The organism is Glutamicibacter sp. FR1, from assembly GCF_047300825.1.
GTDB lineage: Bacteria > Actinomycetota > Actinomycetes > Actinomycetales > Micrococcaceae > Glutamicibacter > Glutamicibacter nicotianae.
This window is the reverse complement of record NZ_CP178602.1, coordinates 1930337-2045679: the sequence shown is the minus strand read 5'-3', so window position 1 is coordinate 2045679 and position 115343 is coordinate 1930337. Positions and strand designations below refer to the sequence as shown.

Annotated in this window: 101 protein-coding genes, 5 tRNA genes and 2 pseudogenes (2 of these 108 running past the window's edge); 68 read left to right on the top strand and 40 right to left on the bottom strand. The window is 60.4% G+C overall.

Annotation, left to right across the window (positions count from 1 at the left end):
• The 5 genes from polA to ACLQ8T_RS09840 all read left to right on the top strand — a co-directional run.
• A protein-coding gene (gene polA, locus ACLQ8T_RS09860; protein WP_413456401.1) for a DNA polymerase I crosses the window boundary here: on the top strand, positions 1-1111 show its final stretch. Its footprint begins 1502 nt before the window's first position; only the last 1111 of its 2613 coding nucleotides appear in the window; its start codon lies off the left edge, out of view; it ends in the stop codon at positions 1109-1111.
• Positions 1112-1179: 68 nt separating this feature from the next.
• Complete coding sequence (locus tag ACLQ8T_RS09855) at positions 1180-2088, top strand: polysaccharide deacetylase family protein (RefSeq protein WP_413454549.1); 909 nt, start codon at positions 1180-1182, stop codon at positions 2086-2088.
• A gap of 70 nt (positions 2089-2158) precedes the next feature.
• Positions 2159-3472 (top strand): GNAT family N-acetyltransferase, encoded by a 1314-nt coding sequence (locus ACLQ8T_RS09850; protein ID WP_413454548.1) that lies wholly within the window; start codon positions 2159-2161, stop codon positions 3470-3472.
• Positions 3473-3689: 217 nt separating this feature from the next.
• A complete protein-coding gene (rpsA, locus tag ACLQ8T_RS09845) occupies positions 3690-5165 on the top strand; it encodes a 30S ribosomal protein S1 (RefSeq protein WP_038990737.1) in 1476 nt (491 codons plus the stop codon).
• 257 nt (positions 5166-5422) lie between these two features.
• The gene (locus ACLQ8T_RS09840; protein ID WP_413454547.1) at positions 5423-6733 is read left to right on the top strand and encodes a hypothetical protein; all 1311 of its coding nucleotides are present in this window, start codon (positions 5423-5425) and stop codon (positions 6731-6733) included.
• 28 nt (positions 6734-6761) lie between these two features.
• On the opposite strand, the gene ACLQ8T_RS09835 is transcribed toward ACLQ8T_RS09840, so the two are convergent.
• The 3 genes from ACLQ8T_RS09835 to ACLQ8T_RS09825 all read right to left on the bottom strand — a co-directional run bounded on the left by ACLQ8T_RS09835 (position 6762) and on the right by ACLQ8T_RS09825 (position 10376).
• Positions 6762-8462 (bottom strand): HNH endonuclease signature motif containing protein, encoded by a 1701-nt coding sequence (locus ACLQ8T_RS09835; RefSeq protein WP_413454546.1) that lies wholly within the window; start codon positions 8460-8462, stop codon positions 6762-6764.
• A gap of 61 nt (positions 8463-8523) precedes the next feature.
• Positions 8524-9705: a class I SAM-dependent methyltransferase gene (locus ACLQ8T_RS09830; protein WP_413454545.1), complete on the bottom strand. Its 1182-nt coding sequence runs from the start codon at positions 9703-9705 to the stop codon at positions 8524-8526.
• Positions 9702-10376, bottom strand: coding sequence for an IMPACT family protein (locus tag ACLQ8T_RS09825; protein WP_413454544.1), 675 nt, complete (start codon positions 10374-10376; stop codon positions 9702-9704). Before ACLQ8T_RS09825 ends, ACLQ8T_RS09830 begins: the two co-directional genes overlap by 4 nt.
• A 25-nt stretch (positions 10377-10401) precedes the next feature.
• On the opposite strand from ACLQ8T_RS09825, the gene coaE reads away from it, so the two are divergent.
• From coaE to ACLQ8T_RS09800, 5 genes are all read left to right on the top strand, one after another.
• Complete coding sequence (gene coaE / locus ACLQ8T_RS09820; protein ID WP_413454543.1) at positions 10402-10998, top strand: dephospho-CoA kinase; 597 nt, start codon at positions 10402-10404, stop codon at positions 10996-10998.
• 2 nt (positions 10999-11000) lie between these two features.
• On the top strand, positions 11001-11249 hold the full coding sequence (locus ACLQ8T_RS09815) for a hypothetical protein (RefSeq protein WP_066138801.1): 249 nt from the start codon (positions 11001-11003) through the stop codon (positions 11247-11249).
• Positions 11250-11321: 72 nt separating this feature from the next.
• Positions 11322-13409, top strand: coding sequence for an excinuclease ABC subunit UvrB (uvrB, locus tag ACLQ8T_RS09810; RefSeq protein ID WP_413454542.1), 2088 nt, complete (start codon positions 11322-11324; stop codon positions 13407-13409).
• 246 nt (positions 13410-13655) lie between these two features.
• Positions 13656-14687: a TerC/Alx family metal homeostasis membrane protein gene (locus ACLQ8T_RS09805; protein WP_338085780.1), complete on the top strand. Its 1032-nt coding sequence runs from the start codon at positions 13656-13658 to the stop codon at positions 14685-14687.
• 110 nt (positions 14688-14797) lie between these two features.
• Positions 14798-15265, top strand: a complete 468-nt coding sequence (locus ACLQ8T_RS09800; RefSeq protein WP_204722357.1) for a MarR family winged helix-turn-helix transcriptional regulator — start codon at positions 14798-14800, stop codon at positions 15263-15265.
• A gap of 79 nt (positions 15266-15344) precedes the next feature.
• On the opposite strand, the gene ACLQ8T_RS09795 is transcribed toward ACLQ8T_RS09800, so the two are convergent.
• The gene (locus tag ACLQ8T_RS09795) at positions 15345-16631 is read right to left on the bottom strand and encodes an alpha/beta fold hydrolase (RefSeq protein ID WP_413454541.1); all 1287 of its coding nucleotides are present in this window, start codon (positions 16629-16631) and stop codon (positions 15345-15347) included.
• A complete protein-coding gene (locus ACLQ8T_RS09790) occupies positions 16631-17119 on the bottom strand; it encodes an N-acetyltransferase family protein (protein WP_413454540.1) in 489 nt (162 codons plus the stop codon). Before ACLQ8T_RS09790 ends, ACLQ8T_RS09795 begins: the two co-directional genes overlap by 1 nt.
• 62 nt (positions 17120-17181) lie before the next feature.
• Here ACLQ8T_RS09790 and ACLQ8T_RS09785 point away from each other — a divergent pair, with 62 nt between their 5' ends.
• Positions 17182-17934: a metal-dependent hydrolase gene (locus ACLQ8T_RS09785; protein ID WP_413454539.1), complete on the top strand. Its 753-nt coding sequence runs from the start codon at positions 17182-17184 to the stop codon at positions 17932-17934.
• A gap of 51 nt (positions 17935-17985) precedes the next feature.
• Complete coding sequence (locus ACLQ8T_RS09780) at positions 17986-18942, top strand: phosphotransferase (RefSeq protein ID WP_413454538.1); 957 nt, start codon at positions 17986-17988, stop codon at positions 18940-18942.
• 9 nt (positions 18943-18951) lie between these two features.
• Here the strand turns inward: ACLQ8T_RS09780 and ACLQ8T_RS09775 are convergent, their stop codons facing one another.
• From ACLQ8T_RS09775 to ACLQ8T_RS09765, 3 genes are all read right to left on the bottom strand, one after another.
• Positions 18952-19143 carry a hypothetical protein gene (locus ACLQ8T_RS09775; protein WP_413454537.1) on the bottom strand — a complete coding sequence of 64 codons (192 nt, stop codon included), beginning with the start codon at positions 19141-19143 and terminating at the stop codon, positions 18952-18954.
• A 72-nt stretch (positions 19144-19215) separates the two neighbouring features.
• Complete coding sequence (locus ACLQ8T_RS09770) at positions 19216-19671, bottom strand: NUDIX domain-containing protein (protein ID WP_413454536.1); 456 nt, start codon at positions 19669-19671, stop codon at positions 19216-19218.
• A 2-nt stretch (positions 19672-19673) separates the two neighbouring features.
• Positions 19674-22205: a DEAD/DEAH box helicase gene (locus ACLQ8T_RS09765; protein WP_413454535.1), complete on the bottom strand. Its 2532-nt coding sequence runs from the start codon at positions 22203-22205 to the stop codon at positions 19674-19676.
• A 77-nt stretch (positions 22206-22282) separates the two neighbouring features.
• Between ACLQ8T_RS09765 and ACLQ8T_RS09760 the strand changes: the two genes are divergently transcribed.
• Together ACLQ8T_RS09760 and ACLQ8T_RS09755 are read left to right on the top strand one after the other, a co-directional pair.
• Positions 22283-23074, top strand: a complete 792-nt coding sequence (locus ACLQ8T_RS09760; RefSeq protein WP_413454534.1) for a methyltransferase domain-containing protein — start codon at positions 22283-22285, stop codon at positions 23072-23074.
• A gap of 72 nt (positions 23075-23146) precedes the next feature.
• Positions 23147-23626: a GNAT family N-acetyltransferase gene (locus ACLQ8T_RS09755; RefSeq protein ID WP_413454533.1), complete on the top strand. Its 480-nt coding sequence runs from the start codon at positions 23147-23149 to the stop codon at positions 23624-23626.
• 23 nt (positions 23627-23649) lie between these two features.
• Here the strand turns inward: ACLQ8T_RS09755 and ACLQ8T_RS09750 are convergent, their stop codons facing one another.
• Positions 23650-24309, bottom strand: coding sequence for an MBL fold metallo-hydrolase (locus tag ACLQ8T_RS09750; protein ID WP_413454532.1), 660 nt, complete (start codon positions 24307-24309; stop codon positions 23650-23652).
• A 79-nt stretch (positions 24310-24388) separates the two neighbouring features.
• On the opposite strand from ACLQ8T_RS09750, the gene ACLQ8T_RS09745 reads away from it, so the two are divergent.
• From ACLQ8T_RS09745 to secG, 14 genes are all read left to right on the top strand, one after another.
• A complete protein-coding gene (locus ACLQ8T_RS09745) occupies positions 24389-24766 on the top strand; it encodes a GntR family transcriptional regulator (protein WP_413454531.1) in 378 nt (125 codons plus the stop codon).
• 111 nt (positions 24767-24877) lie between these two features.
• A complete protein-coding gene (locus tag ACLQ8T_RS09740; RefSeq protein WP_413454530.1) occupies positions 24878-26440 on the top strand; it encodes a hypothetical protein in 1563 nt (520 codons plus the stop codon).
• Positions 26441-26669: 229 nt separating this feature from the next.
• Positions 26670-29540 (top strand): excinuclease ABC subunit UvrA, encoded by a 2871-nt coding sequence (gene uvrA / locus ACLQ8T_RS09735; protein ID WP_413454529.1) that lies wholly within the window; start codon positions 26670-26672, stop codon positions 29538-29540.
• An 86-nt stretch (positions 29541-29626) separates the two neighbouring features.
• Positions 29627-30331, top strand: coding sequence for an HAD hydrolase-like protein (locus ACLQ8T_RS09730; protein WP_239543334.1), 705 nt, complete (start codon positions 29627-29629; stop codon positions 30329-30331).
• Positions 30332-31003, top strand: a complete 672-nt coding sequence (locus tag ACLQ8T_RS09725; protein WP_038990762.1) for a lysophospholipid acyltransferase family protein — start codon at positions 30332-30334, stop codon at positions 31001-31003. It abuts the gene before it with no gap.
• Between the two features lie 3 nt (positions 31004-31006).
• Positions 31007-32950, top strand: a complete 1944-nt coding sequence (uvrC, locus tag ACLQ8T_RS09720; protein WP_413454528.1) for an excinuclease ABC subunit UvrC — start codon at positions 31007-31009, stop codon at positions 32948-32950.
• A 9-nt stretch (positions 32951-32959) separates the two neighbouring features.
• Complete coding sequence (rapZ, locus tag ACLQ8T_RS09715) at positions 32960-33853, top strand: RNase adapter RapZ (RefSeq protein WP_204722342.1); 894 nt, start codon at positions 32960-32962, stop codon at positions 33851-33853.
• Between the two features lie 5 nt (positions 33854-33858).
• Positions 33859-34884, top strand: coding sequence for a gluconeogenesis factor YvcK family protein (locus tag ACLQ8T_RS09710; protein ID WP_204722341.1), 1026 nt, complete (start codon positions 33859-33861; stop codon positions 34882-34884).
• A gap of 27 nt (positions 34885-34911) precedes the next feature.
• A complete protein-coding gene (gene whiA / locus ACLQ8T_RS09705) occupies positions 34912-35892 on the top strand; it encodes a DNA-binding protein WhiA (RefSeq protein WP_413454527.1) in 981 nt (326 codons plus the stop codon).
• A gap of 61 nt (positions 35893-35953) precedes the next feature.
• Complete coding sequence (locus ACLQ8T_RS09700; protein WP_038990769.1) at positions 35954-36583, top strand: superoxide dismutase; 630 nt, start codon at positions 35954-35956, stop codon at positions 36581-36583.
• Positions 36584-36766: 183 nt separating this feature from the next.
• Positions 36767-37774 carry a type I glyceraldehyde-3-phosphate dehydrogenase gene (gene gap, locus ACLQ8T_RS09695; protein WP_413454526.1) on the top strand — a complete coding sequence of 336 codons (1008 nt, stop codon included), beginning with the start codon at positions 36767-36769 and terminating at the stop codon, positions 37772-37774.
• A 16-nt stretch (positions 37775-37790) separates the two neighbouring features.
• Complete coding sequence (locus ACLQ8T_RS09690) at positions 37791-39020, top strand: phosphoglycerate kinase (protein ID WP_413454525.1); 1230 nt, start codon at positions 37791-37793, stop codon at positions 39018-39020.
• A 2-nt stretch (positions 39021-39022) separates the two neighbouring features.
• Entirely contained in the window at positions 39023-39838 is an 816-nt protein-coding gene (gene tpiA / locus ACLQ8T_RS09685; RefSeq protein WP_413454524.1) for a triose-phosphate isomerase, read from the top strand.
• Between the two features lie 22 nt (positions 39839-39860).
• The gene (secG, locus tag ACLQ8T_RS09680; protein WP_038990774.1) at positions 39861-40112 is read left to right on the top strand and encodes a preprotein translocase subunit SecG; all 252 of its coding nucleotides are present in this window, start codon (positions 39861-39863) and stop codon (positions 40110-40112) included.
• 67 nt (positions 40113-40179) lie between these two features.
• Here the strand turns inward: secG and ACLQ8T_RS09675 are convergent, their stop codons facing one another.
• The 9 genes from ACLQ8T_RS09675 to tkt all read right to left on the bottom strand — a co-directional run bounded on the left by ACLQ8T_RS09675 (position 40180) and on the right by tkt (position 51504).
• Positions 40180-40875 (bottom strand): potassium channel family protein, encoded by a 696-nt coding sequence (locus tag ACLQ8T_RS09675; protein WP_413454523.1) that lies wholly within the window; start codon positions 40873-40875, stop codon positions 40180-40182.
• Positions 40868-42229, bottom strand: a complete 1362-nt coding sequence (locus ACLQ8T_RS09670; protein WP_204722338.1) for a TrkH family potassium uptake protein — start codon at positions 42227-42229, stop codon at positions 40868-40870. Before ACLQ8T_RS09670 ends, ACLQ8T_RS09675 begins: the two co-directional genes overlap by 8 nt.
• Before the next feature lie 193 nt (positions 42230-42422).
• Positions 42423-43403: an NAD(P)/FAD-dependent oxidoreductase gene (locus ACLQ8T_RS09665; RefSeq protein WP_413454522.1), complete on the bottom strand. Its 981-nt coding sequence runs from the start codon at positions 43401-43403 to the stop codon at positions 42423-42425.
• 93 nt (positions 43404-43496) lie between these two features.
• The gene (pgl, locus tag ACLQ8T_RS09660; protein ID WP_413454521.1) at positions 43497-44237 is read right to left on the bottom strand and encodes a 6-phosphogluconolactonase; all 741 of its coding nucleotides are present in this window, start codon (positions 44235-44237) and stop codon (positions 43497-43499) included.
• Positions 44227-45168 (bottom strand): glucose-6-phosphate dehydrogenase assembly protein OpcA, encoded by a 942-nt coding sequence (locus tag ACLQ8T_RS09655; RefSeq protein WP_413456400.1) that lies wholly within the window; start codon positions 45166-45168, stop codon positions 44227-44229. Before ACLQ8T_RS09655 ends, pgl begins: the two co-directional genes overlap by 11 nt.
• Positions 45165-46685 carry a glucose-6-phosphate dehydrogenase gene (gene zwf, locus ACLQ8T_RS09650; RefSeq protein WP_204722335.1) on the bottom strand — a complete coding sequence of 507 codons (1521 nt, stop codon included), beginning with the start codon at positions 46683-46685 and terminating at the stop codon, positions 45165-45167. Before zwf ends, ACLQ8T_RS09655 begins: the two co-directional genes overlap by 4 nt.
• 7 nt (positions 46686-46692) lie before the next feature.
• On the bottom strand, positions 46693-48267 hold the full coding sequence (locus ACLQ8T_RS09645; protein ID WP_204722334.1) for a glucose-6-phosphate isomerase: 1575 nt from the start codon (positions 48265-48267) through the stop codon (positions 46693-46695).
• A complete protein-coding gene (gene tal / locus ACLQ8T_RS09640; RefSeq protein ID WP_204722333.1) occupies positions 48268-49371 on the bottom strand; it encodes a transaldolase in 1104 nt (367 codons plus the stop codon).
• An 18-nt stretch (positions 49372-49389) separates the two neighbouring features.
• A complete protein-coding gene (gene tkt / locus ACLQ8T_RS09635) occupies positions 49390-51504 on the bottom strand; it encodes a transketolase (protein WP_204722332.1) in 2115 nt (704 codons plus the stop codon).
• An 804-nt stretch (positions 51505-52308) separates the two neighbouring features.
• Between tkt and ACLQ8T_RS09630 the strand changes: the two genes are divergently transcribed.
• Entirely contained in the window at positions 52309-53256 is a 948-nt protein-coding gene (locus tag ACLQ8T_RS09630) for a heme o synthase (protein WP_052253674.1), read from the top strand.
• Positions 53257-54067: 811 nt separating this feature from the next.
• Here ACLQ8T_RS09630 and ACLQ8T_RS09625 read toward each other — a convergent pair.
• The 3 genes from ACLQ8T_RS09625 to ACLQ8T_RS09615 form a co-directional block, all read right to left on the bottom strand.
• Complete coding sequence (locus ACLQ8T_RS09625; protein WP_255314483.1) at positions 54068-54943, bottom strand: COX15/CtaA family protein; 876 nt, start codon at positions 54941-54943, stop codon at positions 54068-54070.
• A 93-nt stretch (positions 54944-55036) separates the two neighbouring features.
• Complete coding sequence (locus ACLQ8T_RS09620; protein WP_204722331.1) at positions 55037-55801, bottom strand: ABC transporter permease; 765 nt, start codon at positions 55799-55801, stop codon at positions 55037-55039.
• On the bottom strand, positions 55798-56751 hold the full coding sequence (locus ACLQ8T_RS09615; protein WP_204722330.1) for an ATP-binding cassette domain-containing protein: 954 nt from the start codon (positions 56749-56751) through the stop codon (positions 55798-55800). Before ACLQ8T_RS09615 ends, ACLQ8T_RS09620 begins: the two co-directional genes overlap by 4 nt.
• A 190-nt stretch (positions 56752-56941) precedes the next feature.
• Here ACLQ8T_RS09615 and ACLQ8T_RS09610 point away from each other — a divergent pair, with 190 nt between their 5' ends.
• The 5 genes from ACLQ8T_RS09610 (at position 56942) to ACLQ8T_RS09590 (ending at position 61642) form a co-directional block, all read left to right on the top strand.
• Positions 56942-57727: a helix-turn-helix domain-containing protein gene (locus tag ACLQ8T_RS09610; protein ID WP_204722329.1), complete on the top strand. Its 786-nt coding sequence runs from the start codon at positions 56942-56944 to the stop codon at positions 57725-57727.
• A complete protein-coding gene (gene sufB / locus ACLQ8T_RS09605) occupies positions 57724-59184 on the top strand; it encodes a Fe-S cluster assembly protein SufB (RefSeq protein WP_038990787.1) in 1461 nt (486 codons plus the stop codon). The genes ACLQ8T_RS09610 and sufB overlap by 4 nt, the downstream gene beginning before the upstream one ends.
• Before the next feature lie 2 nt (positions 59185-59186).
• Entirely contained in the window at positions 59187-60467 is a 1281-nt protein-coding gene (gene sufD, locus ACLQ8T_RS09600) for a Fe-S cluster assembly protein SufD (protein WP_413454520.1), read from the top strand.
• A gap of 61 nt (positions 60468-60528) precedes the next feature.
• Positions 60529-61287, top strand: coding sequence for a Fe-S cluster assembly ATPase SufC (gene sufC / locus ACLQ8T_RS09595; protein ID WP_038990788.1), 759 nt, complete (start codon positions 60529-60531; stop codon positions 61285-61287).
• Between the two features lie 10 nt (positions 61288-61297).
• The gene (locus ACLQ8T_RS09590; protein WP_204722327.1) at positions 61298-61642 is read left to right on the top strand and encodes a metal-sulfur cluster assembly factor; all 345 of its coding nucleotides are present in this window, start codon (positions 61298-61300) and stop codon (positions 61640-61642) included.
• 229 nt (positions 61643-61871) lie between these two features.
• Here the strand turns inward: ACLQ8T_RS09590 and ACLQ8T_RS09585 are convergent.
• Positions 61872-63226 (bottom strand): annotated as a pseudogene (locus ACLQ8T_RS09585) (integrase core domain-containing protein).
• A gap of 205 nt (positions 63227-63431) precedes the next feature.
• On the opposite strand from ACLQ8T_RS09585, the gene ACLQ8T_RS09580 reads away from it, so the two are divergent.
• On the top strand, positions 63432-63776 hold the full coding sequence (locus tag ACLQ8T_RS09580) for a metal-sulfur cluster assembly factor (protein WP_413454519.1): 345 nt from the start codon (positions 63432-63434) through the stop codon (positions 63774-63776).
• 1 nt (position 63777) lies between these two features.
• Here the strand turns inward: ACLQ8T_RS09580 and ACLQ8T_RS09575 are convergent, their stop codons facing one another.
• The 6 genes from ACLQ8T_RS09575 to ACLQ8T_RS09550 form a co-directional block, all read right to left on the bottom strand.
• Positions 63778-64959 (bottom strand): thiolase family protein, encoded by a 1182-nt coding sequence (locus ACLQ8T_RS09575; protein ID WP_413454518.1) that lies wholly within the window; start codon positions 64957-64959, stop codon positions 63778-63780.
• A complete protein-coding gene (locus ACLQ8T_RS09570; protein ID WP_413454517.1) occupies positions 64956-66398 on the bottom strand; it encodes a class I adenylate-forming enzyme family protein in 1443 nt (480 codons plus the stop codon). Before ACLQ8T_RS09570 ends, ACLQ8T_RS09575 begins: the two co-directional genes overlap by 4 nt.
• A gap of 4 nt (positions 66399-66402) precedes the next feature.
• A complete protein-coding gene (locus ACLQ8T_RS09565) occupies positions 66403-66984 on the bottom strand; it encodes a biotin transporter BioY (protein ID WP_413454516.1) in 582 nt (193 codons plus the stop codon).
• A gap of 44 nt (positions 66985-67028) precedes the next feature.
• Positions 67029-67634 (bottom strand): energy-coupling factor transporter transmembrane component T family protein, encoded by a 606-nt coding sequence (locus ACLQ8T_RS09560; protein ID WP_204722322.1) that lies wholly within the window; start codon positions 67632-67634, stop codon positions 67029-67031.
• The gene (locus tag ACLQ8T_RS09555) at positions 67631-68320 is read right to left on the bottom strand and encodes an energy-coupling factor ABC transporter ATP-binding protein (protein ID WP_413454515.1); all 690 of its coding nucleotides are present in this window, start codon (positions 68318-68320) and stop codon (positions 67631-67633) included. Before ACLQ8T_RS09555 ends, ACLQ8T_RS09560 begins: the two co-directional genes overlap by 4 nt.
• A 149-nt stretch (positions 68321-68469) precedes the next feature.
• Positions 68470-69186, bottom strand: a complete 717-nt coding sequence (locus ACLQ8T_RS09550) for a LysE family translocator (protein ID WP_413454514.1) — start codon at positions 69184-69186, stop codon at positions 68470-68472.
• A gap of 156 nt (positions 69187-69342) precedes the next feature.
• Here ACLQ8T_RS09550 and ACLQ8T_RS09545 point away from each other — a divergent pair, with 156 nt between their 5' ends.
• Positions 69343-69789: an Lrp/AsnC family transcriptional regulator gene (locus ACLQ8T_RS09545; protein WP_204722319.1), complete on the top strand. Its 447-nt coding sequence runs from the start codon at positions 69343-69345 to the stop codon at positions 69787-69789.
• Here ACLQ8T_RS09545 and ACLQ8T_RS09540 read toward each other — a convergent pair.
• On the bottom strand, positions 69786-71003 hold the full coding sequence (locus tag ACLQ8T_RS09540; protein WP_413454513.1) for an MFS transporter: 1218 nt from the start codon (positions 71001-71003) through the stop codon (positions 69786-69788). The genes ACLQ8T_RS09545 and ACLQ8T_RS09540 overlap by 4 nt on opposite strands.
• A 292-nt stretch (positions 71004-71295) precedes the next feature.
• Between ACLQ8T_RS09540 and ACLQ8T_RS09535 the strand changes: the two are divergent.
• A pseudogene (locus ACLQ8T_RS09535) lies at positions 71296-72978 on the top strand (FAD-binding dehydrogenase).
• Positions 72979-73072: 94 nt separating this feature from the next.
• On the opposite strand, the gene ACLQ8T_RS09530 reads toward ACLQ8T_RS09535, so the two are convergent.
• A tRNA-Arg gene (locus ACLQ8T_RS09530) sits at positions 73073-73146 on the bottom strand.
• Between the two features lie 102 nt (positions 73147-73248).
• Between ACLQ8T_RS09530 and ACLQ8T_RS09525 the strand changes: the two genes are divergently transcribed.
• The 3 genes from ACLQ8T_RS09525 (at position 73249) to ettA (ending at position 76484) form a co-directional block, all read left to right on the top strand.
• The gene (locus ACLQ8T_RS09525) at positions 73249-74148 is read left to right on the top strand and encodes a CPBP family intramembrane glutamic endopeptidase (RefSeq protein ID WP_413454512.1); all 900 of its coding nucleotides are present in this window, start codon (positions 73249-73251) and stop codon (positions 74146-74148) included.
• A 90-nt stretch (positions 74149-74238) separates the two neighbouring features.
• On the top strand, positions 74239-74688 hold the full coding sequence (locus ACLQ8T_RS09520) for a single-stranded DNA-binding protein (protein WP_413454511.1): 450 nt from the start codon (positions 74239-74241) through the stop codon (positions 74686-74688).
• A 113-nt stretch (positions 74689-74801) separates the two neighbouring features.
• Positions 74802-76484, top strand: coding sequence for an energy-dependent translational throttle protein EttA (gene ettA, locus ACLQ8T_RS09515; protein ID WP_038990800.1), 1683 nt, complete (start codon positions 74802-74804; stop codon positions 76482-76484).
• Between the two features lie 68 nt (positions 76485-76552).
• Here the strand turns inward: ettA and ACLQ8T_RS09510 are convergent, their stop codons facing one another.
• A complete protein-coding gene (locus ACLQ8T_RS09510; protein ID WP_413454510.1) occupies positions 76553-77059 on the bottom strand; it encodes a flavin reductase family protein in 507 nt (168 codons plus the stop codon).
• 133 nt (positions 77060-77192) lie between these two features.
• Here ACLQ8T_RS09510 and soxR point away from each other — a divergent pair, with 133 nt between their 5' ends.
• The gene (gene soxR / locus ACLQ8T_RS09505; protein ID WP_413454509.1) at positions 77193-77699 is read left to right on the top strand and encodes a redox-sensitive transcriptional activator SoxR; all 507 of its coding nucleotides are present in this window, start codon (positions 77193-77195) and stop codon (positions 77697-77699) included.
• A gap of 111 nt (positions 77700-77810) precedes the next feature.
• Entirely contained in the window at positions 77811-79547 is a 1737-nt protein-coding gene (locus ACLQ8T_RS09500) for an MOSC domain-containing protein (RefSeq protein ID WP_413454508.1), read from the top strand.
• 31 nt (positions 79548-79578) lie between these two features.
• On the opposite strand, the gene ACLQ8T_RS09495 is transcribed toward ACLQ8T_RS09500, so the two are convergent.
• The gene (locus ACLQ8T_RS09495) at positions 79579-80472 is read right to left on the bottom strand and encodes an acyl-CoA thioesterase (protein ID WP_413454507.1); all 894 of its coding nucleotides are present in this window, start codon (positions 80470-80472) and stop codon (positions 79579-79581) included.
• A 189-nt stretch (positions 80473-80661) separates the two neighbouring features.
• Between ACLQ8T_RS09495 and ACLQ8T_RS09490 the strand changes: the two genes are divergently transcribed.
• On the top strand, positions 80662-81306 hold the full coding sequence (locus tag ACLQ8T_RS09490) for a hypothetical protein (protein ID WP_204722311.1): 645 nt from the start codon (positions 80662-80664) through the stop codon (positions 81304-81306).
• A 56-nt stretch (positions 81307-81362) separates the two neighbouring features.
• Here the strand turns inward: ACLQ8T_RS09490 and ACLQ8T_RS09485 are convergent, their stop codons facing one another.
• From ACLQ8T_RS09485 to pepN, 3 genes are all read right to left on the bottom strand, one after another.
• Entirely contained in the window at positions 81363-81881 is a 519-nt protein-coding gene (locus ACLQ8T_RS09485) for a globin (protein ID WP_052253678.1), read from the bottom strand.
• A 22-nt stretch (positions 81882-81903) separates the two neighbouring features.
• Positions 81904-82371, bottom strand: coding sequence for an OsmC family protein (locus ACLQ8T_RS09480; protein ID WP_204722310.1), 468 nt, complete (start codon positions 82369-82371; stop codon positions 81904-81906).
• 93 nt (positions 82372-82464) lie between these two features.
• Complete coding sequence (gene pepN, locus ACLQ8T_RS09475; protein WP_413454506.1) at positions 82465-85005, bottom strand: aminopeptidase N; 2541 nt, start codon at positions 85003-85005, stop codon at positions 82465-82467.
• A 289-nt stretch (positions 85006-85294) separates the two neighbouring features.
• Here pepN and ACLQ8T_RS09470 point away from each other — a divergent pair, with 289 nt between their 5' ends.
• The 12 genes from ACLQ8T_RS09470 to ACLQ8T_RS09415 all read left to right on the top strand — a co-directional run bounded on the left by ACLQ8T_RS09470 (position 85295) and on the right by ACLQ8T_RS09415 (position 95198).
• Complete coding sequence (locus ACLQ8T_RS09470; RefSeq protein ID WP_038990807.1) at positions 85295-85768, top strand: ribose-5-phosphate isomerase; 474 nt, start codon at positions 85295-85297, stop codon at positions 85766-85768.
• A 2-nt stretch (positions 85769-85770) separates the two neighbouring features.
• The gene (locus ACLQ8T_RS09465) at positions 85771-86739 is read left to right on the top strand and encodes an Fpg/Nei family DNA glycosylase (protein ID WP_413454505.1); all 969 of its coding nucleotides are present in this window, start codon (positions 85771-85773) and stop codon (positions 86737-86739) included.
• A gap of 186 nt (positions 86740-86925) precedes the next feature.
• A tRNA-Gly gene (locus tag ACLQ8T_RS09460) sits at positions 86926-86996 on the top strand.
• A gap of 661 nt (positions 86997-87657) precedes the next feature.
• Positions 87658-87732: transfer RNA gene (locus ACLQ8T_RS09455), tRNA-Pro, on the top strand.
• Between the two features lie 142 nt (positions 87733-87874).
• A tRNA-Pro gene (locus ACLQ8T_RS09450) sits at positions 87875-87949 on the top strand.
• 156 nt (positions 87950-88105) lie between these two features.
• Positions 88106-88180, top strand: a tRNA-Pro gene (locus tag ACLQ8T_RS09445).
• 87 nt (positions 88181-88267) lie between these two features.
• The gene (gene tig, locus ACLQ8T_RS09440; RefSeq protein WP_038990810.1) at positions 88268-89599 is read left to right on the top strand and encodes a trigger factor; all 1332 of its coding nucleotides are present in this window, start codon (positions 88268-88270) and stop codon (positions 89597-89599) included.
• Between the two features lie 223 nt (positions 89600-89822).
• Positions 89823-90446, top strand: a complete 624-nt coding sequence (locus ACLQ8T_RS09435) for an ATP-dependent Clp protease proteolytic subunit (RefSeq protein ID WP_255209556.1) — start codon at positions 89823-89825, stop codon at positions 90444-90446.
• Positions 90447-90493: 47 nt separating this feature from the next.
• Positions 90494-91153 (top strand): ATP-dependent Clp protease proteolytic subunit, encoded by a 660-nt coding sequence (locus ACLQ8T_RS09430; RefSeq protein ID WP_038990812.1) that lies wholly within the window; start codon positions 90494-90496, stop codon positions 91151-91153.
• A gap of 167 nt (positions 91154-91320) precedes the next feature.
• A complete protein-coding gene (gene clpX / locus ACLQ8T_RS09425; protein WP_073706121.1) occupies positions 91321-92613 on the top strand; it encodes an ATP-dependent Clp protease ATP-binding subunit ClpX in 1293 nt (430 codons plus the stop codon).
• 42 nt (positions 92614-92655) lie between these two features.
• Positions 92656-93264: a DsbA family protein gene (locus tag ACLQ8T_RS09420; protein WP_204722307.1), complete on the top strand. Its 609-nt coding sequence runs from the start codon at positions 92656-92658 to the stop codon at positions 93262-93264.
• 926 nt (positions 93265-94190) lie between these two features.
• Positions 94191-95198, top strand: coding sequence for a trypsin-like serine peptidase (locus ACLQ8T_RS09415; protein ID WP_413454504.1), 1008 nt, complete (start codon positions 94191-94193; stop codon positions 95196-95198).
• A gap of 319 nt (positions 95199-95517) precedes the next feature.
• On the opposite strand, the gene valS is transcribed toward ACLQ8T_RS09415, so the two are convergent.
• Positions 95518-98136, bottom strand: a complete 2619-nt coding sequence (valS, locus tag ACLQ8T_RS09410) for a valine--tRNA ligase (protein ID WP_204722305.1) — start codon at positions 98134-98136, stop codon at positions 95518-95520.
• A 90-nt stretch (positions 98137-98226) separates the two neighbouring features.
• Between valS and ACLQ8T_RS09405 the strand changes: the two genes are divergently transcribed.
• From ACLQ8T_RS09405 to ACLQ8T_RS09350, 12 genes are all read left to right on the top strand, one after another.
• Complete coding sequence (locus tag ACLQ8T_RS09405) at positions 98227-98712, top strand: methyltransferase family protein (protein ID WP_204722304.1); 486 nt, start codon at positions 98227-98229, stop codon at positions 98710-98712.
• A 58-nt stretch (positions 98713-98770) separates the two neighbouring features.
• On the top strand, positions 98771-99535 hold the full coding sequence (locus ACLQ8T_RS09400; RefSeq protein ID WP_204722303.1) for an SDR family oxidoreductase: 765 nt from the start codon (positions 98771-98773) through the stop codon (positions 99533-99535).
• 30 nt (positions 99536-99565) lie between these two features.
• Positions 99566-100306, top strand: a complete 741-nt coding sequence (locus ACLQ8T_RS09395) for a sirohydrochlorin chelatase (RefSeq protein ID WP_413454503.1) — start codon at positions 99566-99568, stop codon at positions 100304-100306.
• Positions 100307-100373: 67 nt separating this feature from the next.
• Positions 100374-102074 carry a nitrite/sulfite reductase gene (locus ACLQ8T_RS09390; protein WP_413454502.1) on the top strand — a complete coding sequence of 567 codons (1701 nt, stop codon included), beginning with the start codon at positions 100374-100376 and terminating at the stop codon, positions 102072-102074.
• Positions 102071-102793 (top strand): phosphoadenylyl-sulfate reductase, encoded by a 723-nt coding sequence (locus ACLQ8T_RS09385; RefSeq protein WP_073706123.1) that lies wholly within the window; start codon positions 102071-102073, stop codon positions 102791-102793. The genes ACLQ8T_RS09390 and ACLQ8T_RS09385 overlap by 4 nt, the downstream gene beginning before the upstream one ends.
• Positions 102794-102804: 11 nt before the next feature.
• Complete coding sequence (gene cysD / locus ACLQ8T_RS09380; RefSeq protein ID WP_413454501.1) at positions 102805-103728, top strand: sulfate adenylyltransferase subunit CysD; 924 nt, start codon at positions 102805-102807, stop codon at positions 103726-103728.
• A 1-nt stretch (position 103729) separates the two neighbouring features.
• Positions 103730-105025 (top strand): sulfate adenylyltransferase subunit 1, encoded by a 1296-nt coding sequence (locus tag ACLQ8T_RS09375; RefSeq protein WP_413454500.1) that lies wholly within the window; start codon positions 103730-103732, stop codon positions 105023-105025.
• Positions 105012-106109, top strand: coding sequence for an ABC transporter substrate-binding protein (locus ACLQ8T_RS09370; RefSeq protein ID WP_413454499.1), 1098 nt, complete (start codon positions 105012-105014; stop codon positions 106107-106109). The genes ACLQ8T_RS09375 and ACLQ8T_RS09370 overlap by 14 nt, the downstream gene beginning before the upstream one ends.
• Entirely contained in the window at positions 106109-106852 is a 744-nt protein-coding gene (locus tag ACLQ8T_RS09365) for an ABC transporter ATP-binding protein (RefSeq protein ID WP_413454498.1), read from the top strand. The genes ACLQ8T_RS09370 and ACLQ8T_RS09365 overlap by 1 nt, the downstream gene beginning before the upstream one ends.
• On the top strand, positions 106824-107681 hold the full coding sequence (locus tag ACLQ8T_RS09360) for an ABC transporter permease (protein WP_061951949.1): 858 nt from the start codon (positions 106824-106826) through the stop codon (positions 107679-107681). The genes ACLQ8T_RS09365 and ACLQ8T_RS09360 overlap by 29 nt, the downstream gene beginning before the upstream one ends.
• A complete protein-coding gene (cobA, locus tag ACLQ8T_RS09355; protein ID WP_204722297.1) occupies positions 107674-108453 on the top strand; it encodes a uroporphyrinogen-III C-methyltransferase in 780 nt (259 codons plus the stop codon). Before ACLQ8T_RS09360 ends, cobA begins: the two co-directional genes overlap by 8 nt.
• 17 nt (positions 108454-108470) lie before the next feature.
• On the top strand, positions 108471-109925 hold the full coding sequence (locus tag ACLQ8T_RS09350; RefSeq protein ID WP_413454497.1) for an FAD-dependent oxidoreductase: 1455 nt from the start codon (positions 108471-108473) through the stop codon (positions 109923-109925).
• 231 nt (positions 109926-110156) lie between these two features.
• On the opposite strand, the gene ACLQ8T_RS09345 is transcribed toward ACLQ8T_RS09350, so the two are convergent.
• The 4 genes from ACLQ8T_RS09345 to ACLQ8T_RS09330 form a co-directional block, all read right to left on the bottom strand.
• The gene (locus ACLQ8T_RS09345; protein WP_413454496.1) at positions 110157-110609 is read right to left on the bottom strand and encodes a DUF2871 domain-containing protein; all 453 of its coding nucleotides are present in this window, start codon (positions 110607-110609) and stop codon (positions 110157-110159) included.
• Positions 110602-112704 carry an MMPL family transporter gene (locus ACLQ8T_RS09340; protein WP_413454495.1) on the bottom strand — a complete coding sequence of 701 codons (2103 nt, stop codon included), beginning with the start codon at positions 112702-112704 and terminating at the stop codon, positions 110602-110604. The genes ACLQ8T_RS09345 and ACLQ8T_RS09340 overlap by 8 nt, the downstream gene beginning before the upstream one ends.
• A 111-nt stretch (positions 112705-112815) precedes the next feature.
• Positions 112816-113433 (bottom strand): response regulator, encoded by a 618-nt coding sequence (locus ACLQ8T_RS09335; protein ID WP_204722293.1) that lies wholly within the window; start codon positions 113431-113433, stop codon positions 112816-112818.
• Positions 113430-114677 carry a sensor histidine kinase gene (locus ACLQ8T_RS09330; RefSeq protein ID WP_204722292.1) on the bottom strand — a complete coding sequence of 416 codons (1248 nt, stop codon included), beginning with the start codon at positions 114675-114677 and terminating at the stop codon, positions 113430-113432. The genes ACLQ8T_RS09335 and ACLQ8T_RS09330 overlap by 4 nt, the downstream gene beginning before the upstream one ends.
• A gap of 340 nt (positions 114678-115017) precedes the next feature.
• Between ACLQ8T_RS09330 and ACLQ8T_RS09325 the strand changes: the two genes are divergently transcribed.
• Positions 115018-115343 carry the 5' portion of a hypothetical protein gene (locus tag ACLQ8T_RS09325; RefSeq protein WP_413454494.1) on the top strand. Its footprint extends 148 nt past the window's final position, so the window shows 326 of its 474 coding nt (coding positions 1-326); the start codon lies at positions 115018-115020; its stop codon lies beyond the right edge, outside the window.

Genomic DNA, 115343 nt, shown 5'->3' with positions numbered 1-115343 from the left:
CGAACAGGTGGACCAGGCGACCAATGACGCGTTTGCCGCGATCGGCCACGAGGTCAACCTCTCCAGCCCGAAGCAGCTGCAGGTGGTCTTGTTCGAGGAACTGGATTTGCCGCGCACCAAGAAAATCAAGACCGGTTTCACCACGGATGCCGAGTCGCTGCAGGATCTGCTGGTCAAGACCGGGCACCCGTTCCTGGTTGCGCTGATGGCCTACCGCGATGCGATCAAGCTGCGCCAGACCGTCGACGGCTTGCTCAAGGCCACCCACGACGATGGCCGGATCCACACCACCTATGCGCAGACCGTGGCCGCGACCGGGCGCCTGTCCAGCCTGAACCCGAACCTGCAGAACATTCCCGTGCGTTCGGAAGAAGGCCGGCGCATCCGCGACGTATTCATGGTCGGCGGGGGCTACCAGAGCCTGCTGACCGTGGACTACTCGCAGATCGAAATGCGCATCATGGCCCACCTCTCCGAGGACGCCGGGCTGATCGAGGCCTACCAGAACGGCGAAGACCTGCACCGCTACGTCGGTTCGCGCGTGTTCAACGTCGAGCCGGAAGACGTCACCAGCGAGATGCGCTCCAAGGTGAAGGCGATGAGCTACGGCCTGGCCTACGGGCTGAGCAGCTTCGGGCTCTCCAAGCAGTTGAAGATCGGCGTGGACGAGGCCCGCAAGCTCATGAAGGACTACTTCGACCGCTTTGGCGCCGTGCGCACCTACCTGCGCTCGGTGGTCGACCAGGCCCGCAAGGACGGCTACACCGAAACCATCTTCGGCCGCCGGCGCTACCTGCCGGAGCTGAACAGCTCCGATCGACGGCTGCGCGATATTGCCGAACGTGCTGCGCTGAACGCCCCGATCCAGGGATCGGCCGCCGACCTGGTCAAGGTGGCCATGCTGCGCATCGCCGAAGGCCTGGAAGACGGCGGGTACAAGTCCCGGATGCTATTGCAGGTGCATGACGAACTCATCCTGGAGATCGCCGAGGGCGAGCTGGAACCGGTGCAGGAGCTGGTGACCCGCGAAATGGGACAGGCAGCAGACCTGCTGGTGCCGCTGGATGTCCAGCCGGGCATCGGCCGGACCTGGCACGACGCCGCGCACTAGCGCACTGCAACCAGCAGGGCAGGGGCACCGCGTCGTGCTCCTGCTCTTTGGCATGACCCAAAGGCTTGATGAAAGAGGCGGACGTGGAACAGTACTCGCGGCGTTGGGCGCTGAAAACCGGCAGCCTGGGGCTCGGCGCGTTGGCCGCCGGGCTGATCTCCGGTTGCAGCGCAGTTGCCCCCGAACAGCGGTCCACGGCGCCGGCAGCCTCGGCAACCCCACCGCCTTCTGCCACGGCTTCGTCCCAGCCAGCGTCCGCCTTTTCTGCGGCATACCCGAGCCGGAGCCAGGTGATCGAAAAGTTCAAGGAGGTTCCGGCCGGGCAGTTCGGGCTGGATATCCCGGGCATCGAGCTGGGCTTGCCTAAGGGCAGCGAGTACGCGGCGTTGACCTTCGATGCCTGCGGGGGACCAAACGGCTCCGGCGCGGACGAAACCCTGCTGGATGCCTTGCGCGAAGTGCAGGTGCCGGCAACCCTGTTCGTGAACCAGCGCTGGGCTCGAGCCAATGCGCGGCTGCTGGCCGAACTGGCCAACGATCAGCTGTTCGAGATCGCCAACCACGGTACCAGCCATGCCCCGCTGGCCACAGGCGGCCAGAGCGCCTACGGCATCATGGGTACTGGATCGATCGCCCAGGCCTACGACGAGGTGATGGGCAACCAGCTGTATCTGGCCGAGCAGTTCGGCATTACCGCGAAATTCTTCCGCTCCGGCACCGCCCACATGGACGAAGCCGGCGCGGCGCTGTGCCGCGAACTGGGCGTGCTGCCGATGAACTTCACAGTCAACCTGGACGCCGGGGCGAGCTTCGACGCGACGACCGTCGCCGCGCAGGTTAGCCAGCTGCGCGCTGGGGATGTCGGCATCGGGCACTTCAACCAGCCAGCTTCGGGCACGGCGAAGGGCCTGGCACCTGGGCTGGTCCAGGCGCTGGATTCTGGCCTGCGATTCGCCAAGCTCTCCGATGCCTGGTGAGGCCTTCCCCTCGCAACAGGCCACCAGGGGCCTAGACTGTGACCAGCCGACTTCCACGCCAAGGAGCACGATGAGACCAGAGCCCCAGCCGCAGCTGGAAACCCGGACCTTCCAGGCCGATGCGCGAAGCGGGGAACTCGACGAAGCGATCAAGCTGTTCCATCGGGCCACCGGGATCGGCTTCTACGAGCAACTGCCGGACGAGCCCAACTGGAAGAACTACCTGGACCTGACCTACGCGCAGAAAATGCGCTTCTGCCTCGTGTTCGACCCGCACGCCGAACCGCACTCGCGCCATGCAACCGAACCGGTGCACACCTACGGGGCATTTCCCGGGCTGCTCAATGCCGGAGGCGGCGAACCGGTACCGGCGCACAAGATCACTTCGGTCACCGTGGCCCCGAGCTATCGGCGGCGCGGCGTGCTGGGCAGGCAGATTACTGCCGATCTGGCCTATGCCCAGCAGGAAGGATTCCCGCTGTCCGCGTTGACCGCATCGGAAGCGACGATCTATGGGCGGTACGGTTTCGAACCGGCCACCTTCCAATGCCGTTTCACGCTCAAATGCGCCGGCGGGTTGAAGCTTCGAGTCCAGCTGCCGGGCAAGGTGGTGGACGCCGATCCTGCCCGCCTCGAAGCTGACTACTCCGCGCTGGCCGTCCGCGCGTTCGAGCGGACCTTCGGCTCCGTGGACAGCACCGAGTACGACAATGGCTACGCCCTGGGTCGCTGGGACAACTGGGAGACCTTGGACAAGCCGAAGAACCTGCGCTTTGCCGCCTACTACGACGATGCCGGCCAGCTCGGCGGGTTCGCCACCTACAAGTTCGGCGGCTGGGACGAACCGAGGGCGAAGCTCGTGGTGCACAAGCTGGTCGCCACCAGCGATGCCGCCCGGATCAAGCTCTTCGAATATCTGGGCAACCATGATCTGGTGGAGGAAGTGCATGGCCAAGGTCCGGTGGCCGATCCGATGCGCCAGGTGCTGGATAACGTGCGGGACTACCATGTGCGTTCCATCGACGATTCGCTATGGCTGCGCGTGCTGGATGTTGCTGCCGCTTTCCAGGTTCGCAGTTACCAGCATGATGCCCGGTTGCTGTTGCGCGTGAACGACCGGATGGATTTGATTTCCGGGACCTACCTCTTCGACGTGGCCGATGCCCGCGCCACGGTGACCCGAGTCGACGAAGGACAGTCCGATCCCGACCTGCCGCTGGTCGCGCTGTCTGAAAGGGAGGTGGCTGGCCTTTATCTCGGGACAGTGCAGCTTGATCAATTGCTGGATTCCGGCCGTGCAGAACTGGTCGGCGGGGCAGGCGCAGGGAACTGGCGGCGCGCGTTCAGCGTGGCGCGCGAGGGATTCACACCACACGGTTTCTAGCGGGATGGGGGCGAAAACCGGATATTATGACGAAGTTCACAAAATGCTGGCGTGGATGTTAGCGGGTTACACTTTGACCCGCGGTGTGGTAGGCGCGTAGACTTGAACAGCGTGCCATGGCTTTGCCGTGTCCGCAATCAAGTTTTACCCCCTTCGAAATTCCGGGACTTCCGGGGTTTCGACTGATCAAATCTATCCACATCGGAGTCCCTACTACATGACCATCACCTCGAACGAGAACAACAGCGCACCAGTCGTCGCAATCAACGACATTGGATCTGCTGAGGACTTCTTGGCCGCAGTCGACGCCACCATCAAGTACTTCAACGATGGTGACCTCGTCGAAGGCACCGTCGTCAAGGTTGACCACGACGAAGTTCTGCTCGACATCGGTTACAAGACCGAAGGTGTCATCCCTTCCCGCGAGCTTTCCATCAAGCACGACGTCGACCCAGGTGAAGTTGTCACCGTTGGCGACAGCGTCGAAGCCTTGGTCCTGACCAAGGAAGACAAGGAAGGCCGCCTGATCCTGTCCAAGAAGCGTGCGCAGTACGAGCGCGCTTGGGGCGACATCGAAAAGATCAAGGAAGAGGACGGTGTCGTTACCGGTACCGTCATCGAGGTTGTCAAGGGTGGCCTCATCCTGGACATCGGCCTGCGTGGCTTCCTGCCAGCATCGCTCGTCGAGATGCGCCGTGTGCGCGACCTGGCTCCATACATCGGCCAGGAAATCGAAGCCAAGATCATCGAGCTGGACAAGAACCGCAACAACGTTGTGCTCTCCCGCCGTGCATGGCTCGAGCAGACCCAGTCCGAGGTCCGCTCGACCTTCCTCAACAAGCTGGAAAAGGGCCAGGTTCGTCCGGGCGTTGTTTCCTCCATCGTCAACTTCGGTGCCTTCGTGGACCTGGGCGGCGTAGACGGCCTGGTACACGTTTCCGAGCTGTCCTGGAAGCACATCGACCACCCATCCGAGGTTGTCGAGGTTGGCCAGGAAGTCACCGTCGAGGTTCTGGAAGTCGATCTGGACCGCGAACGCGTTTCCCTGTCGCTGAAGGCTACCCAGGAAGATCCATGGCAGACCTTCGCCCGCACCCACGCACTGGGTCAGGTTGTACCGGGCAAGGTTACCAAGCTGGTTCCATTCGGTGCGTTCGTACGCGTCGAAGACGGCATCGAAGGCCTGGTTCACATCTCCGAGCTGGCAGTTCGCCACGTTGAACTGGCCGAGCAGGTTGTCTCCGTGGGTGACGAGCTGTTCGTCAAGGTCATCGACATCGACCTGGAGCGCCGCCGCATCTCGCTGTCGCTCAAGCAGGCTAACGAAGGTGTTGACCCAGAGGGCACCGAGTTCGACCCAGCACTCTACGGCATGGCTGCAGAGTACGACGAGGCCGGCAACTACAAGTACCCAGAGGGCTTCGACCCAGAGTCGAACGAATGGCTCGAGGGCTTCGACGCTCAGCGCGCTGCATGGGAAGCACAGTACGCTGCTGCCCAGGAGCGTTGGGAAGCACACAAGAAGCAGGTTGCTGCCGCAATCGCCGCCGATGCAGAAGCAGAGCCTGCTGCTGCCGGTGGTTCCGAGCCAGCTCCAGCTTCGTACTCCTCGGAGGCACCAGCCACCGATGCAGGCACCTTGGCTTCGGACGAAGCACTGGCTGCACTGCGCGAGAAGCTGACCGGCAACTAATTCCGGCTTCTGCCACGTGCGAAAATCGTGATTAGCTTTAGCTGATCTACGAAGGTCCAACCCTGCAAGGGTTGGACCTTCGTTCGTTAACCCGTGAATATGTCCGGTTTATCGCTGCGGCCAGTCTTCTTCGTAATTATTTATGCTGACGGTGGCCGGCCAGAAATAGCTCCCGAGGAGCACTGAAATTAATACCTGCTGACGCTAGACTAAAAGTGTACCGATCAAGTAGATTCGCAAACGACAGGTATAAGCACATGGCAACGGCAAGGAATTCGCAGGCAGGCTACGCGGCAGGTACCGTTGCCGGGCGTCAGATCCCGATGTGCCAGGTCAGCCACGAAGAATGGGCGTCCGTTCCACGCACCATTCCCAATTTCTGGGTGGCGGCAGCCACCTGGCTTCCACTGGTTGCTTTAGTGATCCTCGTCCGTCAAGATCTTCTGCATTCGCCGTACCTCGACCAGAGTTTCTGGCATATCGCGTCCTTTTCGATGATCGCTACCGTCCTCGCCATGATCTTCGGCGGCGGCCGGCAAGCACCGTGGATGGGATTGGGTGTAGCAGCAGGAGTTTATTTGCTGCTGGCCCCTGCCGGGGATCTGCAACGGATGCTGATGCTGTCGATGGCCTATTTCCTTCTGCTCTCCCTGACCGTAGGCATCCTCGATGCCCGGCTCAGACGCCAGCTGAAATCCTGGAAACGTGAAGCAACAGGCGGCATCGAACTGGCCGCGGGTCAGGAACGCGATTTCGGAATCACCAAGCAAATGTCGCCCACGGTCTGGAAACTGGCGTTGGGCGCCCTGGCTTATCCGATTCTCCGGCTGGGCTGGGAACTGATCAGCACAGAAGTGCATTCGTTGCATGATTTGGATGAAGGATACCGGCTTGACGTGTTGGCCGCGGTGATTCTGTTGGGCATCAGCTTGCTGATCAGCGTATTGCGCTGGATGCACCTGCAAGCAATGGGCCTTTTCGCACTCGAAGTGCCAGCGGATCACCGGATCGGCCCAACCTCTTTACGCGCCTGCGGAAACGCGATCCTCATCGACACGGATGAAACCGCGAACTGCCTGTGCCGGAACGACGACAAGAACGGATCCAAGAAGGAATTCGAAGATCCGCGATTCATTTTCTGTTCCGAGGTTTGCCCCGAGCACGGGGTGCATGCGGTCAATCAGCTCTCCCACGAGGAGTTCCTGGGCATTGCGGCCCAGCCCTGGGTCTACGGGGAGAACCTGAATGGGAAACTGCTTGAAGGAACCGGCCAGCGTTTGGTCATCGCGGGATTAAGCGGATGGGGCTCGCGCCCGATTGCCGTGCGGGCATCCTGGCTCTATGGGGGAGGGAAACAGGCGAGCGCCTACTACTCTCCGGAATCCGCACGCGAACCGCTGAACCGCAGCAAACGACGCCTGGCGGTTAAGACGCCGAATGGCGACTCAGTTCTTGGCGATGACTTCGACAATAACAAGCGGGCCGAGATCGACCGGATCGACCTGCATCCCATAGGTATCAACGCCCATGCAGTGCGCGTGCACGGTGGGCGCCCATTCTTGATCTAACCTGGTATGGATGCCGTAGGACCGCGAGCTAGGCGGCCGCTGCCATGTGGTAGTTGTTGCGTACCGGTTGCTGGGCAGGATCGATGAAGCTGGGCAGGATGACCTTGGGCACCCCGCCATCGGGAATGACCTTGATCAGTCCGGCATGCACGTCATGATGATGCGTGTCGCAGAGCATCGCGCTCCAATAGACCGCGGTGACACCGCCCTCGGACCAGAACCAGATGTGGTGGATGTTGCAGCGCTCGGGGTCCATGGTGCACCCGGGCACAATGCAGCCGCGATCGCGCACGGCGATACCCAGCCGCATGTATCCCGGATGCTTGCGTTGGCTGCGGCCGATATCCAGCAGTTCGCCCTTGCCGCCGAGCACCATCGGGATGATGCGTGCCCTGGCGAGGGTCTGGCGCAGGTCGGTAGCGTTGAGCTTGAATCCATGCTGGGTGATGCCGTGGGTTCGTGCCCGGCCCTCCAGCTCATCCAAGGTCAGCATTACCACGATTTTCGGCGTGATGGCGGGGACCTTGATGGAGCCGTCAGCAAGATCTTCGGTGCCCTGTCCGGATTTTCCGTTCTGCACTGCGTGGAGCAGCTCCTGCAAGCGCTTCGAATTGATCTCCAGCAAATTCATCAGGCCGTTGAGACGGCGTGCCGCGGGAGAAAGTGGCCCAGGGCCAGGTTCTTCGCTGGCCGCGGCTTCTTCATCGGTGACGAAGTCCGGATGGGCTCCACTGCCTTGCTGGTAGAAAGTGCCGTCGCCAGTGTCTTGCCCTGGATCGTCTTGCAGCGGATCGGTGAAAGCTTCGCGCGCGGCCTGGCCCGGTGCAGAGCGTGGATTGTCGATTTGCGAGATGCCCGACTCGAAGAGTTCCGCACGGGTGGGGCGCAGGGCGAGATCGTAATGGACCAGCCCGTCGCGTTCACCTCGCCGGAACACCCCTTCCAGCGCTTCGGGCCGCTTCTTGCCGAGTCGTTCCTTCTGGGCCTTGAGGACGTTGCCGACCAAGCGGCGGCGGGTGCCCGGATCAGGCTCATCCAAGTGCTCATCGACGACGGATTCTAGCAACTCGCCGTCTTCGCTGAGCGCCGAGGCAGTGGCCGGTGCGGCGAATTCGTCCAGCGTGGGTTCCAGCGCGGCCAGGCGCCGGGCCGCGCTGAGCACTTCGGCTGGCGGCTGGTGCGGGTCATTGAAGCGCTCGGCCAGCAGCGGGAACTGTGCAGGGTGCCTATGGTGCTGGTAGTCGTATTGCGCGTAGATGTGGTGGGCGGCATGGACGCGGCGTTTCGCCTCGAAAGGCTCGGTACGCAGCCAGGAGGCCAACAGCGTCGCGGGCCCGGGGGAGCCGGGCCGTGCCCCGGTGCGCGTTGCGGGAATGCTGAAATCGCTCCGGTTCTCGCGGGCCGCGGCCAGCTCTTCCGGGATGAGGGTGTGGGCGGCGGTGTCCTCGATGAGGTGGGCCGCGTAGATCTGCAGGCGCTGTCCCTGGTGGGTTGTTGCCTCGGCGGCGGTGACCAAGGCTAGGGCATAGCGCGGGTCGTGCAGGTAGTGCGGCACGGAGCCGGCGGACGGAACATCGGAGGGCTGGGTGGACGAAGTGTCCGGGAGCAGAGTCTGCTGCAGGCGGGGGAGGAACGCGGCCAAGGCCAGTGCGTCGTCCACGTTGAGGGCCGGCGTGGCCTCGATTGCTTGTGCCAGCCCGGCGAGGGCTTGGCTGATTGTTCCGCTCATGGACCCAGCATGCGGCTGGTCGCGCGCGGCGTGCCGGGGCGGGACGCGGGCTGTGGAAAAGCTAGTGCGCGCGGGTGGATGCGGTGACGGTGAAGGTCTTGTCGCGGGCCAGCTGCCTGGTGGGGCCGACCCGGCGCACCAGTTCGCTGCGGTAGCGCAGGTGGGAGTTGAACACGCACAGCAGGGTGCCGCCGGGGGCGAGCACGCGGGCGGCATCGTCGATCAGCTTGAACGCGATGTCGGCGGTGACGGTGTTGCCGATGTGGAAGGGCGGATTCAGCGTGATGAGTGTGGCGCTGGCGTCGGGCAGGCGGCTCAGGGCATCATCCTGCACGGCGGTGATGCGGCCGGCCAGCTGGTTGCGCTGCGCGGCGGCCAGCGTGGAGGCGACGGCGGAAGCCGAATGGTCCGAGGCGTCCACGCGCAGCTGCGGATTGCGCAGTGCGGCGAAGATGCCGATCGAGCCGTTGCCGCAGGCCAAATCGACGAGCCTGCTGTGTTCGGACAGGTCCGGCAGGTTTTCCAACAGCAGCCGGGTACCCGGGTCCAGCCGCGCGTTCCCGAAGGTCCCGGCACCGGCATGCAGAGTGAAGCTGGTGCCGCGTACCTGGTGGGTGGCGGTGGCCGGAAAGCTGCTGGAGGGCTGCTCGGCGCGCGGGCTGCTGGCGGTGAGCACCCGGGACTTCTGCCTGGCCAGCGAGACGTCGACGCGCTCGAAATGCGCCGCGAGCACCTCGTTCATGGAACGGCTCATGTGCTTGATCCGGCCGCCGGCGAACAGCCGTGCACCGGGGGCGGCCACGGCGGCCACCGCGGCGGCCTGTTCGCCAAGCACGTCCAATCCGCGGGGCAGGGCCAGCAGGACGACGCTGGCCTGCGCGGCGATCTGCTGAAGCGGGAAGAAGTCGAGGCGTTCGGCCGCTTCGGGCATCAGCCGGGCCAGGTTGGCCTCGATGGCGCGGCGGGCGGTGAGCGAATCGGTGTGCACGCGCACGCTCGTGCTGCCCAGCGCCAGTGAGCCCAGTGCCAGCGCGCCGTAGTGGTCGCCGATCACCGCGATGGATGCCGGCCAGGAGCCGGTTCCGGACGCGGCGGCGCAGGTGTCAAGGATGAGCCGGTCCGAGGCGTCGGCTGCGAAGAGGTTCGGCGCTTCGACATCGGGCCAGCGGCGCAGCGCGGGAAGCAGGGCCTGCAGCGCGCTGGCGCCCTCGTCGGCGTCGTGGGAATCAGCGGCGGTGTTCAAATCAGGTCAACCCATTGCGTGTTGGCGGCGGCCAGTTCCCCGGCGCCGGAGGTGAGCGTGGCGATATGGGTGCGCAGCTGGTCGGCGGCTTCCGGGGTGTCCGGGATTCCGACCTGCACGATCGCGGCATCGGCCTGCCAGATGGTCGGCTCGATTTGGTAGCCGGCGGCGCGCAGATCGTTCTCGTAGCGGGCCGCGTCGGCGTGGGTGGCGGCGAAGGTGTGGATCCGCATGCGCTGGCGCAGGTGCAGCTGCGCCTGGTCCAGTGCGGAGGACACCGCCTCGGAGTAGGCGCGGACCAGCCCGCCGGCGCCGAGCTTGATCCCGCCGAAGTAGCGGACCACCACGGCCAGCACATCCGAAAGCGCGCTGCCGTCGGGGATTTCGCGCTTGGCCAGGGCATCGAGCATCGGGAGCCCGGCGGTGCCCGAGGGCTCGCCGTCGTCGTTGGAGCGCTGGGCCATGCGATCGGGGCCCAGGATGAACGCGCTGCAGTGGTGGCGGGCATTGAAGTGGATCTTGCGCAGGGCGGCAATATGCTCGCGGGCGGCCGCCTCGGTCTCGACCCGGTAGAGGTAGGTGATGAAGCGCGAACGCTTGATTTCCAGCTCGTGCACGCAATCGCTGGTCAAAGTCGTGTACCGGGTCGCGGCCGAGTCGTTGGTGTTCATCCCCCTTAGTTTATAGGGTGGGAACATGATGCATGTGGGACTGACCGGGGGAGTGGCCTCCGGAAAATCGGCGGTCGCGGCCAAACTGGCCTCACTGGGAGCCGTCGTCATCGACGCCGACGCGTTGGCACGGCAGGTCGTGGAACCCGGCACGTCCGGGCTGGCTGCGATCAAGGACACCTTCGGCGAGGGGATTTTGCTGCCCGACGGGTCGCTGGACCGGCCCGCACTGGGTGCGATCGTGTTCTCCGATGCGGCGCAGCGGGCCAAGCTCAACGAGATCGTGCACCCGCTGGTGCGCGAGCAGGCAGCGGCCCTGCGCGAGGTCGCGGCACCCGGTGCGCTGGTGGTGGAGGACATCCCGCTACTGGTCGAGTCCGGGCAGGCGGACCTCTTCGACGCCGTGATCGTCGTCCAAGCTCCGCATGATGAACGCATCCGCCGCATGGTCCAGGATCGCGGCTGGAGCCGCGAGGACGCCGAAGCGCGGATGGCCGCTCAGGCCACGGACGAGCAGCGGGCGGCCGTGGCCGACTACCTGCTGGATAATTCCGGCAGCCTGGAAGAACTCGAAGCCCAAGTCGCCTCCCTCTACCGCCAATTGGCCCCAGCACAGGAGTAGCAATGTACAAGATCTGCAAGTGGACCACCCTGCTCGCCTTTGCCGCCGCACTGGTGCTGTGGCTGGGATTCGGCGGCCGCGAAGAATTCGTCGCCAGCGAATCCGGGCCGTATTCGCCGGTGGTCTACATTTCCGGCTGGCTGGGCCTGATCGGCCTGGCCGCCGCGACCGTCATGACCGTCGGCTTCTTCGGCAGCAGCATCCAGCGCACCGTCAAGCGCAATGCGATCCGTTACGGGATGCGCAAGTAGCACCCGGGCATTAAGCTGAAAGCTGGCTCGGGCGAGCGGCCATCGGCCGGTGCAAGTGGATATGCTGGAAGCATGAGTCTTGCACAGCCGATCAAGCGCGTGGTCGCCCCCTTCGAAGTCATCAGCGAGTACGAGCCTGCCGGCGATCAGCCGCAGGCCATCAAGGAGCTGACCGAGCGGATCAACGCCGGCGAGAAGGACATCGTGCTGCTCGGCGCCACCGGCACCGGCAAGTCCGCGACCACCGCCTGGCTGGTCGAGCAGGTGCAGCGCCCCACCCTGGTGCTGGTGCAGAACAAGACCCTGGCCGCCCAGTTGGCCAACGAATTCCGCGAGCTGCTGCCGAACAATGCGGTGGAGTACTTCGTCTCCTACTACGACTACTACCAGCCCGAGGCCTACGTCCCGCAAACCGATACCTTCATCGAGAAGGACTCCTCGATCAACGAGGAGGTCGAACGGCTGCGCCACTCGGCCACCAACTCGCTGCTCACCCGCCGCGACACGATCGTCGTCGCCACCGTCTCCTGCATCTATGGCCTGGGCACCCCCGAGGAATACGTGGCCGGAATGGTCACCGTGCGCCAGGGCGAGGAACTGGACCGCGACGCGATGCTGCGCCAGTTCGTCGCCATGCAGTACACCCGCAACGACATGGACTTCCACCGCGGCACCTTCCGGGTGCGCGGCGACACCGTGGAGATCATCCCGATGTACGAGGAGCAGGCGGTGCGCATCGAGTTCTTCGGCGACGAGGTTGAGGCCATCTACACGCTGCACCCGGTCACCGGCGAGGTGATCCGCGAGGAAACCGAGATGTACATCTTCCCGGCCAGCCACTATGTGGCCGGCGCCGAGCGGATGGGCAAGGCCATCAAGTCCATCGAGGACGAGCTGGCGGTGCGGCTGAAGGAGCTGGAGTCGCAGAACAAGCTGGTCGAGGCCCAGCGGCTGCGCATGCGCACCACCTATGACCTGGAAATGATGGAGCAGATGGGATTCTGCAACGGCATCGAGAACTACTCGCGGCATATTGACGGCCGAGAGGCAGGTTCCGCACCGCACTGCCTGCTGGACTACTTCCCGGATGACTTCCTGATGGTCATCGACGAGTCGCATGTGACCGTGCCGCAGATCGGCGCCATGTACGAGGGCGACATGTCGCGCAAGCGCACCCTGGTGGAGCACGGCTTCCGCCTGCCCTCGGCGATGGACAACCGGCCGCTGAAGTGGGACGAGTTCCTTGAGCGCATCGGGCAGACGGTGTACCTCTCGGCCACCCCGGGCAAGTACGAGCTGGGCAAGTCCGACGGCTTCGTCGAGCAGATCATCCGCCCGACCGGCCTGGTCGACCCGGAGATCATCGTCAAGCCGACCAAGGGGCAGATCGACGACCTGCTCGACGAGATCCGCACCCGCGTGGACCGCGACGAGCGCGTGCTGGTCACCACGCTGACCAAGCGCATGGCCGAGGATCTGACCGACTACCTGACCGAGCACCAGGTGCGGGTGCAGTACCTGCACTCGGATGTGGACACCATCCGCCGCGTGGAGCTGCTGCGCGAGCTGCGCATGGGCTCCTTCGACGTGTTGGTCGGCATCAACCTGCTGCGCGAGGGCCTGGACTTGCCCGAGGTCTCGCTCGTGGCGATCCTGGATGCGGACAAGCAGGGCTTTCTGCGCTCGGCGACATCGCTGATCCAGACCATCGGCCGTGCCGCCCGCAACGTCTCCGGCCAGGTGATCATGTATGCGGACAAGATCACCGAGGCGATGGACCAGGCGATCGAGGAGACCAATCGCCGAAGGGCCATCCAGGAAGCGCACAACAAGGAGCACGGGATCGATCCGATGCCGCTGCGCAAGAAGATCGCCGACATCACCGACCAGCTGGCGCGCGAGGATGCCGACACCCAGGAGCTGCTGAACAACAACCGCTTGGCGAAGAATGCCAAGCGCAGCAAGGCCTCCCCGGCGGTGCGCAAGGACGGCCTGGCCGCGGCTCCGGCCGAGGACCTGCTGGGCCAGATCGAGGAAATGACCGAGCAGATGCATGCGGCGGCCGCCGAATTGCAGTTCGAGCTCGCTGCCCGCATTCGCGACGAAGTGTCCGAGCTGAAGAAGGAATTGCGCCAGATGCAGGCCGCCGGCCACGCGTAAGAAGTGTGCTGTTCGGCGCAGTATGGCCACTTCCACTGACCCTGTGCGGTTCCTGTGCGCTACACTTGATCACTGGACGTAGGGGAGTATCCCAATGCTGTGAACGTCAACACGCGGACCAGTGGTGTTCCGCCGGGCGCAGCAGCCGACCAGCACCACGGGTGCCACGAGATTTCGGGCACCGTGCAGGCGGCGGAGAGACTTGCGGCGATTTTGACATACCCTCCAACGAAAGGTCGCTCGTCCGTGGGCACTTCTGGAATTAGCCTTCAATTCGAGATCATCGCACTGGTAGTCCTGTGCGTGGTCTTGGCCGCTGACTTACTGTACGTAACGAAGCGTCCGCACATTCCTTCCATGAAGGAAGCTGGCATCTTCGTCAGCTTCTACATCGCATTGGCCATCGCCTTCGGCGGCTTGATCTGGTGGCAGGCCGGCCCGCAGCTCGGCCAGGAATTCTACGCCGGCTGGATCACCGAATACGCGTTGTCGGTGGATAACCTGTTCGTCTTCATCATCATCATGGCCCGCTTCTCGGTACCGCGTAAGTACCAGCAGGAAGTGCTGATGTTCGGCATCATCATCGCGCTGATCCTGCGCGCGATCTTCATCGTGCTCGGTGCCGCAATCATCGAGCAGTGGTCCTGGGTCTTCTACATCTTCGGCGCCTTCCTGCTGTGGACCGCATGGAACCAGCTCAAGGACGAAGACGAGGACGAGGAAAGCGGCCTGGTCAGCAAGCTGACCAGCAAGCTGCCGATCTCCAAGGATTTCGATGGCGCCAAGCTGCGCACCGTGGTCGACGGCAAGAAGCTGTTCACCCCAATGGTGCTGGTCTTCGTCACCATCGGCATGACCGACCTGCTGTTCGCCTTCGACTCGATTCCGGCGATCTTCGGCCTGACCAAGTCCGCGTTCATCGTCTTCACCGCGAACATCTTCGCGCTGATGGGCCTGCGCCAGCTGTACTTCCTGCTCGGCGGGCTGATGAACCGCCTGGTCTTCCTGAAGCACGCACTGAGCTTCATCCTGGCCTTCATTGGCGTGAAGCTGGTCTTCCACGCCCTGCACGAGAACCAGGTGCCGTTCATCAACGGCGGCGAACCGCTTCACTATGCGTGGCTGGACATCTCCGTAGGCCTCTCGCTGCTGGTGATCCTCGGCGCGATCGTCATCGCCACCGTGCTCTCGCTGTGGAGCCCGTGGGGCAAGCGTGCCGCTGCTAACGCCGAAGCCGCCGCGATGGCAGACGCCGCGGAGTACGCGAAGCAAGACTAACGCCGGGTAGCGCAATTAACAGCCCGCCGGGACCAGTTGATTCCAACTGGTCCCGGCGGGTTTTTCGTACCCGGATAGTGTCACTATGCAGTTCTGCTAAGGTGATTCCCATGAGCGATCCATCAACAGAAGCCAGCGATATTGCCACCGGCGTGGCACTCGCCTCGGGCACCATGTCGCGGCTGCTTGGACGCGCGGCAGGGCAGGGCCGATCGGTCACCGCGTGGCGGGTGCTTTCCACCTTGGACCGCTTGGGTCCGCAGCGCGTGGGAGACCTTGCTGTTGAGCAGCGTGTTGCGCAGCCGACCATGACCGGCCTGGTCATCCGCATGGAGAATGACGGGTTGGTGCAGCGCCAGCCGGACCCGAAGGACGGCCGAGCCAGCTTGGTCAGCCTGACTGGCGAGGGCAAGGAAGCGATCGAAGCCTACCGGCAGCGCGCGATTGCTTCGCTGGCAGGCGGCATCGATTCCTTCAGCGCCGGGGAACGGCAGGTTATGGCGCAGGCGGTGCCGCTGCTGCAACGGCTCAATGACCAGGTCGCCGCGCAGCTGGACACCCACGCACAGCAGGCTTAATCGGCAACGCGCTTGAATCCTCGGCGGGATTCAAGCGCGTTGCCTGTTTGCCATCTCAGCTGACGGATCGGCTCCCTTTCTAGTCGTCGTTGGACGCGGCCTGGGGTTCCTCTCCATTGGCCATGGCCAGCAGGCGGCGGAAGATCGCCGGGCCGTCATCGCCGATGCCGTCATGGTGGTAGTCCTCGGTCACCCACACCTGCAATCCTGCCACCTGCGAGGCTGTGCGCAGCGAAAGCTCGCGGTCCACATAGACATCGTCGTGGTAAACCGCCGCGGCCACCGGCACCTTGTTCTTCGCCAGCACGTCCAGGTCGTACAACGGGCCGAAGCCCTCGTGCTCGGCCAGGATGCGGGCCACATCCTCCAAGGGGCGCAAGGCCGGATCCTCGGAGAAATGCCAGCCGTAGATCATCTCGCCGGTCAGCAACGGGGTCGCCGCGTGGTATGTGAAATCCGGGAACTCCGGCAAGACCTGTTCCGCGGCGAAGTTGGTCGCCTCGCCTTGCGCGTAGATGGTTTCGTGCATCAGCGCATAGAGCGGGTTCGATGCGAACGAGGACTGCGCGTTCAGCGCTTCGAGGAAGGCGTCCGAGAGGCGTTCGCCGCCCGGGGTATCACTGAAGGCCTCCTCGAAGATGTGATGCAGCAGGTGCACCCGGGTGTTGCCGCCCAGGTACATGCCCAGCATCTGCACCAGCGGGACGGTGACGCGCTGGCCGTTGGGCAGGCGCTCATCGTCCTTGGCGCGCACATGCTCGTAGATCCTGTGCAGCGTCTCATAGTCCTCGGGATACCAGGAGAAGTACTCGCGGTTGCGTTCGGCCATGCGCTGGTAGGTGGCACGGTAGACGGTCTTCGCATCGGCATCCAGCGAGGCCAGCCCGCCGGTGACCAGACAGCGGGTGAGCGACTGCGGGAAGAGCGAGAGATAGGTCAGGGTGCAGAACCCGCCGTAGCTTTGGCCCAGGGTGCTCCATTGCTCGATGCCCAGGTGCTCGCGCAGCGCCTCGGCATCGCGCACGATCGAATCGGCCCGGAAATGCGTGAGGTAGCGTGCCTGGGCCGCCGAGTCCCCGCGCAACGGAAGGGTCTTGCGGTTGGCCGGGGTGGACAGCCCGGTGCCGCGCTGGTCCAGCAGCAGTACGCGGAAGTGCTTGGTGGCCTCGGCCAGCCACCCGGAGAGGGAACCGGGGCGCGGGGACTTGCCGCCTGGCCCGCCCTGCAGGAACAGCAACCAGGGCTTAGATGCGTCGGTGCTGATCTCGCGGGCGAAGATCGAGATCTTCTCGCCCTGCGGGTCTGCATGGTCCAGCGGGACCTCGATGCGATGGTCGGTGACGTCCATACCGCGGTAATGTCGCATTAGTTTGCTCCTCGGGTGCCAAGTGCGTGCAGTGCTTCGCCGTCCAGGCGGCGTGTGGTCCAGCCGTTCATGGAACCAGCGCCGATCGCGTCGTAGAACTTGATCGCCGGTTCATTCCAATCCAGCACCGACCATTCCAGGCGCTTGTAGCCGCGCTGGACGCAGATCTGCGCCAGGGTGCGCAGCAACGCGGTTCCGGTGCCCGAACCGCGTCGCGCTTCGCGCACGTAGAGGTCTTCGAGGTGGATGCCGTGCCGGCCTTCCCAGGTGGAGTAGGTCAGGAACCACAGGGCCATGCCCTTCAGCTCGCCGGATTCATCCTCGGCCACGTGGGCGAAAACCTGGGGATTGGGGCCGAAGAGATGCTCTTGCAGATCAGCTACGGTGTTGTGCACCGCATCTGGTTCCTTCTCGTAGTCGGCCAATTCCTGGATCATCTCCAAGATCTGCGGGCAGTCGCCCACAACAGCTTCACGCACAATACTCATGTGTTCCAGCTTACCTCCGTCGCACCGCTAAAACGTCGGTGACCAGACCTAAGGTTGAATGCATGATGGGTGGACACCACGCGGTGAGCGGCGCAGCCGCATGGTTGGCAATAACGACTCCGGTCACCGTGGGATCGGTGAACCTGGGGCTGGGCACCTTCCAAATGGACCGCTGGGAAACCCTGGCCGGAGCGATCGTGTGCGCAGGTGCCGCCCTGCTGCCCGATGCCGATCACCATTCGGCCACGATCGCCCGTTCACTGCCGCCAATTTCCAGCATCTTCACCCGGATCATCGGTTCGGCTTCCGGCGGGCACCGCAATGGCACCCATTCGCTGATCGGCATCGCCTTCTTCATCTTCCTGGCCTGGCTGGCCAACGGCTGGGATGTGCAAACCGCGGCCCTGGGGACGGTTTATCCGGCGGCGGCGCTGTTCGCGATCCTGCTGATCTCCTTCGCGGTGAAGACCATGAAGTTCATGCCGCCGCTCTTGTGCTGGATTATCGCCCTGGCCGCCGGCACCTTCGTGGGGATGAATGCGCCCGAGCAGAACCTCTGGTTCCTCATGGCCGTTTCGGTCGGTGTGATCGTGCACGTGCTGGGCGACATGCTGACCATCGGAGGCTGCAATCTGCTGTGGCCGATCAAGATCGGCTCCCCGCGCTGGTTCCGCCGGATGCCGGTCATCGGCGGCTGCTGGAAGTCCAACGGCCGGGTGGCGCTGCCGATTCTGGGCGAAACCGGCTCCACCACCGAATGGCTGCTGGCCACGGGACTGACCACCTATGTGGGCATCGCGTTAATCGTCGCCTAGCTGCCCGCAGGCACGCCAGAACATTTTTGGGAGATGGCCTAAGGCCATGGCATGATCCAAACCATGGTGATCCACTACACCCAGCGCATCAGCTGGCCAGATCTTCCTGCCGAACTGCGCGAACTGATTGAATCGCACCTGGGATCGCAAGTCATCACGGCGCATAGCCAATACGGCGGGTTCTCTGCGGGCAGCGCCGACCGGCTGCTTACCGCCGCAGGGCAGAAGGTGTTCGCCAAAGCTGTCAGCCACGGGCTGAATGGCCCGGGCGCTGCCCTGCATGCGCGAGAGGCGGAGATCGCAGCGATGCTCCCGGCATCGATGCCGGTTCCGAAATTCCTGGGACGGATTCGCTGGGATGACTGGGAGGCGTTGATTTTCGACCAAGCGCCAGGGGTTAACCCGCAGCTTCCCTGGGGTGCCGACGAGCTTATCCGGGTGCTGGACACGCTCGCGCAGCTGGCGGATCAGCCGCCAGCTGGAATCACCAGCTTGCTTCCTGCCCTCGAAGTAGATCTGCGCGAGGACGCCAGCGGTTTTGCTCGGATCATGGCTGACGAATGGATTCCTGCAGACCCTTGGTTGGCGCAAAACCTGGAAGCACTCCATAAACTGGCCATCGAAGGAATTGGGGCACTGGCCGGAGACCAGCTGGTGCACACCGATCTGCGCTCGGACAACATCTTGCTGGGCGAAGATGGGGGCGTGCTTCTGGTCGACTGGCCGTGGGCTTCGCGTGGTGCCGCGTGGTATGACGCGTTGACGGTGCTGGTTGAGGCCAGGATTTTCGATCCGGCACTGGATGCGGACGCCATTGCATCGTCCCACCGGATTTTCGCCTCCACGAGCTCCGATGCTTTGACTGGAGCGCTGGCTGGTTTGGCTGCCTATTATGTTGATGCCGCGCGCAGGCCAGAAGTTCCGGGGCTGCCCACCCTGCGCGGCTATCACGCCAAGCAGGCAACGGCCTGCATAGCCTGGCTCAAAGCCCGATTGGGGTTATGCTAAGACCTGTTGCTAGCCGGGCCCGGGCAGCTCGGCGTTTTCCCCGCGGTAGATCAGGGCAAGGCCGAGGAATATCAGGCCGAGTTGGAGAACGGTCGCGACCCATGCGCCGGAAGCAAAGAGTTCCGACCAACCGCTGAGCAGCCCTATCAGGACCAGCAGCAATATGCCTGCTCCAAGCAGACGCAGCTTGAATCCATTCATGGCCACACCCTACGACAATGCCCGCAACATTGCTACCGGTTTCCGGCAGGATGTTGCGGGCATTGTGTGCGACTAGTCCAGACGTTGGGGCTGGGGCGTTTCCGTGCCGAATCCCATGGAAAGGATCGGCGGCAGGTCGGAATCCAGCCTGGAAAGTACCAGATCTTCCTGTTCAACGAGGTTATCCGGAAGGGCATCCAGCGGAAACCAACGCAGCTGCGCGGCTCGCTCCGGCTCCATAAGTCGCGGTACACCATCCCACTGGCTGGTGCGGAAGAAGAAATCCACGTAGCTGCCAGCTTGCTGGTTACGATGCACCGTGCACAACGGCTGAAGCTGTGCCGGATCGATATGGATTCCCAGCTCTTCGCCGGCTTCACGCACGGCGGCGGCCTGGGCAGCTTCGCCGGGCTCAACGTGCCCGGCGGCCGCAGTGCTCCAGTACCCGTCCATGTAGCCGGTTCCTTGGCGCAGCTGCAGCAAAACCTCATCGCGGTGTTGCAAGATGACGTAGCTGATCGCCTTCATGCCTAGTCCAGACGGCCCACGGAGGTCACGGTAACCACCGGTTCGCCTACCTCGTCCGAGTCATCCAGCGAGATGGTCGCGGAAATACCCCAGTCGTGGTGCTCGGAAGGATCAGCGAAGATCTGGCGTACTTCCCAGATGCGGTTAGGCAGTTCCTTGATGATGAACAGCTGCGAGCTGCGCCCGGCGGGGCCATCATCGATGTCATCGTGCTCATCGAAGTAGTCATCCATCGCATCGGCCCAGACATCCGCGTCGAATCCGTTGTGCTCATCGAGTTCGCCCAGCGCCTTGTCTTGCTCGTCAGCGAAGAGCTTCACGCGGCGGAACATCTCGTTGCGGACCATCACGCGGAAGGCCCGCACATTGCTGGTCAGCTTTTCCGGTGCCGGAGGCGGTGCGGTTTCGGTTTCCTCGTTCAGCTCGCCGCGCGAAAGCTCTTCCCACTCATCGAGCAGCGAGGAGTCGATCTGGCGGATCATTTCGCCCAGCCACTCGATCAGGTCTTCCAGATCCTCGCGCAATGCGTCCTGCGGGACGGTCTGGCGCAGCGCCTTGTAGGCGTCGGTGAGGTAGCGCAGCAGCACGCCCTCGGAGCGGGCCAGCTGGTAGTACTGGACGAAATCGGAGAAGCCCATGGCGCGTTCGTACATGTCGCGGACGATCGACTTGGGCGCCAGCTCGAAATCGGCCAGCCATGGCGCGCCGGAGCGGTACTGCTCGAATGCGCTCTCCAGCTTCTCGGCCAGCGGCATCGGGTAGGTGACCTCATCCAGCGCGTTCATGCGGTCGTTGTAGTCCATTCCTTCGGCCTTCATCGCGGCAATGGCCTCGCCGCGGGCCTTCTTCTCCTGGCCGGAGAGCACCTGGCGCGGCTTTTCCAAGGTCGCCTCGATCACCGAAACGACATCCAGCGCGTAGCTGGCGGAATCCGGGTCCAGCAGGTCCAGGGCGGCCAGCGCGAAGGGGGAGAGCGGCTGGTTCAGCGCGAAGTTCTGCTGCAGGTGCACGGTCAGCTCATACCAGTTGCCGTATTCGTCGGGCTGCTCCCGGCGCACCACCACCTCGGTGGCGATCAGCTCGCGCAGGATGCCGATGGCGCGCTTCTTGAGCTTGCGCTGCGCGGCCGGGGTCTCGTGGTTTTCGCTGAGCAGGCGCACAGCGGCCTCGAACGCGTTGTCTTCGCGTTCGAGCAGGTTCAGCAGCATCGAGTGCGAGACCTGGAAGGAGGACTTCAGCGTTTCGGGGGCGGCCTCGACGATCTTCTCGAAAGTCTTCTCGCCCCAGGTCACGAAGTTCTGCGGCGGCTTCTTCTTCGGGATCTGCTTGAGCTTGGACGAGCCCTCGCCATGCTTCTTCAGGGCCTTTTCCATGGCCTTGTGGTTCTCGATCGCATGCTCCGGGGCCTGCACCAGCACGGTGCCTGCAGTATCGAACCCGGCGCGTCCGGCGCGGCCGGCAATCTGGTGGAATTCGCGGGCATTGACGATGCGGGTGCGGGTGCCGTCGAATTTGGACAGGGCGGTGATCACCACGGTGCGGATCGGCACGTTGATGCCCACGCCCAGGGTGTCGGTGCCACAGATGACCTTGAGGAGGCCTGCCTGGGCCAGTTGTTCGACCAGACGGCGGTACTTGGGCAGCATGCCGGCGTGGTGGATGCCAATGCCGTGGCGCACCAGCCGGTTCAGCGTCTTGCCGAATCCTGCGGCGAAGCGGAAGCCGCCGATCATTTCGGAGATCTTTTCCTTCTCCTCGCGCGTGGCCACATTCACGCTCATCAGCCCGGTGGCACGGTCGATGGCATCGAGCTGGGAGAAGTGCACGATGTAGATCGGGACTTGCTTGGTCTTGATCAGTTCCTCCACGGCTTCCTGCACCGGGTCCATGGAGTAGTAGAAGTGCAATGGGATCGGACGCTCGGTGTGCGCGACGGTGACCGTGGTCTTGCCGGTGCGTTCTTCGAGTTCCTTCTCGAAACGGGTGACGTCGCCCAGGGTTGCGCTCATCAGCAGGAACTGCGCCTGCGGCAGCTCGATCAGCGGAACCTGCCAGGCCCAGCCACGCTGCGGATCGGCGTAGAAGTGGAATTCGTCCATGATCACGCAGCCCACGTCGGCCTTGGAACCTTCGCGCAGGGCGATGTTCGCCAGGATCTCGGCGGTGCAGCAGATGATCGGGGCGTCGGCGTTCACCGATGAATCACCGGTGACCATGCCGACGTTCTCCGCGCCGAAGATCTTGCACAAGTCGAAGAACTTCTCGGAGACCAGGGCCTTGATCGGCGCAGTGTAGAAGCTGATCTGGTCTCGGGCCATGGCATAGAAGTGCGCAGCGATGGCAACCATGGACTTCCCCGACCCGGTGGGGGTGGCCAGGATGACGTTGTTGCCGCCGGCCAGCGCCATCGACGCTTCGTCCTGTGCGGGGTAGAGGCTGATGCCGCGCGTCGCCACCCACTGGCCGAAAGCCTCGTAGATTTCGTCGTCGGATACGTTCTTGGTGTCTGCTGGCAGATAATCGGTGAGCAACATGATGTTCCTAGCCTATCGGTTGAGAACTATGACTGGGGGCTGGATGTTGCCTGCGCCTCGGGTTTAGGCTCAGGAACATGAAATGGGATCCGACGAAATACACTGAATTCTCCGACTACCGCGGCCGCCCATACAAGGATTTTCTGGGACAACTGGCAGGGGTCGAGGCGTCGAAGATCATCGATCTGGGCTGCGGTCCGGGAAATATGACCCGGCTGCTGGCCCAGCGCTGGCCGCAGGCGAAGGTCACCGGACTGGATTCCTCGCCAGAGATGATCGCGCGGGCTTCGCAGAGCGAGCACGAGGAGAATCTGGGCTTCGCGCTCGCCGACGCCACGCAGTGGATCCCTGATGCCGATACGGACCTGCTGTTCTCCAACGCCATGCTGCAGTGGCTGCCGGGGCATCGCGAGCTGCTGGCCCGGTGGCTGGTCAAGCTGAAGCCCGGCGCGAACGTCGCCATCCAGGTCCCGGGCAATTTCGGTTCACCTTCGCATGCGGTAATGCGCGCAGTCGCCGACAGCCCGAAGTGGTCCGGCAAGCTGGCAGGGGTGCTGCGCCATGACGACGTGGTCGGCGAGCCGGATGAATACCAGCGGATCTTCCTGGACGCGGGGTTCCAGGCCAATGTCTGGGAAACCACCTACCATCAGCTGCTCGCAGGCGAGGACCCGATCCTGAACTGGGTTCGCGGGACGGCGCTGCTGCCCGTTCGCCACACGCTCAGCGACGAAGACTATCGGGAGTTCGAGAACGACTACCGTGCTGAAGTCTCCGTCCACTACCCTTCATTCACCTCGCAGGACGGAACCATCTTGACGAATTTCCCGTTCCGCCGGATCTTCATGGTTGGCCACAAGCTCGGCTGACACCGCTCATCCGGGACGTTGCGGGGCTGCAGGCTCTGGCGTCCTCGGAGCCAAACGGAGCATAGTTTCTGCATGCACGCGTACGATGCCTTTCTTGCGGGACCGGAGCACAGCCTGAACCTGGCCCGCTTGCAAGCGGACTTCAATCTGGAATTCGATTCGTCATGCCCACCGGTTGCGGTGGTTGCACGGCGCTTGGAAGCCATGCTGGCAGGAGACCAGTGTTTCGCCATCGTCGCGGGGAATGGACGCGGCTTGGTCGGGCATGCGCTGGTCACGCTGCGACCCACAATCTATTTCGACGGGCCGCTGGCCGTGCTCGACGAACTCTACGTCCAACCCGCATTGCGTGGCCGGGGCATCGGCTCGGCCTTCGTCAACTGCCTGCTGCAGGAACTGGCGCTGCGCGGAAGCCTGGAACTGCATATCAACGTGGACGAGGACGACACCGCAACTCGGCGCTTCTACGAACGCCACGGGTTCGCCAACAACTTTCTGGGAAGCGACTGGCGGATGCTGTTGTCCTACCAGCCGCTGCCGCCGACTAAATAGCCGGTGGCAGCTGCTGCAAGCTCCTACCAGCCGCGTTCCAGCCACTCGGGCAGTGAGGGGCGTTCGGCGCCCAGCGTGGTGCCATCACCATGGCCCGGAAGGATCACCGTCTCATCCGGGAACCGATCGAAGATCCGGGAAGTGACATCGGCATAAAGCGACGCGAAACGCTCTGGATCCTTCCATGTATTCCCTACGCCTCCGGGGAAAAGACTGTCCCCAGTGAGGATGATGTGCTGTCCGGAAGAATCCGCGAGCGCGAATGCAATGGAGCCAGGGGTGTGGCCACGCAGGTGGATTGCTTCGAGCGTGACCTCGCCCAACTGGATTTGATCGCCATGGGAGAGCGGGTGCGCCACCTGCATGCCGGATTCTTCCAGGATGCCGGCGACATCATCGGCCCCCGCATAGGTAGGGACCGGGTAAGCGGCCACTGCGTCGGACAGGGCGCGGACGTGGTCCCAGTGCTGATGGGTCGTGGCGATCGTGGCGACCTGCACTTCGCCCTTCGGCGTGTCGGCCGCAGCCGCTGCCAGCAAGTCCTGAATGGCCGGGAATTCATCCGCGGCGTCGATCAGTATTTGCTGTCCGCTGGCCTTGTCGGTCACGACGTAGACGTTGTTGGACATGTCCGAAACCGAAATCCAGCGAACACTGAAGTCATCTAGCTGTAGTTCATTCATTCCTCCAGACTACGGTGAAACCGGTCCGCCACACGATAGGCTCGAGAGACATGAAGCACACGACGAAACGGAACATCGCATGACCGAGTTGCCCTTCCTGCGCGTGGACACGGAATCCACGGTGGCCCCGTACCAGCAAGTCCGCGAGCAAATCCTGTCGGCAGTGGCCGAGGGCAAGCTTGCTCCGGGCACCAAGCTCCCCTCGGTGCGCGCGCTCGCCGGCACCCTAGGTTTGGCGGTCAATACCGTGGCCAAGGCGTACAAGGAGCTCGAACTCCAGGGCGCGGTCGTCACCCGCGGACGCCACGGCACGGTCATCCAGGCCGCCGAGGACCGGGCCGAGCAGGAAGTCAGCGATGCCGCCGCAGACCTGGCGCGGATCTCGCAGCAATGGTCGGTGGATGAGGACACCGCTGTGAAGTACCTCAGGGCAGCTTTCAGCTCGCTGCCCCAATAACACGTCCGCATCGACCGCATCCCAGCAGCGATTCTGGTCGACTGCACGCAACACAACGCACATCACGCGTCAGCACCTGAGAATGAGAACAAGACAATTGGGAGTCCGCCCATGAAAGCATTGCGCACCACGAACCGCCACCGACAGCTGGCTGCCGCCCTCGGGGCCACCTTGCTCTTGGGCACGCTAGCCGCATGCTCCGCCACTGAGACCGAACAGCCCGTGCGGGATCTGGGGCAGGAACAAGTGCAGGCCGCATGGACGAGCAAGGACAAACTGCTCTCCGAAGCCCACGTCGACGAGGCTGAGAGTATCGTGCTCGCCTACACGCTGGACGGCAAGACTCCCTATCTCGTAGCCCGGGACCTGGCCACCGGAGTAGAAATCTGGAAGGAGAAGTCCGGAGTCGGCAACACGCCATCCGGCATTGCCTTCGAGGTCAGCGTGGTGGAAAACAATGGCAAGAAATACGTGTCACTGCTGCAGCTGGTGGAGAAGGATAAGGTGCGGCCCGCGGTGCTCGACCTGAAAACCGGGCAGCGGGTATCCAAGGATCCGGGATCCCTCTACAACATCGATCGCCCCACTGAATGCGACAACAGCTGGTGCACGATCGCGGCCAGCCCCGACACCGGAGGGAACATTGCCGACTACTACTACGACTGGCATTCGAACAGCTGGAAGAAGGCAAAGAAGGCCAGCGAAATGCCTGATCCGAAGAAAAATCTCGGGGACTACTACCTCGGTGAAGGGCTTTCCATCTCCAGCGACCAGGAATCCGGCAGATCGGTCCTGAGCTATGCCCATGAGGGAGCTCTGGCGTGGAGCAAGGACTACGAAGAAATCTACGATGAGCACTACTCCACGGGCGGAGGCTGGGCTTGGGAGACCTTCGACGGGGAACAAAGTACATTGGTGGGCTCCGGCAATCGCACCTTCTACCAGTTTGAACTCGGCGGGGGGGATTTCGAGTGGGATATGGCAACGGATTCCATGCTGGTGGGGCTTGACCCGCAGACCGGCGATGGCCGTTGGTCGTTGCCCGGCGCGGATTACTCCTGCTTGGGCATCCTCGATCTGTACGGCGTTCACACCGATAGCACCCTGGTGACCTGCCAGATCAATTCCGGTACTGCCGAGGTCAATGCCCAAGATGATGGCACTGCCAAGCTCGGCGGCATCAAGAACTTCGAGGGAAATTTCGTCGGCATCGATGTCCACAGCGGCAAGAAAAAGTGGAGCTTCCCCATGCCGGATATGGCCGACAATGAACTGGTGAAGAAACTGCGCTTGCAGCAGCAATTCCTGGCCGGTGACAAGTCAGTGGTCTTGCCGCTAGCCGAAGGCGCGCAGGTCGTCGACATCGACAGCGGGAAAGCCGTCGGCATCGAGCAAGGGTTGGGGCAGACCGTGTTGTGCACCATGGAACTTGAAGGTGTCGACGTGCAACGCTCGGGCAATGACAAGGACACCGCGAACCTGTTGCCGGCAACGACAGTCCAGTCCTGCGACCGCGACACTCGCAAAAAGAGCGATCAATTGCCGTTGTTCGCCGAATTCCAGCGGGCCGGCTACCAGGAAGGCGCCACCGTGGTCCTGGAAGGCGAAAAGGGCTTGACCGCTTACACCATGCCGTCTGCCACCGATCCAGCCCCGGAATCCGTCGATAAGTAGAGTCCACGGCGCTGTGCTTGGGGTGCCGAATGGAGGCGGCGGACTGCCCGCGAGCGAACAGCCCAGCAGTCATTCGCGGGCAGTACCTTGTTGGCAGTCCAGCGCTTGGACTTGTTTTGGCGCTGGCCTGGCGCGCTCTCCGAGCGCCGGATCAGCGGTTTGCAGATTTAACTGTGAGTTGCATCCATTCGTACATGTATTCGAAGCAGTTTTCGATTAGTATTGCTTCGTGGCTATTACTGCAGAGAGCAAAAGAACAGATCTGACTCGCCTGGTCGTCAAGGGGGCCCGCGAGCACAACCTGAAGAACGTGGACATTGATCTGCCGCGTGACGCGATGATCGTCTTCACCGGCCTGTCCGGTTCGGGCAAATCCTCCTTGGCCTTCGACACCATCTTCGCCGAAGGCCAGCGCCGCTACGTCGAATCGCTCTCAGCCTACGCCCGCATGTTCCTCGGCCAGGTGGACAAGCCGGATGTGGATTTCATCGAGGGCCTGTCGCCAGCGGTGTCCATCGACCAGAAGTCGACCAGCCGCAACCCGCGCTCCACCGTGGGCACGATTACCGAAGTGTACGACTACATGCGCCTGCTCTGGGCGCGTGTGGGCCGTGCGCATTGCCCGATCTGCCACGAACCGATCTCCAAGCAGACGCCGCAGCAGATCGTCGACCAGCTGATGGAGCTTCCGGAGAAGACCCGTTTCCAGATCCTCGCCCCGGTGGTGCGCTCGCGCAAGGGCGAATTCGTCGACCTGTTCGCCGAGCTTTCCTCCAAGGGCTTCGCCCGTGCCCGGGTGGACGGTGAAACCATCCAGCTGAACGATCCGCCAAAGCTGGCCAAGCAGGTCAAGCACACCATCGAGGTGGTGGTGGACCGCCTGGCCATCAAGGAAGACGCCCGCCAGCGCCTGACCGACTCCATCGAAACCGCCCTGGGCATTGCCGAAGGCCGCGTGCTGGCCGACTTCGTCGACCTGGACGCGGATGACCCCAAGCGCGTGCGCGCGTTCTCCGAGAACCTGGCCTGCCCCAATGAGCACCCGCTGGCCATCGATGAGATCGAACCGCGCACATTCTCCTTCAATAACCCGTTCGGTGCCTGCTCGGCCTGCTCCGGCATCGGCACCAAGCTGGAAGTCGACGAGCACCTGATCGTACCGGACACCGAGGTCACCCTGGCCGAGGGCGCGATCGCCCCATGGTCGCTGGGCAAGGCCACCACCGAATACTGGAACCGGCTGATCGAGGGCCTGGGCAATGAGCTCGGCTTCACCATGGACACCCGCTGGCAGGACCTGCCGGCCGCCGCCCGCGAAGCGATCCTCAACGGCAAGGACCACAAGGTGGTCGTGCAGTACAAGAACCGCTTCGGCCGCGAACGCAAGTACTCCACCGGCTTCGAGGGCGTCATCTCCTATGTGCACCGCAAGCACCAGGAGACCGAATCCGACCACGCGCGCGACCGCTACGAGCAGTACATGCGCCAGATCCCGTGCCCTACCTGCGGCGGCGCGCGACTGAACCCGGCATCGCTCTCGGTCCTGGTGGGCGGGCGCTCCATCGCCGAGGTCTCCGCCATGGACCTGCGCAGTGCCGCGGAATTCCTCTCCTCGATCGAGCTCAGCGCACGCGAGGCGCAGATCGCCGCGCAGGTGCTCAAGGAAATCGACGCGCGCATGAAGTTCCTGCTGGACGTCGGGCTGGAATACCTGACCCTGGAACGCGCCGCCGGCACCCTGTCAGGCGGCGAGGCGCAGCGCATCCGCCTGGCCACTCAGATCGGCTCCGGCTTGGTGGGCGTGCTCTACGTCCTGGACGAGCCGTCCATCGGCCTGCACCAGCGCGACAACCGCCGGCTCATCGACACCCTGCTGCACCTGCGTTCGCTGGGCAACACGCTGATCGTGGTGGAGCACGACGAGGACACCATCGCCGAAGCCGACTGGATCGTGGATATCGGCCCGGGCGCCGGCGAGCACGGTGGCGAAGTGGTGCATTCCGGTTCCTTGGAAGACCTGAAGCAGAACACGAAGTCGCTGACCGGCGACTACCTTTCGGGCCGCAAGCAGATCGACATTCCGGCCAAGCGCCGCAAGGTCGACAAGGACCGCAAGCTCAAGGTGGTCGGAGCCAGCGAGAACAACCTGCAGAACATCTCGGTCGAATTCCCCCTGGGCGTGCTGACCGCGGTGACCGGCGTGTCCGGATCGGGCAAGTCCACCCTGGTCAACGACATCCTCTACAAGGTGCTGGCCAATAAGCTCAATGGTGCCAAGCAGGTGCCGGGCCGGCACACCCGTGTACAGGGCCTGGAGCACCTGGACAAGGTGGTCCACGTGGACCAATCGCCGATCGGCCGTACCCCGCGATCGAACCCTGCCACCTACACGGGCGTTTTCGACCACATCCGCAAGCTGTTCGCAGAGACCAATGAGGCGAAGCTGCGCGGATACCAGCCGGGCCGCTTCTCCTTCAACGTCAAGGGCGGGCGCTGCGAGTCCTGCTCGGGCGATGGCACGCTGAAGATCGAGATGAACTTCCTGCCCGACGTGTACGTGCCGTGCGAGGTTTGCCATGGCGCCCGCTACAACCGCGAGACCCTGCAGGTGCTGTACAAGGGCAAGAACATTGCCGACGTGCTGGACATGCCGATTGCCGAAGGCGCCGAATTCTTCAGCGCGTTCACCCCGATCGCCCGCCACCTGCGCACGCTCGTGGACGTGGGCCTGGGCTATGTGCGCCTGGGGCAGCCGGCCACCACGCTCTCGGGCGGCGAAGCTCAGCGCGTGAAGCTCGCTGCCGAGCTTCAGAAGCGGTCCAATGGCCGCTCGATCTACGTCCTGGATGAGCCGACCACCGGCCTGCACTTCGAAGATATCCGCAAGCTGCTCAAGGTGCTGCAGGGGCTGGTCGACAAGGGCAATACCGTGCTGACCATCGAGCACAACCTGGATGTGATCAAGTCGGCGGACTGGGTGATCGACTTGGGTCCGGAAGGCGGTTCGGGCGGTGGCACGATTTTGGCCACTGGCACCCCGGAGAAGGTGGCCAAGGTGGCCGATTCGCACACCGGAAAGTTCCTCGCCGAGATCCTGTAATGCCTCGCAGAGAATGTTCGACATATGCAATTTCAGTTATGGATTGCTAACCCGCGTCCGCTTCATGGGAAGATGGCTAGGTGAATATGTCGGTAACAAGTGTGCTCTTTGATCTGGATGGGACCCTCGTGGACCCTGCCGGTGCCATCACTTCGGGTATCCGCCACGCGGTGACCTCCCATGGTTTGGCCGATCCGGGCGAAGCCCGGGTCGAGGCGCTGGTGGGCCCGCCCCTGCAAATCGGCTTGCGTACGCTCGACGGGGTCACCGACGATAACATCGGCTCCATCATTGCCGCCTACCGCGCCCGGTATGCGGATACGGGCATGGCCGAATCGGTGATCTACCCGGGCATGGTGCCGCTTTTGGACGCATTGCGATCGGCCGGGATCCACGTCGCGGTGACCACGGCCAAGCCGATCAACATCGCGCGCCAGCTCATCGCCCGAAAAGGGCTGGATGAGCATCTCGACGCGATTCACGGCAATGCGGATGAACACGGGAGCATGGGTTCGAGCAAGACGCACATCGTCGCCAAGGCTTTGGAACACGGCCAGCTGGACCCGGAGCGCAGCGTCGTGGTGGGGGACCGTCACTACGATTGGGATGCCGCCCGCGAGAATTCGGTGGCATCCATCGGTGTCGCCTGGGGCTTTGCCCAGGGCGATGAACTGCAGCAGGCGGACGCCATAGCCGTGACCGCCCGGGATCTGGCCGTGCTGCTGCTCGGCGCGGAACGGGCAAACACCATTAACTTCGACGAAGACTTCATGCAGGAAGGTGCAAAGTAGATGAGCATCTACACCATGACCCGTTCGTCGATTCGGGGCATCATCCACGGCGTCTGCCGTGCGGAAGTGACCGGGCTGGAGAACGTCCCGAAAGAAGGCGGCTTCATTGTCGCCTCCAACCACCTGTCTTTTTTCGACTCCCTGATCATCCAGGCGCTGACCCCGCGCGACGTGGCGTTCTTCGCGAAGGCTGAATACTTCACCACTCCTGGCCTGAAGGGCAAGATGATGAAGACCTTCTTCGAATCCGTGGGATCCATCCCGGTGCAGCGTGGCGAGCAGGCGGCCTCCGTGGCGGCGCTCGACTCGCTGGTGGAAATCATCGAGGGCGGCTCAGGCATCGGAATCTACCCGGAAGGCACCCGTTCGCGCGACGGCAAGCTTTACCGGGGACGCACCGGCGTGGGCTGGCTGGCGCTGACCACCGGTGTGCCAGTGGTCCCGGTCGGGCTGATCGGCACGGAGAAGTTGCAGCCTGCTGGCTCCAAGGGCTTCAAGCCCGCCAAATTCCAGATCCACTATGGCGAGCCGCTGTACTTCGACCAGCTGGGACGCAAGCACCCGTTGCCGCAGCGCCGCCAGGCCACAGACCGGATAGTGGATGCGATCGCCGAACTGTCCGGCCAGGAACGCGTCGATTCCTACAACCAGCTGCCGCCGGACGCGAAATAGGCCATGGCTGATCCGGCAAGCTACCGTCCGAAGACCTCGGACATCCCCACGAAACCGGGCGTGTACCGTTTCCGCGACGAACACGGCCGGGTCATCTACGTCGGCAAAGCCAAGGTCCTGCGCAACCGCTTGACCTCATACTTCGCCAACCCAGATCGGCTCACGCCCAAAACCCGGGCGATGGTCTTCACCGCCGGGTCTGTGGAATGGACCGTGGTGGGGTCCGAGCTGGAAGCGCTGCAGCTGGAGTATTCCTGGATCAAGGAATACAACCCCCGGTTCAATATCGTTTTCCGCGACGACAAGACCTACCCGTACCTGGCTGTCACGCTCAATGAGAAGTACCCGCGCGCCCTGGTGATGCGCGGTGACAAGCGCAAGGGCGTGAAGTATTTCGGCCCGTTCTATCCGGCCAAGGCCATCCGCGAAACCCTCGATACGCTGCTGCGGGTCTTTCCCGTGCGCAGCTGCGCACCCGGCGTGTTCAAGCGTGCCGAAGCCTCGGGCCGTCCGTGCCTCTTGGGCTACATCGACAAGTGCTCAGCTCCCTGCGTCGGACGGATCAGCGAGGAAGACCATCGCCAACTGGCCGATGACCTCTGCACCTTCATGGGCGGCGAGGCGACCAAGTTCACCAAGGCGCTGACCGTGAAGATGCAGGAAGCCGTCGCGGAGCTCGAATACGAGAAGGCCGCCCGCTATCGCGATGACATCGCTGCCTTGAACCGGGTCTTCGAACGCAACGCAGTGGTCCTTGACGACCGGACCGAAGCCGACATCTTCGGCATCCATGGCGATGAGCTGGAAGCCGCCGTGCAGGTCTTCCATGTCCGCGACGGCCGCATCCGCTCGCAGCGCGGCTGGGTCGTTGAAAAAGTCGCAGATACCACCGACGCAGAATTCGTCGAGCAGCTGCTCACCCAGATTTACGCCGATCACGCAGACCGGATTCCCAAGGAAATCCTGGTTCCGGCACTGCCTGAAGACATCGAGGATGTCACCACCTGGCTTACCGAGCTGCGCGGATCCAAGGTCTCCCTGCGCGTCGCCCAGCGGGGCGATAAGGCGGCTTTGGCAACTACCGTTGTGGAGAACGCGGAACAAGCGCTGCGTCTGCACAAATCGAAGCGCGCAAGCGATATCACCACGCGATCGCTGGCCATGCAGGAACTGCAGGATGCCCTGGGAGCAGAGCAGGCGCTGCTGCGCATCGAATGCTATGACGCGTCGCATACCCAGGGAACTAACGTGGTCGCTTCCATGGTGGTCTTCGAGGACGGTCTTCCGAAGAAGAGCGAGTACCGCAAGTTCTCCATCACCGGGGACGCCGCACGCGACGATACCGCCAGCATGTACGACGTGATCTACCGCCGCTTCAGCCGCTACCTGAAGGAAAAGGTCGACCCGACGAGCTTCGCCACCGGGCAAGTGGATGAAGCCACCGGCGAGCAGGAAAAGAAGAAATTCTCCTACCCGCCTTCCCTGGTGGTCGTCGATGGCGGCCCGCCGCAGGTGGCCGCCGCGCAAAAGGCCATGGACGATCTGGGAATCGATGATATTCCCGTCGTCGGCCTGGCCAAGCGCCTGGAGGAACTGTGGCTGCCGGATGATCCGTTCCCGGTGATCCTGCCGCGAGCTTCCGCCTCGCTGTATCTGGTCCAGCGGCTTCGTGACGAGGCCCACCGTTTCGCGATCACCTTCCATCGGGCCAAGCGGGCCAAATCGATGATCGCTTCCGATCTGGATGCCATCCCGGGCCTGGGCAAGGCCAAGCAGGCCGCCCTGCGCAAGCACTTCGGGTCGATGAAGAAGATCCGGGCCGCAAGCGTCGCCGAACTGATGGAAGTGCCCGGCGTCGGTGAAAAACTTGCTACTTCCATCAAAGAGTCCCTAGAAGACGCTTCATTAACCGGTGTGAATATGACTACCGGCGAAATTGTCGACTAGCCTTGTGATATGACCGCTGAGTATGAAGCAGTAAAACCCCCTGAGTCCGAACTCGTGATCGTGACAGGCATGTCAGGTGCCGGTCGCACCACCGTCGCGCATGCTCTGGAAGACCAGGGCTGGTACGTGGTGGAGAACCTTCCACCGGCCATGCTCGGACCCCTGACCGAGATGATGAGCCGCTCGCAGGGTTCCATTCCGAAGATGGCTGTCGTGATGGACGTGCGCTCCAAGGAAATGTTCCCGGAGATCCGCGACGCGTTGGCGAACCTGACGGCCAGCGGAGTGAAATTCCGGCTGGTCTACCTGGATGCCAGCGACGAGGTGCTGATTCGCCGCTTCGAGCAGGGACGCCGGCCGCACCCGCTGCAGAACGACGGCCGCATCGTCGACGGCATCAAGCGCGAACGTGGAATCACCGACCAATTGCGCGAAGCCGCCGAAATCATCCTGGACTCCACGACCATGTCGGTGCACGACTTGGCGCGTGCAGTCAATGAGCTGTTCAGCGAATCCGGGCCGATCATCCTGCGCATCAACGTCATGAGCTTCGGCTTCAAGTACGGCCTGCCGGCAGACGCCAACTACGTGGCAGACGTCCGCTTCATTCCCAACCCCCACTGGGTTCCTGAACTGCGCCCGCAGACGGGCAAGGACAAGGAAGTCTCGGACTATGTCCTCAGCCAGGAAGGAACCAGCGAGTTCATCACGAACTACCTGAAGGCGCTTGAACCAGTCTTCGAGGGCTACCGCCGCGAGAACAAGCATTACGCGACCATCGCGGTGGGCTGCACCGGCGGCAAGCACCGTTCGGTGGCAACCACCATCGAGCTTGGCCGGCGGCTGGCACAGTTCCCGAACGTACGGGTGAACATCAGCCACCGAGATCTGGGGCGTGAGTAGGAGCCATGGCCTTTGCCACAGGTCCGATCCCGATCCAGGGACTGACGCGAAGCGATGATTACCGCAACCCATCGGTGGTTGCCTTGGGCGGGGGGCATGGCTTGTCCTCCTCGCTTTCTGCCCTGCGCCGCCTGACTACCGACCTCACCGCCATCGTTACGGTGGCCGATGACGGCGGCAGCTCCGGGCGCCTTCGGGGCTCGTTCGATGTGCTGCCCCCGGGCGACTTGCGCATGGCCTTGGCTGCGCTGTGCGATGACAACGACTGGGGTCGGACCTGGCGCGATGTCATGCAGTACCGCTTCGAATCGACCGAAAACATCGAAGAGCCCTTGAACGGCCATGCCGTTGGCAACCTGCTGATCCTTGCTCTCTGGGAGTTGCTCGACAACCCGGTAGCTGGACTGCGCTGGGCCGGGGCGCTGCTCGGCGCCCGCGGCCAGGTCCTGCCGATGAGCACCGTTCCGTTGTCCATCCATGGCGAGGTACTCGAATCGGACCCGGTGAACGACACCTTGGTGCGCCGCCGCATCGATGGGCAGGCCAAGCTGGCTCGCGCCGGTTCTGGCGGACTGGTCACCAATGTCTATCTGGAACCATCCAATGCGCCGGCCTGCTCCGAAGCGCTGGAATCCATCGATCTGGCGGACTGGGTGATTCTTGGTCCCGGATCCTGGTACACCTCGGTGCTGCCGCATCTGCTGCTGCCAGATATGCGCCAAGCTCTGGCATCGACAACAGCCAAGAAGCTGCTGACCATGAATCTGGCCTTCGACACCGCCGAGACCGCCGGGATGGATGCCGCCGCGCACTTGGAGGTGCTGGTCCGCTACGCACCCGAGATCAAGTTCGATGCGATTATCGCCGACGAATCCAAGATTCGTAACAAAGAGCGATTTGAGCTGGCAGCGCAAAAACTCGGCGCGCGGGTCTTTTTTAGTACAGTAGGAGTATCTGACGGTCGTGCCGTGCATGACCCGTTGCGACTAGCGGCGGCCTATCATGAGGTGTTTACCGCGATCGGATCTTAGGAAGATCCAAGTAAGGGAGTTTGATTCATGGCATTGACGGCTTCCGTCAAAGACGAGCTGTCGCGGGTAGAGATTCGCAAGCCGTCGGTCCGCAAGGCCGAGGTTTCGACCATGCTGCGCTTCAGCGGCGGACTGCATATTGTCTCCGGACGAATTGTCATTGAAGCAGAAGTGGATCTGGCAGCAACCGCCCGGCGGTTGAAGATCGCTATTGGCGAGCTGTACGGGCACGATGCCGAGATCGTAATGGTTTCCGGTTCTGGCATCCGCAAGGGGAGCCGCTACATCGTGCGCGTGTCCACGGATGGAGAAGTGCTGGCCCGCCAGACTGGCCTGCTTGATCAGCGCGGCCGGCCGGTACGCGGCCTGCCCTCGGTCATCGTCAACGGTTCCACCGCCGACGCCGAAGCGGTATGGCGTGGCGCATTCCTGTCCCATGGTTCGCTGACCGAACCCGGACGCAGTTCCGCATTGGAAATTACCTGCCCTGGACCGGAAGCAGCATTGGCCCTGGTCGGTGCGGCTCGCCGCCTGGGTCTAACGGTCAAGGCCCGCGAGGTGCGCGGCGTTGACCGCGTAGTGATCCGTGATGGCGATGCCATCGCCCAGCTGCTCACCCGCATGGGCGCCCACGATGCGCTGATGGTCTGGGAAGAACGCCGCATGCGCAAGGAAGTGCGCGCCACCGCCAACCGCCTGGCGAACTTCGACGACGCCAACCTGCGGCGCAGTGCCCAGGCGGCGGTCGCTGCCGGGGCGCGCGTCGAGCGTGCGCTGGGAATCTTGGGCGACGAGGTTCCAGAGCACCTGCGCTATGCGGGGCTGCTGCGCCTGGAGCACAAGCAAGCCTCCTTGGATGAGCTCGGCCGCATGGCCGAACCGCCAATGACCAAGGACGCCATCGCTGGCCGAATTCGCCGCCTCTTGGCTATGGCGGATAAAAAGGCGAGCGATCTGGGAATACCAGGTACGGAGTCCAGCGTTCCAGGAGAAGAACTGGAACACTAAAAATGTCCCCGCGGGAGCCCTCCCGTGGAGATTCAACCAATTGAGAAGATTGAGGAGAATCATGGCTGTTTATTCACTGCCAGAACTGCAGTACGACTACGCCGCACTGGAGCCGAACATCTCGGCTCGCATCATGGAACTGCACCACTCCAAGCACCACGCAACCTACGTTGCAGGCGCAAACTCGGCACTGGAGCAGTTGGCTGAAGCTCGCGAAAAGGGCGAATTCGGCAACATCCCGAAGCTGTCCAAGGACTTGGCTTTCCACCTGGGCGGCCACACCAACCACTCGATCTTCTGGAACAACCTGTCCCCAGAAGGCGGCGACAAGCCTGAGGGCGAGCTGGCAGCTGCCATTGACGACTTCTTCGGTTCGTTCGACGCATTCCGCGGCCACTTCACTGCTGCTGCCATGAGCCTGCAGGGCTCGGGCTGGGCAGTCCTGGCCTACGACGCACTGGGCGGCCAGCTGGTCATCGAGCAGCTGTACGATCAGCAGGGCAACATCCCAGTGGCAACCACCCCGCTGCTGATGCTGGACATGTGGGAGCACGCCTTCTACCTGGACTACGTCAACGTCAAGGCAGACTACGTCAAGGCCTTCTGGAACATCGTGAACTGGGCAGATGTCCAGGCTCGTTTCGAAGCCGCACGCAACGGTGCAGCATCGCTGATCGTTCCAGGCAAGTAATATTTACCTGGTAAGTTAGCTCACATTCTCCGCTGATTTAGCGTAGAATGTTTCAAGTGTGTTGCGGATCCCAGCTTCTGCTGGGATCCGCAAGCACGGCACAACGGAGTGTCCTCTCAAAGAAGGCCACTTCCGTTTGTGAACGGTCGTGGCACAATCATCCCGTTTAGAGGAGATAGTCACGTGACAACTCGTGTTGGAATCAATGGTTTCGGTCGCATCGGACGCAACTTCCTGCGTGCAGTATTGGCCCACAAGGCAGACATCGAAATTGTCGCCGTCAACGATCTTGGTTCAATCGATTCGCTTGCTCACCTGGTGAAGTTCGATTCCGTGCTCGGCCCAGTGGGCGAGCCGGTATCCGTAGACGGCGATACCATCGTCGTGGGAGAACGCCGCATCAAGGTTCTGTCCGAGCGCGAGCCGGCCAACCTGCCCTGGGGCGAATTGAAGGTTGATGTCGTAATTGAGTCCACCGGATTCTTCACCAACGCAGAAGACGCCAAGAAGCACGTAGCTGCTGGCGCGAAGAAGGTCATCATCTCGGCTCCAGCCAAGAATGAAGACATCACCATCGTGATGGGCGTCAACCAGGACAAGTACGATCCTGCAAACCACACCATCATCTCGAACGCATCGTGCACCACCAACTGCTTGGCTCCACTGGCCAAGGTGCTGAACGACGAATTCGGCATTGTTGACGGCCTGATGACCACCATCCACGCATACACCGCCGATCAGCGCCTGCAGGACGCGCCGCACAGCGATCCGCGCCGTGCCCGCGCCGCAGCGCTGAACGTCATCCCTACCTCCACCGGTGCCGCCAAGGCCATCGGCGTGGTGCTCCCAGAACTGAAGGGCAAGCTGCACGGTTACGCAATGCGCGTTCCAGTTCCAACCGGCTCGGCAACCGACCTCACCGTCAACCTGGCTCGCACCGCAACCGTTGAAGAAATCAACGCTGCATTCGAGAAGGCTGCTACCGAAGGTCCACTGGCCGACGTTCTGGAGTACTCGACCGATCCACTGGTTTCCTCTGACATCGTCACCAACCCAAACTCGTCGATCTTCGACTCGGGCCTGACCACCGTTATGGGCAACAGCGTGAAGGTTGTTTCCTGGTACGACAACGAGTGGGGCTACTCCTCGCGACTTGTTGACCTTGTCGGATTCGTGGGATCAAGCCTCTAGTCGATAACCTAGAGATATGTCTTCTCACACTATTGACGAATTGATCGCTGACAACGGTGTCCGCGGACGGTACGTTCTGGTCCGCAGTGACCTGAACGTGCCGCTCGACGGTGCAACTGTGACCGATGATGGCCGCGTCCGCGCGTCGCTGCCAGTCATCAGCAAGCTGGCCGAGGCCGGCGCTAAGGTCATCGTGATGGCCCACCTGGGGCGCCCCAAGGGCCAGGTCGATGCCAAGTACTCCATCGCTCCAGCAGCGAACCGCCTGAACGAACTGGCTGACTTCGACGTAATTGTCGCCGAAGACGTGGTGGGCGACTCTGCCCGCCAGGCTGCGGCAAACCTCGAAGAAGGCTCCGTTCTGGTTCTGGAGAACGTCCGCTTCGATGCCCGTGAAACGTCCAAGGACGATGCGCAGCGCGCAGAGTTCGCCAAGGAGCTGGCTGCGCTGACCGGCGAGAACGGCGCCTACGTGAACGACGCTTTCGGCGCCGTGCACCGCAAGCACGCTTCGGTCTACGACATTGCCAGCCTGCTGCCGAGCTACCAGGGCGACCTGGTAGCTACCGAGGTCAAGGTTCTGAAGACCCTGACCGAAGCCCCTAAGCGCCCCTACGTGGTGGTGCTTGGCGGGTCCAAGGTCTCGGACAAGCTCGCTGTCATCGACAACCTGCTGGGCAAGGCTGATCAGCTGCTGATCGGCGGCGGCATGGCGTTCACCTTCCTCAAGGCGCAGGGCCATGCCATTGGTGGCTCGCTGCTGGAAGAAGACCAGATCGCCACCTGCCAGGAGTACCTGAAGCGGGCCGAGAAGCTCGGCTGCGACATCATCGTGCCTAACGATGTCGTTGTGGCAAGCAAGTTCGGTGCCGATGCTGAGCATGAGGTGCTGGCGGCAGACAAGATCGAGGAAGCCAGCTTCGGCTCCAACGGCCTTGGGCTGGACATCGGTCCGAAGTCCGCTGAACTGTTCGCAAGCTACATCACCAGCGCCAACACCGTGTTCTGGAACGGCCCAATGGGCGTCTTCGAGATTCCTGCTTTCGCTGAAGGTACCCGTACCGTCGCGCAGGCTCTGGCAGACTCGGAAGCGTTCAGCGTAGTAGGCGGTGGCGATTCGGCCGCGGCTGTCCGCGCGCTGGGTTTCTCGGAGGATGACTTCGGCCATATCTCCACCGGTGGCGGTGCTTCGCTGGAGTACCTCGAAGGCAAGACCCTGCCGGGTGTTGCCGCATTGGAAGGCTAAGAATGACCATTTCGCAGAACGGCACTTTTGTGCGCCAGCCGCTGATTGCCGGCAACTGGAAGATGAACATGGACCACGTCCAGGGGATCACCCTGGTGCAGAAGCTGGCGTGGACCCTGAAGGACCACGAACACGATTACGATCGTGCCGAGGTCGCTGTGTTCCCTCCGTTCACCGACATCCGCGGCGTGCAGACACTGACCCTGGGCGACAAGCTGGACATCGTCTACGGTGCCCAGGATCTGTCGGCAAAGGATTCAGGCGCGTACACCGGTGAAATCTCGGGCCAGTTCCTCAAGAAGCTCGGTTGCACCTACGTTTTGGTAGGCCACTCCGAGCGTCGCGAGTACCACAACGAGACCAACCAGGTGATCGCCGCCAAGCTGGCAGCCGCGTACCGCCACGAGCTGACGCCGATGCTCTGCGTCGGCGAAGGCCTGGAAGTGCGCAAGGCCGGCGAGCACGTGGCTTTCACCTTGGAACAGTTGGCGCAGTCGCTGGAAGGCGTTACCGCTGAGCAGGCCGCAAACCTGGTCATCGCCTACGAGCCGGTGTGGGCCATCGGTACCGGTGAAGTTGCGGGACCGGCCGACGCGCAGGAAATGTGCGCCGCGATTCGCGGTGCGCTGGCCGAGCGCTTCGGAGCGGAGATTGCCGAGAAGACGCAACTGCTCTATGGCGGTAGTGTTAAGGCAGCAAATGCCGCATCGATCATGCGCGAGCGCGATGTCGATGGCGTGTTGGTTGGCGGTGCCAGCCTGGATGCCGAGGAATTTGCTAATATTGTCAGGTTCGAGCATCATCTCGTCACCGACTGAATCTAACTAAGGAACCGTCGACTTGGATATTATCAAGATCATTCTGCAGGTATTGCTGGGCATCACAAGCGTCCTGCTCACCCTTTTGATCCTTTTGCACAAGGGTCGTGGTGGAGGTATGTCCGACATGTTCGGCGGCGGCATGACCAGCTCCATGGGATCTTCAGGTGTTGCCGAGCGCAACCTGAACCGGATCACCATCGTTCTCGGTCTGATCTGGGGTGCCGTGATCATCGGACTTGCCCTGGTGCTTCGATTCAGCGTCGAAGCCTAGGCAGCACCCTTCCGCAGCAGCCAAGAGGCGCCTTCCACATCACGTGGAGGGCGCCTCTTGCGCGTCATCAGGCCAGTTGCCCGAATTTTTCCGTATCGGCAATCGAGCCAAGCACGAGAATCTTGTCTCCGGTGCTCAGGACGGTGTCGCCGTCGGTGTTTTGCCATTCGCCGGCGGCATTGGTCGTGGCCGCGATGGTCACCCGGTACTTGTTGCGCACCGCCGCATCGCTGAGCTTCACCCCATGCAACGTGGCTGGCGCGCTCATTTTGACCATGGCATAGCCTGGATCGACCTCCAGGTAGTCCATCATGGATCCGCGCACCAGGTGGGCAACACGCTTGCCCATGTCCTTCTCCGGGTAGACGATGTGATGGACCCCCAGCTGCTCCAGGATCAGTCCATGCCGATCATCTTGCGCCTTGGCCCAGATCTGCGGGATCCCCATGCTGACCAAGAGCGAGCAGCACAGGATGGATGACTGCAGGTGGCTGCCCACGGCCACCACCACACGGTCAAATTCGTGGATCGAGAGCTGTTCCAGGACTTCGCGGCTTGATGCGTCGGCACGGACCACCTGGGTCAATTCGCCATTCAGCGACTGGACGTTGTTCTCGTGCACGTCGATGCCTAGAACTTGGGTGCCTGACTTCATCAGTTCCAGGGCAAGGGATTCTCCGAAGCGCCCGAGCCCGATCACCGCCACGGAGTGGGCTTTGGGCAGTCCCTTGGCATCATTGCGAAAATTCAGTAGCTTAGCCAATTGAAGGCCTTTCCTTGGGGAGTTCATAGAGTGCTTTTCGATCGCGCAGGGCAAGCGCGGAACCCAGCGAGAGGACACCGACGCGGCCGAGGTACATCAACGCGATGAGAATGCCTTTGGCGGGATCCGGCAAGTCCGGGGTAATGCCCGTGGACAGCCCGACGGTGCCGAAGGCCGAGGTGGCTTCGAAGAGACAGCGGTCCAGGGAATAGTTGGTGAGCAGCAGCAGGCCCATCGTGCCGGAGAACACCGCCGCGACACCCAGCAGCGCCACCGTGATGGCTTGGCGGTGTACCGAGCGGGAGAGCCGCTTGCCCAGGACGTTGACTGCGGTCTCGCCGCGCAGCTCGGTCATGATGATGAACAGCAGGATCGCGGCCGTGGTTATCTTGATGCCGCCGGCGGTGCCGGCCGGTCCGCCGCCGATGAACATCAGCACATCCATGCCCAGCCAGGAGGCTGGATGCATCGCGCCGATGTCGATGGAGTTGAAGCCTGCGGTGCGCGTCTGCACAGATTGGAAGAATCCGGCCAGGATCCGTTGCGCAGGTTCGAGCTCGCCGAGCGTCTTCGGATTGGACCATTCCATAGCGGTGATGAAGATGGTGCCGCCAGCGAGCAGCAATGCGGTCATCAGTAGAACCAGACGGGTGTTCATGCTCCATTTCAGCGTGTTCCGCCAGTGCTGCCTCAGTTGGACCAGGACCGGGAAGCCCAGGCCGCCAAGGATGATGGCGAGGCTGATAGGGATGCAGAGCCACGGGTCAGCGACGAAGTCCATCAGGTTATTCGAAAACAGGGCGAAGCCCGCGTTATTAAAGGCCGAGACTGCATGGAATACGCCATGCCAGATCGCACCGGCTGGTTCGTCGCCGTAGGCCAGCCCGAAGCGGATGGCCAAGATGGCCGCCACGACGGATTCGATGGCCAGCGACAGCTTGATGATCATCAATGCGGCGGTGCGCACGTCTTCGCCTGTTACCGCGGAGCTTTCGCGTTGGGTGGATAGCCGGGTGAGGTAGCCAATGCGGCCGATGACCAGCATGCTCAGCAGCGAGGCAATTAGCATCAGGCCCAGGCCGCCGGCCTGGATCAGGATGAGGATGACGAGCTTGCCGAAGAGGGTGTAGTGGGTTGCGGTGTCCAAGACAGTCAGGCCGGTCACGCACACCGCTGACGTGGCAGTGAAGATCCCATCGACCAAGGATGTGAAGACGCCTTGGGTATTGGCTGCAGGGGAGGACAGGAGCAATCCGCCGACGAGAATCGCACCGGCGAAGGCAAATGCTACTGCGCGTGCCGGTTTGGCCCGCACGCTGTGCTGCGCGGCCGGCCGGGGTGCGGGAAAATTCATGGAGATCGCAATCGTGGGAATAACGTCTCGCGAAACCGTGGGACGAGGAGTACGAAGGAAATATTACGCCCGGAAAAACGGGTGTCAATGGTGATTCCCGTCACCGATGGCGGTGTCGGCCAGACCGCCGCGGGAGAGCTTGAACCGGCCGCCGCGCAGTACCTGCGCGGCTGCCGGTGCCCCGATGGCGTTGCTAGTTGTGCAGCAATTCCACGACGCGTTCGGCGGTGCCCCAGGACAGGGTCACGCCGGCGCCTCCATGGCCGTAGGCGGCAATGACGGGCACCGCATGCCCCTCGATGCGCTCCAGACGGATCGCCTCGCGTGCCGGGCGCAGCCCCACCTTGTGCTCCAGGATCTCGCAGCCTTCCAGTTCTGGGACGAGGCCGATCGCGCGGCTGAGCATCTCGGTGGCGGTCTGCGGGTCAGCTTCGAGGTTGAAATCGTGGTCCACGTCGGTACCGCCAACGATGATGTCATCGCGGCGCGGAATGATGTAGCTGACTCCTTGCGGATGCTCGTCATAGCAGAGCCAGTCGGACAGTCCTGCGGTGTTGGCCAGGCGGATCACCTGGCCGCGGATGGGGTAGACGCTCTGGTCGTCGCCGGTGAGCTCGCCGCCTCGCAGGCCGGCTGCCAGCACGACGACGTCGGCATCGTCCTGCAGCTCGTCGAAGGAATGGACCGTGCGCCAGATGAACTGCACGCCCAAGGCCGCGGTCTGTGCTTGCAGCCAGGACAGGTAGGTGGGCATGGTGATCACCGGAACCGTGGCATGCATTCCGGCGGCCGCAATCGGCGGGATGGCTTCTGCCGGGGCTTCGGCGGCGTTGGTGACGATCTTCGCCCAGGAGCGGTCTTCGTCCGCCGAGCCCTCCAGATTGAGCCCGTAACGCAGATCGATGCCGGTTTCGGCGATGCCCGACAGCTGCTCGAAGCGTGCCAGGGAACGGGCGAGCAGCAGGTCGGCAGCTTCGGAGTTCTCCGAATGGTAGGGGAACCATATGGCGGCGGCCACCGAGGAGACCGTCTGCTGCGGCTGCTGGTCTGCGATCACGGTGACCTCGTGACCGGCGGCGGCCAGCTCGTGGGCGGTGGACAGGCCGATGACCCCGGCACCGATTACGGTGACCTTGCGGGGCTGCGCGGCTTCGGGCAGCGGTGCGGAAAGCATGGAATCCTCTCGGGCAGGTGGTGCTGGAAAAGCGAAGGCCGGTGCCGCGAGCCCGCCATCGGCAGGATCGCGGCACCGGCGATTAGCTGTTGGCTAGAGCAAGGTGGCCGCGGCGCGGTCGATGATCCAACGGGTAGCTTCGGTGCCGTGCACAGCCGAAGCAGGGACGGCAACCTCGTTGACCTCGTGCTGCGCGGCGGCCAGTGCCGGGGCCTTCTCGGCGCCGGCCACGAGCAGCCACACCTCCTTGGCGGTGTTGATCGTGCCCATGGTGAGCGTGACGCGGTCCGCCGGCGGCTTGGGGGAGCCGTGGACTGCGATGACTCCTGACTCATCCGACCGGGTGTGGTTGGGGAAGAGCGAAGCGACATGCGAGTCCGGGCCCATGCCGAGCATCAGCACATCGAAGGCCGGATTCAGCGCGCCTTCTCCGGCTTCCTCGGCCAGCTGGCGGGCGTAGGCTGCGGCGGCCTGCTCTGCTGTCTCGTACTGGTCGCTGGCGCCCATGGCGTGCACGGTGGCCCGGTCCAGCCCCAGGGTGTCCAGCGCCTCGAACAGGGCGGCCGCCTGGCGCACATTGCGGTCAGCTGAATCGGAGGCGACGAAACGCTCGTCGCCCCACCAGAAGTGCACCTGCGACCAATTGACCGAGATCTTGGCGGGGTTGGCCGCGACTGCTTCCAAGGCGGCGATGCCCAGCGAACCGCCGGTGACCACCACATGGGCGACACCGCGGGCCGCCAGCGCATCGGCGATCGTGGTGATCAGCCGGGCGGCGATGGCGTGGGCGGTAGCCTGTGCATCCTCGTGGATGAGAATCTGCCTAGCGATCACTGGATCTGATGCTCCTCAGGTTGGTCAAGGCCAGGCCCTTCGTGATGACGTCGCCGAAGACCTCGTCGGCATCCAGGCGGCGCATTTCCTCGGCCAGGCATTCGGCCACCGAACGGCGCGGCAAGGAGATGCGCTGCGGGGCGGAACCTGGCAGGTAGAGGTGCGCGACGGCCCCGGAAGGCCGCGAGAGCTCGACGTCGCCGGCTTCACGAGCCAGCCGCACGCTCGATAGCCCGCCGTTGGACTTGTCCGCGGCGATGGTCACCGGCACGTCCAGGCACATGGTCAGCCAGGCTGCCAGCAAGGTGGTGGACGGAGAATTATCCGACCCCTTCACCGTGATGCCGTTCAGCCCATCGGTGCCGATCAGGTCGATGATGCTGGCCAGCTGGGCACGCCACAGGGTCAGCCGGGTCCACGCCAGGTCGGTATCGCCGGCCCGGTAGGTGGCAATGCGGCTGAACAGTGCGGCCGTGGGATCTTCGGTTTCAGCCGAATCGGTGATCCTGCGGTGCGCCAGCTTGCCCAGCGCGGTGCCGGCAGGGTCCTGCGGCACTCCGTGCGGCCACCAGGCCACGATCGGTGCATCGGGCAGCAGCAGGGCGGAGATCAGCGCCTCGTCGGCCACGACATCCGGGCCGTAGGTGCGCATCACGATCACTTCGGAGGCGCCGGCGTCCCCGCCCACGCGGATCTGCACGTCCAGGCGGTTGGACTCGGACTTGTTGCCGCGCACCACCACGATGATCCGGCAGGGGTGCTCGCGGCTGGCCAGGTTCGCCGCCTCGATCGCGTTCTCGGCGAAGCCCTCGTGGGTGATGACCACCAGGGTCAGCACGCGGGACAGCGCCACCACGCCGTGGGTGCGGCGCGAGGAGATCAGCTTCTTGGCCACCTTGGAGGTGGTGGTGTTCGGAAGATCGATCATCATGGTCGTCGCCACGTCCTTCCATCCTTCGCCATCAGCTCGTCGCTGCTTTCAGGTCCCCAAGAGCCCGGAGCGTAGGGATCCGGCTGGGTGGGCAGCGAGGCCCAGTACTCCTCGAAAGGATCCAGGATGCGCCAGGACTGCTCGACTTCCTCGTGGCGCGGGAACAACGGCGGTTCGCCGAGCAGCACGTCGAGGATCAGCCGTTCATAGGCTTCGGGGGAGGACTCGGTGAAGGCGTTGCCGTAGCCGAAGTCCATCGTCACGTCGCGGATCTCCATCTGGGTGCCGGGCACCTTGGAGGAGAAGCGGATGGTCGCGCCCTCATCGGGCTGCACGCGGATCACGAAGGCGTTCTGGCCGAACTCGTCGTCCTCATGGTCGGTGAACAGCAGGTTCGGGGCCTTCTTGAACACCACCGCGATCTCGGTGACGCGCCGGCCCAGGCGCTTGCCGGCACGCAGGTAGAACGGTACGCCGGACCAGCGGCGGGTGTTGATCTCCAGCTTGACCGCGGCATAGGTCTCGGTCTTGGACTTCGGGTTGAAGCCCTCCTCGTCGAGGAAGCCGACGACCTCTTCGGCGCCCTGCCAGCCGGAGGTGTACTGGCCGCGGGCGCTGGCCGCCCCCAGGTCCTCGGGCAGCTTCACCGCGGTGAGCACCTTTTCCTTCTCGCTGCGCAGGTGGTCGGCGTCGAAGGAGATGGGCTCCTCCATGGCAGTCAGCGCCAGCAGCTGGAGCAGGTGGTTCTGGATGACGTCGCGGGCGGCGCCCACACCGTCGTAGTAGCTGGCCCGGCCGCCGATGCCGATGTCCTCGGCCATGGTGATCTGCACGTGGTCCACGTACTTGTTGTTCCACAGCGGCTCGAACATCTGGTTGCCGAAGCGCAGCGCCAGCAGGTTCTGCACCGTTTCCTTGCCCAGGTAGTGGTCGATGCGGAACACCGCATCCGGCGGGAACACCGACTCGACGATGGAGTTCAGCTCGCGCGCGCTGGCCAGATCGTGGCCGAAGGGCTTCTCGATGACCACGCGTTCCCAGCCGGGGTTCTTGTCCTGGGCCAGCTTGTGCTCCGAGAGCTTCTGGCAGACGACCTCGAACCAGCTTGGCGGGATCGAGAGGTAGAAAGCATGGTTGCGGCCGGTGGAACGGGACTCCGCCAGCTCGTCGAGGGTCTCGGCGAGCTTCTTGTAGGCGTCGTCATCGTCGAAAGCACCGGAGATGAATCGCATGCCGGCCGCCAGCTGGGCGAAAACTGTTTCGTTGAAGGGGGTGCGGGCGCTGGCCAGGATCCATTCGCGGGCCTGGGCGGCGAAGTCCTGCGCCGTCCAGTCGCGGCGGCCGAAGCCGACGATAGCGAAGTTCGGGGGAAGCAGTCCGCGGTTAGCCAGGTCGTAGACCGCTGGCATGAGCTTCTTGCGGGCAAGGTCGCCGGTGATTCCGAAGAACACCAGCGCGCCCGGACCGGCAATGCGGCTAAGCCGCCGGTCGCGGGCGTCGCGTAGTGGATTGCTCATTCGTGCCTTACTTCGCTGCCTTTAGCAGGGCAGCGATTCCCGCCGCGCGGTCAGTGAGGTTCACGCGCAGCACCGGACGGTTGTGCTCGGCGTCGGCCAGCACCGCGCCGTCGCCGATCGCCTGGGCGGTGATCAGGCCGCCGAAGGTGTACGGACGTTCCGGGATCTCAAGGTCTTCCTTGTGGTCCGCGGTGACCTGCAAGAACACACCCTGTGCCGGGCCGCCCTTGTGGTATTGGCCGGTGGAGTGCAAGAAGCGCGGGCCCCAGCCGAAAGTGACCGGACGGCCGGTCTTTTCAGCCAGCAGATCACGCAGCGCGGCAAGCTCCTGATCCGCAGTGCGGTTCAGGTACGCCTGGATAGCGAAGTAGCCGTCCTCAGGCAGCTTGGCGGTCAGCTCGGCCAACGCGGCATCCAGGGTGCTCGCGGTGGTGCCGAACAACTGCACCGAGCCGTCGACTGCATCCGGCTCGGCGGCGGCCGGGGCCTCCAGCATCGAGCGGGCTGCGACCTTCGCGGCTTCGACATCCGGCTGGTCGAATGGGCTGATGCCCAGCAGGTAGCCGGCTACCGCGGTGGCGTACTCGAAGATCATGAACGCGGTGCCCAGCGGCGCGCTGAAGTGCACTCCGGTAGTTTCCTCGTCGATCTCTTCTGGCAGTTCGTCATAGACGAACAGCGGCACGACATCGGCAAGCAGGTTCTTCAGCTCTGGCGCGTCGACGTGGGCGGCTACCGGGAGGACTCCCTTGCCGTCCTTGCCGGTGGATTCAGCGATGAGCTGCTCAGCCCAATCGCCGAAGCCTGGCAGTGCGTCGCCGACGCAGGCGATCAGCAGCTTGTCGCGGCCTGCGGTGGCCATGGCAGCCCCCAGGTGCAGCGCCAGGTTGTCCTCGTCGTCCGAAGCCAAGACGTCATTGATCAGTCCGGATTCTTCAACCAGGGCTTCGATGTCGGCACCGGCCAGGCCCGAAGGAACCAGGCCGAAGGCGGTCAGTGCCGAGTAGCGGCCGCCGACGTTCGGGTCGGCGTTGAAGACCGCGCGAACGCCTTCAGGATTGTCCATGGGCGAACCCGGATCGGTCACCAGCACGAGGCGGGTGGCTGGATCGATGCCGGCTGCCTGGAATGCCGCGGTGAATGCCCGGCGCTGGGAGTCGGTCTCAACGGTGGAGCCGGACTTGGAAGATACGACCACAACGGTGCGCTCCAGGTCGGTTTCCACGATCTGCTTGACCATCGACGGGTCGGTGGTGTCGCAGATGACCAGGTCAACCTCGTCGTGGGCCGCGATGACTTCAGGAGCCAGGGACGAGCCGCCCATGCCGCACAGCACGATGCGGGTCAGGCCCTCTTCTTGCAGCTCGTCGCGCAGATCCAGGATCTGCGGGATCAGCTTGCCTGCGGCCTCGAAGGGACTGACCCAACCGAGGCGGATGGCTGATTCAGCTTCTGCCTCAGGACCCCAAATGGTTGGGTCCTGGGCGGCGATGCGGCTGCCGATCTTCGCTTCGATCAGCTTCGGAAGCAACGCGTCGACGGAGGCCAGGGCCTCGCCGGAAGTTACCAGACCAAGTTCCATCTATTTGGCTCCCTTCAGCGCAACAGCCATGTCTTCGAGCAGCTCGTTCCAGGCGACGTCGAACTTCTGCACGCCCTCGACCTCAAGCAGGTTCACGACCTCGTTGTAGTCGATGCCCAGGGCGGCGAGCTTGTCCAGCACGCGGTTGGCGGCATCGTAGCCGCCGGCGATTGCGTTGCCGCGGATCTCGGCTTCGGTCGCGGTGGCGTCCAGAGTCTTCTCCGGCATGGTGTTCACCGTCTGCGGGGCGACCAGTTCGGTAACGTACAGGGTCGATGGGTAGGCAGGATCCTTTACGCCGGTCGAAGCCCACAGCGGGCGCTGGACGTTGGCGCCGGCGGCGCTAAGCACCTCGTAGCGGGCCGAAGCGAAGGACTCCTCGAAGACCTGGTAGGCCAGACGGGCGTTGGCCACGCCGGCCTGCCCGCGCACGGCCGCTGCCGCGTCGGTGCCGATGGCATCCAGGCGCTTGTCGATCTCGGTGTCCACGCGGGAGACGAAGAAGGACGCGACCGAGTGGATCTTGGACAGGTCCAGGCCGGCGGCGTGGGCCTTCTCCAGGCCCAGCAGGTAGGCGTTGATGACCTCGCGGTAGCGTTCCAGCGAGAAGATCAGGGTCACGTTCACCGAAATGCCGGCGGCAATGGTTTCAGTGATGGCTTCCAGGCCCTCGATGGTGGCAGGGATCTTGATCAGCACGTTTTCGCGGTTCACGCGCTCGTACAGCGCCTTCGCCTGGGCGATGGTCGGTGCGGTCTCGTGCGCCAGGCGGGGGTCGACCTCGATGGACACGCGGCCGTCGAAGCCGTTGGAGGACTCGTAGATGCCCTTGAACAGGTCGCAGGCCGCTGCCACGTCGTCGCTGGTGATTTCCGTGATCGCATCCTCGACGGAGCGGTGCTTCTGCTCGGCGATCGCCTCGCCGTACACCTCTGCCTTGGACAGCGACGCGGCGAAGATCGCAGGGTTGGTGGTGACGCCGACGACGTTCTTCTCCTCGATCAGCTTGGCCAGCGAGCCGCTGGTCAACCGCTCGCGCGAAAGATCGTCCAGCCAGATGGAGACGCCCGCGTCGGACAGGGCCTGAGTATTCGGGTTGCTCATGATATGTACTTCAGTTCCTTACTTGGCAGCGTTGTTGATGGAGGTTTCGGCGGCAGCGATCACTGCCTCGGTGGTGATGCCGAATTCCGAGTACAGCTTCTTGTAATCGGCGGAAGCGCCGAAGTGATCCAGCGAAATGATTTCGCCGTGCGCGCCGACCAGCTCGCGCCAGCCCTGGGCCACGCCGGCTTCAACCGAAACGCGGGCGGTGATCGCAGCGGGCAGGACCTCTTCGCGGTAGGCAGCATCCTGCTTGGCGAACCATTCCAGCGAAGGCAGGGATACCACGCGGGCAGCGATGTTCTTGGCTGCCAGTGCTTCACGGGCCTCAACGGCCAGCTCAACCTCGGAACCGGTAGCCAGCAAGATGACATCCGGGGTGGTCTCTGCGCCGTCGCGGACGGCTTCGGCCAGGATGTAGCCGCCCTTCAGGGTGCCTTCTGCGCCGCGGAAGCCGGTGGCCGCGCGGTCGTAGATTGGCAGGTTCTGGCGGGAAAGCACGATGCCCGATGGGGTATCGGTCAATTGCAGCATGCCGCGCCATGCGTAGGCGACCTCGTTGGCATCCGCTGGGCGGACCACATCGAAGTTCGGGATGATGCGCAGGCTAGCGAGCTGCTCCACTGGCTGGTGGGTCGGGCCGTCTTCGCCCAGGCCGATGGAGTCGTGGGTCCATACGAAGATCGACGGGACGCCCATCAGTGCGGCCAAGCGGATGGCCGGACGCTGGTAGTCGGAGAAGATCAGGAAGGTGCCGGAGAACGCGCGGGTCGGGCTGGAGAGCACGATGCCGTTGACGATCGACGCGGCGGCGTGCTCGCGGATGCCGAAGTGCAGCACACGGCCGTACGGGCTGGCCGACCAGGAATCGGTGGAGCGGCGCTCGGGAGCGAAGGACTTCGCGGTCTCGATGGTGGTGTTGTTCGAACCGGCCAGGTCGGCGGAGCCGCCCCAGAGTTCTGGCAGCTCATCGGCGATCGCGTTGATGACCTTGCCCGACGCGGCGCGGGTGGCCATGGTGGAACCAGGCTCGAAGACAGGAAGCTTCTCGGTCCAGCCTTCTGGCAGCTCGCCAGCCTGCAGCCGCTCCAGCAGGGCGGCCTCTTCCGGGTTTGCAGATTTCCAGGCGTTGAATGTCTCGTTCCACGAGGCGTGCAGCTGCGCACCGCGGGTGACGATCTCGCGGGCGTGAGCCAGCACGTCATCTTCGATCTGGAAGTTCTTCTCCGGGTCGAAGCCCAGAACCTTCTTCAGGCCGGCAACTTCCTCGGCACCCAGCTTGGAGCCGTGGATGCCGCCGGTGTTCTGCTTGGTTGGCGAAGGCCAGCCGATGATGGTGCGCAGCGAGATGATCGATGGGCGCGAGGTTTCGGCCTTGGCTGCGCGGATTGCTGCATCCAGTGCAGCCATGTCCTCGACGTATTCGCCGGTGACGGTCCAGTCAACGCGCTGGGTGTGCCAGCCGTAGGACGCGTAGCGGCCCAGCACGTCTTCGGTGAAGGCGATGTCGGTGTCGTTCTCGATGGAGATCTTGTTGTCATCGTAGATCACAACAAGGTTGCCCAGTTCCTGGTGGCCGGCCAACGAGGAAGCCTCGGAGGTGACGCCCTCCTGCAGGTCGCCATCGGAAGCGATGACGTACACGGTGTGGTCGAATGGGCTGGTGCCGGCTTCGGCGGCAGGATCCAGCAGGCCACGCATGCGGCGCTGGGAGTAGGCGAAGCCAACGGCGGAGGCCAGGCCCTGGCCCAGTGGGCCGGTGGTAATCTCAACGCCGGCGGTGTGGCCGAACTCAGGGTGGCCCGGGGTCTTGGCGCCCCAGGTACGTAGTGCTTCGATGTCTTCCATCTCCAAGCCGTAGCCGGAGAGGAACAGCTGCAGGTACAAAGTCAGCGAGGTGTGTCCGGGGGAGAGCACGAAGCGGTCGCGGCCGATCCAGTTAGGATCCTTCGGATCATGGCGCAGGTGCTTCTGGAAAATCAAGTAGGCGGCCGGAGCCAAGCTCATTGCGGTACCGGGGTGGCCATTGCCAACTTTTTCGACGGCGTCGGCTGCCAGGACACGGGTGGTGTCGATGGCCTTACGATCCAACTCGGTCAGTGAGAATTCTTCTACTAAGGATTCAGTCGCCACAGCGGCGTTCCTTCCATTCAGGCTTGGACGGGAGATGCCTCCCGCTGACACGCAATACGCCGTCGCCTCCCCATGCCTCCGATATTGCTTAAGTTAGAGGAATGCAGGTCGCGACGGCGCAATCATCGTCAACTCTATCGCGAAACGGCGTCTTCGGGCGCTGGATTTAGCAAGATGACACATAATTATTCGGTTTGCGCAGGGGCGCGATCCGATGTGACCTTTCATGCCTTGGCCTGAGCCAAGCGCTCAGTCATTCTGCGCAATGGTGTACAGGTCGTTGCAGGTGTGTCCCGGATGGCTGTCTACCCGGAGTTGCTGACGCGTTGTTCTGGAGAGGTGTACAAAAATTAATCTTGTTTCCAGGTTGCTTACCGCTTGTGGAATTTGTCCTGATCTTGTGGGTGCCAAGAATATCTGACGTCTATTAAAGGCCAAGGTCCTGTGGCCGCTGCCTCAGAGGTTGCCGCCTGTGCAAGTGGCCGGTGCGTGAACGGGCGGGGCTCTTGGCCCCCGCCTGCTGAACTGGAGGTAAACGCAGTTTTGATTGAAGGGTCAGCCCGGATAGCCGATTGGAACGCCGGAGATCGATCAGAGCGCCCATCGGGTGCGGCGCTTGGTGCGTAGCCGGTTTGGGCATTGCAGCTATTTAAACAATTGAGCCAAATCACCTTTTTTGAATGTGATCCTCTCCGTGGGGAGTTTCAATCAATTTCTATCCAGCGTAGAATGAATGTGTCTGTCTTGTACCCGTGAAGAACTGAGTGCGTTTAATTGAAGACTCAAAGTGTCGCCGGAGCATCAGTGCCACGCGCATCACGTCAGCCTGATGAAACTGCCGGCGACTTTCTGAAGCGCAAGGCCAACGCGTATGTGGCGTTGACGAAGCCTCGCGTTATCGAGTTGCTGCTAGTGAGCACCCTTCCGACCATGATCTTCGCCGAGCGGGGCTTTCCTTCCGTCTGGCTGATGATTTCCACCCTCGTTGGTGGAGCTATGGCCGCGGGCGCATCCGGAGCATTCAACTGCTATATCGATCGCGATATGGACAAGTTGATGAAGCGTACCAAGGGGCGCCCTTTGGTGACTGGTGACCTGACCCCGAAGGAAGCCTTGGTCTTCTCTTGGGCTCTGGCAATCGCATCCTTGGTGATTCTCTGGGTTGGCACGAATCCGCTGACGACCGCGTTGGGCCTGGCGGCCATTCTGCTCTACGTGGTGTTCTACACTTTGATCCTCAAGCGCCGGACGGCTCAGAATATTGTGTGGGGTGGCATCGCCGGCTGCATGCCTGTACTGATTGCTTGGGCTGCAGTGACCAACACAATTGAGTGGCCAGCGATCATCCTCTTCCTGGTGATCTTCCTCTGGACACCGCCCCATTACTGGCCGCTGTCCATGAAGTACGCGGATGACTACAACGCGGCTTCGGTGCCAATGCTTGGCGCGATCGCCAACGCCCGCCGCGTTTCGGTGCAGGTCGTGCTCTATGCCTGGGCCACCGTCGTTTGCTCGATGCTGTTGGTTCCACTGGGCGGCGCCGGCATCGTGTATACCGCAATCGCGGGCGGCGCAGGTTTGTGGTTCGTCTACGAGTCTCACGTGCTTTACCGCGAGGCGCAGAACGACCACAAGCCGGCTGAGATCAACCGCAAGGCCATGAAGGTCTTCCACATCTCCATCACCTACTTGTCGATCGTGTTCTTGGCATTGGCCATTGATCCGTTCGTGGGCAGCCCGTTGTTCGGTTGAGTTCAACTCCGCAACGAAGCTTCACAAGCGCCTTGCTTGAAACCCAAATTCGTTTGGATTCCAAGCAAGGCGCTTTTCTTTAGCTTATGCACGCCGGTCTCTAGAGTATTGGATGCATCAGGGCCATTCGTTCAACCGGAGCAGAAACTGGGTCCTTTGATAATTCTGGCTTAGGCGACGCAACTCCCGGTTGTGCCTGTCCAGCACCAAAGATGTCATTACCCGCCATTCACTTGGGTGCTGCCGACCTCTACGCGCTCGGTTCCAAAACGGACAGTGATGAATGCGGCACGGAACTTGCTGAAACCTTTGATCTCCTGGAGGATAACTCCGTTGCGGGAGCTCGTATTCTTTGATTGCGGCAATGATCAACAGCGGATTGCTGGATACCCGCCGCTCGATGAACTCACCGCCAGAGGCACGAGATTTCTCTGAAGTCCATCAAGCTATCAGGCGAGAAATGTGGCAAGGTCAGGGTAGCGGTATAGGTTATCGAAGACGGCGAGGCTTTGGCAGCAGAGCGCTGTGAAAAAGAAGGACGGGAGCAGCAAGTCGAGGATGGCGTGCGGTTGCCGGTTTGATGAAGCGAGAATGCAGTTGCAAGCTGATTCGAATTGCCAGGGGCACCAGCTTGCTTTCGATGGCGGAGATCTTGGGTGCGGGTCGTTTGCTGAGCGGAGCTGCCTACCTATAGGACTCACTGGATTGATGGGGTCGTAGACCCCGGAACAACAAGAAGCTGGTTAAAGCGATTCGGGGGTTGCCGTGCACTTTGAGTGCAGGGCAACCCCCGAACCGTTTACGCAGAATGCTATGAAGCGATGACCCTGTATCCCGGAAGGATAGCGGCCCGGTCCCAGACGTTGGCAGAAGCTGAGAGCAACAAGCTGGCGCCGAGCATGTGAGAGAGAACCAGGGCAACCGGCAGGCCATTGAAGTGCTGGATGTATCCGATCGCTGCCTGAATCGCGATAGCGGCCACGAGCCACCAAATGGCGTTGCGAAGCTGGCTGTTTCCGCCCTGCTTGTAGGCCAGGATGAGAACAACAACGGTGGCGGCGACCAGCAAGTACACCGGAGCTGTGTGCAGCCGGGTCACGAACAGTGGATCGAACAGGTGACGAGGAGCATCGGCATCACCGGCGTGCGGTCCGGTGCCAGTTACGACAGTTCCGAACGCGACAGCGAGCAGCGAGAAGATCCATGCGGCAAATGAAATCTGGCCGATGGACTTGGTGCTCCGCGGAATCTCCCGGCTTTTCAGTTCCTTGGCCGTACGGTTGACCTGGAACGTGGCCATGATGACCAGAGCCCCGGAAATCAGGAAATGCACCGACACAACCCAGGCATTCAGGCCAGTCCATACGGTGATGGCGCCGACAAGGGCCTGAAGTGCGATGCCGGCGAGCAAGCCGACGGCCAGTTTGTACAAGGTACGGTGCGTCGGGCGCATCTTCCAGATGGAGACCAGGAAAGCAACGGCGATAACCAGCAGGACGAAGGTCAGCAGGCGGTTGCCGAACTCGATGATGCCGTGGATACCCATTTCCGGAACAGGAGTCATCGAGCCGGGGACGCAGTTGGGCCAATGAGAGCAACCGAGTCCCGACTCGGTAAGCCTTACGGCCCCTCCGGTGACGATAATGCCAATCTGCGAGATCAAGGATGCGATCGCCAGACCATGCACGAGGCGGTTTACCTTCGTGGGCAACTTATCGGCCCAGCTCTGTTTGGCTTGGACTGAAGTCAAGGAAATCTCCCTCTTGGAATTGAGTGGTGGTTAGCTCCATTTGAACAGCTTGATGGCTGCAAAGGAGCCGGCTGCTGCCCAAAGGATCAAGAAGATCAGTCCAGCGATGCTGAACTGGCCATGGATGAGGGCATCGCGTAAGGCATCGCCCAGCGCTGCCGAAGGCAGTGCATTCAGCGTCGGCTGTGCCCAATCTGGGGCCATGCTCAATGGATACAGGACACCGCCGGCGCCGGCCAGCAGGATCCAGGCAAGGTTGGTGATGGCCAACGTCGCTTCAGGGCGAACGGTGCCAGCAATGAGCAGGCCCAGCGCGGTAAACGCCGCTACACCCAAGAGCAGGAAGAGGATGCCCGGGAGGATTCCCCAGGGGTTCGGATGCCAATCCAGGAACAGCAGCGCGACTGAGCAGATCAAGACGACCTGGATCAACAAGACGGACAGCACTGCAATGACTTTGCCGAAAATCAGTCCGGTTTTTCCCAATGGGGTCGTTGAGAACATGGTCAGCACGCCGTAGCGGCGGTCAAAACCTGTCCCGATTCCCTGTCCGGTGAAAGCCGTTGAAATGACGCACAGGGCGAGCACGCCGGGTACAGCTGCATCAATGCTTCGGTCGGCCACGTCATTGACGAGATCGGTGAGGGTAAGCACGAACAGCGCAATGAGCGGCATGACAACAGCGAGAATGAGTTGCTCGCCATTGCTGAGCATCTGGATGGATTCGTATCTGCCTTGGTTCAGGATTCTGCGCAGTGGCGAGGCGGCATTGGAGCGCGTGAGTGCTTGGCTCATGCTTTTTCCTCCTTGATCGCGATTTCGAGGAAAACGTCTTCGAGGCTTCGAGACTGGAGATTAAGCTCGATTGGCAAGATGCTTTCCTTCAGCCACCACTGCGTGAGCCAATTCAAGTGTTCGGGGGAGTTGACCCCGTCGAGGCGGTACTGGCCGGAGGCGGTTTCTTGCAGACGCAATCCTGCTGGCGGTTCAGGCAGCCGCAGGCCAGCTGGGGCCGAGAAGGAGACCGGGCGGGTGTCCTGGTCTTCTGCAGCGCGGGCAGTCAGCTCTGCAACGGTGCCCTGCGCCACGGTACTGCCCTTGTCGATGATGTAGACATAGTCGCTGAGGCGTTGTGCGTCGTCCATGAGATGGGTCGTCAAGATGATGGCCTTGCCAGCATCGCGAAGTTCGGCAATGAGGTCGAAAACCACCTGGCGCGACTGCGGGTCCAATCCGGCGCTTGGCTCATCGAGGAAAAGCACTTCCGGATCTCCGGCCAACGCGACTGCCAATGCGACGCGCTGTTTCTGGCCGCCGGATAGGCGCCGGATCGTGCGGGTGCCGAATGACTCGAGATCAAGGCGTGTGATTAGCGTATCAATGTCAATGGGCTTCTGATAGAGGGATGCGACATGCCGCAAGAGCGGAATCGGGCGCATTGACGGAGGCAAACCGCCGTCCTGGAGCATGACGCCGACGCGGGAGCGCAATTCGGGGTTGTCGCCGAAGGGATTCTGGCCCAGGAGTTCGACTGTGCCGCCTTCGGGCTGAAGCAGCCCCTGGGCACAGGACAGAGTCGTGGACTTGCCGGCTCCGTTAGCTCCTAAAAGCGTGGTGACCTGACCGGGAAAAGCTTTTAGGGACACCGACTCCAGGACTCGCAGCATGCGATTGTCCAAGGCGGGGACTGGACCTAAATCTTTGGCCAGCTCGTTGATGACGAGGCTGGGGGATACAGAAGACACTAGAACATTCTACGACATGTCGAACTGGCTGAGTTGAGTGGTTGGTCACCAAGCCTCGAGTTCCGCTTGAGGGGGCGAGACAATGGGAGTGCAAGAGGTTTGAGGCAGGCAACGCCCTAGTCGGGCTAGCTTGCCCTTAGTAAGTCCTTCCTTACTAGACCTAGAGTAAAAATTTACGCATGATTGTGTTGTGTATTCATCAAATTCAGAATCAGCTAGTGGCTCCGCTGCCGCGACGGTTGGCGCAGTTGGGGATACCGAGGAGCGCACGCGTGACCGCGTCCTATACGCAGTATTAGAGGACGGACCGGTCAGTGCCGCCGAGCTTGGAAACAAACTGGGCTTCACGCCTGCTGCGGTCCGCCGCCACCTGGACGCGCTCTCGAAATCGGGACTCGTCGAGGTAAAACTGGTAGCCAACCAGAAGACCGGTGCTGGACGCCCGTCTCGCCGCTACGTGCTTTCGCACCGCGGTCAGACGAAGCTGGGAAACGACTACTTGGAGATCGCTTCCGATGCATTGAAGATGCTCGGGGATGCGGCTGGCGAGGACGCGATTCGCAAGTTTGCGCGTAATCGATTCGCATCCATGGAGCAGCGGTACGCCAAAGCACTGGTCGGCGTTGAAGGTTTGGAAGCACGAGCCGAAGTGTTGGGCAACCTGCTCAGTGCCGATGGATTCGTCGGATACACCCGAAAAGTGGATACCAAAGTGGCATCTGCTCTGATGCATAGCGTGCAGCTATGCCAGGGGCACTGCCCGATACAAGACTTGGCACGAGAGTTTCCGGTGTTTTGCGACATGGAAACTGAAATGTTCGCCCGCTTGCTGGGCGTCGACGTTCGACGACTGTCGACACTGGCCGGCGGAGGACACGTGTGCACGACCCACATCCCTGTGGGGCGTGAAAAGGCGCCAATGCGCGCCGAGAAGAGAACTCGAATTCAGTTCACGAAGCAGGAGAGGCCGCGATGACGGATCAGATTGCACAGGAGTCTGCCGACCCGGGTGTAATTTCCGAGATTCTGGAGAAGAACCCCGAACTCCACGGAATCGGCAATTACGAGTACGGCTGGTCAGATAAGAACGACGCGGGTGCAAATGCGCGCCGTGGCGTTGACAAGGACGTAGTGGCGAATATTTCTGCCCTGAAGTCCGAGCCAGAATGGATGCTGGAGCGTCGCCAGAAGGCGCTGAAGTACTTCGATCGCAAGCCAATGCCTACCTGGGGTCCAGACCTCTCGGGTATTGATTTCGACAACATCAAGTACTTCGTGCGTTCCACCGAGAAGCAGGCAACCTCGTGGGAAGATCTTCCAGAAGACATCAAGAACACCTACGACAAACTGGGCATCCCCGAGGCTGAAAAGCAGCGCCTGGTTTCCGGTGTTGCCGCCCAGTACGAGTCCGAGGTCGTCTACCACCAGCTGCGTGAGGATCTTGAAGCACAGGGCGTCATCTTCCTTGACACCGATACCGGTCTGAAGGAACACCCGGAGATTTTCCAGGAGTACTTCGGCTCGGTCATTCCAGCAGGCGACAACAAGTTCGCTTCGCTGAACACCGCCGTATGGTCCGGCGGCTCGTTCGTGTACGTCCCGAAGGGCGTCCACGTGGAAATCCCGCTGCAGGCTTACTTCCGTATCAACACGGAAAACATGGGCCAGTTCGAACGTACCCTGATCATCGCCGATGAGGGCTCGTACGTCCACTACATCGAGGGTTGCACCGCGCCGATCTACCAGTCGGACTCGCTGCACTCGGCTGTTGTGGAAATCATCGTGAAGAAGAACGCCCGCGTTCGCTACACGACGATCCAGAACTGGTCCAACAACGTGTACAACCTGGTGACCAAGCGTGCTATCTGTGAAGAAGGCGCCACCATGGAATGGGTCGATGGCAACATCGGCTCAAAGGTCACCATGAAGTACCCGGCTGTCTACCTGGTGGGCGAGCACGCCAAGGGCGAGACCCTGTCCATCGCCTTCGCCGGTGAAGGCCAGCACCAGGACACCGGATCCAAGATGGTCCACATTGCACCGAACACCTCCTCGGCAATTGTTGCCAAGTCGGTAGCCCGCAATGGCGGCCGTTCGGCCTACCGCGGCCTGGTACAGGTCCAGGAAGGCGCCAAGGGCACCAAGAACTCGGTGGTCTGCGACGCATTGCTGGTTGACCAGATCTCGCGTTCGGATACCTACCCATACATCGACGTCCGCGAGGACGACGTGACCATGGGCCACGAGGCAACGGTTTCGCGCGTGTCCGAGGAACAGCTGTTCTACCTGCAGTCCCGCGGCCTGGCCGAGGACGAGGCCATGGCAATGATCGTGCGCGGCTTCGTCGAGCCAATTGCACGCGAGCTGCCAATGGAGTACGCGCTGGAACTGAACCGCCTTATTGAACTTCAGATGGAAGGATCGGTCGGCTAAGAATGTCGGAGACCACCACCCATATCCCAGAAGAGAAGGCGCGCATCGGCGCACCATCGATTCCTGGTTTCACCGAAGAGGGCGAAGACCTTTCGCCGATCAACGACAACGGCGGCTCGCCGCTGGCTGGCGCCTCCACCAAGGCGCACAGCCATGGCGGCGGCGTTGGCGTTCCGGATTCGTCGCGTGCTGGTCGACTGACCAGCACCAACGTTGATGATTTCGCCAAGCTGACCGGCCGTGAAGAGGACTGGCGCTTCACTCCGCTCAAGCGCCTCAAGGGCCTGCATGCCGATGAGCTCACCGGCGCAGCTCCGAAGATCGAGCTGACCGGCAACGACATCGCCAAGCTGTCGGTTGTTGCAGCTGACGATGCCCTGAACGGCGTTGCGCACACCCCGGATGACCGCGTGTCGGCAAACGCCTGGAAGTACGCTTCCGAGACCCACGTGGTTACCATCCCGAAGAATGCCGAGGGTGCCAAGGCAACTCTGCGCATCACCGGCGAGTCGCTGTCAGCAGCGGCTCAGCACGTGATCGTTGTCGCCGAGGAGAACTCCGAAGCTACCGTCGTGCTGGATCACGTAGGTTCGGCAGTGCTGGCCCAGAACGTCGAGTTCGACGTCCAGGCCAACGCACGTCTGACCGTGATCTCGCTGCAGGCTTGGGAAGATGACGCAGTCCACGCGTCCTCGCAGCAGGCACTGGTTGCAGCTGGCGCTTCCTTCAAGCACATCGCCGTGTCCTTCGGTGGCGATCTGGTTCGTGTGAACCCATCGGCCCGCTTCACCGGCGAACGCGCTGAGATCGAGCTGTACGGCCTGTACTTCGCTGATGCCGGCCAGCACCTGGAGCACCGCCTGTTCGTGGACCACGCTGTGGCCAACTGCAAGTCGAACGTGTTGTACAAGGGTGCATTGCAGGGCAAGGACGCGCACACCGTCTGGGTTGGCGATGTGCTGATCCAGAAGGCTGCTGTCGGCACCGACTCCTACGAAGCAAACCGCAACCTGGTTCTGACCGATGGCGCCCGCGCCGATTCGGTTCCAAACCTGGAAATCGAAACCGGCTTGATCGATGGTGCTGGCCACGCATCGACCACCGGCCGCTTCGACGACGAGCACCTCTTCTACCTGATGGCTCGCGGTATCGATGAAAAGACCGCTCGCCGCCTGGTAGTGCGCGGATTCCTGAACGAAATTGTTCAGCAGATTGGCGATGAGGCTCTGCAGGAGCGTCTGACCGAAACCATCGAAGAAGAATTGGCTGCAACTAGCAACTAGTTAGTGCCTGCTTCACCAGCTTTTTAGCCTTAGCGCTTTTTAGAAAGAAACGGAACGACGTATGTCTACTCTGGAAATCAAGGACCTGCACGTCTCGATTGACACCGAGCAGGGCGAGAAGGAAATTCTCAAGGGTGTAACCCTGACCATCAAGACCGGCGAAACCCACGCAATCATGGGCCCCAACGGCTCGGGCAAGTCGACCCTGGCATCGACCATCGCTGGCCACCCGCGCTACAACGTCACCTCCGGCTCCATCACCCTCGACGGTGAAGATGTCCTGGAGATGAGCGTTGACGAGCGTGCAAAGGCTGGACTGTTCCTGGCTATGCAGTACCCGGTCGAGGTGCCAGGCGTAACCATGACCAACTTCCTGCGTACCGCAAAAACCGCAATCGACGGCGAAGCTCCTAAGCTGCGTACCTGGACCAAGGACGTCAAGGAAGCGATGACCAAGCTGAAGATCGATGCCGACTTCGCGCAGCGCAACGTGAACGAAGGCTTCTCCGGTGGTGAGAAGAAGCGTGTCGAAATCCTGCAGCTGGAACTGTTCAAGCCTAAGTTCGCAGTGCTGGACGAGACCGACTCAGGCCTGGATGTCGACGCTCTGAAGGTTGTCTCCGAGGGCGTCAACCGCGCGCAGGCCGAGAACGAGATGGGCACCCTGCTGATCACCCACTACACCCGCATTCTGCGCTACATCAAGCCAGAGTTCGTGCACGTGTTCGTTGACGGCAAGGTAGCCGAAGAGGGCGGCCCAGAGCTGGCTGACCGTCTGGAAGAAGAAGGCTACGACCGTTACCTGAACGTCAAGGCCTAAGGGTACAGTCATGAGCGAAGCGACCGAACAGAGCACGGGAGCCGCTACGACTCCTCTGGAAGACGTTGAGGAAGCGCTCAAGGACGTCATTGACCCGGAATTGGGTGTCAACATTGTCGACCTGGGTTTGCTGTATGGCCTGAAGTACGCTGACGACGGTGTGCTTTTGCTGGACCTCACGTTGACCACCGCCGCCTGCCCGCTCACCGATATCATCGAAGAGCAGGTTGCCAAGGCGTTGGAGAGCGTTGTAGACGATCACCGTCTGAACTGGGTCTGGATGCCGCCTTGGGGTCCAGAACGAATCACCGATGACGGTCGAGATCAGATGCGAGCCCTGGGCTTCAACATCTAATCACGGCTGAAAAGAACAGAACCGCGTATCACCGAAAGGTTACGCGGTTTTGTTCCTTAATGCTGAGCCTCTCCTGTATGTGCCCTGAGCATCCTGCTGAATGGGTCGAAAAATCAGAAAAACGTGCGTAAAGTTGCGTTTAATTAAATATGTGATGTCTCAAGACACCGGTGACACTTCTGTCCGAGGACATCGGTAACACTCGGTGTCTCAGGACATCGGTAACAGATCAGACCGGGTCAGGCATGTTTTGGAACTTCTCCGTGGCATGCTTCAAACTCAAATACTTCAGGCCCTGCGGGAACGGGTAATCGAATTTCGCGACCAGTTCACCCTCCATGCTCAGCACCATCAAGTCTGTCGGGTCCCAAACCACATTTACCACTGTGGAGCGCAGTAGCTTGCCCAGATAAATTTCAACCCCGGCAACCCGCAGGCAGCGGTTCTTATTGGCTCGCAGCACGTGACTTCCGCTCTCGCCCATGAGTTCAGAACGCAGCGTGGCGCTGAGCTTAGCCGGCTCTGGAGGGGTTCGTGCAGCAGCCAGCTGCCGGGCCACGCGCTCACTTCCGGCTTGGACGCCAAGAGCTACTTGAGCCTGGCTCGGTCCTGGTTTCGTGCTCAGTTCCTTCCATTGCCCAAGCTCCAGCGGCTCAGCTGCGGGCGTTGCATCCCACGCTTCTTGTGGAGTCATCCGATCTTCCAGGGACTGGTGCCCGCGTTGGGTGTTATAGGCATGGTCGAAGACATCCAGCTGCGCCTGCAACTGTGCTAGATCGGTGGCGAACGGCTGCTTTTTCAGCCATTTGAACAAGGTTGAATGAAGCCGTTCGTTCTTGCCCTGGGTGGTGGGCTTGTGGGGTTTGCCAGTGATCGTCGCGATGCCCAGACTGTTGGCGTAAGCGACCAGCTCGCTCAGCACGGCACGGCGGATGGGGTTCAGCGCATCACCATTATCGGTGAGCAGTCTTTGCGGCACGCCGCACGATTCGATGCCTTTGCGGAAGACCTTCACTGCATCTTGGCCGTTCTCGGTCTTGGCGGCCAATGGAGCGACCGCCGGCCGGGAATGGTCATCGATCAGCTGGAAGATCACGCATTTGCGTCCTCCTTCCAGCACGTATTCGGTGGCGTCCAGATGCCAGCAGGAATTGGGCATCGGATAGCGGAAGGACCGGTAGGAGGAGCGCGGACGCTTCTGCGGGCTGGGGTAACCAGGCCTCGTTCGGAGAAGATCCGGGCCAGTGCCGAGATCGATACCGTGGGCATACCCGGCTTCTTCATGTGATCGTGCACGCTGATCGGTCTGTGATCCCGGCCCGAGGTTTGCAATGCCTTGCGCATTGCGACCGCTTGGTCCTTGACGGCTTCGTTTGTTGCGGTAGGCGCTTTTTTCGGCCGTCGGGAGCGGGGTTCCAGGGCTGCTGCTTGGCCTTCGGTTTGGGCTCGTTTGCGGATTTGGTAGAAAGTCTTGCGGCTAATTTCGTGTTCCGTGCAGAAGGCGGTGACCGCGCCTCTGGGAGCGTCTTGTGGCCATCGGGCGATGGCTAAGCGTATTGTCGAGTTGACTGGATCATTTTTCACACTTTCCAGTTCATCAGCCCGCGTGCTGGCCGAGAGGCCGGTAGGCGGGCTGTGTCCTTCGGGGCGTTAAATCCCGGGGAGAAGTGTCACCACTTTAAATGTTGAAGTGTTACCGATGTCCTGAAGCAGAACTGTTACCGATGTCCTGAGAGAAAACAGCGTTTAATTAAATAAGGAGTACCTTTGGGGAAATTAGGTGTTCGGTATGACTGGAACAGCAACAGATGCAAGTACCTACGCAGGACGACCGCTAGGAGAAATTGAAGAGGCGCTCAAGGACGTGATTGACCCCGAGCTGGGTGTCGATATCGTTGATTTGGGCCTGCTCTACGGGCTGCGTTTTGGCGACGACTCTGTTCTGGAAATTGACCTGACATTGACAACTCCTGCGTGCCCGCTGACCGATATTCTTGAAGCGCAGATCGATGAAACACTGAAAGATCTCGTCGATAATCATAATCTGACTTGGGTTTGGACGCCGCCGTGGGGTCCGGAGCGCATTACCGATGATGGTCGGGATCAGATGAGAGCGCTAGGGTTCAATATCTAACTCAACAGTCATTCGAATCCAGATGGAGGGTTGACTCGAATGCAAGGGCGCTTCCGGTTCCACCGGCAGCAGCCATGAGGGCGATGGCCCGCTGGCCACCCATTTGGGCCTGCTGCGACTGCCAAAACAAGCGTGTCGTCAGAATTGCGCCGCTGGCACCATATGGATGGCCCAAGGCCAAGGCTCCGCCATTGAGATTCACGTTTTGCTCTGGAATTCCCAATTCATCGAGGCACGCGAGCGCCTGAACTGCAAAGGCTTCATTGAATTCAACGAGGTGAGTATTGGATGCGGTGGCAGACGGCAAGAGACTGATCAGCTTTCGGTAAGCCGGCACTGCCGCCATTCCGAGAATCTCGGGATCGCAAGCACCGTGCGCTGAGGCCAGATATCGCAGTGCAAAGTTTGCTTTCAGTGCCCGGCGCATTTGTCCGCTGACCAAGATCACCGCGGCCGCCCCGTCATTGATCGGGCAGGAGTTTCCCGCCGTGACCGTGCCACCGGGTACGAAGGCGGGCTTGAGCGCTGCGAGCTTTCGGAGTGTCAGCCCAGACCTGGGGCAGGTGTCAGACTCGATTCGTCCGCTACTCGTGCCGATGGAAACGAGCTCATCCGCGAAGAGTCCGGCAGATTGAGCGCGCAGGGCACGTCGATGGCTGCGCAAAGCGAACTCGTCTTGACGTTCCTGGGTAATCGCCTTGGACTGGGCGATGGCTTCCGCGGCAACGCCCATGTCGGGATCTGGATCGGGAGCCGGGGTGAATCGCGCACGCGAGTATAGCCTTGGCGGATCGACAACGGATGATTGCTTTTCGACGCGCCACGGAGCGGTGCTCACGGACTCCACTCCGCCTGCCACAACAATATGGGCTTCACCGCAGCGGATCATTCGGGCACCGGCTGCAATGGCGTCCAATCCACTAGCGCATTGGGCATCTATGCTAGTCGCGCCGACAGTGTTCGGCAGTACCGATGCCAACGCAGACACGCGGGCAATATTTCCTCCCGGACCAGCCGCGTTTCCTGCAAACACATGGTCGACTTGAGCAGGAGAAATTCCGGTTCGTCCCAATAGCGTATTGATCACCTGCGCAAGCAGATGATCAGCACCAACCCGGGAGAATTCTTTGCCTGCCCTGACGATCGGGGTACGTGCCGCGTCAATGATGTATGCCTTGTTCATCTGAGCCAGTCGCTCCGTTCGATGTCCAAGTCCTGGTCATTCAACGCCGCGGTATTCAATTTGCCGCTGAAGGTTTCCGGCCACGATCTCAGGTATGTAATCCGGTGAGGGATCTTGTATCGCGACAAATGTTGCCCGAGGCCGGAGACAAGCGTGGACCGACTGCGTGGTGGCGAAACGGTGTACGCCACCATTTGGGGTTCAGGACCCGATTCATCTAGTCGTACGATGGCGTTGGGCAGTCCGACGGATTTCAGTGCTGCGCTGACTTCACCGGGGTGGATATTGTTGCCGTTGAGATTCATCATCTCGTCGTTGCGGCGAGCGAGCACGACGCGGGCTGAACCCGACGCCAGCATCGCACGATCTCCGATGCCGATCGACTTGCCGCATCGGGAAATGGACGCTTCCGAGCTGGCATCGTAGCCTTTGGCATTGAAAGGGCTATCGATATAGAGCAGGCCGAAACCGGTAGCAGAATCTTTGCCATGGATGTGTGCCCGAACTCCTGGAAACAACTGGCCTTCGAAATATGGTGATGCGGGCTGGTCGGGTTTGCGTTCGCGATAGGCGATGAGGCTGTGTTCGCTGCTTCCGAAGTATTCAACGCAACGTGCCAGAGGGGCGATCTTGTGAAGCAATTGTACTGTTTCCTGGTGCAGCGCCTCGTCGCCACTGACAACCACTTGCAGGTTGGACAGCGTGGTCGGTTTGGCCAGCTCAAGCAGCCTCGTGAGAATTGTCGGGACACTGACAATGCGGGTGCAACTGGACTTAGAGAGCAAGGACCTCACGCCGTTCAGATCCCATTTTCCGGTAGCCAAGAATGTGCCGCCAGAATGAACGGATTCGACCATCGCGTACAGTCCCAGGCCATGGGATATTGGACCCGGGCAGAGCGTGGCCTGATCGAGCGAAGCGCCCAGGATTCGGGAACCTGCACTCAAGGATTCTTCCCAGGAGCCAACCGTCCGGACTACAGGTTTGGGCCTCGATGAGCTTCCCGAAGTGCATATGACGAGCAAGTCGCGGGAACTGGATAAGTTTTCCGCGGACGCGACGTAGTCGCCGTCCGCCGGCGACTCTGGAATTGCCGTGAGGCTCGATATACCGGGCAATGTCGTCGAATTGGGAGATGTAATCACGTAGTTGCAGTGAAGGCTCGCTGCCATCGTGATTGCCAAGTTCTCGGGCCACGCGGGGTCAATCACAACCAACGTTTTGCCACTGGCTGCGATCGCGTAGAAGGCGATGGCCATTTCTATCGGGTCGCTGGTACTCACCCCGATGCGAGTGCTCGGCAATGAATCCAGTTGCCGGGCGATGGCGCAGCTTCTCCTCTTCAGTTGCCCGTAGGTCAACTGTCTTCCAGGAGTCAGCACGGCAAGGTGATCCGGTTGTTGGTCGGCCCACCTCGCCAGCGACTGCCACAGTTCCACGGAACTAGCCCATCAACCCGCGGTAGCTGCGATGCACGGTCAATGCCACCAATGTCGTCACGACAGCCTTGAAGACGTCCCCTGGCAGGAAGCCGAGCGAGCCCAGCAGCGAAGTTCCCAGACCAAGCCCGGTAGTAGCCGCGGTCCACGGAACTCCGAACAAGTAGATGACAACGACGCCCCCGAGGAGTACCGATATCAGTCCGGTCACGAATCGGACACCGTTATTTTCATTGCGCAGGACCCAGTATTTGAAGAGTGCTCCGATAACGAGGGCGCCGAAAATCCATCCAACGAGGTAACCTCCGGTCGGCCCGAAGAGGACGCCGAGCCCTCCGCGCCCACCAGATAACAGGGGCAATCCTGCCAATGACAGGACAACTACCACAAGTGCGGCCAATGCTCCGCGCCACGGCCCAAGCAACGCACCGGCCAGCATGACACCGAGAGTTTGCAGGGTAATCGGCACAGGGATGATTCCCAGGGTTATGGGCGGGAGGAGCCCCATAGCAGCGATCATTGCGGCAAAGACCGCTACATAGACAGTGTTGCGCGTCTGCGATGGTGAGTCAGTTTTCGTTGGCATAACAATTCCTTGTCAGTGCGAGTGGGGGTGAAGGAAACATGGGACTAGCGTTGATTTGGAGCTGAATCGTAGCCGCGGGCGTCGAGCGCCTCAGCTGTTTCGTCTGCGATTTTTAGTGACCTGATCACTAGCGGAACGCTCACGGCCAACGGGTTGTTGCCCAGGCCACGAGCATGCTGTGCCTCGCGAACTTCCAGATATACCTTTTTCAATTCCGGAATGAAGCGAATAGTCATGGATAAACCCAAGGCGATTTGCGCAGGATTCGCCCCGATGAAACGTAGGGGAGATGCAACCTGCTGGAACAGTTCCAGCATGGCGTCGAAGCTTGTGGTCAGGCTGACAGAATACGCAAACAAGCACATGGTCAGGAGCCGCAGAACCGAAACTATGGCATTGCCCCAATCGGTTTGCAATCCCAGGAGAACAAACACCACGCTGAGGATCATGGCCAACGACATCAGTGGCATGCGCAGTTGCTTGAACCCAACCTTGGCCGACAACAGCAGGACAATGCTCAGTATGAATGACAGCAACAAGAGTTGCCACGAGTCAATCAAATAAAGGCTGATGCTCAGTACCAATAGGGCTCCGAATTTCCATCCGGGTTTTATGCGAGCTAGGTACGAAGAATTTTTGGAAGCGATCATGCGTGGCTCCATTGGCGGTAATTCGCGATCGCTTCATCAGGTCGACCATCGAATGCGATTCGGCCATCGGTGACAACGAGGACTCTGTCGAAATCCTCGAGGATATCCAAATCGTGCGTCACCACTATCGCGCGTTGCTCCAATTTCGCGATCTCACGTTGGAAGGCAAGGCGGTTGCGCAGATCCAGCATCGTGGTGGGTTCATCGAACACAATGGTTCGAGGCTGCATGGCCAAAACGGAAGCGAGCGCAACCATTTGCTGCTCACCGCCCGAAAGCGTGTGGCTTTCACGGTCCGCAAGATGAGAGATGTTCAGCTCTGACAGAGTCTCGTGTACACGCTTCTGCCTTTCGGCTTTTGGTAGCTGCAGATTCTTCAGGCCGAATGCGATGTCCTCTGAAACCAGAGGCATGATGATTTGATTTGCCGGATTCTGAAAGACGAAACCCACATCGCGACGTATTTGCTTTGCATGCTTTTGCGTATCCCGTTCGCCAACATACACGGCTCCTTGCGTAGGCAGTACAAGTCCATTGATGAGCCGCGACAGCGTACTCTTTCCAGCGCCGTTTGCCCCGATAATTCCGATGCGTTGCTCGTTGAGCGTAAGGCTGACATCTTTGAGCACGTCGCGCTCTTCAAAGCTGACCGTGACGTTTTCGAATCGTATTGGCGGTAGTTCCACGAATGCTCCAGCGCGAGGATCATAGCTTGAACATCTGATTCGTTGAATGGGCAGTAGTTCACGCTTGCGTTATCGATGACCGGAGTGCCATCGATAACGAGCATACTTGATCACCGTTCAATTGTCTTGATCAGTGTTCAATATATTTTCTATGCGACGAAGAATTGCTCGTAGATCAGGCCTGCGGAAAGGAGGATCATGATGATTCCGGAACACAGTGTTACCACGCGGGCCGCCATCGGCCGTGAGCGGAGCAGTGCGCTCGCGGCCAATGCGACGAGGAAGTAGACGGGGATTGAAACCGAGAAATGCGTCAGTCCAAGCAGGCCAGTTTGCAAGGACAGCGGAATCGGCTGGGACGAATCCAAGTACTGGGGTATGAGGGCCACATACAGCAATAGGGCCTTGGGATTGGTGCCACTGGTGAGCAGGCCTTTAATGAATTGGCTGCGAGGTGACCGTTGTTCAACTTTATCGAGCAGGGCCACAGACCCCTTGGACGGTTGAGGCACGGATTGAGAAGAATTTCCGTTCAGCGCTTCAGGTTCTGGGAGTGAAGCCGCATCAGGAGTAAAGAATTTCGCGGTCTTGCAGGAACGGAGAGTCGCGACTCCCAGCCACAGCAAATAGAGCGATCCGGCCGCGGTCAGCCACAAGAGAATGGATGGGGAACTCGCTACCAAGGCAGCAATTCCACACACCAAGAGGGCTGTATGAACCAAGTAACCTGCGAGTAATCCCCATACGGCTGGGCGAAAGCCCGCTTTACCAAGTGCCGAGGAAATGATGTATGCCCAGTCTGCGCCGGGCGTGCAGGCCAAGGTAACTGATACCAGGAGGAATCCGGCGAACTGTGCGAGGTCCAATGCTTCTCCAAAAATCCATAATTCAGTGATGTGGCAACCTTAGGCAAAAATTTGTGAAATGTGCTTGCTGAATTTCCGGGGATATCCGTCCGGAAAGCAAGAAAAATAGTACCTGAATGAGTTTTGCGCAAATTATTTGTGCAGTAATCTGAATTCATGGATGATTTAGATCGAGCGATTTTGGCCGAACTGCAGAACGACGGGCGCATGAGCGCGACTGCCGTAGCGGCGAAAGTCGGACTATCTGTGGCTCCCTGCCATCGACGGATCAGAGAACTTGAACGCAAGGGGGTGATCAGCGGATACCAGGCGGTAATTGACCCCGAGCTCATAGGTCTGGGGTTCGAAGCTCTGGTTTTCGTCACCTTGAAAGACCGAGCGCAGCTGAAGCACTTTGAATCAGCCGTAGAGCGTGAGGAGCTAATAGTTGATGCTCAACGCCTTTTCGGCGAACCAGATTTCTTGCTACGTGTCTTCGCCACTGACCTGTCGCATTACCAGCGGGTATACGACGAGGTGCTTGTGGAGTTGCCTGGGGTGGAAAAGCTGACAAGCACCATCGTCATGCGGAATATCAAGGAGCGAGCCATGCTGCCGGTTTAGGAGTTCTTGTCCGCCGGCTTGCCAATGCGAGTTACCGCAGGCGTCAACAGCAGAGAAGTAATGAGCACAATCGCGCAAATCCATAGTGCCTGAGGCAGCTTCAGCGTATCGACGACGAAGCCGATAAAAGGCGGCCCACCGAGCATCGCGCCATACCCAAAAGCGCTCACGATGCTCACGGCCTTGGGGCCAAGCCGTTCGCCGCGCGATGCGGCAATGCTCATACCAAGGGGGAATCCGAGTGAACTGCCCAAGCCCCACATCATTGAGCCGAGGCCAACGAGGTACGGATTTGCTCCGGTGATGAATAGGGCAACACCGAGCAGGCCGATAAGTCCCATGATCAGGAGAGTGTTCTTCGTACCGAACTGGTCCACTAGTCGACCGCCGACAAAGCGTCCCAGAGTCATTGCGGCGACGAACAGGGTGAACATGAGCGCACCGATTCGATGTTCGAAGCCGTGTCCGTCGACTGAAGTTACGGCGATCCAATCATTGGCCGCACCTTCTGTGAAGCTCAGTCCGGCAACCATTACACCCAGTAATAGCAATAACCAGTTCTTCTTGGTGGCCTGCGCCGGACCTTGGCGGGCATCTTTGTTGCTGGGAACGAAGTTCTCGTTTTCCCAGCAGGTGACGCCCTTATGGGCAATGTAGGCGAGAATGGCAATGAGTCCTGATACTAGGGAAAAGTGCCAGATGCTAGGAATATGCATCGAGATGGTTGCAGTTGCCAGACCGGCACCGAGTAGTGTTCCCAAGCTGAAGAAGCCGTGAAGCGAAGGCATGATGCTACGCCCCACTCGTCGCTCTACTTGGGCTCCGCTGACATTCATCATGATATCCAGGCAGCCAAATGTGAGCCCGTATAAGAAGAGGGCAATGTAGGCAAGCGAGGCGTTGGCCGTTATGGAGATAGCTATGCCGAGTATGACTAGGCATGCTGCGAGTCCAATGGGTAGGCAGCACAATAATCGTCGCGTAGGTACAAATTTACTGATAGTTGGAATCAGAGAGATGCCGAGCAGCGTGCCGACGGTGCTGCAGATCAAGAACGACCCAAGGCTTAGGCCAGAGAAGTCGAAAACGGTATCGATGATCGATAGGCGGCCCGCCCAAGTCGCAAAAGATAATCCTGCAAGAAGGAATATTAGGTTGATGCTGGTACGTTCCGTGATTCGCTGTCGCGCGAGGTGGGCGACCAGTTGGACCATCAGAGACTATCCCTTTCGATTTCTACAATTCCTAGAGTTTATCTCAAAATAGAGGGATAAGTTACTGTCCAGTCCGGATTCCGTTTGATTATGCGCCGTTGCACCGCTGGTAGTCATGAGATTCACAGAATCGAGGGCCAGCACAGGGCAAAGGAATTGGTTCTCGGGAAGCAATCTGCGCCAGTCAGGTGCATGGGGACGGAGCGTATAGCCATGGTGACTTTGCTCACCAGCAAGTAGGCTCTAGGTAAATAATCGTTCACTACATACCATCCGAGGTGGCAATAATCCGATGGGGTCAGGATTTGGCAGTGTACTGATAATCGGTGCGGGGCTAGCTGGATTGGTGGTTGCAGCCGAAGCACTTGATGCCGGTCTAAAAGTTCGGAACCTAGATCAGGAAAACTCGGCGAATCTTGGCGGCCAGGCCTACCGGTCTTTCGGTGGATTGTTTTTGGTTGACACCCCGGAACAACGTCGTTTAGGTGTCCGCGATTCATTTGATCTTGCGTGGTCGGATTGGCAACATAGCGCTCAATTCGACCGCCTGGGAAATGAGGATGTGTGGGCGCACCGATGGGCGAAAGCTTACCTCGAGTTCGCGGCCACTGAAAAGTGATCTTGGATCAAGCGAAAAGGTATTGATCTGACACCAGTAGTGGGCTGGGCTGAGCGCGGCGACGGTCGTGCCGAGGGCCATGGGAATTCGGTACCGCGATTTCACATCGCGTGGTGAACCGGGACTGGCGTATCAGAACCATTCGCCGACAGGATCCGCGAAGGACTGCGCATGGGGCAAGTTCAATTGCTCAATCGCCATCGAGTCACCGAGCTGGTGACTACTGGCCGCTCGGTCACCGGTGTTCGTGGCGAGGTCCTGTCGCCAGATGACGCTCAGCGGGGACAGGGTTCCACCAGAACCGTCCTGGGCCAATTCGAATTTTCGGCTGAGGCAGTGGTCGTTGCGACTGGTGGAATTGGTGGGAACCACGACCTGGTGCGAAAATTCTGGCCCACTAGGCTTGGCGATGCACCAGAACACATGATCACCGGGGTTCCGGAATACGTTGATGGAAGCGGCATCGAGCTAGCGCAGGCATCTGGTGCACGTTGGGCCAATAGGGATCGAATGTGGCATTACACCGAGGGAATTCAGAATTGGAACTCGATTTGGCCGTCACACGGAATACGAATCCTGCCTGGTCCCAGTTCCATGTGGTTCGACGCAGAGGGAAACCGGCTCAAAGCGCCATGTCTTCCGGGGCATGACACCCTGGGCACGCTGAAGTATCTTCGAACGGATCCAATTGCGCGAAAGTACGACTACTCATGGTTCGTGCTGAACCAGCGAATAGTTGAGAAAGAATTCGCTCTGTCCGGCTCGGAACAGAATCCGGACCTGACTAATCGGGACAAGGCCGGGGTTGTGAAAGACCGGATCTTCGGCAAAGGGGCGCCGGCGCCGGTTCGAGACTTCTTGGACAAAGGCGCTGACTTCGTTTCGGCTACTACCGTGGAAGAACTTGCTACGAAGATGAATTCCATAGCGCCACAAGCATTTGTTGAGCCGGAGCGTCTCCGCCAGCATTTGCTTGCTCGGGATTCACAAATTGAGAACCCATTCAGCAAGGATCAGCAAATTCAGTCGATCCGCAATGCGCGCAAGTACATTGGCGACCGTCTCACCCGGGCGGTAGCTCCTCACAGGATTCTTGATCCTGTTGCCGGGCCGTTAATTGCAGTGAAGTTGCATATTCTGACGCGAAAATCCCTAGGGGGATTGCAGACGGACCTTTCCGGAAGGGTTCTCAAGGAAGATGGAAGCATTTTTGGCGGACTCTATGCAGCCGGTGAAGCCTCTGGGTTCGGTGGGGGTGGGATGCATGGATATAACGCGCTCGAGGGCACTTTTTTGGGAGGGTGTTTGTTCAGTGGACGTCAAGTAGGTCGAGCACTGGTAGGAGCGCTGCAATAAGGAATGGAAACTATGGTCAAAAACCTGTTTCCGAGTAAACAAAAAGAAACCGCAGTTCACTTGTTTGACCAAGTGAACGGCGGTTTCTTGACCGTGCCCCCGGCGCGACTCGAACGCGCGACCTAGAGATTAGAAGGCTCTTGCTCTATCCAGCTGAGCTACGGAGGCATAACCGAAAATAGTTTAGCTCATTGTTCCCCAAAAATACGACTTAAGGCCGTTAGGCTGGTGAGATGTACGCGCATCATCATCTGATCTGGGGTAGTTAAGTTGCCGAAATTGAGAATCGGTGGCATTTTGAGCATCGTTTGCTTCTGTGTACTCAGCATGGCGCTGGCCTGGGCGGTTGCACTTCCACTTTGGCGAGGAGATGGCATTAACGATGCCAGGTTGCCGGGCATCGCCACGGCCATGATGTTTACCCCGACAGTAGCTGCTCTAATGATCGCAATTGCAGAGCGACGGGTGAAGAGCTTCCCCGCGGATGTCGGGCTGTGGCCTATCAAGCGACCTGGAAAGTTCCTAATTGCTCTGGTGCTGTCTTACATGATTCCGCTAGCTCTCATTCTCCAGGCGCCGCTCGTCGGAACGTGGCTAGGCGTATTCCCCGGGGATCTGGAGAGCTTTACAGTTCTGCACTTCGTTTCCGGCGAGGCCGGACCAGCCAAGTACCTCCTAGGGCAAGCCGGGGTGATAGTTATCGCCAGTCTCTTCAACACGCTGTTCGCCTTAGGCGAGGAGATCGGGTGGCGTGGTTGGCTTTGGGTTCGGTTGCAATCGTACGGACAGCTCCCTGCCATCTTGATATCCGGCGCTATCTGGGGCGCTTGGCATGCGCCACTGGTTCTGTTGGGGTACAACTATCCGATGGCGACGGGGCCATGGGGTGTCCTGGCCATGTGCGGCATGTGCATCGTATTTGGTGCATTCCTTGGTTGGTTGCGAACTTACAGCGATTCCGTGTGGCCAACGGCCTTAGCACACGGCGCATTCAATGCGAGCGCCGGACTCGTCTCGCTATTCATGGTGCTGGGAGTACCACTGGATGCAACAAAGGGATCTATTTTAGGGTGGTCCGGCTGGATACTCCCAGGTCTGGTCATAGCAGTAATGATTCCGTTCGGGGCTTTCAAGCAGCAAAGAACAAAGAACTTATCCCCACTCCGCTGATTCCAATACCATCGTCACTCTTAGTGGGCCACCATCAGATTCAATGGCAGAAAAAGTTTCTGGCATTCGGGTCAAGAAGGAGACAGGTTCATGAGTGACCTTGTGACAATCCGAGGCATTGTTGGAACGGAGCCTCAACTCAGCATTACGCCGAAGGGCGTTTCAATCCTGAAATTCCGCGTAGCTACACATGAGCGTAAACGCGACCTTGAAACCGGGCAGTGGGCTGATGGGCCGACCAATTGGTATGCCGTCTCGGCCTTCCGCGGACTGGGGGAGAACTCCATGGAATCGTTAGCGCAAGGCGACCACGTTATGATCTTTGGAAAACTCCAGATCCGGGACTTTGAACGCGCCGATGGAACTCGCGGAATCAGCGCAGACATCGAAGCGTATTCAATTGGTCACGATCTTCGTTTCGGGACCAGTTCATTCAGCCGAGTGCGGGCAGACACCGGCGAAATCGATCGAGTTCAGCATCCATCACGCTCGGCGGACACCGAAGGAAGCTGGCAAAACGATGATGGGGAAGCGGCCTGAACGAGCACGCTTTGGTGGTGTTCGATGGTTTCGTGTGAATCCGGGCACCACCAACTCAAAATAGTGGTGTGTGGATTCGGAAATGACCACGGTAACCGACTAGCCTTAAAGGTATGGCGGAATTCATTTACACGATGACCAAGGCCCGCAAGGCCGTTGGTGACAAAGTCATCCTTGACAATGTCAGCATGTCGTTCTTCCCCGGTGCCAAAATTGGTGTCGTGGGCCCAAACGGCGCTGGTAAGTCAACGATCCTGAAGATCATGGCGGGACTCGATACCCCGTCGAACGGTGAAGCACGTCTTTCACCCGGCTACTCGGTAGGCATCCTCCTGCAGGAACCACCACTAAATGAAGAAAAGACCGTTCTGGGCAACGTCCAGGAAGGCGTCGGAGAAATCTACGAAAAGATCACCCGATTCAACGAGATCTCTGAAGAGATGGCTCAGGAAGGCGCCGATTTCGACGCGCTCCTGGAAGAGATGGGGAAGCTGCAGGAAGCGATCGACGCAGCCGACGCATGGGACATCGACAACCAGCTAGAGCAGGCAATGGACGCCCTACGCTGCCCACCGGGCGACGAGAAAGTCACCCATCTCTCCGGTGGTGAACGTCGACGCGTAGCATTGTGCAAGCTTCTGCTGCAGAAGCCGGATCTGCTGCTGCTCGATGAGCCCACTAACCACTTGGATGCCGAGTCCGTCCTGTGGCTGGAACAGCACCTGGCATCGTACCCAGGTGCCGTATTGGCCGTAACCCACGACCGCTACTTCCTGGACCATGTCGCCGAATGGATCTGTGAAGTTGATCGTGGTCGCCTGCACCCATACGAGGGCAACTACTCCACTTACCTGGAGAAGAAGCGCGAACGCATGGAAGTACAGGGCAAGAAGGACCAGAAGCTTGCTAAGCGCCTGGCAGAAGAACTTGAATGGGTTCGTTCGAATGCCAAGGGCCGGCAGACCAAGTCCAAGGCCCGTTTGGCACGATACGAAGAAATGGCAGCGGAGGCCGAGCGCACCCGCAAGCTGGACTTCGAGGAAATTCAGATCCCACCAGGCCCGCGTCTTGGCCAGGTAGTCATCGAGGCCGAGAACTTGAAGAAGGGCTTCGGCGATCGTGTGCTGATCGATGGCCTGTCGTTCTCTCTTCCACGTAACGGCATCGTTGGTGTCATCGGTCCTAACGGTGTTGGCAAGTCGACTCTGTTCAAGACCATTGTTGGACTTGAAGAGCTTGACGGCGGAACGCTCAAGATCGGCGACACCGTCAAGATCTCCTACGTCGACCAGAACCGCGAGAATATTGACCCTGAGAAGTCGTTGTGGGAAGTAGTCTCGGACGGTCTTGACTACATTAACGTCGGACAGGTTGAAATGCCGTCGCGTGCCTACGTTTCGGCCTTCGGCTTTAAGGGTCCAGACCAGCAGAAGAAGGCAGGTGTGCTCTCCGGCGGTGAGCGCAACCGCCTCAACCTGGCCTTGACACTCAAGCAGGGCGGCAATCTGTTGCTGCTCGATGAGCCTACTAACGACTTGGATGTCGAAACTCTTTCGTCGTTGGAAAACGCATTGCTCGAGTTCCCGGGCTGCGCTGTCGTGGTCTCGCACGATCGTTGGTTCCTGGACCGAGTCGCGACCCACATCCTGGCCTACGAGGGCACTGAGGAAGATCCGGCGAACTGGTACTGGTTCGAAGGCAACTTTGACTCCTACGAGAGCAACAAGGTTGAACGACTGGGCGCCGATGCAGCCAAGCCACACCGCGTCACCCATCGCCGGCTGACCCGTGATTAATAGCAGGGCATAAAATTAGCCGCCACGAATGTGGCGGCTAATTTTATGCCCTGTGTGGCCCGCATCTGTTAATTCGATGCGGATGCAGCACGCAATTCGGAGAGCTTCAGATACTCTCGATCCTGGTAGACCAAGTGTTGCTGCAGCCGTTGACCGTGGAGGACTTCGTGGACTTCAGCCGCGATCAGTCGGGAACCTCCAATGCTGATCGAAGAGTGAATGCTGGCCCGAAAGGCAACCGGTGCTTCAATAAAGTGCGGTTCACCGGTCGGGAGGATCCGGAAGTTTTGGTCACGCGTGAATCGCGGGGCACCGGGCTGGGCAAAGTTGCCAGCCAACTCTTGCTGGTCTTCTCCAAGTAGGTGGATGACGAAGCTTTGTGCAGCAAGTACGGCGCCGGCGGCTCCTGATTCTTTGGCCAGCGAAAACGAAACGGCAACTGGATCGATTGACAGCGACGCCAGAGAAGAGATCGTTAAGCCGTAATATGCCTGGTCGATGGTTGCTGTTATTAGTGCTACTCCAGCCGGGTGGTGACGGAAGGCTGTGCGGAAGTCATTTGATAATTCGCTCACTAAGTAGCTCCTTTGCCTGAAGTTAGAGTGCCAACCCCAGTAACTGATGCAAAAGCCCGAGCCTTTGCCAACAACTTTGAATACCTCTACCCTAAGACCTCAAGTAAACTTGAGGTCAAGAAAGGGGCAGGTGATGCTTCACACAGCGGAACATGGCGATTGTGCAAATGAATATCCCGGTCAAGAGCTGCTCAGTATCGGTCAAGTCAGTGACCGCACTGGCGTGGCAAGGTCCGCTCTGCACTACTACGAAGAAATTGGCCTGATCGCGGCTACACGAACGGCTGGAAATCAGCGACGCTTTCCCCGCCACCTGTTGCGGCGGATCTCTTTGATCACTGTGGGCAGCAAATTAGGTATTCCGCTCAGCGACATCAAACGTGCCTTGGCGCCAGTGCCTATGGGGAAAATCCCTACAGAAAACGATTGGTTGCGGGCAACTGAAGAGTGGAAGAAAGTTCTCGAAGCGCGGCGACGTGCAATTGAGGAGCTAGAAGATCGGCTTATGGGGTGCATCGGATGCGGCTGCCTATCGATGCAGGCCTGCAACCTGCTGAATCCGGAAGACAAATTAGCGTATGAGGGCGCGGGAGCGCGGCGATTGGATACTCCTGGAGCTGTTGCGAACGAACCGGAATAGCAGCAGGCCATTCTTAGAAGCTGGCTCGAAAGTTCCATGAATGCGGAGTTGACTTCGATGCGGCCCGTTCCGAATTCCCGCAAAGAACCCAGGTCTGGCTAGAATGCCACCATGAGGATTGCTCAAATATTCCGTTTCCCTATTAAGGGATTGCCGGGCGAAAAAATTGACTCGGCAGCCGTAAGTAAAGGAAGCGGTCTGGAAGGCGACCGTCGTGTTGCCTTTGGCAATGGCACCGTCATGCATCGCGATGACCAGTGGGAGAGCTGCCTTAGCTTCACGATCCTAAAGAACAACAAGAGCTTGCAAAAGTGGCGGGTCCATTCGCAGCCTCCACTGATCTCCATGACAGCCCCTGCTTCGACCGGTGCGGCGCCTCTCAGCTTTAACGTTAACAACCAAGCTGACATGGATGTCGCTCGTGCGTACCTTTCGAAATACTTGCCACCACAGGGACCTAATCCGCGAAAATTTGTGTCTGCCCCGCAAGGAATGTTCGATTCCCGCCTGTCTGGCATTTCGATCATTAACCCGAATACGGTTGCGGAACTATCGAGAGTATCAGGTGTGCACATGGATCCGCGCCGGTACCGCGGGAACCTGTTGATTGAGGGGTTGCCAGCCTACGCCGAGTACGAGCTGATCGGAAAAGTGCTGCGCATTGGTGATGTCCGTATTGCTATCACCAAGTCGATCGCTCGTTGCTCAGCGACATCTGTAAATCCGGTGTCGACCGAAGTGGATACGAATGGACCACGTTTGCTGGCGACTTACTTCGGCCATATCCACTGTGGCATTTACGGAACTGTCTTGGAATCGGGCGTCTTGGAGGCCGGCGCTGAGATTCAAATAGAAGACGATTCATCTGGAGCTGAGGAACTCGTGCCATCCAAGGTTTCGCCACGGTTCATGACCGTATCGCGGAAACAGGATTTGGGTGCTGGAGTGTTCGAACTCCTTCTAGAAGATCCCTTCGGATGGATTGGCGAGCACTATCAAGCGGGGATGCACTTGAGGGTTCACCTGCCGGATCCTCTGTGGAGAAATTACACCATTACATCCGTGGCTGGCCCGAGGATCGGTATCGATGTGCGTGTCCAGGGCGAAGCCTCAACCAAGATTGCACAGTTGAATAAGGGAGAGCAGGTTCTCGTTTCGGGGCCCTACGGGGTCTTGACCTCGACCAAGGTCTTGGGTACCTGCACCGCGATTATCAGCGCAGGTATTGGCATTACCCCTGCTTTGGGGTTGCTCGGCGATGCGGCCACGGCCAATGACAGCCGTAAGTTGCGGATCATTCATGTTGAACGCGGAAGAGCAAGTGCTCTGTACTCCCGTTTGGAGCAGATGGCTTCTGAACTGAAATCGTCAATCTGCCTGAACCGAATCGACACAACTGAGGGCAGGCCCGGGCCTGCTGAGATATCGCCGCATCTACAGGGTTGTGACAGCGTAGTGGTGTGCGGACCGGAAAAATTCACCAGTATGGTTTTTGAGGCATGCGAACGAGCGGGAATTCCTGCTTCACAGATTCACCGTGAAATCTTCGCCTCGCCCACTACTGACCTGGACAGGCTATTCGAGGATTATCCATCCGCGGAGGTCACTTGTCGTGACAGCCGAAAGTCCTTCACTTGGAGTGCCAAAGACGGCGTATTGCTCGAAGCGCTCGAAGAGCAAGGCGTTGATCCTGCAAGCCTTTGCCGTTCGGGCTCGTGCGGCGAATGCGCTGTGAAGCTTCTGAAGGGCAGAGTCTCGTACCCGTTAGAGCCTAGCGCCCGCGTGGAACAAGACCAGATCCTCACCTGCATGGCTGTGCCAGCGGGCGACATTGAATTAGGAGCATGAACTGCACGGGCGCTGCGCTTCAGATAAGTAACTAGTGTCCGTCCGAGAACTCGGGCAGGCGAATCATGCCTTCTTGGGCGACGGTAGCGACCAGCTCGCCGGCTTTGTTGTAGAACTTTCCAGTTCCAAGCCCACGGGCTGAAGACGCCGATGGTGAATGAAGTACGTAGAGTAGCCATTCATCAACACGGAAATCTCGATGCCACCACATCGCGTGGTCGAGGCTGGCGATGCTCAACCCACGATGAACCCACGGCACACCATGGGCTCTCAGAGCGGGTTCAAGCAACATGTAGTCGCTGGCGTACGCCAACGCTGCGCGGTGAAGCGACAAGTCATCTGGCATTGACGACGTAGTGCGGAGCCAGACCGCGCTATCGGCGATCTTGCTCGAATTGCCAGGTAGATAAATCGGTTCGGAAACATGACGTACGTCGAAGGGCCGTTCGAATGCCCATTCCTTGGCTACCGGGTGGTCAAAGTGGCCCACGAGATCCGCTGTCGTCGGAAGCGACTCCGGCTCTGGGACATCGATGGGCATCGGATCATGATGCTCCAAGCCGATGGCAGGCTCTTGGAACGAGGTGATCATCGACAAGATCGGTTCGCCGTTTTGGTAAGCGTGCACTCTGCGAGCGGAGAATGAGCGGCCATCGCGCAAGCGCTGTACGCCGAAGGTAATGGTCTGGTTCGGGTCTCCCGGGCGCAAGAAGTATCCGTGCAGGGAATGGATGGCACGGGTCGGCTCGATGGTGCGCGTGGCAGCGATTATGGACTGGGCTAGAACCTGTCCTCCGAAAACGCGGGGTCGATTCTGAGCAGGGGTATGACCGATGAAGATATCCTCATCTGTGCGCGCCTGGTCTTCTCCATCCAGGTTCAATAGATCCAGCAGGATCTGGGTGGTGCCTAAGTCTTCGGTCACTGTGCGGGCTCCTCGTCATGCGCTAATGGAACTGAACCAGGGTCAATGTTACTTGAAAGTAACAATTTCTCATGGAAATTCGGTCTCATAGGAAAACTATACGTATCCTCGGTCGATATCACGCCATGAGCAAACTCGCCGCACATCGCTGTGGCTACGTGAGATTATGAATGTATGGCGAGTGATGCAGTGAATTTCGACGACAGCAATTCAGTAAGCGACTTAGCGAACTTTATTAGCCGCGCGAAAACGATTGAGGATGGCGCGGCCCAATTCGTCGCCCGAAAGACGGCTTTAGCAGTCTATGTACCGATTCTTGTCCCTGCTGATCTAGGGCAGGGTGGTTACACCATTCTCGGGATGCGCGTGCATCGCCTGGCCCAGCCTGCGGAAGTCAATGCCAGTTACTCTCTGGCTTCCATTCAAGATCGCCTTGCCCGCATGGGGGAGACGTCCGTTGAATTCTCCCTCCCGCCGGTTGAAGAGAATCCAAAATGGGCCGGGATCTCAGTTCCCGTTTCCGGTTGGGAAGACGCTGGGGCCGTAGCGAACGACACATTGTCGTCCTCAGCTCAAAGCGGCATCGACGCCGTGGCCCAGGCGTTGCCCGAAAACCCTGGATTGCCGGTGCTAGTGCAGGTGCGCCAGCGAATCTGGTCGACACAGGTGCCGGACGTGGGAATGGAACTGCCGATGGGCGCTGCATTTGCCATGCATGCGCTGGGATTCTTGATTCCTGGCGGACAGTGCCGAGTACTTCGCAACGGCAGCTGGACTCGACTGAGCAACGAACGAGGGCACGTCCTGGTGCGCAAGGCTTCACTGCTCGGCTAAGCCGAATTAGAGAAATGGACTAGAATTCGCCTATTGGCGGTTCTAGTCCATACTTTCTAGAGCAGGCTCTGGTGTCCGTCCGGAGTGTTCAGCAGCGAGTGGGCTGCGCGCTCAAAATAATCGCGCAAAGTATCTGCTTGCAGCATCGGCAGCTCGAGTTGGTCGATAGCCTTGTTCATGTGGCCCAGCCACACGTCACGATAGTGGCTGTTCACCGGGTAGTTGGCATGACGCATGCGCAGTCTCGGGTGACCACGATGCTCGGAGAATGTCGTTGGACCGCCCCAGTATTGTTCCAGAAACAGCTGGAGTCGAACCTGTGCAGCATGAAGTTCCTTTTCCGGATACATCCGCCGGAAGTCTGCATCTTCGGCAACTGAACTATAGAAATTCTTCGTTAACTGTGCGAATACCTCACGGCCACCGACTTCTGCATAAAAGGTTCCCGGGAAGTCGGCAACATCAATCGGTGCCTCTGCAGCATCCAAGAACTCTTGGCTGGAGCGGCCTAGAACCAACGGATTGCTGAAGGGATCCTTCTTGCGGTCGGAGGCTGTGGGCTGGTTTTCAGTCATTCGTAATTTTCCTCAGAAGGCGCTAGGGGGCAACCGGCTCGTGGAGAACCGGGAAGTTGACAGACCGGGCGATGAAGCAAACCTTGTTTGCTTGGGCGTGGAGCGAATCGGCAAGCTCGCGCTGGGATTCATCGGCAAGATGGACTGTGGGCCGCAGCATGACCTGGGTGAACTCACCGCTGTTATCCCGGTTAAGGCGCAACGTTCCGTAGGCATCATCCGTGTAAGCGGTGACATTCACGCCATGGGTGACTGCTACATGGAGGTACGAGAGCATGTGGCATTGGCTCAGTGCAGCTAGCAAAAGCTGTTCTGGATTCCAGCGATCGCGATCCCCGTGGAAGGTTGGATCCGCGGTGCCTGGCAATTCTGGCAACCCCGAAACACGCAATACATGGTCCCGGCCGTAGCTTCGATAGCTTTCGGTTCCGGTTCCACGATTGCCGGTCCATTCAAGGCCCACCTGGTATTCATGTTGCGAGAGGTCCATGAACCCATTCTCCCACTTTTAACCACAAGGTGGTGGCTACTTCCGCATTGAGCGGAAGAAGCCACCCCTTGAACGACCCTAGATTCCTAGAACCTACGCATCGGTTTTGCGTGCGGCTAGCGCGCGGACAACGTCGGCACGCGACTCCACCAGCAAACGGCGCATCGCGGCGTGCTTGGAGCCCAAGGACTCAAGGAATTCATCTGTCTGCTTCAAGGTTTCCTCGGAAACGTTGGAGCTAGGGTAGAAGCCCAGCACGATCTGCTTGGCCATCTCGTGGGAGTAGGATTCCCAGGCGTTGACGAGCAACCCGAAGTACTTCTCCGAGTATCCGGCGATCAGCGTGTTGTCGTGCACGTTGTTGAAACCGGTAATAACTGCGCTTTGCTGATCATTGGACAGGGTGGCTGCGGTTGCAGCCGCGAATGCCTCTGCTTTCGATTCAGCAGTCGGTCGGGAAGCCCGCGCTGTGTACCACGACGCCTTGCCCTTGGCAGTATCGTCGTTGGCCAGAACGGCGTCGAGATCGGCATCGCTCATGTAGCCGCCAGCACTCAGCGCCATGGCCAAGGACCAACGCAAATCGGTGTCCACTACGAGGCCTGCCAAGCTTGCCGAGCCGTCGAACAGGCGATTGACCTGGTCCAGCTGCGCGGTGGTGCGCGAGCGGTGGGCAAAGGCCTTTACGAACTGCAGCTGTGCGTCCGAACCGGCTTCAGCCTCGGAAGCCAGTTGCCACAGACGGTCTGCAGCCTGAACCGAAAGCTCTTCGCTGTGCGAGGGTGCGACGTAGAGGTCCAGTGAGGTGTTCAGCTGGCGCAGCAACACCATGATTACGGTGGAATCTACTTCGTGGCCAATGTTGTTTAGCAGTAACTGGACGTATGTGCTCGCAGGTGCTTCGGCATCTCGCACAGAATCCCAGGCTGCAGACCAGACCAAGGTCCGAGGCAGCGACTCTTCGAAGTCCTTCAGATGCTCTGTGGCAGTGGCCAAGGAAACTTCATCCAAGCGAATCTTGGCATACGTCAGGTCATCGTCGTTGAGCAGGACCAAATCTGGACGTTGCCGGCCAATAAGCGCTGGAACTTCGGTGAGTTCGCCATCGATATCAAGTTCCTCGCGGTGCACTCGCTGCAGCACGCCAGCCTCGCCCAGCGAGTAGAAGCCTACGGCTAGACGATGCTGGCGCAGGGTCGGATACTCCGCCACTGCGGACTGGCGGATGGCGAAAGAAGAGATGGCGCCGTCTTCATCGATAGCCATCTCCGCCTTGAGCGTGTTCACTCCAGCAGTTTCCAGCCATTGAGCGCCCCATCCGCTCAGATCTCGGCCGCTGGCTGCTTCCAATTCCTTGAGCAGGTCTGGCAGCTCGGTGTTTGACCAGGCATGCTTGGAGAAGTACTCGCGCACGCCTGACATGAATTCTTCCTGACCCACGAAAGCTACCAGCTGTCGCAGAACGCTAGCGCCCTTGGCGTAGGTGATGCCGTCGAAGTTGACCTCGACGTCTTCCAGATCATTGATCGGGGCGACGATTGGATGGGTGGATGGCAGCTGGTCCTGGCGGTAGGCCCAGTTCTTCTCCAAGGTGTTGAAGGTGGTCCAGGCACTGGTGAACTCGGTGTTCTGCGCTGCGGCCAGCGTGGACATGAACTCGGCGAATGATTCGTTCAGCCACAGATCGTTCCACCACTTCATGGTGACCAGGTCCCCGAACCACATGTGCGCCAGTTCGTGCAGGATGGTGATTGCGCGGCGTTCCACCATGGCGCCGGTGGGCCGGGACCGGAAGACGTATTCTTCGAGGAAAGTCACCGCTCCCGCGTTCTCCATGGCTCCGGCGTTGAACTCCGGCACGAAAAGCTGGTCGTACTTCTCAAACGGGTACGGAGTGCCGAAGTTCTTCTCATAGAACTCGAAGCCCTGTCGGGTGATGGTCACGATGTTCTCTACGTCCAGGTATTGCATCATTGATGCGCGGGCGAAGACGCCGAGCTCAACGGTGCGTCCGCTGGAGGAAACCAAGGAATCGCGAGCCACTTGGTAGGGGCCAGCAATCAGGGCGGTGATGTAGCAGGAGATGCGCTGGGTCGGCGCAAAGTCCCAGGTAGCGGAATCGCCGTTTTCGATTGGCTCGGGAGTAGGTGCGTTGGAGACTACGTTCCAGTATTTTGGTGCGGTTACCGAGAACTGGAAAGTGGCTTTCAAATCGGGTTGTTCGAAGACAGCAAACATGCGCCGGCAGTCCGCAACCTCGAACTGGGTATACAGGTATACTTCCTGGTCCACTGGGTCAACGAATCGATGCAGGCCCTCGCCGGTGTTCATGTACAGCGCGTCTGCGTCAATCACCAGCAGGTTTTCTGCAGCGAGGTTCGGCAAGTGAATGCGGATGCCATCGGAATGCTCGGCAGGGTCCAGCTCTACTCCGTTGAGATTGATCGAGCGTACCGAATCGGTGACTGCATCAATGAAGGTCGACGCGCCGGCAGTGGCGGTGAAGCGAACAATAGTTTTCGAAGAAAAGACGCGCTCACCCTGAGTGAGATCCAGGCTTACCTCGTAGCTGTCAACGTTGAGCAGATTCGCGCGTTCGCTGGCCTCCGCGCGAGTGAGGTTCATTCCTGGCATGGGTTCTCCAATTCTTGGTGATGGTTATCCATCAGCGGAAGTTGTGAAACGAATATTGAATATCTGTCCATTGTGTCACCTGCGACGGGGCATTGCGCAAGTCATTGGGCCGAACAATTTACTCAATTTTCCAATAACTCCCGTAAATTGCGTGCTTTGGGACGAGCGCAAGACTTATTGGGTTAATACTCCAGGGTGTGAGGCTGCGAAGTAGCGAGAGTGTGTGCTGCGGTCGCTATCCTAGATAGGACAGTAAAAGACCCCTCCCAAGTAATTGAGGCAATTGATTATGCGCGTGCATATCGCCACTGACCATGCAGGACTCGAGCTCAGCGACTACCTAGTGAAGCACCTGACGGCCAAGGGCTACGAAATGGTCAACCATGGGCCGAAGTCTTACGACCCAGAGGATGACTACCCGGCGTTCTGCATCAACGCTGCCTTAGCGGTCGTCGAAGATCAGCGTGCCGGCGTGGACGCGCTGGGCATCGTTTTGGGTGGATCGGGAAATGGCGAACAGATTGCGGCTAACAAGGTCGAGGGTATCCGTGCTGCACTGGCATGGAACTTGGACACCGCCAAGCTCGCCCGTGAACACAACAATGCAAATGTCATCGCTGTGGGCGGGCGCCAGCACTCGGTGGAAGAAGCAGCAGAACTTATCGAGGCCTTCCTTGCGGAGCCATTCAGCGAAGCTGAACGCCATGTACGCCGCATCAGCAAGATCGCAGCATACGAGACTACCGGCGAGGTCATCGAGTAGTCGTGCCGGAAGGACATTCCCTTCACCGCCTTGCCCGCCAATTCGACGATGTCTTTGGCGGGCAAACGGTTCTCGTCTCGTCCCCGCAAGGCCGTTTCAGTTCTGATGCGGAACGAATCGATGGCCACCAGCTAGAGCACGCCTTTGCCAAAGGCAAGCAACTGTTCTGCCGTTTTTCCAACGATTTGTATCTTCGCGTGCATTTAGGACTCTATGGTGCCTTCAGTTTCGGCGGCGATCAGCACTTTATTGGTGCCTCGTCGATCGGTGCGCCACGGAAGATTGGCGAAATCGAAACAGGCACCACTTCCGACGCTGAATCGTACAACGGGCCGCCTGCGCCGGTTGGCGCAGTACGGGCACGGATCGTTTCCGAGCATGGTTGGGCGGATTTGCGTGGGCCGACGGCGTGCGAGGTGTTGGATCATGACCGGGTTCAAGCGCACCTGAATAAGCTGGGGCCGGATCCATTGATTGGTTCTGCGGTTCGGTTTAGAGCTGCCAAGGGCCAAGCGGACATCGCGGACTCCGAAACATTGCTTGAAGCAGGGCACAAAGAATTTCGTGCCAATCTGTTGAAGACGAAGACTCCCATCGGCGTCGCGCTAATGAATCAGTCCGTCATCTCCGGCGTTGGGAACATTTACCGTGCCGAAGCATTATTCCGGAATCGTATTTCTCCGGAGCTGCCAGCGAATGAGCTAAGTGCTCAGAAAACCAAGAAACTTTGGTGGGACATCGTCTCCGTCATGGAAAACGGTGTTCGCGATGGCAAGATCATTACTACCTTGCCCGAGGACCGGGACCCTCAGGGCGTGATTTGGCCAGACAACGCGTATTACGTTTACCAACGGCAAGGCATGCAGTGCCGTAAATGCTCGGCCCGGATTTCCCTGGCTGAAGTCGCGGCTCGGAAGTTGTATTGGTGCCCACGCTGTCAGAAGAGGCCTCGTCAACGACACTCGACTTAGTCGGTGAGTGCCACGATGAGACGGATGGAATTCTTTTCGTTCCGACTTATCGGCGTGTTTTGCCGGCCAGTCCTTCGTACGGGTGCTAGGGGAGAGGGCCCAAGTGAGACGTGGAATCCTCGATTTGCAAAGCAAGAGTTTTATGGTCTAGACTGAATCTTGTTCGTAGCGCAGGTGCTGCGAAATGGGGATGTAGCTTAATGGTAAAGCCTTAGTCTTCCAAACTAATGACGCGGGTTCGATTCCCGTCATCCCCTCCGTTTGAAAAGGTTCCGCTGTGCGGGACCTTTTCGCATACCCGACAGAAAATCAGTTCTTCCAAACTTTTTATTCTGAGGTACTGGCCGCTTCAAACGGGCTGCCCTTATCCGAGCGACATCTCCAAATGATCGGCCCTGGATGTTGCTTCGCGGTTTTCTGGCGAGCTCATCCATCGAGTGCTTGAAATACGCTTTCGATTGCTTGAATATTTTGCCGGATTTCCAGATTGTGAACCGGGAATCACCAAGTTGCCTCGGTGCACGGCAGTTGCCCATGGTTACTGCCGGCTTTTTTGAAGGCGCAGCGTACGTGCACAAATCCTTGGAATATCGATTTGGCTATGCTTACGGCTCTGGCAGTGGGTTCCCTTGAGGAATCTCGGCGTCCGTTAACCTAGGAACGAGGATTCCGAAGGTTGAGAATACACTTGTAATTCAACTCACGAATATGCGATTTCTGGAACGAATCAGGCAGGTGAAACGAGGAAAACCGCGGAATTACGCGGATGTCATTGTGCTACTTGCAAAATCCTCGATTTTGCTTTTGGTTCGAACCCGTGTAACTTAGTTTCTTGTGATCAGCACGGGAAACAAAAAATTCCCGACCCGATTACAAAGCGGTTTGTCCAGATGAAACAAGCTTTCTTCTGAACTTCACCGGGGTGTAGCTCAGCTTGGCTAGAGCGCGCGCTTTGGGAGCGTGAGGTCGCAGGTTCGAATCCTGTCACCCCGACTTTATGACTGGAGGAGTCTGGTCATGGAATTGAGATTTGAGAAATCAAGTTTCGTGAGTAATGGCGATTGAGAAATCTTCACTATTCAAGCAACACGGTTAGTTGGAAGCAGTCATCCTAGGATGCAGCTTCCTGGCTAATCGGGGTGTAGCTCAGCTTGGCTAGAGCGCGCGCTTTGGGAGCGTGAGGTCGCAGGTTCGAATCCTGTCACCCCGACTTTGCGAGTGGATATCTTCGGATTGAGCCCGTGAAAATTGAGAGCTAAATATAATTTAGATCTTGTGATCACTGAGAACCGTAAAAGGTAACTAGTAAGCATCACAAACGATTAGTGGATACAGGATGACTCGGGTTAGACTGTTCACTGCTAATCGGGGTGTAGCTCAGCTTGGCTAGAGCGCGCGCTTTGGGAGCGTGAGGTCGCAGGTTCGAATCCTGTCACCCCGACTCTGTCGAACAACCCCGCAACGCCACCATGTTGCGGGGTTTTTTGCAGATTAGACCTAATATTAGACAACTCAGGAGTACAACGCTGTGAAGAGCGCCGTCGAAAACGTCAACCCGACCCGGGTTAAGCTGACCGTTGAAGTTCCTTACGAGGAACTGAAGCCCCGCGTCGATGAGGCGTACAAGACCATCGCTCAGCAGATCCAGATCCCCGGCTTCCGCAAGGGTAAAGTTCCTGCAAAGCTGATCGACCAGCGCGTCGGCCGTGGCCACGTCATCGAGACCGCTGTTAACGAAGGTCTGAACGAGTACTACCAGAAGGCAATGGTTGAGAACGAACTCACCCCATTGTCCCGCCCAGAGGTAGACATCACCGAACTGCCATCCCTCGAAAAGGAAGGCGAAGGCCAGCTGGTCTTCACCCTTGAGGTAGACGTACGTCCGAAGGTTGAACTTCCGGACTACAAGGGCATCGAGGTTTCTGTTGAAGCCAAGGAAGTTGCTGACGAGGACATCGAGAAGGCTCTCGACGACCTGCGCGGCCGTTTCGGCACCCTGAAGGAAGTTGAAGCTCCAGCAGCTGCAGACTCCTTCGTAACCATCGACCTGACCGCTTCCGTTGAAGGCGAAGAAGTCGACTCCGCACAGGGCCTGTCCTACCAGATCGGTTCCGGCAACATGCTTGAGGGCATGGACGAAGCCGTTACCGGCCTGTCCGCTGGCGAAGACGCAACCTTCGAAACCACCCTGGCTGGCGGCGAGCACGCTGGCAAGTCCGCAACCGTCAAGGTCGTAGTCAACGCTGTGAAGCAGCGTGAACTGCCAGAAGCTAACGACGACTTCGCTCAGCTGGCTTCGGAATTCGACACCATCGCCGAACTGCGCGAGAACCTGGCAAAGGACGCCGCAGAGGGCAAGGTCGTCGAGCAGGGCGTAGAGGCTCGTGAGCTGGTTCTGGACAAGCTGGTTGAGCTGGTTGAGGTCCCTGTTCCTGCTTCGGTTATCGACGAGCAGATCGAGCAGCACTTCAACGCTCCGAACTCCGAAGAGGGCCACGACACCGAGGAGCACCGTGCAGAGGTTCGCGAGAACACCGAGCGTGCCTTCAAGAACGAAATCATCCTGGACGCAGTTGCAGACGCTGAGGAAGTTGGCGTCGAGCAGTCCGAGCTGATCGACTACATCGTCCAGACCGCAGGCCAGTACGGCATGGAGCCAAACCAGTTCGCACAGATGCTGGACGGCGCAGGCCAGGTTCCGATGCTCATGGGCGAAGTTCGCCGCCGCAAGGCACTGGCAAAGGTTCTCGAGTTCGCTACGGTCACCGATTCCAACGGTGCCGCAGTTGACCTGACCTCCTTCGTCAAGCCAGCCGGTGAAGAAGAGGCAGCTGAGGTTGAAACCGAAGAAGCCAAGTAGTCTTCACTAAACTCTGATGGCCGTCGGCCGCTTGTTCAACGCAAGCTGCCGATGGCCATTTTTGTTCGCTTCAGGCGTGCATCATGCGCCGTGAGCGAAACAGGGGCATGAAACAGCCCAAGATCGCCTTGAAGTAAGTAATCTCAAAGTAACCAGTTGCAGCTATGGGATTAGAAACAGAGATTCCAGAAACTGATCTACACGTTTGGAAGAGGTAGAGAACATGTCAAATGATTCGCGCACTCCCACTATGGCAGCCGCAGAGCCGGCCGGCCGTGATGACTACATCTACAACCGCCTGCTCAAGGAGCGCATCATCTGGCTGGGCTCCGACGTCCGCGACGACAATGCGAATGCCATTTGCTCGCAGTTGCTGCTGCTCTCGGCAGAGGATCCTGAGAAGGACATCTACCTTTACATCAACTCGCCAGGCGGCTCGATCACCGCTGGCATGGCCATCTACGACACCATGAACTTCATCCCGAACGACGTGGTGACCGTAGCTACCGGCCTGGCAGCATCGATGGGACAGTTCCTGCTGTCCTCGGGCACCCCAGGCAAGCGTTTCGCCACTCCGAACGCACGCATTCTGATGCACCAGCCATCGGGCGGCATCGGCGGTACTGCCTCGGACATCAAGATCCAGGCTGAACTGATCATGCACATGAAGAAGGTCATGAGCGAGCTGACTGCAGAACAGACCGGTCAGACCGTGGAGCAGATCCTCATCGACAACCAGCGTGATAAGTGGTTCACCGCAGAAGAAGGCCTGAAGTACGGCTTCTTCGATCAGATCGCAACCCACGCAGGCTCGGTCACCGGTGTTGTAGGCGACGACGACAAGTAGTCGTACCGCACCGCTTGATACCCAAAGATTTGTCCAAGGAGAAAACCATGAACTTCAATCCGGAAGCCGTTAGCGGCCAGATGCCGTCGGCCCGCTACATCCTGCCACAATTCGAAGAGCGCACCCCATACGGTTTCAAGCGCCAGGACCCTTACGCAAAGCTGTTCGAGGATCGCATCATTTTCCTCGGTGCCCAGGTCGATGACGCATCGGCCGATGACGTCATGGCCCAGCTGCTGGTCCTGGAATCGATGGACCCAGAGCGCGACGTCACCCTTTACATCAACTCGCCAGGTGGTTCCTTCACCGCGATGACTGCAATCTACGACACGATTCAGTTCATCCGCCCAGAGGTCCAGACCGTCTGCCTCGGCCAGGCGGCCTCGGCAGCAGCAGTTCTGCTCGCAGCTGGCACCCCGGGCAAGCGTTTAGCACTGCCTAACGCCCGCGTGCTGATCCACCAGCCAGCAATGGGTGGCGGCGAACGCGGTACCGCGACCGACCTGCAGATCCAGGCCGAGGAAGTCATGCGCATGCGCAGCTGGCTGGAAGAGACCATTGCGTCCCACTCCGGCCAGAAAGTTGAGAAGGTCCGCGATGATGTGGAGCGCGACCTGTTCATGACGGCGAGCGAAGCAAAGGCCTACGGCATCGTCGATGAGGTATTGACTCCTCGCAAGCTGAACCGCGCCCAGCTGGGAAGCTAGCGCATACGTGGAATAATCCAGGATGAATGGCGGTTTACCTAGTTGTCGGTCTGTCCAAAGGCAGAAGGCGCAACACAGGTAAACCGCCATATTCATCTAATTTGGGGGACAACTAGCCTAGAATTGAGTAAGTCCACAGCTACTCAAGTAAACGGGAGAATGGTGCGATGGGACGCATGGGTGAAGGCTCGGATCTGTTGAAATGCTCTTTCTGCGGGAAGAGCCAGAAGCAGGTTAAGAAGCTAATAGCAGGCCATGGTGTCTACATTTGTACTGAATGCATCGAACTCTGCAATGAAATCATCGCCGAAGAGTTTGCCGAAGAGCAGGTGCATGAAGAGTTCTCCCTGGCCAAACCACGTGAAATCTTTGATTCGCTGCAGGAATACGTCATCGGCCAAGAGAACGCCAAGCGGGCGCTCTCGGTTGCTGTCTACAACCATTACAAACGCATCCACGGCAACCAGGACCACGGTCCCGTTGCTGCGCTGACTAACGAAGACCCACTGGATGATGTGGAAGTCTCGAAGTCCAACATCATGCTTATCGGTCCTACCGGATGCGGTAAAACCTATCTGGCTCAGTCGTTGGCGAAGAAGCTGAATGTTCCATTCGCAGTCGCCGACGCAACGAGCCTTACCGAAGCAGGCTACGTGGGAGAAGACGTGGAGAACATTCTCCTCAAGCTCCTCCAGGCCGCCGACTATGACGTCAAGAAGGCTGAAACCGGCATCATCTACATTGACGAGATCGACAAGATTTCCCGTAAGAGCGAGAACCCCTCGATCACGCGAGATGTCTCAGGCGAAGGTGTCCAGCAGGCACTGCTGAAGATTCTTGAAGGTACAGTTGCAGCCGTGCCACCTCAGGGTGGCCGCAAGCACCCGCATCAGGATTTCATTCAGCTCGACACCACCAACATTCTTTTCATTGTTGCTGGCGCCTTTGCAGGCTTGGAAGAGATCATTTCTTCTCGCGCAGGACAGAAAGGCATTGGCTTTGGGGCCCCGCTGACCGCGCTGAAGTCCGAAACTGCTTCCTATTCGGATGTTCGGCCTGAGGACCTGCTCAAGTTCGGACTGATTCCAGAATTCATTGGACGCCTCCCGGTGATCACTACGGTGGAGCACCTGGACAAGGATGCGTTGGTTCGAGTGCTGACCGAGCCGAAGAATGCACTGCTCAAGCAGTACCAGAAGATGTTCCAGATGGACGGCGTAGCATTGAGTTTCGACCAATCCGCTCTCGACGCCATCGCGGAACTGGCTATTGCACGTGAGACGGGCGCACGTGGCCTGCGTTCAATTCTTGAAGAAACTCTTGGCGGAGTGATGTTCGATTTGCCAAGCCGCGACGATGTAGCTGAAGTGGTAATCACTCGCGCCACCGTCATCGATCGCGAAGAGCCCACGCTGCTCTCACACGCGATGGTCGCCAAGCGCGACAAGAAGTCTGCATAGACCACGTCCGTAAAATTCTTTTCGGAAGAAAGTTGGTAGTTCATGGCTGAACGTCAGCAAGTTGATTTCTGGTTCGATCCAATCTGCCCATTCGCTTGGGCGACGAGCCGGTGGATCAAGGAAGTAGAAAAGGTCCGCAGCATAGATGTGACCTGGCATGTCATGAGCCTTTCGATGCTTAACGAAGGACGGGATCTTCCCGCTGACTACCGTGCGATGATGGACAACTCATGGGGACCGGTACGTGTGATCACCCGTGCCGCCCAGGAGCACGGCGATGACGTCAAGGACAGCCTGTACACGGCAATGGGCGAGCTGTTCCATTACGAAAAGATCGAAGATCGTGGGGAAGTGATTTCCAAGGCCCTGGCGAAGGTCGGACTCCCAGCAGAACTCGCTGAGGCGGCGGATACTGACGCCAATGACGCGGCCTTGCGTGCCAGCCACGAGGTTGGAATTGGCAAAGTGGGTCAGGATGTCGGAACACCAATCCTCGCCGTTGACGGCGTTGCCTTCTTCGGGCCGGTAATCACTCGCATTCCAACCGGAGAAGATGCAGGCAAGATGTTTGATGCCGCGGCGCAACTCGCATCGTTCCCATACTTCTTCGAAATGAAGCGTACCCGCACCGAAAGCCCAATTTTCGACTAAGCGAAAATTCATTGTCCAAAGGACGTTGTCTCATGGAGAGACAACGTCCTTTGTGCGTAGCAGGGAACTCAGCGGCAGCGTCAGCGTGGATCTACTGACCTTGCCCGCTTCGATTGATGCAGTTATCCATCCGATGTGCTCCTTGTGCGGCGGAGAATTGGCCACACTGCCCTGAGGGGTTGCGTCGATCATTTCACCGGATCTTCGTGGAGCGCGGAAACTGGCTCACACATTGCCGGCGAAAAGGATTCCAGGCAGCCATTCTCATTGGCAGGCGCTCGCTAACGGCTGCTTCAGGTAATCGGCGCGCGAGGTTCGACGGATTGCTTGGGATGATCTCGCCAAAAGTAGCGGACGGCCGATGACTAAGGCCATGCGCCCATCGTCTTGGTGGTGAGCCCGAGATGCCCCTGCAGGGACCTGCGAACGCAGAACGCGGTGTCGCAGGAAGGCCACTGGTGATCCAGGCGTTGGTTCCGTGTTGTGCTCAGACGCGTGAATAAGTCCATTTTCGACACCTAATTAACTCATATTTTTTCCTTCTGCCCAGCCATCGTACTGCCGAAAAGTGCCTGTTACCGAAGTTTCCGTTTCATATATTCGCTGTTGCTGGCCCGCCGTTGAAAGATGAATTCTGGAGATCCAATAGTGATTTGATTCACAAGTAATTTTGGGGTCGAGCCGAAACCGGCTGATCTGGCTGGGCTATCAGCGGGGGAGCGGGCAACGTGCGCGGACGAATTAAAGTATCAGTTCCAGGCTAATTTCGCTTCACAAATTGAGTGCCGCAGGCGAATCGCGACACGGTCGACGGAGGGAAAGATTCCTGTAGAAAATGCTTGAAGTGTGTGTTTGACTGTTTCCCACGAGTGCAACCGCACCCCCATCGATAGTGGCAAAGAAGCCACTGGACAAGGAGTTAAATCGTGCAGATTCGTTCTCTAATTACGGATTCATCCAAGGGCAGAGGGCGCCGCAAGCTGGCAGGCGCCGCAGTCCTTGCGAGCGCACTGATGCTTAGCGCGGCCCCAATGGCCTCGGCAACGCCGACGACAACGGGCGGAGAGATCGAGTCGATCACGATCTCTCAGCAGAAGGCTGAAGCTGCGGTGGACTACTGGACCGCAGACCGGATGAAGGCCGCAAAGAACGCAGATTCACTCGTTGCTGGAAAGTCGGGCTCGGCCGCAAAGGTCGAAATCGGCAAGCCTGCCAAGGTGCCTGGCCATGGAGCTGACGTTGCCGCGGGCAAGCAGACACAGAAGAAGGGTGGCAAGACCCGCGTAACCCAGGAAACTCCGGTCTCGCACATCGGCAAGGTCTTCTTCACCCTTGGTGGATCAGACTATGTCTGCTCCGGCAATGCTGTGGTCTCCGCCAATGAGTCGACCGTCTCCACTGCAGGGCACTGTTTGAACGAAGGACCGGGCGCATTCGCCACCCGTTGGGTATTCGTCCCGGCCTATGAGAATGGCAACGCACCGTACGGCTCCTTCGCAGCGACCGAGCTGGTGGCGCCAACCGAATGGTCCAACGGCGGTGACATCTCCTATGACACCGGCTTCGCAGTCGTCAGCACGAGCGGTGGTTCGACCCTGACCGATGCCGTCGGCGCATCCGGCGTTGCATTCAACCAGGCACGCGGCGAGCAGTACACCGCGTACGGCTACCCAGCTGCCTCGCCATTCAACGGCGAGACCCTGCAGTCATGCACCGGCTACGCGAGCGACGATCCCTTTGGCCAGTCGCAGTCCCAGGGCATTCCATGCAACATGACCGGCGGCTCCTCGGGCGGACCATGGTTCCTGGGCAGCGGTTCGGACGGCTACCAGAACTCGGTGAACAGCTTCGGATACAGCTCCGTGCGCGACACCATGTTCGGGCCATACTGGGGTTCGGTGATCCAGCAGGCTTACCAGAACGCGCAGAACTAAACGCTCACTCGCCGGCGGCTGGACATTGATGGGGATCCAGCCGTTGGCATGGAGCAGAAGGGAAAGATGATGGCCAATGGAGATTCGCCAGCTGACCGGTCCAAGACTCCGGTCCAGAGGCATCGTCTTGAGAACAGCGCCGAAGACCAGCTGAAATACTTCACCGACCAACGTCGACGCGCAGCTCGTCCCATAGAAAAAACCCGTGAATCTCCACTGCAGAAGGATCGTCCAGATCCGGGGGAGAAAGAGGAATAGAAACGGAAAAACCGGTTGCCATCCCGTTGAGGGGATGGCAACCGGTCCTGTTTATTGGCGCTTATGCCTCTTCGGCCGGAGCCAATTCGACGTTGGCGACAGTCAGTTCGCCTTCGGTTTCAACCAAGGACAACTCGCGGGCATTGGCTGCGGACTTCAAGTCCTCGAAGCCTGCCTTGAGCTGGGCAACCTGGGCTGCAGGCGCGTGGATCTCGCCCGAGAGCACCTCGGTGCGCTGCTTGACCTTTGCATCGGACTTGGCCTTGCGGATTCCCGAAAGGGCTACGCCAACCAGCGGCAGTACTGCAGGGTCGGCGCCCTCGACTGCTGCCGAAAGGTGCTCGGTGCTTGGCCACTGGGTCAGGTGCACCGACCCGTTGCGCCACCAGCCCCACACTTCTTCGGTGGCGAACGGGAGGAACGGAGCGAACAAACGCAGCACCGAATCCAAGGTGGTGGCCAAGGCAGCCAGAACAGAAGCCTGCTCGGCTTCTCCATGGCCACCGTATGCGCGGTCCTTGACCAGTTCCACGTAGTCGTCGGTGAACGACCAGAAGAACGACTCGGTGATATCCAGAGCTCGAGCATAGTCGTAGTTGTCGAAAGCGCGCTTGGCATCTTCGATAACGGTCGACAGGCGGGCGAGCAGCGAGCGGTCAAGGCCGTTGGTGACTACCGAAGCATCATCGGTCAGCACATTGGCCTCGGTGGCACCCAAGTTCAGCACGAACTTCGAAGCGTTCAGGATCTTGATGGCCAGGCGGCGGCCGATCTTCATCTGGTTCACTTCATAGGCGGTGTCGGCACCGAGCTTGGCACTGGCGGCCCAGTAGCGGACGGCGTCCGCACCGAACTTGTCCAGGACTTCGTTCGGAACCACCACGTTGCCCTTTGACTTGGACATCTTCTTGCGGTCCGGGTCCAGGATCCAGCCCGAAATGGCGGCGTGCTTCCACGGAGCGTTGCCATGCAGGGAATCTGCACGCACCGCGGTGGAGAACAACCAGGTGCGGATGATGTCGTGGCCCTGGGGGCGCAGGTCGAACGGGTAGACCTTCGCGAAGAACTCGTCGTCGCGGCCCCAACGGCCCACGATCTGCGGGGTCAGCGAGCTGGTTGCCCAGGTGTCCAGCACGTCGGCATCGCCAATGAAGCCGTTGGCTGCCCCACGCTGGTCCTCGGTGTAGCCGGTAGGCGCGTCGGCCGCCGGATCAACCGGAAGCTGGTCGATGGTCGGCAGCAGCGGTGCATCGTAGTTCGGTTCGCCGTGCTCATCGACTTGGTACCACACCGGTACCGGTACGCCGAAGAACCGCTGGCGGGATACCAGCCAGTCCCCGTTCAGGCCCGACACCCAATTCTCGTAGCGCGAACGCATGAACGACGGGTGGAAATCAATTTCCTGGCCGCGGGCGATCATCTGGTTGCGGCGCTCTTCGTCGCGGCCGCCGTTGCGGATGTACCACTGGCGCGAGGTCACGATCTCCAGCGGCTTGTCGCCCTTTTCGAAGAAGTTCACCGGACGGGAGATCTTCTTCGGCTCGCCATCGAGCAGGCCGGCTTCGGAAAGCATCTCAACGACGGTTTCCTTGGCGGAGAACACGGTCTTTGCCGAAATCTGGGCGTAGGCTTCCTTGCCGGCCTCGGTGGTGATCCACTCCGGGGTCTCGGCCAGGATGCGGCCGTCGCGTCCGATGATCGGACGGGTTGGCAGCTGCAGTTCGCGCCACCAGGTCACGTCGGTCAGGTCGCCGAAGGTGCAGACCATGGCAATGCCCGAACCCTTGTCGGCCTGGGCCAACGGGTGCGGGTGCACGGTGACTGGAACGCCGAAGAGCGGCGAGGTCACGGTCTTGCCGAACAGGTGCTGGTAGCGTTCATCATCCGGGTGCGCCACCAGCGCGGCGCATGCTGCCAGCAGTTCCGGGCGGGTCGTCTCGATGAAGACCTGCTCGCCGTTGTCAGCAGAGAATGCGTAGCGGTAGTAGGCGCCCGGCATCTCACGGTCTTCGAGTTCGGCCTGGGCCACGGCGGTACGGAAGGTCACGTCCCACAGGGTTGGGGCCTCGGCCATGTAGGCGTCGCCCTTGGCCAGATTCTCCAGGAACGCACGCTGCGAGGCCGCACGCGAATTGTCGTCGATGGTGCGGTAAGTCATGCGCCAGTCAACCGAAAGGCCCAGGGTGGTGAACAGCTGCTCGAAGACCTTCTCGTCCTCGACCGCGAGCTCTTCGCAGATCTCGATGAAGTTCTTGCGGCTGATGACGTCCCAGTCGCGCTGGTTCTTCGCCGGCTTTTCTGGTGGACGGTAGCCCTCGATGTAAGGCTTGGTCGGGTCGCAACGGACACCGAAGTAGTTCTGCACGCGGCGCTCGGTCGGCAGCCCGTTATCATCCCAACCCAGTGGGTAGAAAACGTTCTTGCCGTTCATGCGCTGGTAGCGGGCCAGTACGTCGGTCTGCGTGTAGGAGAACATGTGTCCTACGTGTAGCGAACCCGAAGCAGTTGGCGGGGGAGTGTCGATGGAGTACACGGCTTCGCGAGTCGTATCCTCATTGAAGTGATAGGTGCCCTCGGTGCGCCACCGGGACGAAAGACGTTCCTCCAAGCCTTCCAAAGCTGGCTTGTCAGGAACGGAAACCGTTGCGGGCGTGTCTGTGCCCAAGTTTTCTTCTGCCATGCCTCTATTCTTCCATGTTTTGCCCGGTGCCAAGACATTGTTGCCCATGGCTTGCACCACGCGGCGCCCGTGGCGAGTAGCATCCTGTGCATGGAGCGACGAAGAGCACCTCGAATGCCGCCACCGGCCATTGCAGCAGCCGCGATGGCTGCCCAACGGCTGCTGGTTCCCGAGGTGCGTTCATCAACCGGGTTGCAACTCATGGCCGGGCTTTTGGCCATTGGCGGTGCCGGCATTGCCCTAGGCGCAGGACTCTCTTTCCATGCCGCCAAGACCACCGCGAACCCGCAGCGTCCGGAGGACAACACCGCTTTGGTCACGACGGGACTCTTTGCCCGCACCCGCAATCCGATGTACCTGGGAATGGTTGCCGTATCCACCAGTTATGCCATGTGGCCGGGCTCGCTACTGGGGCTTGTTCCCAGCGTCGCGCTCGCCTGCTGGCTCGACCAGTTCCAGATACCCGCTGAAGAAGATGCGCTGGCGCAGAAATACGGACAGGCGTATTGGCAGTACCAGCGGGCGGTGCCGGGCTGGATTTCTTCCACTGAGCGCGGCAAAACCCATGCCAGATGAAACGTAAGAGAAATTCATGCCTTACCAACTGGTAATCATCTAGTTCTACAGTTGTTGCATGACTACTACTAATAGCACTTCATCCCGTTCGGCTGTCGTGACCGGAGCTTCCAGCGGAATCGGGCAGGCAACCGTACGCGCTCTGCGCGCCCAAGGATGGACCGTCGTCGCGGTGGCCCGCCGTGCAGAACGCTTGGAAAGCCTCGCTGCCGAATGCGGAGCGATCGCCGTTCCAGCAGATGTCAGCGTGCAGGCTGATGTCGACTCGTTGGCGGAAACCGTGCTCGCCCAGGGCGGCGTCGACACGCTGGTCAACTGCGCTGGCGGTGCCCGGGGAACGGAGACCTGGGCGGATGCGATTGACGAGAACTGGGAATTCATGTGGCAGGCCAATGTAATGGGAACCATGCGCCTGACCCGTGCCCTGCTGCCGCAGCTGCGCGAGGCGCGCGGCACCGTCCTGAACGTCACGTCCACGGCGGCACTGGCCAGCTACGAAGGCGGCAGCGGCTACAACGCAGCGAAAGCTGCAGAACGGGCCATGACCCAGGCTCTGCGCCTGGAAGAAGTCGAGAACGGCTTGCGCGTTATCGAGATCCTGCCTGGCCTCGTGCAGACAGAAGAGTTCTCCCTGCGCCGGTTGGGCAGCCAGAGCGCTGCCGATAACGTCTATGCTGGCGTGGATCATCCGCTGACCGCCGAAGACGTTGCCGAGGTGATCCGCTATGCGGTGAGCGCCCCTGCACATGTTAATCTCGATGAGATTGTCATCCGCCCGCAGGCGCAAGCCGCGAACCACAAGCTAATCCGCAATGCCAAATAGGCGCCCAACTTCATCCATGAGGACAAAATCATGAGCCAAAAGACCCAGCAGACGATCCATGTCGTGGCCACATCCCATGGCACGGACAACCTCCACGGGCAGCAGCTGATCCACGACCTGCGTGCCGATCTTGAACGCATGAGCGCACAGCAATTCCCGGGGCAGCTTCTCTGGCACGAAGCCTATGTGGATGTCCAGGAACCCCGGCTCGAATCGGTCATCGCGGCCCTGCCCGAAGGCGAGCCGGCAGTGGTCCTGCCATTGCTGGTCTCAGACGGGGTGCATACGACCGACGATATTGCGCAGGCTGTCGCTTCACGTCCGGGCACTTTAGCCGCGCCGCCATTGGGCCCGCTGCCAGAACTGGCCCAAGTTCTGGCGCAGCGTGCCGCCGGGCACCTGGAGAAAGACACGCTGGTCATCGTGGCCGCCGCGGGCACACGATTGGAAGTCGGCCAAAACCAGGTCGAGAACCTGGCCGAGCAGGTCGCGGGCCTGCTGGAGCGCGAAGTGCTGGTGGGATATTGCGCGGGCGCGCAACCGCGGATCGCTGAGCTCGTGGGCGGCGCGGCCGGTCGTCCGGTGCTGGTGCTCAGCGCGTTGCTCGCCGACGGATACTTCCAGCAGAAGCTGGCTAGCACAGGCGCCGACGTGGTGACAAGCCCATTGTTGCCTGACGTCATGATCACTCAATGTTTCCTTGTGCGACTGCAAAAGGTCCTTCAAGAAGGGCTTTTCATGTCTCCAGATGACGAACTCCTAACCCGTTAGTCAACGCGTAGCCATGTGACATCAGCAGGTTGCTGACCCCCTGGGGGCAGTTTCTAGACTGATGGGCATGACGCAGACAACCACACCAGCTCGCCCCAAAAGAGCGCCCAAGCCCAACGGCCAATGGAAGGTCGATGGCACTACGCCGCTGAACGCCAACGAGGAAATGAAGGCTGCCGACAACGGCCTGAACGTGCGCCAGCGGATCGAAGAGATCTACTCCGTGCAGGGCTTCGACTCCATCGACCCGGATGACCTGCACGGGCGTTTTCGCTGGTGGGGCCTGTACACCCAGCGTGCCCAGGGCATTCCCGGCGGCAAGACCGCCACGCTGAGCCCTGAAGAGCTCGAGGACCGCTACTTCATGCTTCGCGTGCGCATCGACGGCGGGGCGCTGACCACCGAGCAGCTGCGCGTCATCGGCCAGATCTCGAAGGACTTCGCCCGCGACACGGCAGACCTCACCGACCGCCAGAACGTGCAGCTGCACTGGGTGGACGTCGTCGATGTTCCAGAAATCTGGCGCCGCCTCGAAAACGTGGGGCTGCACACCACCGAAGCCTGTGGCGATGTCCCGCGCGTCATCCTCGGTTCCCCGGTAGCTGGGATCGCCAAGGACGAGATCATCGATCCCACCCCGGTGATTGCCGAGATTTCCCGCCGCTACATTGGCAATCCGGAGTTCTCCAATCTTCCCCGCAAGTACAAGACCGCGATCACCGGCCACCCCAGCCAGGACGTGGTCCACGAGATCAACGACTTCGCCCTGATCGCGGCCATCCACCCGGAACTCGGCCCAGGCTACGACCTGTGGGTCGGCGGGGGACTGTCGGCCAACCCGCGGCTCGGCGAGCGCCTTGGCGCCTTCGTCTCCCAGGAACAGGCCGCCGACGTATGGGAGGGCGTCACCTCGATCTTCCGCGATTACGGGTACCGCCGGCTGCGCAACCGCGCCCGCCTGAAGTTCCTGCTGGCCGACTGGGGCACCGAGAAGTTCCGCCAGGTGCTGCAGGACGAGTACCTGGGCTACGCGCTGCCTGATTGCGAACTGCCGGCCCAGCCCACCTCGGCAGGTGACCACAGCGGCGTGCACGAGCAGAAAGACGGCCGTTTCTACGTCGGCCTGACCGCCCCGGCAGGACGCGTCTCGGGCAGCACGCTCGTGGCCCTGGCCGACCTGGTCGAGGCGCACGGCTCCACCAGGCTGCGGACCACGCCGCACCAGAAGATCCTTGCGCTGGATATCGCCGAGGAGCAGGTCAAGGAATTTGTCGGCGCAGCGCGCGCTCTCGGGCTGGAAGCATATCCCGGACTGCTCAAGCGGTCGGCTATTGCCTGCACCGGCATCGAATTCTGCAAGCTGGCCATCGTGGATACCAAGGACACCATGATCGACGCGGTAGCGAAGATCGAGGAACGCCTGGCCGATCACCAGGGCAAGCTGCCCCGGGCGTTGGCGCTGCACGTCAACGGCTGCCCGAACTCCTGCGCCCGCATCCAGACCGCAGACCTCGGGTTCAAGGGCCAGCTGATCACCAATGAGGCCGGCGAGCAGGTGCCAGGTTTCCAGGTTCACCTGGGCGGCACCCTGGCCGGCCGGGAAAACGGCGAAGCGACCATGGGCCGTACCGTACGCGGCTTGAAGGTGGCTGCCGATGAATTGCCCGACTACGTTGAGCGGGTTGTGAAGAACTATTCGGCCTCCGCGGACGACGGCGAATCCTTCGCGGCCTGGGCCCACCGAGCTGAAGAGGACGAACTGAAATGAGCGAGCAGAACCCCGTGCGAACCCGCAGCGAAGCCGAACTGCGGCGGATCGCCAAGCTCGGCGCCGATGAGCTGGGCTGGGAGGCCACGGCCGAGCAGGTCGTCGCCTTCGCCGCCGAGCACCTGGGCGCCGATGAGGTGGCTGTGGCCTGCTCGATGGCCGACGCAGTGCTGCCGCACCTGGTCGCCGCGCAGCTGCCGAAGGTCGACGTGCTGTTCTTGGAGACCGGATACCACTTTGCCGAAACCCATGTCACGCGCGACGAGGTAGCCCGCACCCTGGACGTGAACGTCGTGGATGTGCTGCCTGAGCTGAGCGTTGCCGAACAGGACGAGAAGTTCGGCAAGGACCTGTTTTCCCGGGATCCGGCCGCCTGCTGCCAGCTGCGCAAAATGGACCCGCTGGCTCGTTCGCTGTCCGGATACAGCGCATGGTTCACCGGGGTGCGCCGCGACGAGGCGCCGACCCGCAGCAACACCCCGCTGGTCGTTTTCGATGAGAAGCACGGACTGGTCAAGTTCAATCCGGTCGCCCCGTGGAATTTCGACCAGCTGATCGGCTACGCCACCGAGCACCAGGTGCCGGTGAACCTGCTGCTGTCCAACGGCTACCCATCCATCGGCTGCCAGCCGTGCACCCGCCCGGTGGCCGAGGGCGAAGACCCCCGGGCCGGTCGCTGGGCCGGCTTGAGCAAGACCGAATGCGGAATCCACGTCTAAAGGAGCGAATCATGACCATTACCGCTAACGCCCCCGCCGGCACCCAGCGCAGCGTCCTGGACGCCCTGGAAGCCGAATCCATCCACATCATCCGCGAAGTCCTCGCCGAATTCGAGAAGCCGGGACTGCTCTTCTCCGGCGGCAAGGACTCCGTAGTCGTCCTGCACCTGCTGGCCAAGGCCGTCGCACCCCTGCGCGTGCCCATCCCGGTGGTCCATATCGATACCGGCCACAACTTTGCCGAGGTGCTGAACTTCCGCGATTTGGTAGTGGAAAAGTACGGGCTGAACCTTGTTGTCGGCTCCGTCCAGGAGTACATCGACCGCGGCGAACTGACCGAGCTGCCAGATGGCACCCGTAACCGCTTGCAGACCCGAGTGCTGCTGGACACCATCGAAAAAAACGGATTCGACGTGGTCTTCGGCGGCGCCCGCCGCGACGAGGACAAGGCCCGCGCCAAGGAGCGCATCCTGTCCCTGCGCGATGAGTTCGGCGTCTGGGATCCACGCAACCAGCGCCCGGAAATCTGGAGCTTGTACAACGGCCGGCATGAGCCGGACTGGCATGTGCGCGCTTTCCCGATTTCCAACTGGACCGAACGCGACATCTGGGCCTACATCCAGCGCGAAAACATCGAGCTGCCCCCGATCTACTTTGCCCACCGCCGCCAGGTCTTCGAACGAGATGGCATGTGGCGGGCGCTGACCCCGGTCAGCCAGCCCAACGAGGATGAACCGGTGATCATCAAGCAGGTGCGCTACCGCACCGTGGGCGATGCCAGCTGCACTGGTGCCGTGCTCTCTGCAGCAGACACCGTAGAGAAGGTGCTCGACGAATTGGCTATCGCCACCGTCACCGAACGCGGAGCAACCCGCGCCGATGACCGAATCTCCGCCGCGGGAATGGAAGACCGCAAGACCGAAGGGTACTTCTAAAATGACCACCACATTATTGCGCATCGCTACCGCAGGTTCGGTAGACGACGGCAAGTCCACCCTGGTTGGCCGACTCCTGCACGATGCCAAGGCGATCCTCGCTGACTCTCTGGATGACATCGCACGCACCAGCGCCGAGCGCGGCTTCGGCGGAGCCGACGGCACCCTCGACCTTGCCCTGGTGACCGATGGCCTGCGCGCCGAACGCGAACAGGGCATCACCATCGACGTGGCCTACCGCTACTTCTCCACCGACAAGCGTTCCTTCATCCTGGCGGACTGCCCGGGCCACGTGCAGTACACCCGCAACACAGTCACCGGCGCCTCCACCGCGGATGCGGCCATCGTCTTGGTCGACGCCCGCAACGGCGTGCTGGAGCAGACCCGTCGCCACCTCGGCGTCCTGGCGCTGCTGCGCGTTCCGAGGCTGGTCGTGGCAGTGAACAAGATGGACCTGATCGGCTGGGACGAACAAGGCTTCAAGACCATCGAGTCCGAGGTCCTCTCGCTGGCCAGCGAACTGGGCATCGCGTCCACCACGGTGATCCCGGTATCCGCCCTGCAGGGAGATAACGTGGTCGAACCATCCCAATCGGCAACCTGGTACGCAGGCCCGACCCTGCTGGGATTGCTCGAAGACCTGGAGCCCAAACTCGGTGGCGGCACCGCGCGTTTGGATGTCCAATACGTCATCCGCCCGCAGGGCGCACTGGCTCCGGGCCTGGATCCGGAAGCCTACCGCGACTACCGCGGCTACGCCGGAACCCTGGCTGATGGCATCTTGAATGTGGGGGACACCGTACAGGTGCTCTCCAACGGCCACCCAGTGGGCAGCCGGATCAAGGCCATCAGCACTCCTGCTGGTCCAGCGCAGAGCGCACAGGCCGGCGACGCGATCGTTGTTGAACTGGAAACCGACCTGGACATCGCCCGAGGCGACACCATCGTGGCCGGCGAATTGCCGGCAGCACAGCGCGAATTCCAGGCGGACATCTGCGTACTGGATCCGGTGAAGCTCACCAGCGGCCAGCGACTGCTGATCAAGCACGGCACCAAGGTATCCGCGGCCAAGCTCTCCAGCATTGACTACGTCATCAATGTCGCCGACTACGCCCAGCAGCCTGCAGACTCCCTGGAACTGAACGATCTGGGGCGGATCACGCTTCGCAGCCAAGCGGCTCTGGCCATCGAACAGTACGCAACTTCGCGTACCGGCGGCAGCTTCCTGCTCATCGATCCAACCACGGGGCGCACCCTAGCCGCGGGGATCATCGAGGAAAAACATGAAGCGGCCTGATGTAGGCGAATCGACGGGAAACGGCGATCGTGTCCGGCTCTCGCCTCATGGGCAAACGGGCGGCTTCCGAGGCCGTTTCCTCGGGCTCGCAGCAGTCGCAGTGCTGACCGCAGTAGCCGTGGCCACGACCTTCCTGCCAGGGCCCAATGAAGTCCAGGCGCAGGCGGCAGATCATGGACCGGCGGATGAGCTGAACATCGGCTACTTTGCCAATGTCACCCATGCTCCGGCTCTGATCGCCCAGTCCCAAGGCATTCTCCAAGATCACCTTGGAGAAGACGGCACCAAAGTTGAAAGCCAGATTTTCAATGCCGGACCGGCCGCCGTGGAAGCCCTGAATTCAGGGGCCATCGACGCCGCGTACCTGGGGCCAAACCCTGCGCTGAACAGCTACCTGTCCAGCCATGGCGATTCCTTGAACGTGGTGTCAGGCGTTGCCTACGGCGGTGCCAGCCTGGTCGTGAACAAGAAGATCACTCAGCCCGAGGAACTGGCCGGCAGTAATCTGGCCAGCCCGCAGTTCGGCGGAACCCAGGATGTCGCCTTGCGCAACTACCTCAAGGACCTGGATTTGAAGCAGGACGCGACGGTCACCCCGAGCTCCAACGGCACCGTGGCGCAGCTTTTCGGCCGCGGCGAAATCGATGGCGCGTGGCTCCCTGAGCCCTACGCATCCTTGCTGGTGGAGAAGAACGGCGGACACCGCTTGGTGAATGAAGCCGAGCTGTGGCCTGAAGGCAAGTTCCCGACAACGGTTCTCGTGGTCTCCAAGGACTTCATGGCTAGCCACCCGCAAACCGTGCAGAAGCTGGTCGATGCGAATACCGAAGCCACTGATTGGCTCACTCAGGCGGACGATAAGGAAAAGCTGGCGGCAGTGCAGAAAGCACTGGTTGAAGCCAACGGAAGCTCTTTCGACGAAAGCGTGATCGCTGAAGCCCTGGAGCAAGTGCACTTCAGCCAGGACCCGCTACCCGAGACCTACCAGTCGCTGGTGGACCATGCACTGGCTGTCGGGGTCGGAACCGGCGGCAACGCAGACGGACTCGTGGACACGCTCTTTCTTGAACAACAGGAGAAGTAATGGGAGTACTACTGAAAGAAGTGTCCCTGAGCTATCCAGGCACCGGCTTGGTCATCGACCGCATCAGTGCAGAAATTGAAGACGGAGAGTTCATTGCCGTCTTGGGCGCCTCCGGTTGCGGCAAGTCGTCCTTGCTCAACATGATTGCCGGCCTCTTGGCACCGAGCTCCGGCTGGCTCGAGGTACCCAAGGATGGCGCCGCATTCATGTTCCAGGATGCCAACCTCCTGCCGTGGCTCACTGCTAGCGAGAATGTCGATTTGGCGCTCAAGCTCGCAGGCAAGCCAGCTGCGGAACGCCAGCAGCGCGTGGAAGAATTGCTCAACCTCGTACAGCTCGGGCATGCCACCGGCAAGAAGCCCCACGAGCTTTCCGGAGGCATGCGCCAGCGAGTTGCTCTGGCGCGAGCCTTGGCCCAGGACCGGCAGGTGTTGCTGATGGACGAACCATTTGCAGCCTTGGACGCGATCACCCGAGATATGCTCCACGAGCAGTTGCGGGCCTTGTGGGGACAAACGGGCAAGACCATCATCTTTGTCACCCACAATGTGCGCGAGGCGATCCGCCTCTCCGGCCGCATCCTGGTGCTCTCTTCGCACCCAGGACGCATCCTGGAGACCCGACGGATCACCGACGATCTTCGCAATAACCCGGCCCAGGCCGCCGCATTGGCCGATGAACTGACCACGATTCTCAGAAAGGAGCAACGGAAACATGAGCTCACTGACCGAATCCCGAACTAGGGTGAATCCCGTGCGCGCAATCAAGCTGCGCCCGAACAACCGGCTCGACTCATGGGTTGCCCCCTTGCTGACTGTCGTGGTGCTCCTGAGCCTGTGGCAGATCATTTCCTGGGCCAGCCCGCTGCGGGAAGACCTTTTCCCCGGCCCACTAGCTGTCGCGGCAAAGCTTCCGCAATTGCTGGCGGATGGCTCTTTGGTATCGGCTGTGGGAAATTCCCTGTTCCGTGCAGTGAGCGGATTCGCGATTGCCGTGGTCATTTCCACCCCGTTGGCATTGCTGTTGGCACATCAGCCACTGCTGCGCAAAGGCGTGGGACCCCTGGTCTCGGCAATGCAGGTCTTGCCGTCGATCGCCTGGGTTCCAGCAGCAATCATCCTGTTCGGACTGAGCGATGCAACCATCTACACGGTCCTGCTGCTCGGAGCCATCCCATCCATCATCAATGGCCTGCTGTCTGGCATCGACATGATCCCGGCGCAGTACAAGTCGCTGTCCAAGGTGCTTGGTGCCTCCAAATGGGAACACGTGCTGCACATCGAACTGCCAGCGGCCATGCCCGGGTATGTCGCTGGATTGCGCCAAGGCTGGGCCTTTGCATGGCGTTCGCTGATGGCTGCCGAATTGATCGCGGTAGGCGGCTCTCTCGCCTTGGGTGTTGGGTCTCTGTTGCAGCGCGGCCGCGACCTCGCAGATCTGCCGCTGGTCATGCTGGTGATCCTGACCATCTTGCTAGTTGGCGTGTTGATCGAATTAGTATTTTTTGCTCCGATTGAACGCAAGCTGTTGCGTGATCGTGGAATGAGCCGAACTGGAGAAAACAATGGCTAAAGGACATATCACCCTTATTGGTGGTGGCCCCGGTGATCCTGAACTGATTACCGTTGCAGGCTACAAAGCCCTTCTGTCCGCCGATGTGGTTTTAGCTGACCGGCTCGGCCCCACCGCGCTGCTGGCAGACCTATCGGATGACGTGCTGGTGATCAACGTGGGCAAGTCTCCTGGCTGCCACGTGAAGACCCAAGACGAGACCAATGAACTTCTGGTCAAGTACGCGCTTGAAGGAAAACACGTTGTCCGGCTCAAGGGCGGAGATCCCTTCGTCCTGGGCCGTGGCGGAGAGGAAATGCTCTACGCCGCAGAGTACGGAATTTCCACTCGCGTGATCCCGGGAATCACCAGCGCGATTTCGGTTCCTGGAGCCGCTGGAATCCCGGTGACCCACCGTGGAATCGCTGCCGGATTCACCGTAGTGAGCGGACACGCTGAGCTGGCCGACGTGCCAGTTCGGTCCGATCACACCCTCGCGGTGCTGATGGGAGTATCAAATTTGGCACAAATTGTTGAGACATTGCTTACCCGAGGTTTACCGTCAAGTACGCCAATTGCGATAGTTGAGCGAGGTTACTCACAGACGCAGCGCACAACTATCGGTACGCTAGAAGAGATTGTAGTGCGCGCCCGCAAGGCCGCAGTGGCGAATCCGGCCGTCATCGTCATCGGTGATGTCGTTCGGCTAGCCCCGGAAGCCTCCGACCAACTGGTAGACCTCCTGCCGCTAGAGAACGCCGAAGCCTCCGCGCCGGCCTCATTCGTTGACTAAGAAAGAGAAGTTGTTTGATGAGTGAAATTACCGTCCCCGAGCACCTCACTTCCCGGGCGCTGCGTGTTGCCATCGTTGGTGCTGGTCCAGCTGGCATCTACGCCGCCGACCTGCTGAACAAGAGCCAGCCAGTCGCCTCCGGCGAACTGAAGCTGCACGTTGACCTCTTCGACGAGCTGCCGACTCCCTTCGGACTGATCCGCTACGGCGTTTCGCCTGACCACCCACGCATCAAGGGCATCATCAATGCCCTGCACAAGGTGCTCGACAACGACTGGATCGACTTTTACGGCAACGTCGGCCTGGGCCGGGACATCTCGCTGGAAGACCTGCGCACCCGCTACGATGCAGTGATCATCTCCACCGGCGCCCAGAAGGACGCCGACCTGAATATTCCGGGCATCGATCTTGAGGGCTCCTTCGGCGGCGCCGACTTCGTTTCTTGGTACGACGCGCACCCGGATGTCGACAAGAACTGGGACCTGTCAGCCAAGGAAGTTGCCGTCATCGGCAACGGCAACGTCGCCTTGGACGTCGCCCGCATTCTGTCCAAGCACGCTGACCAGTTGCTGGAAACCGAAATCCCGGAGCACATCTACGAACAGCTGAACGACTCGGCCGTCACCGACGTGCACGTCTTCGGACGCCGCGGCCCGGCACAGGTCAAGTTCACCCCGCTGGAACTGCGCGAACTCTCGCACTCCAAGGACGTGGACATCGTGCTGTACCCGGAGGACTTCGAATTCGACAAGGCCTCGGACGAAGCCATGAAGACCAACAACCAGACCAAGACCATGGTCTCCACGCTGACCAACTGGCTGATCGAGCAGGAAGAGCGTGAAGAAGCTCCAAGCGCCTCGCGCCGCCTGCACCTGCACTTCCTGCAGTCCCCGGTCGAGGTTCTGGGCGAGGATGGCAAGGTTACCGGCTTGAAGGTCGAGCGCAACGAGCTTGACGGCAATGGCGGTGCACGCGGTACCGGTGAATTCATCGAGTACCCGCTGCAGGCCATCTACCGCGCCGTGGGCTACTTCGGTTCGGCTGTCAATGACATCGAATACGACGGTGCCAAGGGCGTGCTTCCAAACGTGGAAGGCCGCGTACTTGATGCTTCTGGCACTCACGTTCCTGGCCTGTACGCCACCGGCTGGATCAAGCGTGGTCCAATCGGCCTGATTGGCCACACCAAGGGCGACGCCTTGGAAACCATCACCCACCTGCTGGAAGACCTCACCAAGCTGGCACAGCCGGATTCTTCCCAGAAGATCGCGGATCTGCTCGAAAGCCGTGGCGTGAACTTCTCCAACTGGGATGGCTGGAAGAACTTGGACGCACACGAGAAGGAGCTGGGCGCTGCAGCCGGCACCGTTTCGACTCGTTTCGGCGAGATCACTCGCGACCGCGTCAAGGTGGTAGAGCGCGAAGCGATGATGGAATTCTCTTCGGCAAAAAAATTGGTTGAGAGCCTGTAAGTTTCACCCCGGGCTCTAGCACGCAACGGGCAGGGTTCCTCGGCAAATTTGCTGAGGGACCCTGCCCTTTGGTGTTTTCAGCCCGCAACTTCTTCGGCTTGCTACCGGCCGAATAAGTATCAGCTGCCATGAGCAGCGCTGCTGCCAGGGCTACGGCGCGATGCTCAGGCCCGCCCAGCCAGCCAGTTCACCGGCCAGCCGGGAACGGCTAATCGACAACGGGCCGATTGCCTAGCCCTCGACTGCCCGCTTTTGTGCGGCCTTCTGCTGTTCTCCGGCGCCGACACTGCGGCGGAGCATGATGAACAGCAGGATCATGCCTGCAGTGATCGACATGTGGCCAAGGCCCGCGATGCCGGAGACCATCTTGGATGACTCGATGCCCAGCACGGTCATGATGCCGTGGGTGAGCTGCATGCCCGCGGTGAGGAGCACACCCGCATTGTAGGTTCCCATGAACCACGCGAAGAGCTTTCGATGCTGGCTCAGGCCGAAGGCCTTCTCCAGCAGGAGCACCAGCAGCAGGATGACGAAGCCCAGAACGAGCAGATGGGTATGGACTACCGATAGCTGGGTCCACGCTCCCTCCGGGAAACCGTTCATCTTGGTGAATTCGCGGTAGAAGAGACCTGAAGCGACTCCGAGGATCATGTAGGCGAAGGAGAAATTGACGAGCTTACGCATTGATGTTGCTTTCTTTCTGAAGGGATGGTCCTGCAGCTGCTTCCGCAGGGGAGGAAACGTGGCCGAAGACCGGGCGCTTGGCCGTACCCAGGACCGCGAACAGCGCGGGCAGCAGCAGGGTTCGAACAACGAATGTGTCCAGCAGGACGCCGAGTCCGACGATCAGGCCGAGCTGCCCCAGGACCGTCAGCGGCAAGGTCGCCAGGGCGGCAAATACTCCGGCGAGCACGAGCCCGGCACTGGTGATGACTGATCCGGTGCGGCTTGCTGCCAAGGCAACTGCTTCATGCAGTTCCAGCGCCTGCGCATCCTGGCGGACTCGCTGGGTCAGGAAGATCGTGTAGTCCACGCCGAGCGCTACGAGGAAGACGAAGGCCAGCAGCGGCACTTGGACATCCAGCGCGTCAGCCTCGAAGACGACTGAGGAAACCAGCGAACCCAATCCGACAGCAGCTGCAGCACTGAGCAGGTTCACCACTCCCAAGGCCAGGGCAGTGCGCCATGAACGGGTGAGCCAGCCGAGCATCACGAAGCAGATCATCATGATCAGCGGCGCAATCACGTAGAGGTCTCGCAGGTGCATTTGATGCGAATCCAATTGTTCTGCGCTCTGTCCGCCGATCAGCACCTGTCCTGCATGAGAGCTTGCTGCTGCATCTCGCAGGTCGGCCACCAGGCCCTGGGCTTCGGCGGCACTGGGATCAACCTCCGAGATGACCGAAAACTGCTGCCATTGCGTGTTGCCGAGCTGGCTGGCTTCGCCCACGCGCTTCACGTTCTCAACTCCCGCGAACCCATGACGCAGCGCATCGATATCGGTGTCCTGGGCCAGCACCGTGATCGGCTGGGTTTCACCGGCCGGGAAGTGCTCGGCCAGGGTGGCCATGGCAGTGGAGGACTCGGTTGCCGTGCGGAACTGCTGGCTCTGGTCCAGGCCGATGCGGGTACCGGTCAGTGCGCTGGCCAATACCAGCAGCAGCACTGACAGGGCTGCCAGGTTCAGGCCCGGACGGGTCATCACTGCACGGGCAGCACGCCCGAAGATGTTTTCCTTCTTGATCTCCTGTCCCGGGAGGGGGATCAGCGGCCAGAAGGCCTTCCGCCCGGCCATGGCCAAGACTGGCGGCAGCAGGAACAGCGCGAAGATCGCGGCGATCAGCAGGCCCGCGGCGCAGACGATGCCCAAGCCTCGGGTATCTTCCATGACGGCCAGCGACAGGGTCAGCAGGGCCAGCACGACGGTCAAGTTGGAGGTCAGGATCGCTTCGAAGCTGGCGGCCCATGCCTTGGACAGTGCCTGCCGGTGGCCGTCGCTCTGCTGCAGTTCATCGCGATAGCGGGAAATCAGCAGCAGCGCGTAGTTGGTGCCGGCACCGAAGACCAAGACGCTGAGCACGCCGGAGTCGAAGTGCAGATCGAAGGCGTTTCCCAAAAGATTGGCCACCAGCGAGGCGCTGCGGTCGGCGAGAGCTACCACCACCAACGGGATCAGCCAGAGCACCGGCGAACGATAGGTGAGAATCAGCAGGACTGCAACGATTCCCACCGTGACTGCCAGCAGGGTGAAGTCGGCCCCGGCGAACGCATTGGTGACATCCACGGCAAAAGCGATAGACCCGGTGACCTGCAGTTGCAACCCATCGGAGGGATGCTCCTGGATCCAGCCGCGGATCGCCTTCAGCGTTTCACGGTCGGCCTCATCAGAGACGCTATTCCAGGACAGCGGTACCATCGCCGCCTGCTGATCCTCGCTGGCCATGGTGCGGCCAGCAACGACCTTCGCTGCGTCGCTCAACGCCTCAGCCTGGTGATCTACCGTGGCGCGGTCATCAATGCTGAGTACCTGGCCATCTTCACGGCTGGCCACGAGCAGTGCGGAGGTCTTTGATTCGCTGGTGTTCGCATCGATCAGCTGGGCGACCTTGGCCGAATCCGAATGGCCAACCAGTGAGCTCGCCGAGCGTTCCGGAGCCTGAACGCTGCTCAGCGCGCCGAAGAGAACGAGAATGACTGCGAAGATGCCGGCGGCCCAAATGCGGGCGCCGCGCCGGCTGGTCAGCGAATCGCCGACCCGGGAAATAACTGGAACTTTCATAGTTCCAGTTAATGAGTTTTTGCAGGTCAATCCATCGTGGAAAGGGGTGAAGAAAAGTTCAACCGAAAGGTTGAGGCGGCCCCCGGCGTGTCTTCGACTAACCGGGACAACCTAGAGCAAACCGTGGTCCTTCGCCTTGTTGATGGCATCGGTGCGGCTGGATGCCTGCAGCTTGTCGAAGATATGCACCAGGTGGGTCTTGACCGTTGCCTCGGAAACGAACAGCGCTTTGGCGATCTGCTTGTTTCCGGCACCGGTGGCCAGCTGGACCAGCACGTCTTTCTCCCGTGCTGTCAGCTCGACCTTCGGCCGTCGCATGCCTTCGACTACACGCTGGGTCATCTCCGGGGCAAGCACCATGTGCCCGGCCGCGGCTTGGCTGATGGACTCCACGATAGTTTGCGCGCTGACATCCTTGAGCAGATAACCGGCGGCCCCAGCTTCGATGCAAGCCAGTACCTCCGAGTCCTTGTCGAAGGTGGTCAGGATCAACACGTAGGGCGGCTTGGCCAGCTTGCGGATGGCTGCCGTGGTCTGTGCGCCGTTCATCCCGTCGCCCAGACGAAGGTCGCAGAGCACGACATCGACGGAATTGGTTTTGGCGAACTCCAGTGCTTCCTCGCCGCTGGATGCTTCGCCGATCACGGCGATGTCTTCATAGTTCTCGAACAATGCTCGCAGGCCCGTGCGAACGATGGGATGGTCATCGACCAAGAGGATGCGGATCATGAATTGTCCTTTGCCAAATGCAGTGGAAGATGGGCACACAGTGCTGTGCCTTCACCGGGGGAGCTTTCGACGTCCAATCCGCCACCCAGTGCCCGCAGGCGCTGGTTCATGGCGGTCAGGCCGAACCCGCCGGCCTCGGTGCTGGTCTGCACCGGACCGGAATTCGGGGTGAAGCCAATGCCATCATCCACGATATCCATGCGCACCTCGTCGCCGCTGCTGCTCAAGGACAGGGCAATGATGGAAGCTTGCGCATGGCGCAGGACATTGGAGAGCGCCGACTGCGCGGTGCGCAGCAAAGCGATCTGCACGCTGGGATCCAAATCGGGCAGGCCCGGCTCGATATCCAGCCGGGTTTCGACATTCGAATCCGCTTTGAAATTCTCCAGGATCCGACCTAGTGCTCCGGCCAGCGCCTGGGCATCCAGCTCGGCCGGTGCGAGCGCGGCGATGATGCGGCGCAAGTCGGTCAACGCCTGCCCGGACAGCTCATCGATGCGGACCAACGCTTTCCCGGCCGCATCCGATTCCTTGGAAGCCTCTGCCGCCTTGGCGTGCAGTCCGATGGAGGAGAGCTGCTGCGCAACAGTGTCATGGATTTCCCGGGCCAGACGCGTGCGTTCCGCGGCAATGCCAGCTTCGCGCTGCGACCTCGCAAGCTCCTCTTGCAGGTCGGCCATTTCACGCTGGGCGCGGACCAGGGAATTCACGAGGGAGGTGCGCACTTGTGCATCGCGCTCCATCTGCAGGTAACCGCGGGAAATGCCCCAGGCGAACAGCCCGCCGACAAGCGGACCAGCTGCCGCGGCCAGGGTCACTTCCGAGTGATGCAGATACGGGGCGAGGATCGTGAATGCGTAGACGACGACAGACCACAGGATCGAGGGCACGAGCGGCAACTGGTGGCCGAGCAGGAGCCAGAGGCTGAAGGCGAGCCACATGAATTCGGGAGAAGCGGCGAGGCTGGCTATCCAGATACCGAGTAGAACTGCCAACCACCGGGCGGGCAAGCTCTTGGCCCGGCTGCGCGCCACGAGGATGAACCCAGCCGAGTACCACGTGGCAAAGATGATCGAAATGCCCAAAGTGATCCATGGATTCTCACCATTGGCGAAGACCCTGAGCAACACGATCAGGACCAGGATGAATGTGACCAGGTGCTGGCCCCAGCGTAGAACCGCAGGAGAACCGAAATAATGGTGCTGTTTCTGCGGGTCAGCCCAGGGCTGTGCGGGATTGCTCATGCTTGATAGCCTACTAAAACGGTGGTTTTTGAGCTGGTTGATCCGCTCTAAGGCTATCGCTTGCTGCTTTGGCCTTCGGGTAGTCGTGCAGGATTAGAAGTACCTGTTTCTGAGATTTCGAATGAACTAGTTCGTAGAGCGAGAACGACTCCCAAAGCCAGCGTCAGCAGGAGCAAACCTTCGCGGAGGGCTGTACCAATCGCAGTGAGAATAATATTCTCAGGTAGCGACGTGAGCATCCAATCTCCGAGGTCGGTTGGTAGCATAAGAGCCGATTTCTCATTTTGGGATTGACGCCAGCAACGTCAAGGTAGATGTTTCCTACGTTGATGTGGACAGATTGAACCAAGATGAGAAGCAGGCTTTGAAATTGCTTGCAGAACGAGTAGAGCAGGATGGAGGAGGAGTCATTCTTAGTGTGAGCTCTACCGAGTATGTGCCTGAAGCATCTTCGAATAAAGCAGCAACAACATTTGCTTTGCCTGGTGGGTGCAAGTTAGTAACAGGTGAGTACCATACCCCGAACAGCAGCAACTACAGCCATGTGTCCGGATGGGCGCACAACCGCTGCGACCAAGCCTTTTCGCACAGAATCGAATTAGATATCCATAAAAAGAAAGCCGGAGCTTCAGGTAGCGGAACCATTGTCGCCAGTGAAACAGAGTT

Bases quoted from the DNA above. Each gene is read 5' to 3' on its own strand.
- ACLQ8T_RS09855 (WP_413454549.1), top strand. From the start codon at position 1,180: ATGAAAGAGGCGGACGTGGAACAGTACTCGCGGCGTTGGGCGCTGAAA.
- ACLQ8T_RS09850 (WP_413454548.1), top strand. From the start codon at position 2,159: ATGAGACCAGAGCCCCAGCCGCAGCTGGAAACCCGGACCTTCCAGGCC.
- rpsA (WP_038990737.1), top strand. From the start codon at position 3,690: ATGACCATCACCTCGAACGAGAACAACAGCGCACCAGTCGTCGCAATC.
- ACLQ8T_RS09840 (WP_413454547.1), top strand. From the start codon at position 5,423: ATGGCAACGGCAAGGAATTCGCAGGCAGGCTACGCGGCAGGTACCGTT.
- ACLQ8T_RS09835 (WP_413454546.1), bottom strand. From the start codon at position 8,462: ATGAGCGGAACAATCAGCCAAGCCCTCGCCGGGCTGGCACAAGCAATC.
- ACLQ8T_RS09825 (WP_413454544.1), bottom strand. From the start codon at position 10,376: ATGAACACCAACGACTCGGCCGCGACCCGGTACACGACTTTGACCAGC.
- coaE (WP_413454543.1), top strand. From the start codon at position 10,402: ATGATGCATGTGGGACTGACCGGGGGAGTGGCCTCCGGAAAATCGGCG.
- ACLQ8T_RS09815 (WP_066138801.1), top strand. From the start codon at position 11,001: ATGTACAAGATCTGCAAGTGGACCACCCTGCTCGCCTTTGCCGCCGCA.
- uvrB (WP_413454542.1), top strand. From the start codon at position 11,322: ATGAGTCTTGCACAGCCGATCAAGCGCGTGGTCGCCCCCTTCGAAGTC.
- ACLQ8T_RS09800 (WP_204722357.1), top strand. From the start codon at position 14,798: ATGAGCGATCCATCAACAGAAGCCAGCGATATTGCCACCGGCGTGGCA.
- ACLQ8T_RS09795 (WP_413454541.1), bottom strand. From the start codon at position 16,631: ATGCGACATTACCGCGGTATGGACGTCACCGACCATCGCATCGAGGTC.
- ACLQ8T_RS09790 (WP_413454540.1), bottom strand. From the start codon at position 17,119: ATGAGTATTGTGCGTGAAGCTGTTGTGGGCGACTGCCCGCAGATCTTG.
- ACLQ8T_RS09785 (WP_413454539.1), top strand. From the start codon at position 17,182: ATGATGGGTGGACACCACGCGGTGAGCGGCGCAGCCGCATGGTTGGCA.
- ACLQ8T_RS09780 (WP_413454538.1), top strand. From the start codon at position 17,986: ATGATCCAAACCATGGTGATCCACTACACCCAGCGCATCAGCTGGCCA.
- ACLQ8T_RS09775 (WP_413454537.1), bottom strand. From the start codon at position 19,143: ATGAATGGATTCAAGCTGCGTCTGCTTGGAGCAGGCATATTGCTGCTG.
- ACLQ8T_RS09770 (WP_413454536.1), bottom strand. From the start codon at position 19,671: ATGAAGGCGATCAGCTACGTCATCTTGCAACACCGCGATGAGGTTTTG.
- ACLQ8T_RS09765 (WP_413454535.1), bottom strand. From the start codon at position 22,205: ATGTTGCTCACCGATTATCTGCCAGCAGACACCAAGAACGTATCCGAC.
- ACLQ8T_RS09760 (WP_413454534.1), top strand. From the start codon at position 22,283: ATGAAATGGGATCCGACGAAATACACTGAATTCTCCGACTACCGCGGC.
- ACLQ8T_RS09755 (WP_413454533.1), top strand. From the start codon at position 23,147: ATGCACGCGTACGATGCCTTTCTTGCGGGACCGGAGCACAGCCTGAAC.
- ACLQ8T_RS09750 (WP_413454532.1), bottom strand. From the start codon at position 24,309: ATGAATGAACTACAGCTAGATGACTTCAGTGTTCGCTGGATTTCGGTT.
- ACLQ8T_RS09745 (WP_413454531.1), top strand. From the start codon at position 24,389: ATGACCGAGTTGCCCTTCCTGCGCGTGGACACGGAATCCACGGTGGCC.
- ACLQ8T_RS09740 (WP_413454530.1), top strand. From the start codon at position 24,878: ATGAAAGCATTGCGCACCACGAACCGCCACCGACAGCTGGCTGCCGCC.
- ACLQ8T_RS09730 (WP_239543334.1), top strand. From the start codon at position 29,627: ATGTCGGTAACAAGTGTGCTCTTTGATCTGGATGGGACCCTCGTGGAC.
- ACLQ8T_RS09725 (WP_038990762.1), top strand. From the start codon at position 30,332: ATGAGCATCTACACCATGACCCGTTCGTCGATTCGGGGCATCATCCAC.
- uvrC (WP_413454528.1), top strand. From the start codon at position 31,007: ATGGCTGATCCGGCAAGCTACCGTCCGAAGACCTCGGACATCCCCACG.
- rapZ (WP_204722342.1), top strand. From the start codon at position 32,960: ATGACCGCTGAGTATGAAGCAGTAAAACCCCCTGAGTCCGAACTCGTG.
- ACLQ8T_RS09710 (WP_204722341.1), top strand. From the start codon at position 33,859: ATGGCCTTTGCCACAGGTCCGATCCCGATCCAGGGACTGACGCGAAGC.
- whiA (WP_413454527.1), top strand. From the start codon at position 34,912: ATGGCATTGACGGCTTCCGTCAAAGACGAGCTGTCGCGGGTAGAGATT.
- ACLQ8T_RS09700 (WP_038990769.1), top strand. From the start codon at position 35,954: ATGGCTGTTTATTCACTGCCAGAACTGCAGTACGACTACGCCGCACTG.
- ACLQ8T_RS09690 (WP_413454525.1), top strand. From the start codon at position 37,791: ATGTCTTCTCACACTATTGACGAATTGATCGCTGACAACGGTGTCCGC.
- tpiA (WP_413454524.1), top strand. From the start codon at position 39,023: ATGACCATTTCGCAGAACGGCACTTTTGTGCGCCAGCCGCTGATTGCC.
- ACLQ8T_RS09670 (WP_204722338.1), bottom strand. From the start codon at position 42,229: ATGAATTTTCCCGCACCCCGGCCGGCCGCGCAGCACAGCGTGCGGGCC.
- ACLQ8T_RS09665 (WP_413454522.1), bottom strand. From the start codon at position 43,403: ATGCTTTCCGCACCGCTGCCCGAAGCCGCGCAGCCCCGCAAGGTCACC.
- ACLQ8T_RS09655 (WP_413456400.1), bottom strand. From the start codon at position 45,168: ATGATGATCGATCTTCCGAACACCACCACCTCCAAGGTGGCCAAGAAG.
- zwf (WP_204722335.1), bottom strand. From the start codon at position 46,685: ATGAGCAATCCACTACGCGACGCCCGCGACCGGCGGCTTAGCCGCATT.
- ACLQ8T_RS09645 (WP_204722334.1), bottom strand. From the start codon at position 48,267: ATGGAACTTGGTCTGGTAACTTCCGGCGAGGCCCTGGCCTCCGTCGAC.
- tal (WP_204722333.1), bottom strand. From the start codon at position 49,371: ATGAGCAACCCGAATACTCAGGCCCTGTCCGACGCGGGCGTCTCCATC.
- ACLQ8T_RS09620 (WP_204722331.1), bottom strand. From the start codon at position 55,801: ATGAGCCAAGCACTCACGCGCTCCAATGCCGCCTCGCCACTGCGCAGA.
- sufB (WP_038990787.1), top strand. From the start codon at position 57,724: ATGACGGATCAGATTGCACAGGAGTCTGCCGACCCGGGTGTAATTTCC.
- sufD (WP_413454520.1), top strand. From the start codon at position 59,187: ATGTCGGAGACCACCACCCATATCCCAGAAGAGAAGGCGCGCATCGGC.
- sufC (WP_038990788.1), top strand. From the start codon at position 60,529: ATGTCTACTCTGGAAATCAAGGACCTGCACGTCTCGATTGACACCGAG.
- ACLQ8T_RS09590 (WP_204722327.1), top strand. From the start codon at position 61,298: ATGAGCGAAGCGACCGAACAGAGCACGGGAGCCGCTACGACTCCTCTG.
- ACLQ8T_RS09580 (WP_413454519.1), top strand. From the start codon at position 63,432: ATGACTGGAACAGCAACAGATGCAAGTACCTACGCAGGACGACCGCTA.
- ACLQ8T_RS09575 (WP_413454518.1), bottom strand. From the start codon at position 64,959: ATGAACAAGGCATACATCATTGACGCGGCACGTACCCCGATCGTCAGG.
- ACLQ8T_RS09565 (WP_413454516.1), bottom strand. From the start codon at position 66,984: ATGCCAACGAAAACTGACTCACCATCGCAGACGCGCAACACTGTCTAT.
- ACLQ8T_RS09560 (WP_204722322.1), bottom strand. From the start codon at position 67,634: ATGATCGCTTCCAAAAATTCTTCGTACCTAGCTCGCATAAAACCCGGA.
- ACLQ8T_RS09545 (WP_204722319.1), top strand. From the start codon at position 69,343: ATGGATGATTTAGATCGAGCGATTTTGGCCGAACTGCAGAACGACGGG.
- ACLQ8T_RS09540 (WP_413454513.1), bottom strand. From the start codon at position 71,003: ATGGTCCAACTGGTCGCCCACCTCGCGCGACAGCGAATCACGGAACGT.
- ACLQ8T_RS09520 (WP_413454511.1), top strand. From the start codon at position 74,239: ATGAGTGACCTTGTGACAATCCGAGGCATTGTTGGAACGGAGCCTCAA.
- ettA (WP_038990800.1), top strand. From the start codon at position 74,802: ATGGCGGAATTCATTTACACGATGACCAAGGCCCGCAAGGCCGTTGGT.
- soxR (WP_413454509.1), top strand. From the start codon at position 77,193: ATGCTTCACACAGCGGAACATGGCGATTGTGCAAATGAATATCCCGGT.
- ACLQ8T_RS09500 (WP_413454508.1), top strand. From the start codon at position 77,811: ATGAGGATTGCTCAAATATTCCGTTTCCCTATTAAGGGATTGCCGGGC.
- ACLQ8T_RS09485 (WP_052253678.1), bottom strand. From the start codon at position 81,881: ATGACTGAAAACCAGCCCACAGCCTCCGACCGCAAGAAGGATCCCTTC.
- ACLQ8T_RS09480 (WP_204722310.1), bottom strand. From the start codon at position 82,371: ATGGACCTCTCGCAACATGAATACCAGGTGGGCCTTGAATGGACCGGC.
- pepN (WP_413454506.1), bottom strand. From the start codon at position 85,005: ATGCCAGGAATGAACCTCACTCGCGCGGAGGCCAGCGAACGCGCGAAT.
- ACLQ8T_RS09470 (WP_038990807.1), top strand. From the start codon at position 85,295: ATGCGCGTGCATATCGCCACTGACCATGCAGGACTCGAGCTCAGCGAC.
- ACLQ8T_RS09435 (WP_255209556.1), top strand. From the start codon at position 89,823: ATGTCAAATGATTCGCGCACTCCCACTATGGCAGCCGCAGAGCCGGCC.
- ACLQ8T_RS09430 (WP_038990812.1), top strand. From the start codon at position 90,494: ATGAACTTCAATCCGGAAGCCGTTAGCGGCCAGATGCCGTCGGCCCGC.
- clpX (WP_073706121.1), top strand. From the start codon at position 91,321: ATGGGACGCATGGGTGAAGGCTCGGATCTGTTGAAATGCTCTTTCTGC.
- ACLQ8T_RS09420 (WP_204722307.1), top strand. From the start codon at position 92,656: ATGGCTGAACGTCAGCAAGTTGATTTCTGGTTCGATCCAATCTGCCCA.
- valS (WP_204722305.1), bottom strand. From the start codon at position 98,136: ATGGCAGAAGAAAACTTGGGCACAGACACGCCCGCAACGGTTTCCGTT.
- ACLQ8T_RS09405 (WP_204722304.1), top strand. From the start codon at position 98,227: ATGGAGCGACGAAGAGCACCTCGAATGCCGCCACCGGCCATTGCAGCA.
- ACLQ8T_RS09400 (WP_204722303.1), top strand. From the start codon at position 98,771: ATGACTACTACTAATAGCACTTCATCCCGTTCGGCTGTCGTGACCGGA.
- ACLQ8T_RS09395 (WP_413454503.1), top strand. From the start codon at position 99,566: ATGAGCCAAAAGACCCAGCAGACGATCCATGTCGTGGCCACATCCCAT.
- ACLQ8T_RS09390 (WP_413454502.1), top strand. From the start codon at position 100,374: ATGACGCAGACAACCACACCAGCTCGCCCCAAAAGAGCGCCCAAGCCC.
- ACLQ8T_RS09385 (WP_073706123.1), top strand. From the start codon at position 102,071: ATGAGCGAGCAGAACCCCGTGCGAACCCGCAGCGAAGCCGAACTGCGG.
- cysD (WP_413454501.1), top strand. From the start codon at position 102,805: ATGACCATTACCGCTAACGCCCCCGCCGGCACCCAGCGCAGCGTCCTG.
- ACLQ8T_RS09375 (WP_413454500.1), top strand. From the start codon at position 103,730: ATGACCACCACATTATTGCGCATCGCTACCGCAGGTTCGGTAGACGAC.
- ACLQ8T_RS09370 (WP_413454499.1), top strand. From the start codon at position 105,012: ATGAAGCGGCCTGATGTAGGCGAATCGACGGGAAACGGCGATCGTGTC.
- ACLQ8T_RS09365 (WP_413454498.1), top strand. From the start codon at position 106,109: ATGGGAGTACTACTGAAAGAAGTGTCCCTGAGCTATCCAGGCACCGGC.
- ACLQ8T_RS09360 (WP_061951949.1), top strand. From the start codon at position 106,824: ATGAGCTCACTGACCGAATCCCGAACTAGGGTGAATCCCGTGCGCGCA.
- cobA (WP_204722297.1), top strand. From the start codon at position 107,674: ATGGCTAAAGGACATATCACCCTTATTGGTGGTGGCCCCGGTGATCCT.
- ACLQ8T_RS09350 (WP_413454497.1), top strand. From the start codon at position 108,471: ATGAGTGAAATTACCGTCCCCGAGCACCTCACTTCCCGGGCGCTGCGT.
- ACLQ8T_RS09345 (WP_413454496.1), bottom strand. From the start codon at position 110,609: ATGCGTAAGCTCGTCAATTTCTCCTTCGCCTACATGATCCTCGGAGTC.
- ACLQ8T_RS09340 (WP_413454495.1), bottom strand. From the start codon at position 112,704: ATGAAAGTTCCAGTTATTTCCCGGGTCGGCGATTCGCTGACCAGCCGG.
- ACLQ8T_RS09335 (WP_204722293.1), bottom strand. From the start codon at position 113,433: ATGATCCGCATCCTCTTGGTCGATGACCATCCCATCGTTCGCACGGGC.
- ACLQ8T_RS09330 (WP_204722292.1), bottom strand. From the start codon at position 114,677: ATGAGCAATCCCGCACAGCCCTGGGCTGACCCGCAGAAACAGCACCAT.